Below are 115,343 nucleotides of genomic sequence, written 5' to 3' on the forward strand. Positions count from 1 at the left end.
CGCGGGGGATAGTGCTGGCGGAAATATTAGTACAGTTGTTGCACAGCATTCAGTGGGTAAGGCCTATGCGCCTCAAGCACAATTACTAATCTATCCTGTGGTTGATTTTAAAAGTAGACACCCATCATTTTATGCTTATGGTGAAGGTTTAGTCTTGACCAGTAAAGATGTGGATTATGTGACAGCGTATTATGCCACCCAACACAATGTTGCTTTGGATAACCCATTAATTTCTCCAACCTATGGTGGTTTAAGAAAACTTGCACCTGCTTATGTGATCACAGCAGGGCATGATTTACTTCATGATGAAGGTGAAATTTATAGTCATAAACTTAGACAAAATGGCGTTAAAGTGAAATATATTGATTATCCAGACCAAACACATGGCTTTATCAACTTAACGCCTATTTCATCCAAAGCAAGACGCAATACCGTCGAAATTGCACGGAACTTTAGAAAGTTCTGGGACAAACACAGTTAAGCCGCCACGTACAGTAGTGCTATGTTTCACGTGGAACATGGCACTTAACAAATAAAAATAGTAAAGACCGATATGTAAAACTAAAATTAGGCTTCACGGTTAATTCTATTCTTAGACTGAGAATATAAAGATGAAAAAGTTATTTATTACGGCTAGTTTATTACTCGCAAGCAGCCATTTATTTGCAAATACCATGGTTGAAATGAAAACGAGTATGGGGAATATCGAAATTGAGCTTTTTGATGATAAAGCACCAGTTTCGGCAAAAAACTTTGAGAGTTATGTAAAAAGCAATTTTTACGCAGGGACGATTTTCCATCGTGTGATTCCTGGCTTTATGGTTCAGGGCGGTGGCTTAGATGCCAATATGGTAGAAAAGACAACCAAAGCACCAATCGTAAACGAAGCAAGCAATGGTTTGAAAAATACACGTGGTACTTTAGCAATGGCGCGTACGCGAGATCCAAACTCTGCTACAAGCCAATTTTTCATTAATGTTGTAGATAATAGTTTTCTAAACCGATCTGCAATGGATGCAGGTTATGCTGTTTTCGGTAAAGTGACCAAAGGTATGGAGGTCGTTGATAAAATCGTGAGTGTGCCTACGGGTAATCAGGGATTGCATCAAAATGTACCTAAACAACCTGTTAAAATCATTAGCGTTCAAATAAAGAGCAAAAAATAGAAAAGTGAAGCAGAAATATAAATAAAGTATTTCTGCTTTTATTTCATGTACTTGCTATCGGTTTTAAATAGTTTGAATTGATTTTGTGCACAAAAAAAGAACACTCAATAAAACAAGGGTTTAAAAAAGCTTGCATGCCTTTAAAAAACTCCTATAATGCACCTCATCCCGACGCGATACACGAAAATATCTTAGCTTACAGGGTTAAGGTGATAGGTAGTGTTTTGCGTTAATTTCTTGCTGACGAAGTAAGAAATTAATCATTAAGAGAATAGAAGAACAACTTGTGTGGATTTTTACTGGTTAATCGATCGAAAATATTTCATTGATTGAATGGTAGAAATTACTCGAAGTTTATTTGAGAAATTAATGTCAGAAAATTGATGAGTCAAGATTTGTAGCCATAAGCTACTAATGATTTTAAACTGAAGAGTTTGATCATGGCTCAGATTGAACGCTGGCGGCAGGCTTAACACATGCAAGTCGAGCGGGGAAGTGTAGCTTGCTACATTACCTAGCGGCGGACGGGTGAGTAATGCTTAGGAATCTGCCTATTAGTGGGGGACAACATTCCGAAAGGAATGCTAATACCGCATACGTCCTACGGGAGAAAGCAGGGGATCTTCGGACCTTGCGCTAATAGATGAGCCTAAGTCGGATTAGCTAGTTGGTGGGGTAAAGGCCTACCAAGGCGACGATCTGTAGCGGGTCTGAGAGGATGATCCGCCACACTGGGACTGAGACACGGCCCAGACTCCTACGGGAGGCAGCAGTGGGGAATATTGGACAATGGGCGGAAGCCTGATCCAGCCATGCCGCGTGTGTGAAGAAGGCCTTATGGTTGTAAAGCACTTTAAGCGAGGAGGAGGCTACTCTAGTTAATACCTAGAGATAGTGGACGTTACTCGCAGAATAAGCACCGGCTAACTCTGTGCCAGCAGCCGCGGTAATACAGAGGGTGCGAGCGTTAATCGGATTTACTGGGCGTAAAGCGTGCGTAGGCGGCTGATTAAGTCGGATGTGAAATCCCTGAGCTTAACTTAGGAATTGCATTCGATACTGGTCAGCTAGAGTATGGGAGAGGATGGTAGAATTCCAGGTGTAGCGGTGAAATGCGTAGAGATCTGGAGGAATACCGATGGCGAAGGCAGCCATCTGGCCTAATACTGACGCTGAGGTACGAAAGCATGGGGAGCAAACAGGATTAGATACCCTGGTAGTCCATGCCGTAAACGATGTCTACTAGCCGTTGGGGCCTTTGAGGCTTTAGTGGCGCAGCTAACGCGATAAGTAGACCGCCTGGGGAGTACGGTCGCAAGACTAAAACTCAAATGAATTGACGGGGGCCCGCACAAGCGGTGGAGCATGTGGTTTAATTCGATGCAACGCGAAGAACCTTACCTGGCCTTGACATACTAGAAACTTTCCAGAGATGGATTGGTGCCTTCGGGAATCTAGATACAGGTGCTGCATGGCTGTCGTCAGCTCGTGTCGTGAGATGTTGGGTTAAGTCCCGCAACGAGCGCAACCCTTTTCCTTACTTGCCAGCATTTCGGATGGGAACTTTAAGGATACTGCCAGTGACAAACTGGAGGAAGGCGGGGACGACGTCAAGTCATCATGGCCCTTACGGCCAGGGCTACACACGTGCTACAATGGTCGGTACAAAGGGTTGCTACCTAGCGATAGGATGCTAATCTCAAAAAGCCGATCGTAGTCCGGATTGGAGTCTGCAACTCGACTCCATGAAGTCGGAATCGCTAGTAATCGCGGATCAGAATGCCGCGGTGAATACGTTCCCGGGCCTTGTACACACCGCCCGTCACACCATGGGAGTTTGTTGCACCAGAAGTAGGTAGTCTAACCGTAAGGAGGACGCTTACCACGGTGTGGCCGATGACTGGGGTGAAGTCGTAACAAGGTAGCCGTAGGGGAACCTGCGGCTGGATCACCTCCTTAACGAAAGATTGATGGCCGGTAAGAATCCACAACAAGTTGTTCTTCGAAGATGTATCTGAGGGTCTGTAGCTCAGTTGGTTAGAGCACACGCTTGATAAGCGTGGGGTCACAAGTTCAAGTCTTGTCAGACCCACCATGAGCAAGACTTAAAGCACTGCTTTAAGGCGAAGCGCAAGGCAAACGAACGTAAGTGAGTGCGCAGGCTATAATCCGATACATCGAATCACAGATGATAAGCTGGGGACTTAGCTTAGTTGGTAGAGCGCCTGCTTTGCACGCAGGAGGTCAGGAGTTCGACTCTCCTAGTCTCCACCACGTACTTTACGAAGTACGAGCTAAATAGATTATAGAGTTTAATGAATACAGTCTAAGTTGACTGATTTATTAATCTCTGTGATTTATCACAGTTTACTGCAAGCTGACGAGGCTGTAGTTAATCATTAACAGATTAGTAGAATTGAGTCTGAAATAAATTGTTCACTCAATTCATTCGAAAGAATGAAATTGAGAACTAGCAAAAACACTGAATCAAGCGTTTTGGTATATGAATTTAGATTGAAGCTGTACGGTGCTTAAGTGCACGAGGCAACAAACTGGATGAGAGCGATGTGAGTTGAAAAACAAGCATAGCAATCTGTCCTAACCTTACTTGTAAGGGTTAGCGACTGTTTGGGGTTGTATAGTCAAGTAATTAAGTGCATGTGGTGGATGCCTTGGCAGTCAGAGGCGATGAAAGACGTGATAGCCTGCGAAAAGCTCCGGGGAGGCGGCAAATATCCTTTGATCCGGAGATGTCTGAATGGGGGAACCCACCCGCTACAAGGCGGGTATCAATAACTGAATACATAGGTTATTGAAGCGAACGAGGGGAAGTGAAACATCTCAGTACCCTTAGGAAAAGAAATCAATTGAGATTCCCTTAGTAGCGGCGAGCGAACGGGGAGCAGCCCATTAAGTTATGTGTGTTCTAGTGGAACGCTCTGGGAAGTGCGAACGTAGAGGGTGATATTCCCGTACACGAAAGGGCACACACAATGATGACGAGTAGGGCGAGGCACGTGAAACCTTGTCTGAATATGGGGGGACCATCCTCCAAGGCTAAATACTCCTGACTGACCGATAGTGAACCAGTACCGTGAGGGAAAGGCGAAAAGAACCCCTGTGAGGGGAGTGAAATAGATCCTGAAACCGCATGCATACAAGCAGTGGGAGCACCTTCGTGGTGTGACTGCGTACCTTTTGTATAATGGGTCAGCGACTTACATTCAGTAGCAAGGTTAACCGAATAGGGGAGCCGTAGAGAAATCGAGTCTTAATAGGGCGTTTAGTTGCTGGGTGTAGACCCGAAACCAGGCGATCTATCCATGAGCAGGTTGAAGGTTGGGTAACACTAACTGGAGGACCGAACCCACTGTCGTTGAAAAGCCAGGGGATGACTTGTGGATAGGGGTGAAAGGCTAATCAAGCCTGGTGATAGCTGGTTCTCCCCGAAAGCTATTTAGGTAGCGCCTCGGACGAATACCATTGGGGGTAGAGCACTGTTTCGGCTAGGGGGTCATCCCGACTTACCAAACCGATGCAAACTCCGAATACCAATGAGTACTATCCGGGAGACAGACTGCGGGTGCTAACGTCCGTAGTCAAGAGGAAAACAATCCAGACCGCCAGCTAAGGCCCCAAAATCATAGTTAAGTGGGAAACGATGTGGGAAGGCATAGACAGCTAGGAGGTTGGCTTAGAAGCAGCCACCCTTTAAAGAAAGCGTAATAGCTCACTAGTCGAGTCGGCCTGCGCGGAAGATGTAACGGGGCTAAAACTATGTGCCGAAGCTGCGGATTTGACATTAGTCAAGTGGTAGGGGAGCGTTCTGTAAGCCGATGAAGGTGTATTGAGAAGTATGCTGGAGGTATCAGAAGTGCGAATGCTGACGTGAGTAACGACAAAACGGGTGAAAAACCCGTTCGCTGAAAGACCAAGGGTTCCAGTCCAACGTTAATCGGGGCTGGGTGAGTCGACCCCTAAGGCGAGGCCGAGAGGCGTAGTCGATGGGAAATTGGTTAATATTCCAATACTTCTGTGTAATGCGATGAGAGGACGGAGAAGGTTAAGTCAGCCTGGCGTTGGTTGTCCAGGTGGAAGACAGTAGGCATGCATCTTAGGCAAATCCGGGGTGCTCTATGCTGAGAGTTGATAGCAAGCTGTACTTGTACAGTGAAGTGGCTGATACCATGCTTCCAGGAAAAGTCTCTAAGCTTCAGTTACACAGGAATCGTACCCGAAACCGACACAGGTGGTCAGGTCGAGTAGACCAAAGCGCTTGAGAGAACTCTGCTGAAGGAACTAGGCAAAATGGTACCGTAACTTCGGGAGAAGGTACGCTGCTGACGGTGATGGGACTTGCTCCCTGAGCTATTGGCAGCCACAGAAACCAGGCCGCTGCAACTGTTTATTAAAAACATAGCACTCTGCAAACACGAAAGTGGACGTATAGGGTGTGATGCCTGCCCGGTGCTGGAAGGTTAATTGATGGGGTTAGCGTAAGCGAAGCTCTTGATCGAAGCCCCAGTAAACGGCGGCCGTAACTATAACGGTCCTAAGGTAGCGAAATTCCTTGTCGGGTAAGTTCCGACCTGCACGAATGGCATAATGATGGCGGCGCTGTCTCCAGCAGAGGCTCAGTGAAATCGAAATCGCTGTGAAGATGCAGTGTACCCGCGGCTAGACGGAAAGACCCCGTGAACCTTTACTGCAGCTTGACATTGAACTTTGACCTTACTTGTGTAGGATAGGTGGGAGGCTTTGAAGTTGGAACGCTAGTTCCAATGGAGCCGTCCTTGAAATACCACCCTGGTAATGTTGAGGTTCTAACTCTGTCCCGTTATCCGGGACGAGGACCATGTCTGGTGGGTAGTTTGACTGGGGCGGTCTCCTCCTAAAGAGTAACGGAGGAGTACGAAGGTGCGCTCAGCGTGGTCGGAAATCACGCGTAGAGTATAAAGGCAAAAGCGCGCTTAACTGCGAGACCCACAAGTCGAGCAGGTACGAAAGTAGGTCTTAGTGATCCGGTGGTTCTGTATGGAAGGGCCATCGCTCAACGGATAAAAGGTACTCTGGGGATAACAGGCTGATACCGCCCAAGAGTTCATATCGACGGCGGTGTTTGGCACCTCGATGTCGGCTCATCTCATCCTGGGGCTGAAGCAGGTCCCAAGGGTATGGCTGTTCGCCATTTAAAGAGGTACGCGAGCTGGGTTTAGAACGTCGTGAGACAGTTCGGTCCCTATCTACCGTGGGCGCTGGAAATTTGAGAGGATCTGCTCCTAGTACGAGAGGACCAGAGTGGACGAACCTCTGGTGTACCGGTTGTGACGCCAGTCGCATCGCCGGGTAGCTATGTTCGGAAGGGATAACCGCTGAAAGCATCTAAGCGGGAAGCCTACCTCAAGATAAGATTTCCCTAGGAATTTATTCCTCTAAAGAGCCGTTCGAGACTAGGACGTTGATAGGTTGGGTGTGGAAGCACGGTGACGTGTGAAGCTGACCAATACTAATTGCTCGTGAGGCTTGACTATACAACACCCAAACAGTTGTTGTATTCAAGATAAATTCAATACATAACTTGATTTAGTGTCAAAACTAGTTACAATACGACTCGATTAACTAATCCGTTAATAACTCTTTCGGTACTAAGTGGCATGAACTTAATAAGTTCAAAAGTAAGACCACCCAAAGCCAAAACAGTTTGCTGGCGACAATAGCAAGAGTGAACCACCTGATCCCTTCCCGAACTCAGAAGTGAAACCTCTTCGCGCTGATGGTAGTGTGGCACTTGCCATGTGAGAGTAAGTCATCGCCAGCTTTTAAATTATAAACACCCCTAACCTGACGGTTAGGGGTGTTTTTTATTGCACGGGAAAAAGATAACTAAAATAAATAATCCTAGATATTACTCTTGACAGTAATCTTGTTATTTTATATTGTGATTAAAATATATACAAAAATTAAGATAAGAAATCAAAAAAGTTTTAATGACCCACATAGGAGGGTGCAATATGAGTGAAGAAAATAAAAAACCGCTTCCTGCAGATGTTAGTAAGAAGTTGAGCGAAATAATTAAGGAGCTTGAGGAAAGTGAGGGTTTAGAGCGTTCGGAAGGGGGAGAAATCGAGTTAAAGATCAATAAAGATGAGGCCCTTTGGTTTGTGTCATATAAGACTATGTCAGCCTAAGTTTTTCTTTTTTTAAGTGCACTAGGAGTTTTATGGATCTTAGTGCCAATTTTGGGGACTTCTTATGGCATTAGCTACAGATTCAAATAAGGTATCTGATGAAGATGTTTGGTGCGGTGTAAATGCTTTATTAGACGATTATATTGGGATTTCTCTTTCTGATATTATTATTATTGGTTACACACCAGATTCAAGGGAGGCAGCCGCTTGGGTGAGGTTGGCTCTTGATGCTAGATCAATTAAATACAAGTCAATTCATATGCAGCCGCTAAGAGATAGTGGTTTTAGGGATAGGTTGATAAAGCTTTTACCAAGTATTCCTCCTCAAAAAGGACGATTGGTTCTTATTCTCTTTGAACGAGATACAATATCGCATAATGAAGTTATTAAAGAAGTAATTTGTGATTATAATAAAAATCAATATTTTGTAGTTCGAAGTATCAATTCTGATAGACATTTATTTGCTAAAGGTTTATCGGTAACACCAAAGAAATTGACGGCATTAAATACAGCTATTCTTGAAAGATGCATAAGTGCAAAAAAATTAAGAATCACAACCCCCTCTGGAACAGATTTGTCTATTGACCTCGACAGTAGATATAGGTGGGTTAGTAATAAAGGGACTGTTGAAGACGGTAAATTTCTCATTATTCCATGTGGAGAGGTCGCGACTTTTCCTGCAAATATCTCAGGCATTTTAGTCGCAGATTTTGCTATTAACGTTAACACTATGCTAGATATAGATGCTCGATTAAATCAAGAACCAGTATTTGTAAATATCGATAATGGTCAAATGATATCTTTTCAATGTAAAAATAAAGAAATGTCGGATTATTTAAGTCGTGCTTTTTCTAGAAATAACGCGACACGTGTAGGTGAACTAGGTATCGGTACAAATATTTCTGTAGATAATCCTATTTATGAAAACTCTCACTTGAATGAACGATGCCCTGGAGTTCATATTGGTTTTGGCCAACATAACCAAGATATTGAAACAGCTGGTTACTTTTGTGATATCCATATAGATTTAATTGCCAGAGGAGGTTTGATCTGGATTGATGATCAACCTAACCCTATTGATTTGGCAAACTTACAAGAGTCAAAGAATAAGCATCCAGACCTGATTCTATGTGAAGATATTTTTTCTACGGATAATTTTGAAGGGGATTGCTGTGGAATCGTCACAACTAATTGATGTAGAGAAAAGAGCTAGATATATTTATATTCTTGCAGCTTGCAGTATAGATTTAACATTTCAAAAGACAAGTATAGAGACTTCATTTGATCTTGAGTCAGTTATGTCTAATTATAACTGTCGCAATCCATGCGAGAGTAAAATTCGTTCTATCCAATTCCAAATTAATGAAGCCTATAAGTGGTGTATCGACAATGTTCCTTTAAGCTATGTCGATGGAGCTAGAACTTTGCCACTTATCAAGAGCATTATTGTAGGGGAGAGCATTCATAAGTCTGAGTTACTTACAGCTTCATCGATTCAAAGCGTTGGTAATGTAATATTATCTGCTGATTGGCCTTTACCATCAATCTATCGTCTAGGGTCGCTGTTTGTACATGAAGCGACACACCAAATATTGTTTTTACGAGAAGTAGAGGGGTATAAGGTTAGAAATAAATCTATAGGCTATTCTCCTTGGAAAGGTACCTTGAGACACGGCCGTCTTATTTGGCATTCTTTTTGGTCATTTTCGTGTCAACTTGCATTTTTATTTAGTCGCATTTTTTCTGAAAAGCAAATTATTAAAGAAGATGAAAGTATCATTGAATATCTAGCTAATATATTTGCAAAAATTTCAGTTTGCTATAAGGAGTTAGAAGAGAGAAAGATATTGGATTGCAAAGAACTATCATTTTGCAAGTCTGCTTTTAATGAAATATCAAAATTCAGAGATACTCTAGGAAGTATATTTTCAGTTGACTTGGTTTTTGAAAATGCTATTGACGTAGAACAGAAACTATATGAAAAATGGGCGAATTCGCTAATTCTAGAGTCCTTAAAGAACAATACATTGCGGTAGAGGGGAATCGATGAGGTTGTATGCCAATTTTATTCTTATCTCAAAAATATAAGGTCATATCAATGTTCTACTTGTTGCAGTTCAACATGATTGATTATTCAACAGTTTTCTAGTCTTGTAGCTTAGCAGAACTATTACTGATGGTTTTTCAAATTATCTTTGATACATGCAAAGACATTAACTGAAAGAGTATGTATAGGTAGTTATCTTAATTTTGGGGGGAATGGCAAGATATACAGTAAATACATAACACTGTGTTATGTATTTGATTAAATTTAGGTTTTAATTATAATTAGCACTGAAAAATTAGTTAATTCTTTCTATCGTGTTAGATGGTGATTAAGCCTATAGCGAAATAATAGGGGCTGCTGAGAACAATAATTTAATCGTAGTGAAGTTGCTGACGAGTAAAAGAGCTGATGTCGTGTATAAAAGCAAATATACCGTATTACAGCTTGCAGAAATAAAAAGAAGCCCCATCATCCTGACAGGGCTTCTTCATATTCAGTTTATTGTCGTTTATTTCCTATTAACGACCACGTCCTGTGGGTCTTATTATTCTGAATGAGACTTCCTGGCTCTCTATGATTTATATGATAGGTGAAAAGTTAGAGTTGGCCTATTCGCCAATGGCTACGATTGTTGTAGGTTTAGGCTTACATCGTTATTTAACATGATATTTCTGTAACTTCTCGACTAGTGGTTTGAGAGCCTTAATTTCAAACTCATTGGCTTCAAAGTTTTCGTTTTTATTACGTTTAAAGATGTCGCGAATTTCAATCACAGCATTGGGATCAACAATACCTAAGCTTGAGGTCACTTGGCGAATTTGACTGATTGAACGTGAGCCATTGGTTGAACCATAGCCGATAAAGGCTGCAGGTTTGCCTTGCCATTCTTTACCCACATAATCCAAGGCATTCTTCAGTGCTGGACTATAGCCATGGTTATATTCAGGGCTAATGAAGATAAAGGCTTGTGCCTGTGCGATTTTATCTGCCCACTGCTGTTGTTTCGGCTGATCATAAATGCCTGTCGCAGGTGGATGAGAACCTGCAAATAGCGGTAAGTCCCATTCCTTAAGATCAACAACTTCGGTTTGAATATCTTTTAATGCGAGTTCAGTTGTCGCTTGCTGTACCCAATTAGCGACTTTGATCGCTGTGCGACCTTCCCGAACACTACCAACAATAATATAAATCAGCATATTTAAATTCCTGTGTGTTATTGCTTTGATTTTAAAAATGAATGCTTTTAAATGATCTTATACTTTTTTTCGGATATAAAAAAAGCTCTCATTTGAGAGCTTTTATGTTACATCAGTTTAATGCCTTGCTGACCCGCAGGGGTAACTTTGAAAATTTCCACTTCAAAGGTAATATTTTTACCGGCCAATGGATGATTAAAGTCGATTTCAGTAATGTCTTCATTGACTGATTTAACGATGCCAAACAAGGTTGCTTTGGCTTTATCTTCAAATTCAATCATGTGACCAACGATAGGACGTTGCTCAAATTTCACCGTATCAAAACTTTGAACATTTTCAGGATTCCATGGACCAAAAGCATCTTCTGGTGGCAAATGTACGGTACGGCGATCACCTGCACGTAAACCAAATAAAGCCTTTTCAAAGCCTGGAAGTAAATTGCCATCACCAATCACTAAAGAGACAGGTTCTTCACGACCGCGGGTGTTATCGATTTCAACACCATTTTCGATCGATACTGAAAAATGCAAATCAACTTTTGAGCCGTCTTCAATCCGGATTTCTTCGTTTGGTTGGATAATGTCAGTCATTATACATCCGCCTTTTGGTTACGTTTCTTCTCTAAGAAGAAGGTGTCAATGAGAAGCAAAATCGTACCTAGGGTAATGGCACTGTCTGCGAGGTTGAAGGCAGGGAAATGACTATTCTGATAATAGACATGGATAAAATCGACAACATAACCCAGACTGACGCGATCAATCAAATTACCAACTGCACCGCCTAAAATCAAAGCAATCGCCATAGGTAAAATAATCATTTTCTTAGGCATACGCATGAGCCAAAATACAAAAATGATCGAAACAATTGCTGCAAGTGAGGTAAAGAAGTAGCGTTGCCATCCGCCTGCATCAGATAAAAAGCTAAATGCGGCACCGTAATTATGCAACAAGGTCCAATTGAGAAAAGGCAATACGGGTACAGGATCTGCATAGTTTAAATGTGAGCTTGCGATCCATTTTGTCCATTGATCCAACACAATGGCAAGGACTGAAAGTCCAAGCCACAGCAAGTTATAAGGATAGAATTGGAACAAGCCTTGTTTTGCTTGTGAATTAGGCATACTTTCTCACTTCGCCACTGCCAGTGACGTTGACAATACAACGCGCGCATAAACCCGCATGACCTTCATGTGTATTTACGTCTGGTAATACATGCCAGCAACGTACACATTTTTCACCATCCGCAGCTGAGACTTTCACACGTAAACCTTCAAGGTCAGTGCTTTCGCCTTGTTCTGCATAAGGGTGGACGATGACTTGAGAGGTAATCAAGACAAAACGTAATTCGTCAGCCAGTTGGTTTAGCAGTTTTTGTAAAGCTTCATCCGCCCAAAGTTCAACTTTGGCAGATAAGTTACTGCCGATCAGTTTAGCGTTTCGTGCTGCTTCGATCTGTTTATTTACTGCTGATTTTACGCTAATCAATGTTTGCCAATCTGCTTCAGAAAGCAAGTTTGCTGTTGATGCAGTTGGGATATCGTACCATTCAGCCGTAAATACATATTTATCTGTTTGTTCAGGAATCAATGGCCAAGCTTCTTGAGCGGTAAAGCTTAGAATTGGTGACATCCAACGAACGAAAGCTTGTACCAAATGATACAGCGCAGTTTGTGCTGAACGACGTGCTTGTGAGTCCGCTTTTGTTGTGTATTGACGATCTTTGATGATGTCGAGATAGAAACCACCTAAGTCATTGATACAGAAATTGGTCAATGCGTTAGTGACAATGTGGAAGTTCATCTCTTCATAGGCTTGCTGAATGGTTTTTTGTACTTCAGCCGCACGTTGTAAAATGTACTGATCCAATGCAATCAGTTCATCTACAGGTAATGCATCGGTTGATGGTTTAAAACCATTTAAATTCGCCAATAAGAAACGTAGGGTATTACGGATACGACGATAACCATCAGAAGCACGGCTAAAGATCTCTTTACCTGCGGTCATTTCATAGCGATAGTCAGCCGAAGCGATCCAGAAGCGTAAGCCATCTGCACCCATATCTTTGATGATATCTTGTGGCGTGATGATGTTGCCTAATGATTTAGACATTTTACGACCTTTCTCATCTACGACGAAGCCGTGTGTGAGTAAGCCTTTATAAGGTGCACGTTCATTGATTGCAATTGAAGTTAACAAAGACGATTGGAACCAGCCACGGTGTTGGTCTGAACCCTCAAGGTATAGATCAGCAGGGTCTTGCAACTCTTCACGTTCACGCAATACTGCGTAGTGTGTGGTTCCTGAGTCGAACCAAACGTCTAAGGTATCGCGAACAGCATTGTAATGTTCGGCATCAGCACCAATGAAGTCGCTGGCATCACGGTTATACCAAGCATCAATCCCTTCTTGCTCAATCAGTTGGGCAACTTCTTCGATCAATTCAGGTGTACGTGGGTGTAACGCATTGGTATCTTTGTGTACAAAGAACGGAATTGGCACGCCCCAAGTACGTTGACGAGAAATACACCAATCTGGACGACCTTCAATCATCGATTGGATACGGTTTTTACCCCAATCTGGAACAAATTCGATGTCATTTTCAATCGCATTTAATGCAGTTTGACGCAAGCCTTTGGCATCCATGCTGATAAACCATTGCGGTGTCGCACGGAAGATGATTGGCGTTTTATGACGCCAGCAATGTGGGTAGCTGTGTTTGATCGGTTGATGCGCCCACAAACGACCTGTTGCTCCCAATGCTTCGATAATTTTTGGGTTAGCTTTATAGATGTGTTCACCAGCAAAAATCGGTGCTGTTGGTAAATATACACCATTGCCACCAACTGGATTATCCACTTTTAGGTTGTACTGTAGGCCAACCTTATAGTCGTCCACACCATGGCCCGGTGCGGTATGTACGGCACCTGTACCACTGGTTGCGATGACATGTTCACCGACGATCACAGGGACTTGGCGATCTGTAATCAACGGATGTTGTAATAATAGGTTTTCGATGACAGCGCCTTTAAAATCAGCCAGTACGACTGGATTTTCGAGCTTGTAACGCTCGATCGCAGATTCAACTAAATCTTTAGCAAGAATGAAGTTTTGCGCACCACGATCGTTCTGAATTTGAACAAGTTGGTAGTCAATGTCGGCATGTACCGCAACTGCTTGGTTGGCAGGTAGTGTCCATGGCGTGGTCGTCCAGATCACGATATCCGTTACATCTTGAACATCAACACTTAGGCGTGCGCTTAAATCTTTGAGATCTACAACGGTGAAGCCAACGTCAATTGCATCAGATTTTTTATCTTCGTATTCAACTTCGGCTTCAGCCAGTGCAGAACCACAGTCCAAACACCAGTTCACAGGTTTTAAGCCCGGTTCAATATGACCAGCTTTAGCAATCGCACCAAGCGAGCGAACGATGTCCGCTTCTTGTTTAAAGTTCATAGTCAGATACGGATTGTCCCAGTCACCAAACACACCCATACGCACGAAGTCTTTCTTTTGTAATTCAACTTGTGTGTAAGCGTATTCACGGCAGGCTTTACGGAACGTTGATGCGTCTACTTTCACGCCAACTTTACCGACTTTTTCTTCCACTTTAAGTTCGATTGGCAGACCATGACAGTCCCAACCTGGTACATAAGGTGCATCGAAGCCATCCAATACACGGCTTTTAATAATAATGTCCTTGAGGACTTTATTAACCGCATGACCTAAATGGATTTGACCATTGGCATATGGAGGACCGTCATGTAGCACGTATTTCTTCTTGCCAATACGCGATGCGCGAATCTGCTGATAAATGTTGTCGGCATACCACTCTTCTAACCATTTGGCTTCACGCACAGCCAAATTTGCTTTCATCGCAAATTCAGTATGAGGTAAATTGAGTGTGGCTTTATAATCCACTGCATTTTCAGGAGTTTGCTTATCGCTCATGCAAGTTTTCTTCCAGTTTGATCAGTGTATAAACTGACATGTATTACAAATGAAAATTAAATTTAAAAAGGAAATTCTGAAGTACGATTACGATAGTCTCGTAATTTTTGCACATCATCATCTATTCCAGCTTTGAGTGCTTCAAGCGAAGGGTAATTCAGTTCACCATGTAAATAATGAAGAAAGGTTACCCGCATTAATAAGCCATACAGATTAGCAGAAACATCAGGGAAATGTACTTCTAATCGCCACTCAGGCTGAACTTGTTCGATCGCAGGACGAGTCCCCACATGGCCAGCACCGAATAAGCTATCACTTTGATACCCTGCAATACCGTTCAGGGCAGGGTTTGTATGTTTTACTTTTGCTGTCAGTGAGGCATTTTCACACACCACATCGACTGCATAGATGCCACTTAGACAAGGCTTATGACGATTTAGACGAACATTAATTGTTGGAAAATCCAGTGTACGTCCGATTTGATCGCCATATTGCACACGACCCGTGATGCTGTAAGGACGACCCAGCAGTTTAGCTGCTAATGCCAGATCACCTTCTTGTAGAACCTGACGAATACGGGTTGAACTGACACGTTCATCATTCAGTGCAATCGTATCTAAATTGGTGACATTAAAACCATAATCTCTTAAGAATTCACTGTTTCCTTGGCGGTCTTTGCCAAAATGAAAGTCATCTCCCAAAACGAGGGTTTGGGCATTGAGCTTAAATTTGAGTAAATCCGCAAATTCAGTCGCATTCAGGCTTCTAAAGTATTGATCAAACTTTGCTACCGCAATGTAATCCACACCCAGTTCAGTTAAATATTCTACTTTTTCTCGTAAGGAGCTAATGCGGGGTGGGGCATCATAACCTTTAAAAAATTCAAGCGGTTGTGGCTCAAAAATCATCACTAAAGTTTTTAAGCCTTGAGCAGATGCTAACGATTTAAGCTGGGCAATCATCGCTTGATGACCAAGATGGACACCATCAAAATTGCCAATCGTTACCGCAGTCGGAGGTAACTGAAAATTTGGCGATAATGCGTTGAGACGAAGCAACTTCATGGGCGTTAAATACAGTGATTTTTACAAAGGCTATATATTGCCATATTCTCAGCGTTTCGTCTTGTTGTTGTGTTTTTACACAGAGAAATTTCAATATTTAAGCATTTTTATATAAATAAATCTGATGGATTAAATAAAAATAAATCAATTTTTCTTATTTAAAAGCTGAACTAAAATCAATTCATGTTGCTGGATATTGAGATAGAGATGAAAAAGCCATTTTATCAGCTAGAACAAAGTCGAGATGTCATTCGCCATTTTACCCCAAACTGGTTTACTGCAACCATGGGAACAGGCGTTGTCGCAATGATTTTAGCACAGTTACCTTTTGCTTCTGCTCTATTATTCAAGTTGGCGACACAATTATGGCAATTGAATATTTTGCTCTTTATAAGTTTTAGTGTGCTTTATATGTTGCGATGGATTTTATTTCCAACGGAAGCAAAACAGATTTTTAGTCATCCAAATATGAGTCTGTTTTTAGGGGCTATTCCGATGGGGCTGGCGACGATCATCAATGGTTTTCTCAGCTTTGGAACGCATTTATATGGTGATATTGCGGTGCAAATTGCGGAGTATCTTTGGTATTTCGATGTATTTCTCGCTGTGATGATCGCATGGATCGTGCCATTTTGTATGTTTAGCTGCCAAGATCATTTATTACAACGGATGACCGCAGTATGGTTGTTACCGATTGTAGCTTGTGAAGTGGCTGCGAGCTCAGCGGGAGTATTATTACAACATTTAACTGCCGATCAGCACGCATTCAATATTTTAGTCACAGGCTATGTGCTATGGGGGATTTCTGTATTGCCGGCTTTTGCAATTCTGACCATCTTAATGCTACGTTTGGCTTTACATCAACTGCCTGAGAAAGAGGTGGCAATTTCTAGCTGGCTTTGTTTAGGACCAATTGGCACAGGGGCTTTGGCGTTATTATTATTGGGCGAACAAGCACCACGTATCATGCAGGCGATGGGCTTTGAAAATTTAGCAAACTTACTCCCTGCATTAGGCATTGTGGCGAGTTTGGTATTATTGGGCTTTGGACTATGGTGGTTTGGAATCGCGATTTTGACCACATTGCGCCATATTCGTACTGGGATTCCATTTAATTTGGGTTGGTGGGGACTGACTTTCCCCTTCGGCGTGTTTATTTTGGCGATTTTTAACTTAGCGCATCAGCTGCAAGTTGCTTTTTTACAAACTATCGCTGTGGTTCTAAGTTTATTGCTAATAGGGCTGTGGGCTTTGGTAATGAAAAAAACTGTAGCTGGCGCGTATAGCGGTCAACTGTTTTTCTCGCCTTGTCTGGCTGTGTTGCAACAGAAGATGCGATAATATCAAGGTGTGCTTTAGCACACCTTTTTTGTGTCTCTATTTTTATTTGAACGAGTCTTTTATGAATGCTGATATTGCCCTGATTATGGCGTTGCCGAATGAATCTAAAGGTTTGTTTGAGCAAGCTGGTATTGACGTTCATTACAGTGGCATCGGCAAAATTAATGCGGCATTTAAAGCCTTTGAGGTGATTCAAAAGACGGGGTGCAAAACGCTGATTAATTTAGGTAGTGCGGGTAGTTCGCATTTTGATGCACATAGTTTGGTAGAAGTGACGACATTTGTGCAACGTGATATGGATGTGTCTCCATTAGGTTTTGCCGTCGGGGTCACACCAATGGATGATGAGATTCCTGCGGAGATCCACACTCAACCCCATTTTGAGATTTTACCCAAAGGAATCTGTGGCACGGGTGATTCTTTTGAAACAGGTTTGCCAAAAGTGAGCTGTAATCTCGTGGATATGGAAGGCTATGCATTGGCGAAAGTCTGTCAAAAGTTGGGTGTTCGCTTGATCTCAGTCAAATATATTAGTGATGGTGCGAATGATACCGCGCATCTGGATTGGGAAGAGAACCTGTTGCTTGGAGCACAAAAATTACTGACGCTGTATCAAGCTCATTTTTAAATGCAAAGGTTTAACGTTGTGGTGTAGATGGGTGGACTTTTTGTGTTGATAAGCTGTTGAAATTAAAAATGATATTTGATGTTGAATTCGCATAAGCGCCATTATGTTAATTTTAGAAATACTAAAAGTCAAAATCTTAAATAAATTTACTTAGATCTTGAAATAAATTTGATATAGTAGAATTTATAATGAATAATCGATCTTATGGATAAGATATCCATAAAACTTAAGGTTTATATATGATTATTGACTTCACTGTACAAAACTTCCTATCTTTTAGGGATGAACAGACATTAAGTTTTGTCGCCGATAATAAAAATTCAGCACATAGTAGTCATCTATTAGAAACACCTATTGCAGGGCTTAAACTCTTAAAGGTAGTTGTTATTTATGGTCCAAATGCATCTGGTAAATCTAACTTTTTGTCTGCTTTACACCGCTTAAAAGAATTAGTCGTAACTTCGGTATCTAATGCTCCAAATGATGAATTGGATGTTATGCCATTCCGCTTAGACAAAGAAAGTAGTATTAGCCCAACTAGTTTTGAAATTAATTTCTTATGTAATGGTATTAGGTACAACTACTCAACGTTACTAGACTCAAAGAAAATTTATTCCGAATATCTTTCTTATTATCCTAAAAAATATAAGAAAAATATTTTCACTAGAGAGTTGTCTGATTCAGATGAATATATTTATAGCTTTGGCGATGACCTAAAACCTAAAAGAATCTATGATGATATTGCCTTAAAAACATCTGAAAAAGTTCTATTTTTATCAAAAGCTATCCAAGACAATAGCAAGTTTTTAAAACCCGTTTATGATTGGTTTGACAAGTTACTCTTAGAACAATCTTCATTAGAGGATGCAGCAAAGCAAATCGATACAGATAATGCTTTCAAACAAAACTTTCTGGAATTCATTCGTAAACAAGATATTGATATTATCAATGTTGATGTTGATAGTTCTTCATTAGCAGAAAAAATCATTAAAAGTGATAAGAATATGCCTCCAGAAATGAGAGAAAGAATTCTTAATAATTTCAATGATAAGATGGTTTATGATATTCAAACATTCCATAAGGATTCCGATGGTGACTTAATACCTTTTGAATTTGGGTTGGAGTCACAAGGCACTCATAAGCTATTTGCTTTATCACCTCTTATCTTAGAAAAAGCACCTAAAACATTTTATGTTGATGAGCTAAGTTCTGCTTTACATCCTCTTTTAGTTAGAAATTTCTTAAAAACATTTCATGAAACAACTGATAGTCAGATGGTTTGTGTAACTCATGACACTCATTTAATTGATGCAGAATTCTTGAGAAAAGATCAAATTTATTTTGTAGAAAAAGATCAAGAACAATCTTCATCCCTATACTCTTTACTAGAGTTTAATCCTAGGAATGATCGAGAGAACTGGGAACTACGCTATTTATCAGGCAGATATGGTGCTACACCATATTTAAAGTAATGAAAAAGAGATTTCTTAATGGGTACTGATGATATAGCTAAGAAAAAAATTCTAGCTAATAGAAAAGCTAGAGAAGATCGTAAGATTGCTAGTCGTTCAGCTGGTAATCGTAGTATTATTCCTAGGATATTAATCCTTACAGAAGGAGAGTCAGAGGAAATTTATTTTCAAGAACTGATTGACAATATGTCCTTAGATACGGTTTTTGTAAGACAAAGTATACATACAGATAGTGTTGGGATCATTAATGAAGCTATCAAATCTGCAAAGTCGGAAGCAAAAAAAGGGAATGAATATACCTATATTTTTTGTATATTTGATCTAGATACTGTTCATAATAAATGTTTTCTTGAATCAATAAGTAAATATAAATCAAAGACCACGGAAATTTTTCCTATATACTCATTTCCTTGCATTGAAGTTTTCTTCTGTCTTCATTTTGAACAATGTACTAGACCATTCAATGCTACTGAGAAAAAGTCTATAGGCGATACTGTAAAAGAATACTTCCAACAAAACTTTGATGGTGAATACTCTGAAACAAATAGAGAGAGTATTAAAAAGCTGATTCCTAAACATAAACGAGCTATATATAATTCTCAGAAATTGATAGAGCATCAAATTGCTATTGATTCTATTAATCCGATAAGTACAGTCCATAAGCTACTAGTTTTATTAGATTCTATATTTAAACGTGAAAGTCCCTATACTTTTGAAAGAGATATAGAAATTTATATCGAATCTAAAATATAAATTTAGACACCTTAAGAAGTGTCTTTTTTATTTAACATAGAATTTCTTATGCGTAATACTTGAACTTTTTCTTTTAACATCAATATCTTCACCAAAACTATTTTATAAGTCAGAATACTAGAACGGTTTTTCATTATGCACTGAATAAAAAAAGCGACTCACAAAGTTGCTTTTTAAGTGTACGTCAATCGCTAAAATTTTAAGCCTTTTCACTGAAGAAAACTTAACGAGGAATTACGCCATACAGCATCAAATGTACGGTGTGTTCAATAGTGCGTTGGTACATACTGCGGTTACGTAATGTTTTACCCGTCACCATCTCCATTTGCGTTGCAAAATCAGCATAGTTCTGAGTAATTGCCCAAATATTGATAATCAATAATTCTGGATCAATATCCTGAGACAGTTTGCCTTGTTCTTGCCACGTTTGAATCACTTTGGTTTTACGCTTGAAGAGCTTTTTCAAAGGACCTTTTAAGATTGGCAAAATATGTGGCGCACCTTGAATAATTTCCAGTGCAAATAAACGAGAAGCCTTAGGCTGGTCACGCGAGCTTTCAAGCTTTTGAATCAGATAGTGGGTCAGTGCTTCTGTTGGTTCAAGCTCTGACTCTAAAGTTTGTAAGGGAGCAAGCCACTTTTGCAATACGGTGGTCAAGACTTCCACATAGAGGGATTCTTTATTTTCATAATAATAGAAAATATTCGACTTATGCATATTCGCAAGTTGAGCAATCTCATCGAGACTAGCACCACTGAACCCATAGACAGAGAAAACATCGAGGGCAGCATTCAGCAGTTGATTGCGCTTTTGTGTACTTTTTTTCTGTTCCATCTGCGAGCTTGATTCAAAAAATGTCTTTGACATTGTAAGATAAATTGTCGGATTTGTGCACAACAACACAGTTTTTTTATTTAAAAAGTTGCGATTCTACGATCAGTGGTAGGGATCTATTTGATAATTATTAGAATCTAAACTCTAAAATACATATTTTGTTAATAATTTGATCATGATCGCGGCAGCATCTGCATGATGCTTGAGATATTTTAGTGCAATTTTGAAGAGGTACACGGTTTTAGCTAGCTAAAACCGCATCAAGGACTTGTTGTTCGAGTTGCGCAAAAGCAATGCTCTTTTTACGAGGGCGGGGGAGATTAACTTTGAAATCCTGTGCAATATGACCCTGATCAAGCAGGATAATTCGATCAGCCAATTGCACGGCCTCACTGACATCATGGGTGACTAAAACGGCAGTAAAGCCTTGCTCTTTCCACAGTTGTTCAATCAGATTTTGCATTTCCAAACGAGTTAATGCATCCAGCGCTCCAAGTGGCTCATCTAGCAACAAAATGCGTGGAGAATGGGACAATGCTCGTGCTAAAGCAACACGTTGCCGTTGTCCACCCGAAAGTTGTGCAGGCCACTGTGAGGCTTTATCTTTTAAGCCAACTTTTTCTAATAGCGTTCTTGCCAGCGTATGCTGATGTTTGGATAAGCCAAGTTGCACATTTGCTAAAACACTTTTCCATGGCAATAATCTTGGGTCTTGGAACATGACTCGAATATCTGCACTGCTAATGCCTTCACGAAAATTTCGAGCAGATTGAAATTTGATTTCACCATAGCTGGGTTTTTCTAATTGAGCGATAAGGCGCAATAAGGTGCTTTTCCCACACCCACTCCGACCAACGATTGCAACAAATTCACCAGCTTTGATCTGGAGGTCTAAATCTTCAAGCACCTTGACCTCTGCATAGAATTTATACAGCTGCTCGATCAGAATCTCTGCCCCATTGGCAGATGAGGGTGCTGTTTTTACTTCAGTAAGTGTTTTAATTTCATGGTTTTCATGAAAATTTAGGTTTAAATTACTCATTTTAGTCCACCCTTTTTATTTTTGATAACCCGCATGCCAGCGTAATAAATAACGTTCCAATGCTTGTGCCAGTACATCTGCTAATTTACCGAGTAAGGCGTAGAGTAAAATACCGACCAAGACGATATCCGTTTGCAAAAACTCACGTGCATTCATGGTCATATAGCCGATACCTGCTTGTGCTGAAATCGTCTCTGCAACGATGAGTAAGACCCATACCAAACCTAGGGAGAAACGTAGTCCCACCAGAATCGAAGGCATGGCACCGGGGAGAATAATCTCTTTATAGAGTTGCCAGCGATTGAGTCCGTAACTTTTACCCATTTCAATCAGTTGAGGATCAACGGAACGAATACCGTGATAGGTGTTGATATACATCGGGAAAAACACCCCAACAGCCACCAAAAACAGTTTGGCGGTTTCATCAATGCCGAACCATAAAATCACCAATGGAATCAGAGCAAGTGCAGGGATATTGCGGATCATTTGTAAGGTGGTATCAAGCAAGGTCGAAGCAATCCTTGATGAACCATTTAACAATCCTAAAATCAGCCCCAAGCCACCCCCAATCAACAAACCCAACAACGCTCGACCAGCACTAACTTTGACGTGTTGCCAAAGCTCGCCACTGACCAATAAATGCCAAAAAGCACTCACGACAGCTGTAGGGGCAGGTAGAACTCGACTTTGTAATAAGCCAGAACTAGAAGCTCCTTGCCAAATTAGAACCAGTAAAATTGGAAACAGCCAAGGCAATAAACTTTTGCCTATTTTTTGTGTTCCACGTGAAACATTATTGAATAGCGTCTGTGCACTCATACGCTCTCCTTAATCACTTTTCTGGGTTGTTTGACCTCAGGCACATAGTTATTGGCAATGATTTCTCCAAAAGGACCAGTCAAATGCGGTTGTGCCAGTTTTTGTCGTGTCTGTAAGGGAAGTAAAGGAAAGACTAACTCGGCAAATCGAATGGATTCCTCTAGATGTGGATAGCCAGAGAAGATAAAGGTATCAATGCCTAAATCCGCATATTCTTGAATGCGTGCAGCCACAGTTTCTGGGTCACCAACTAAAGCTGTACCAGCACCACCACGGACCAAACCAATACCTGCCCATAAATTTGGCGAGACTTCGAGTTGATCTTTACGTCCGCCGTGCAAAGCGGCCATTCGTTGCTGACCAACAGAGTCCATTTGCGCAAATTTTTTCTGTGCTGCTGCAATTGTTGCATCATCTAAATATTGGATCAGTTCATCAGCGGCTGCCCATGCCTGTTCATTGGTTTCGCGAACAATCACATGTAAGCGAATGCCATAAGTGAGTGTGCGGCCTTTAGCTGCTGCTTTGGCGCGGAGATATTCAATTTTCTCTTTTACTGCAGCAGGAGGCTCACCCCAAGTTAAATAGGTATCGACCTGTTCCGCCGCTAACTCAGTAGCAGCTTCTGATGAACCGCCAAACCATAACGGTGGATAAGGACGTTGTACGGGTGGGTAGAGTAGTTTGGCATCATCGACACTTAACCGCTCACCATGAAAAGTGAAGGATTCACCTGTATGTGAGCGGGTCAAGATTTCACGCCAGATTTTGACATATTCGGATGCGGTTTGATAACGCGTGTTATGGTCTTCATACAGACCATCACCTTTTAGCTCTTGTTCATCACCACCCGTCACTAGGTTCAATAAAATACGACCATTAGACAGGCGATCAAAGGTTGCTGCCATTCGTGCGGCCAATGCGGGTGTGGTAATGCCTGGGCGCAGTGCCACCAAAAATTTAAGTTGTTTGGTGGCATCAATTAAGCTGGCGGCTGTGATCCAAGGGTCTTCACAAGAACGTCCCGTTGGAATTAATACACCTGCATAGCCGAGATTATCCACCGCTACAGCAATCTGTTTCATATAAGCATGATCAACTTGACGTGCACCCTTGCTGGTACCTAAATAACGACTATCACCGTGAGTGGGGATAAACCAGAAAATATTCATGTTGATATTCCTTATAAAATCAATTTTTATTGAGTTGTCCAAACACTGTGCTGGATATCAATGTGCACAGGAATCAATTGCTCTTGTTTAAATAAATCGGCAATTTGTTGCTGATGCTGAATCACTTCTGTGGTCAGTGGTTGAATGGGAGAGGGTTTCGGTCTTTTATCGAGTACACGTTGTGCTACAGGAGTGCTTAAACCAGTACTATTTACATAGATCTGTAAGGCTTGGTCTTGGTGTTGCACAATCCACTGATCTGCAAGATTGATGGTCTTTATTAACTTGAGGGCAGACTCTGGATGCTTTTGGATGAAGCTTGGATTGCCAATATAAAAAGAATAAGTGGTAGGAAAAGCTGAGCCATCGACCAAGGTTTTGGTATGACCTTGTAACTCCGCAGTACCTAAGTAGGGTTCCCAAATCGCCCATGCATCTACGGCTTGTTTATCAAATGCTGCACGAGCATCGGCAGGCGGTAACCAAATTGGTTGAATGTCATGCCATGATAAGCCTGCTTTTTGCAATGTTTTTGCAAGTAGCTCATGAGCACTTGAACCTTTTTGTACAGCGATACGCTTGCCTTTCAAATCTTGAAGGGTATCGATTTGATCCTCAGCATGAACCAATACCGCTTGACCAGTGGCTGGAACGACTTCATAGGCAATGTAACGTAACGGTTTTGCTGCGGCTTGTGCAAAAATGGGAGGTGTATTCCCGACATAGCCAAAGTCAACCGCACCAACGGCAAGCGCTTCTAACATTTGTGGCCCTGCTGGAAATTCACGCCATTCAATTTTGGTCTTGGGAAATTCTTGTTCAAAGAGTTTTTGTTGTTTTGCAACCAATAAAGCGAGTGATGATTTCTGGAAGCCAATTGTCAGTGTTTTGATCGCCGTGTGTTGATTGCTTGAAGCCGCTTTTTCCGTATTTTGAGATTCGGTCTTTTGGCAGCCACTGATTGAAAATGCAGAGATCAGTAAGCCGAGAATAGAAACTTTCGCTAATAACGTCATGATGATCCCCTATTATCGAATGTTGTTCTTTAATACGGCATCTTGAATCACAAGTTGCTTTGGAATCAGTTGTTGTGCGAAGAACGCGTTAGCCACATCTTGTTGTTCTGTCACAACCTTTTCTGAAATAGGTTGAACGCCAAAACCCATACGAGATATCGAGGTCTTTAACACATCAAACCCAAGACCAATCGGCTTTTCGAGTAGTTTTGCTGCATCTTCAGGATGTGCTTTGACCCAGTCTGTGGTCTGATTCAGTGTGGTAATCACTGTTTGTAAAACTGCTGGATTGTTCTCCGCATATTGGCGATCTGCCAAATAAAATTGATGGTTGTTCACCAGATTTTCGCCGTTGGCAATCACTCGGGCTTGGATTTGATGCTCGGCTGCAGCAAGGAACGGATCCCAAATAACCCAAGCATCAACCACGCCTTTTTCAAAGGCTGCACGTGCATCTGAAGGCGGTAAATAAACAGGTTGAATATCACTGAGCTTGAGATTGTGAGCTTCAAGTAGTTTAAGGAGGAGATAATGTACATTCGAACCTTTATTGAGTGCGATGCGTTTACCTTTTAGGTCTTGGATCGATTGTATAGGTGAGTCTTTTTGAACGATTAATGCCTCAGCTGTTGGAGCAGGTGGTTGGTTGGCGACATAAATCAAATTGGGATTCGCTGCTTGTGCGAAGATCGGTGGCGCTTCGCCTGCTTCACCAAAAACCACACTTCCTACATTCAAACCTTCCAGAAGCTGGGGACCCGCTGGGAATTCAATCCATTTCACCTTGATTCCCTGAGCAGCAAGGCGTTTTTCTAATTCACCTTTTGTTTTAACGATCGGCAAGATGCCATACTTTTGAAAGCCGATATTGAATGTTGTGGTTTCTTGTTGTGTTGTTGCTTGCTGCTCAGGTTTCTTTGCACAACCTGTGACTCCCATCAAACTGGCAAGGCTCGCTGCAATGATGAGATATGACCATGAATGCTTGCTTGAAATGATCATGTTGGTTGTGCTCCCCAAAAAATCAAAGATTGAATTAAGATGAGCAACCACGCTAAAACTTTTTCTATGATAGAAAAAATAACGAATTAGGCTTTATTTATAAGGAAAAGTGCAAAACACAAGATTGCATAAGCTTAGCCATGCTTTGTATAAACGCGATCATCAGAAAAGTTTATAAGATATTGTTTTTAATTTAATTAATTTTGGTATTTCAAGAAAACGACTATTTTTTATTTTAGATCAATCAGTAATATTGATGTGTTGTAGATATCTTTATGAGAAATAAAAATATCTACAACCTAAATGAACTCAAACTAAAACTTTTTTAAAGACTAAGGAGTTACGTTGATAGTTATAGAGCGCTTGGCGAGCATTGGGTAAATCATCGATACTGGCCGCGATAAAGCCTTGTTCCAAGAACCAGTGGGCCGTGCGAGTGGTTAGCACGAACAGTTGTTGAATGCCTTGTTGTTTGGCTTTAGTTTCTAGAAATTGCAAGATCTGGCTGCCACGATTGGATTTTCGATAGTTTGAATCCACAGCAACGCAGGCAATTTCTGCTGAACGGATTTCATTTTCTCCTGTAGGGATGGGGTAGAGTGCCGCACAGGCCAAAATCATGCCGTCACGTTCAATCACGGCAAATTGCTCAATTTCGCTTTCAAGAAGTTCGCGTGAGCGATAGACCAGAATTCCTTCTTGTTCGAGTGGGCGAAGTAGGTTAATCAAACCACCGACATCTTGGATGTTGGCGATTCGTACCTCCTCATAGTGAGCATCTGTGATTAGTGTACCGACCCCATCACGTGTAAATAGTTCTTCAATCAATGCACCATCATACGCATAAGAAATTAGATGCACACGATGTACACCAGACAATGATGCCTGTTGAGCTTGTTTGAGGTGTAAGGCAAACTCAGGATATTGTGATTGGAATTGTTGAATATAGGGTTCAAGTTGACGCGGACTTAACTCGCGTAGCAGTTGTTGTTGATCATTGATTAGCCCTTGTTTTTCACCTAAGAAAATCAGTTTATCGGCGTTTAATGCAGTTGCCGTTTTGGTTGCGACTTCTTCAGCGAGTAAATTAAAGACTTCACCCGTGGTTGAATAGCCAGTTGGCCCTAATAAAACAATATTATGGTTATCTAAATGACGTTGAATTGCATCGGTATCAATCGAACGTACATCGCCCGTGAGTTGGAAGTCGATTCCTTCACGAATACCGTAAGGTTTTGCAGTCACGAAATTGCCTGAAACCACATCAATGCGTGCGCCGTACATCGGCGAGTTGGCTAAACCCATGGATAATAGAGCTTCAATTTCTAGGCGAATTGAACCCACGGCATTCATTACACCACGTAGAGATTCGCGTGTGGTAATGCGACGATTTTGATGAAACGGTGTTTCGATCTGTTGTTGATGTAGATTTTGATTAATCTGAGGACGTGCGCCGTATACGAGGATTAAGCGAATGCCTAAAGAATGCAGCAGGGCAATATCGTGAATAATATGCTGAAAATTTTCATGCTGAACGGCTTCACCACCGAACATCAGAACAAAGGTTTTATCTCGGTGTGCATTAATATAAGGTGCAGAATGGCGAAACCAATGTACATAATGTTGAGTGCTGTGATGCAATTTTTCTACAGGCTTACTTGGCATACCGATCTCAAATCAACAGATATGAGATGATTCTAAACAAAAAAACTCAAACTCACATGGTTTAGTTTAATAAAAAGCACTCAAATGAAATTTGAGTGCGATCTTGTGAGCCATCCATCTCGTATAGGACTATGTGGTGTAGTTAGAATGCTCGAATAGTGACAATACTATTATCATCTGAGTTAACTAAGATATAGTCGTTGTTGATTTTGTACCATTGTTGATTACGTCCCGGCTTCGGTAGATTATTTTCTTTATAATCTATTTTATAGCCATTGCCACGGTAGTGTTGGGGCATGACATATCCCGCTTGCCAGCGATGTTGTTTCAAGCGCTCTACACCACGTTCCTCACGCATCCGGCGTTCACGCATCCGGTTGTCATTATCTGAACGTTCAAAATTGCGACCATGTTTGCCTCGCGTATCTTCATCGCGATCAAATGGAGGACTCGCAAAACTTGTTACACTCCCCAATAAGGCAGTTGAACCTAACATCAAAATAATGAAAAAATTTTTCATGATACACCTAATATCGGATGTCTCTCATGTGAAAACTGTACCTTAAAAATGCAGAGAAACTGTGAAGATCAATTCATTGTTCCTTTAAAAAGATGAAGATAATTTACACGGCTCTCTGCATCAAGTTAGTCTTCAATGCTGTTTGGAATTATTCTCATAAAGTCTTAATCTTGCGCATCAATACTTTGCCCGTTCATGTCTAAGCTATCATCACCCATCAGATAAAGATAGGCAGGCATGATGCTGTCCGGTGTAGGTAACACTTTCGGATCTTCATCTGGATAGGCTTTGGCACGCATTGCGGTACGTGTTCCACCTGGATTAATACAGTTATAGCGAATGTTTGGGAAGCTATTTTCTAAGGCAAAGATTTTGCTCATGGCTTCCGTCGCAATCTTGGAAACTGAATAAGCACCCCACAATGCACGTGCTTCACGCCCAACACCTGAACTGGTAAAGATCACAGAAGAATGTTCTGATTTTTCGAGTAAAGGTAATAAGGCTTGAGTTAAAGCAAAAGGCGCACGTAAATTTACCGCCATGACATCATCCCAGACATCCACAGGATAATTGGCGAGTTCCACACGATCACCTAGCATGCCAGCATTGTGCAAAATACCATCTAAACGGCCAAACTGCTGTTCTAAGGTATCGACCAAAAGCTCATAATCATGACTCGATGCCGTTGAGAGTTGTAATGGGAGAATAGCAGGTTGCGGCGCACCTAAAGCCTCAATTTCATCATAAATGACTTCAAGTTTGTTTAAGGTACGACCGTGTAATACCACAGTTGCACCATGAAGGGCATAACTCATCGCAGCAGCTCGTCCGATCCCATCACCAGCACCTGTGATTAAGATAATGCGATCTTTAAGTAGATCTGGGCGAGGTTGATATTCTGAATATTTCATTGTTATGCCTCCTGTTGTTATCTGAGTTGTTTAACTCATCATACCCTGATTTTCTGCTAAAACTGTGATTTTCTGTTGGAGCAATTGTTGAAGCTCAGCAACAGTGTGAATAATGGCATCTGCTTGCCACGCACTAAGATCATCACGGGATTCAATAGGTAAATAGCCATATGCAGCTAGAATGGTGTACATCCCTGCATGACGACCCGCATCAATATCACGGGGATGATCTCCGACATAGATAATCTCTTTCGGATCAATCTGTAGTTGTTTTGCCGCTAAATACATGGGTTCAGGATCTGGTTTAGTTTTACTCACATCTTCAGGACAAACCAGAACTGCGCAACGTTCAGTCAGTTTCAGTTCAGCCAATAAGGATTCACTCAAACCACGCGGTTTATTGGTCACGATTCCCCAAGGAATTTGATTTGCCTCAAGTTGTTCAAGTAATGGATACATACCCTCAAATAGATCGGTATCAACGACGATGTTGTCACCATACACATCTAAAAAGCGTTGGCGATGTGCTAAGAAAATAGGATCAGTGAGTTCTAATTCAGGATAAACCAATTTCACCATAGCACGTGCACCCTCAGACACTTGGGTGCGAATGAGTTCTGCATCAACGACAGGACGTTGCTCGTCCCGACACATTTGCTGAATGATTCGAATAAAGTCAGCTGCTGTGTCAATTAAGGTGCCATCTAGATCAAATAAAACAGCTTTCATTAAGCACCTGTATTCGTAGTATGAACCATGTAATTCACATCGACATTTGGGGCAAGCCAATAGTGCTTGGTGATCGGATTGTAATGTAAGCCAATCATTTCCTTGAGGGTTAAACCTGCATTGCGAATATCATGTGCCATTTCTGAAGGGCGGATGAATTTATGATAATCATGTGTGCCCTTTGGCAGTAAGCGCAATACATATTCTGCGCCAATAATCGCAAATAAATAGGATTTTGGATTGCGATTAATGGTTGAAAAGAACACATGACCACCAGGTTTCACCAAATTTTGGCAAGCTTGAACAATTGATGCAGGATCAGGCACGTGCTCCATCATTTCCATGCAAGTAACGACATCATATTGACCTGCTTGCTCTAGTGCTAGTTGTTCAACAGGAATTTGGCGATATTCGATATTTTGTACATTTTCTTGTTGTGCATGTAGGCGGCCCACTGCAAGCGGAGCCTCCCCCATATCAATGCCAAGAACATCAGCACCACGACGGGCCATACTCTCAGCCAAAATTCCACCACCACAACCCACATCGAGGACTTTTTTACCCGCTAAACCACCAACGCGTTCATCGATCCAGTTTAGGCGTAAGGGGTTGATTTGATGGAGTGGGCGAAATTCCGAATGTTGATCCCACCATTTGGCAGCCAATGCTTCAAATTTTGCGATTTCTTGCGGGTCAACATTCAATTGCGACATGGTGTCACCTCTATATTAGGATGATTATTTCGGTTTAATCTTTGGGTAGTGTAGCGATTCTGGCAAAAAAAGCGATAAATCCTATAAAAAACTTCACAGAAGAAAAACGAATTAGTCGAGTTTGCTTTATAATTAGCATATAAACTTACGAAAAATGCTTAGAGGAAAAGCACAGGCAATGAAAAAGTTAGTACTCAGTGGTTTAGGTGCAGTTGCGTTGACGTTTTCAATGAATGCAATGGCTGCCAATTTTGTTGAAGGCAAAGACTATACAGTTGTGGCCAATCCTGGAAAAACGGTCGCGCCAGCAGGACAATACGAAGTCCGTGAATTTTTTTGGTATGGTTGTGGTCACTGCTATAACCTTGAGCCGCATATGCAAACTTGGTTAAAGAAAATTCCAAAAGATGTATATTTCCTTCGTACACCAGCAGCCATGAATAAAGTGTGGGAACAAGGTGCGCGTGGTTACTATGTGTCAGAGGCGCTTGGTGTTCGTAAGAGAACTCATATTCCACTGTTCCATGCGATTCATGAGGGGGGTCAGCAGATCTTTGACCAAGCCTCTCAAGCGAAGTTCTTTGCGCGTTACGGTGTGCCAGAACAGAAATTTAATAGTATGTTTAACTCTTTCCCAATTACTGCAAAAATTGCGGAATCAAATCAGTTGGCTCAACAGTACCAATTGACAGGCGTACCTGCAGTCGTGGTAAACGGGAAATATGTGGTACATGGTGAAGATGCAAAAGTCACCCAAGTAGTTGACTTCTTATTAGAAAAAGAGCGTAAAGGCAAATAAAATTGATCTTTAGTTAAAGTATAAAGGACTGGGGGTAATTGCCGCAGTCCTTTTTATTCCGTGTTATTCATTATCCAAAGCTTCTATGTCAATTTGCACTTTTTGTGTAGGCAACGATAGAGCCTGATTGACATAAAGGTTAATTAATTTTTCCCGTGAGCCGATTGAGCGTTGGTAATAGCTTGAATTTAACAATAATGCTGCACCGTAGGTCAGTGACCAAATATAAGACAAATAATCACGAATCGACATGTCATAATTTTGCGACTTTAAATATTTTTCGGTCATTTCTTTCAAAGAAACAATACGTTGCTGACGAATTTCATAGAGCTCATCAAAGAGATGTTTTAACTTTGATTCAGTCATGGTGAGATGTTCTTCTAATTGATGCAATAGAATCGTACGACTTGGTGCTTTTAGATGATAGAGCATATAGCGAGGCGCATATTCTTTGACATCAGTATTATATTTATCTGAAATTTTTAAAATTTCTTTTTCATTTTGAATAATAAGTTCCAGTAGCAGTTCGTTTTTGCTGCGGAAATGTTTGTATAGTGTACCTTTGGCAATGTCCAGTTCGGCAACCAGTTCATCTAGGGTCATTTCTTGGTTGTTTTCTAGTAATAGTTTTTCAGCAACCTGCAAAATTTTTTCTTTGCGAATTAAGAACTGTGTATGACGATCAGGATTCATGATGCTTATAAGCTCCTCATAGTGTTCTAAACGGCAATGCTTTATTGTCTAATGCATAATAACGCGAAGCAATGCTTTTATATATCAAACTTTAAGCTTGATATAGTCAAACGTTTTGTGGTTCCCAATTTGAGATCCCATTAAATAACAAACGAACCTGAGTGGTTGCGTTGTCTATAAATAGATTCTGTTGTTCTAATAAATCATCGATCTCAAACTGTTTGGGTAGATTGATCCACGTCATCGCCCATGTAAAAGACATATTGATTAAAATGGTGGATAAGACTTGTAAATGTTTGGCGTCTTTAATGTGCTTGAAGGTTTCAAGCTTGCAGAGATCAATAGCGAGATCTTCAATCAAAAACTCAATTTCACGTGCAATTGCGATTCTTACCGTTTCGGATCCCCCCCAACGTTCGGCAATCATAAACTGCCATTGTTGCGGACTATGATTGACCGCCTGCACGAATAGCTCAATACTGGTGCGGGTTTTAGCTGCTCCACTATGTTTTAGATAGCTTTGACCGAGTTGATGAATCAGACTTTTGAGATGTAAAGAGACTTGATCAACGAGCTCTTGCCCCAGTGCTTCCATATCTTGGAAATGACGATAAAACGCTGTTGGTACTAAACCAACTTCGCGAGCAACTTCTCGCAAACTAATACTACTAAATGAGCGCCCAGAGGTACTGAGGTGAAGTGCTGCATCCAGTAGAGCTTGCCGACTCTGTTGTTTTCGTTCATCTCTAATCGACATGAATAAGATCCATTAAAACCATATAGTAGGGTTTGTTGATATTTCAGCCATGCCTTGCGTTATAGGCTAAAACCACACAAACAAGGCATGAAACGCAGACAATGGCGGCTCCCTTGTCAAGCTTCATAACGAAGTTTGAGGCAGTTTTAGCCATAACCCTGCGGGACAGGTTCATCTTTTGTCGCTACTGCGTTATGCCTTACTCATTTAGAAGGGCTAAATTTCGTAAGTCAAGCCTTGTATCGTCAAAAAGATGTTCTCTGTCGCAATGAGAGCTGAATAGCTCGCAAGGTGAAATGCCAACAGACCCTATAGTCTAGCAAAAAAAATAGCTTTTTTTTAGCTTTAATCCATTGCTCAATCAGACACTTTTTAGCTTTTGGCAAATTCAGTCACATTTTCAGCAGGTTCAGTATCTCCTCAAGGCGTTGTTTTTTTCAAGAGAATTTAAGCATTTATAAAAAAGAGTAAAAAACACTCAGAAAATTAGTGAACAAGTGTTGACTCAGTGAACACAAGTGAATATAGTGTACACATGTTCACTACATGAACATTTGTTCACTCAATATAAATAGCCAGATACAAAACGAGGAACGTATGAACGCAAAGTTAGGGTATCAGCCACACTGGGTTAGAGAAGATTTTGTTGATTTTGTTTTGCAAAAAATAAAACCAACTTTTGCTTGGAAACGTATTCTTGCTGAAGTGACAGCAGTACGCTCATTAAGTACAGATATGGTTTTATTGACTTTAAAGCCAAATCATAACTTTGATCTTTCGCAAGTAAGTGCAGGACAAAGTATTTTGATTACCTTGATGATTCAGGGGATTTATCATCAGCGTAGTTATTCAATTATTGATATTACGCCGCAAGGAGAGATCCGTCTGGGAATCAAAGTGCAAGGTCTAGTCTCTAGTGCAGCTCAGCTTTTACACGTGGGTGATTGTGTTGAAATCTCGCAAGCACAAGGTGATTTTGTTTTGCACCAAGGGCAGCAACCCGCACTATTAATTGCATCAGGTTCTGGTATCACTGCCATCTATTCTTTATTGAAACAAGCGATTGCACAGAACTTAAAAGAAATTCATGTGGTGTACTTCAACCGTGCTGAAGTGTTCCATCAAGAGATCGTGGATTTGGCGAAACAATATCCACAGCTAAAATACCATTTCTTTAATACCTCTGTAGCCAAACAGCATTTAGATACAGCTTTGTTAGAGCAATTGGTACCGAATTTTAAAGAAATTCAAGCCTATGCATGTGGTCACCACAGCATGATGCGTCAAGCACAAGAGATCTATATGCAACATGGCGCAGCAGAAAATTTCCATCAGGAATTCTTCCAACCTGTGCAGTTGGAACAGTCCAATGAAGCTCAACAGATTACCTTCCGCCGTGCACAACAGAACTTTATTGCAACGACGAATCTCCTAAGTAGTGCAGAACAAGCAGGTTTACGCCCACAACATGGTTGCCGTATGGGTGTATGTAACCGCTGTAGCTGTACCAAAGTCAGCGGCGTGACACAAAATGTGATCACGGGTGAAATTGATGATCAACCGAACCGCGCAATCAAATTATGTGTGAGTCAGGCGCTTAGCCCAGTCACGATTGACCTATAAAAAGAAATATTGAGGATTATCACAATGAATATGGCATTAGAGTTTAAAACAGCATCCAAATCGGCCCATTTAACACCTGAGCAAGTTGCAGAGTTTGGTCGCCGTGTAGAAGCAATTCGTCTTGAGGTGATGCAAAACCTTGGTGAACAAGATTCGAAATATATCTACAAAGTACGTAATTTTGTGCGTTACACCGAGATTGCTTCACGTAGCATGTTGATGTTTGGAGGCTGGATTCCACCTGTATGGTTGGTCGGAACAGCAATGCTGGGCGTTTCTAAAATCGTAGAAAACATGGAGCTTGGACACAATGTTATGCATGGCCAGTTTGACTGGCTGAATGATCCAAGTTTACGTGGTGAAGACTATGATTGGGACAATACCTGTTCAGGTAATGACTGGCGTTATACGCATAACTATATGCACCATACTTACACCAATATCGTTGGTAAAGACCACGATGTCGGCTATGGTATTTTACGCGTAAGTGAAGATCAGAAATGGGAAGTCCGTCACTTGGCGAATATTCCATTGGCATTGCAATTGATGTTCTTTTTTCAGTGGTATGTGGGCGTACAAAATTTACATTTGGAAGATGCTTTAGTTTATAAAACCAAAACTTGGAAACAGGTCTGGGACGATGCAGCGGAGTTCCGTAAAAAAGCCAAACGCCAAGTGTTAAAAGATTATGTATTCTTCCCTGCGATTGCGACCATTAACTTTATTCCTGTGTTAGCTGGAAATGCAGTGGCGAACATTATCCGTAATCTTTGGTCATCGGCAGTGATTTTTAATGGTCACTTCACCGAAGATGCGGAAACTTTTGAAGCAGACAATACTGAAAATGAAACCAAAGCTGAGTGGTACTTACGCCAAATTCGTGGTTCAAGTAACTTCACCGGTGGGAAATGGATGCACTTTATGAGTGGTAATTTAAGCCATCAGATTGAACACCATTTATTCCCAGATATGCCAGCCAATCGTTATGAAGAAGTTGCACCTAAAATCAGAGTGTTATGTGCTGAATATGGTATCAACTATAACGAAGCGAACTTTATGAAGCAGTTTTGGACGGTTTGGGTACGTTTAGCCAAATGTTCACTGCCAAATGATGTCGGTAGCCATCTTGCTCAAGCAATAAGCAAACTGAAGGCAAAATTGAAGTTTGCTTAAATGGGTGAATTGTAACGAATAAGTAAAACGGAATAGGTAGGCAAATGAGCTATACTATGGCGCAATTACTTTTGTGCCATAGTTTTAAGGAATCATTATGCGTATTGACCAGAGAGCATTAGACCAATTACGAGAGGTAAAAATTACCCGTAACTATACCCGTTACGCTGAAGGTTCAGTTTTGGTTGAGTTTGGTCATACCAAAGTGCTGTGTACAGCAAGCATTGACAACTCTGTTCCACGATTTTTAAAAGGACAAGGGCAAGGTTGGGTGACTGCTGAATATGGCATGTTACCGCGTTCAACACATACCCGTAGTGATCGTGAAGCAGCACGCGGTAAGCAAAGTGGTCGTACTCAAGAGATTCAACGTTTGATTGGTCGTAGTTTGCGTGCCATGGTGGATTTGAAGAAGTTAGGTGAAAACACCATTACGATTGACTGTGATGTGATCCAAGCGGATGGTGGAACGCGTACTGCAGCAATTACAGGTGCAGCAGTGGCTTTGGTTGATGCAATGAATGTATTGCTCAGCAACAAAAAAATTAAACAAGACCCTTTAAAAGGTCTGATCGCTGCAATCTCGGTGGGAATGTATCAAGACGAAGTTCTCCTCGATTTATGCTACGAAGAAGATTCAAATTGCCAAACGGATTTAAATGTGGTGATGACACAAGCGGGTGAATTTATTGAAATTCAAGGAACGGCAGAAGATAAACCGTTTACTCGCCAACAGTGTAATGCCATGTTAGAGCTTGCAGAAAAAGGAATCGCGGAATTGATTCAGAAGCAACAGCAAGCACTCGGTTGGTAAGTTCCAGTTGATAGTGCGGGCGGTCTGGTTTTTTTAGACCGCCTTTTTTTTATTTGAATGCGACCCTAATAGATTATCATTGATAACATCATAGGATGTTTATCTTTAAAGACCTGTTACCGGAATAGCCTACAAAGATCAAGTGAATACTTTCATAAAGTAACAGAGCACTCTGATTTACCCCATTTTATTTTGATAGATTGAGCAAAAATTGAAATGAAGAATGATAGGGGAAATGATGCTACAGATCTTTCTGGTATTTCTAACAGCAGTTACGTTTGTATTAATGGCGGTTGATCCGCGACCAAATGATGTGGCGGAGTCAAAATCAGCGTGGACTGAACAGACCAAAGCATCTGATCATTCAAAACCAGATGCTTCGTTTACTGAGCAATCAACGATGAATAAAAACGACTCCGAGCAGGCTTAAGCATTAAAACGCATCGATAAATCAACAGCTCTTACATCTTTGGTGAGCACACCCATTGAAATGTAATCCACACCTGTTGTCGCAACTTCGCGTAAATTCTCAATGGTGATATTGCCAGAAGCTTCTAATTTACAGCGACCTGCAACATGTTTTACAGCATCAATCATTTGTTGCTGACTAAAGTTATCTAACATGACAATATCAGCACCTGCTTCAAGTGCCTGATTGAGTTCATCCCAAGTTTCAACTTCAACTTCGACAGGTTTACCCGGCGCGATTTCATGGGCCTTAGTAATCGCTTGTGCAATACCACCCGCTGCCATGATGTGATTTTCTTTAATCAGGAAAGCATCAAATAAACCTAAACGATGGTTTTGACCACCACCTACAGCCACTGCATATTTTTGTGCGATGCGTAAACCCGGTAAAGTTTTTCGTGTATCGAGTAGTTTGGTATGTAAGCCATCAAGTTGTTTTACATAACTGGCTGTTTTGGTTGCAACTGCTGAAAGTGTTTGGATAAAGTTTAAAGCTGGACGTTCCACTGTCAATAAACTACGGGCTGAACCTGCAAGCTTTAAAAAAGCTTCATTGGCAGCCACAACATCACCTTCTTGTTTTAACCAAGTGACTTGAACCGTGTTGTCATAAGCTTGAATCAGTGCATTGACCCAAGGTTGACCCGCCAAGACCATTTCTTCACGGCTAATAATGGTTGCAGTTGCTTGTTCATCTGCTGGTGTGAGCATGGCGGTGATATCACCGTCCCCAATATCTTCTTGTAATGCTTGTTGAATATTGATTTGAATAGATTGTTCAAGCAAAGATTGAGGAATACTCATACCATTTCCAGTAGATTTTGACTAAAAAACTTGGGGCTTATATTAGCACCCTCGGCTTAAAAAATAAGTATTTCATCTCGATTATTCTGGATAAAGCATGTCAAAATGGAAACATAAATATTAAATTGCTGATTCGAGTCACAATGTCACAATCTAGATTTACGCAAGTGCAAGATGGAATATTATTGGGTGCAACACAGATTGCATCACCAAATTTTAATGTACGCCCCCCTGATACCGATATTCAATTGATTGTGATTCATAACATCAGCTTACCGCCGTCGCAGTTTGGTGGTGGTTATATTCAGCAGTTTTTTCAGAATCAATTGGACTGGTCTGTGCATCCTTATTTTCAGACCATTGAAGGTATGCAGGTATCGGCTCATTTGTTGATTTTGCGGACAGGTGAAGTCATTCAATTTGTGAATTTTCAGCACCGTTCATGGCATGCAGGCCGTTCGAGTTATCTTGCCCAAAAAGAATGCAATGATTATTCGATTGGTATTGAACTCGAGGGGAGTGATGATCTGCCATTTGAGCCTGAACAATATCAAGCCTTAGTTGAGGTGGTGCACACACTGCGTCAAGCATATCCTAAGATTCAACGCCATATTGCAGGGCATTCGGATATTGCACCTCAGCGTAAAACTGATCCAGGCCCATATTTTGATTGGCAATTATTTCGTAATATGCTCGCGAAACACAAATGAAGTGAAAAAACAGCATCAGATTTATGATTCTACAACGAAATTTGTTTGAACTTTTATTACAATAACGCTTTTGAAAAATAAGCCGTAGGTGAGTGCGATGGCATTGTGGCGATCGACTGTTATTGTCAGTGCAATGACGATGTTATCTCGAGTACTTGGATTGGTACGAGACATTGTACTGCTCAATGTTTTTGGTGCAGGTAAGGACTTCGATACCTTTGTCGTGGCGTTTCGTATTCCCAACTTTTTTCGACGGTTGTTTGCGGAAGGGGCATTTTCACAAGCTTTTATTCCTGTTTTGACGGAATATAAAACCAGTCGTACCCATGCCGAAGTACAAATTCTCATTAGTCGTGTTTTTGGTTGTTTATTAACAGCGATGTCACTGCTGACGCTGATTGCAATGATTGCCGCGCCTGTGATCATTTATATCTATGCACCTGGCTTCCATAAGGATCCAGAGAAGTTTGCACTTGCAGTAGATTTGTTTCGCCTCACTATTCCTTACTTAATGTTTATGTCACTGACGGCTTTCGCCAGCAGTATTTTAAATAGTTATGGTTCTTTTGCCTCACCTGCATTTGCCCCCGTACTACTGAACATTGCAATGATCGCAGGTGCATGGTGGCTGACACCTTTTATGGCAGAACCGATCATGGCGCTAGGGTGGGCAGTGGTGGTAGCAGGTGTACTGCAACTGGCGATCCAGATTCCTGAATTATGGAAAAAGAAATTACTGATTCCACCAAAAGTTGACTTTAAACACGAAGGCGTGGATCGTATTATAAAATTAATGCTGCCCGCATTATTTGGTGTTTCTGTCACTCAAATCAATTTATTACTGAATACGATTTGGGCATCATTTATGCAGGATGGCTCAGTATCATGGTTGTATAGTGCTGAACGTATGACTGAGCTGCCATTAGGTCTGATTGGGGTCGCGATTGGTACCGTGATTTTACCTTCATTGTCGGCTCGACATGCGGAACAGGATCAAACGAAGTTTAGAGGAATGTTGGATTGGGCAGCAAAGATCATCATGTTGGTGGGCATTCCAGCCAGCATTGCTTTATTTATGTTGTCTACGCCGATTATTCAGGCCTTGTTTCAACGTGGTGAATTTACTTTAGAAGATACTCAGATGACCGCTTTGGCCTTGCAATGTATGAGCGCGGGTGTCATTTCATTTATGCTGATCAAAGTTTTTGCTCCAGGTTTTTATGCACAACAAGATACCAAGACACCTGTGCGTGTCGGCTTAATCGCAGTTGCTGCAAATGCGATTTTAAATGTCTTGTTTATTGGTTTATTTAAATTGAATGGCTGGGAAGCGGAGCACATGGCGTTGGCGATGGCATCTTCAGGTTCGGCTTTAGTAAATGCAGGCCTACTCTATTACTATTTGCACAAGCGCAATATTTATCGCTTTGGAGCACATTGGAAGAAACTCGCTCTCCAATTTAGTGTTGCCAATATCGTGATGATTGCTGCCTTGTGGTATGGCCTAACGTGGTATCAAGGTGATATTTCACAGTGGTTACGTGTTGCAGAGGTCATGGGTTTGTGCGTACTTGGTGTAGTTGCTTATGTTATTGGATTATTCGTAACAGGATTTAGACCAAGACATTTGAAACACTAAATTATAAGCATTAAAAAAATACCCCTTCTTTTTTCAAAGAAGGGGTATTTCAAATCTGAATTACTTAACTTCGATGAGCTCAATTTCAAAAATCAGTGTGCTGTTTGGGCCAATCGCATCACCTGCACCAACTTCACCATAAGCAAGATTCGACGGAATGAAGAAACGACTTTTGCCACCTTCCTTCATGGTTTGTAGTCCTTCGGTCCAACCGGGAATCACTTGACTGAGTTTAAACTCAACCGGTTGATTGCGGGCAATTGAGCTATCAAACACTGTACCATCCAGTAAGCGTCCTTCATAGTTAACCTTTACCGTTGCACTAGCTTTAGGTGACTTTCCTTTACCTGCTTGAAGCACTTGATACTGTAAACCTGATCTTGTGGTTACTATATTGGCTTTTTTACGATTTTCTGCCAAGAATGCTTTGCCAATTTTATCATTCTCTTGGGCAATCTCTTGAAACTCAACCAGTTGTTTGGCTTCTATGCGCTTTTTATACTGATTTAATACGTTTGCCATTTCTTCATCACTTAAGGATGCTGGCTTGCCTTGAGTTGCTTCTTTTAAGCCCTGTATAAAAGCATCAATATTCAAATCCTTGAGGGTATTGGCATTGCCTTTACCCATTAAATAACCGTAGCTATAGCCCAACTGTTCTTGTTGTGGGCTTTTCAAAGTGATTGGTGCCGCATAAGCGCTACCCATCAGCATACTCATTAAAATTAAACTTAATTTTTTCATTATTTCGTCCAGAATGCATTTGCAAAAATAAGGGAGAGCACATGCTCTCCCTATATTTATTATTTAACTGCGATGAGTTCAACATCAAAAATCAAAGTACTATTCGGCGGAATAGAGCCTGGAACACCTTGAGCACCATAACCTAAGTTTGCAGGAATATAGAAGGTTGCCTTACCACCTTCTTTCATCAATTGTAAGCCTTCAGTCCAGCCAGGAATCACTTGATTGAGTGGGAACTCAATTGGCTCACCACGATCATAAGAACTGTCAAATACTGTACCATCGGTCAATTGACCTTTGTAATGTACTTTCACCACTGAAGTCTCGGTTGGTTTTTTACCTGTGCCTTCTTTCGTGACTTTATATTGCAAGCCCGAATCTGTGGTTTTAACGCCTTCTTTTTTGGCATTTTCTGTTAAGAAAGTATTGCTGGTTGCTTCGGCTTTTTGAGACTCTTCGATTTGCTTTTGTTGCATATCTTGTTGGAATTCTACGTAAGCGGCTTGTAGTTCTTCCTCAGTATAAGCAGCAGGTTTATCTGCATGTCCATCACGAAAACCAGTGATAAATGCGCTTGTTTCTAACTCTGGTGGAGTCTGTTTCGCAACTTCATAACCTAAGGCGTAGCTAATTTTAGCAACTGGGGCTGCATTTTTATCAGCTTTACTACCAAGCTCAGTCGCAGGATGTTGAGTGGCATAATAAATTGGAACAAGGGCTGCACCGCCTAAAACGGCTGCGACAATAACAGGTAACGCTTTACTCATGAGATGTCCAAAATTGAGATTTTGATAAAAAATATGGCATTGATCTTAGCATGTCTCTGCTTTCGCATTGAATAACTGATCAGAAAAATGCGTGTATTTTTTATAGGCTTTATGTTTTCTAAAAGATGTTAGTATCTGGTTTCGCAATAAAGCCAGATCATTGATCTGGCTTTATCATCATGTAAACAAAGAGGGTTTAGTCGTCTTTGTTATTTGCTTTATAGGCATAAGCATAGTTATAACCATAGCCATAACCACCGCTTGCACGTTGAATATCATTCAAAATGAATCCATTTACTTTGACGCCAGCTTGATCAAAACGATTCAAACTGAGCTCAAGTTCTTTCATTTGTGATTTGGCATAACGAGCAACCAATAAAGTAACGCCGACGTATTGAGAAATGATAATACCATCCGTTACTGCCAAAATTGGTGGCGTATCGATGATGATATGGTCATACTGAGGGCTGAGGGTTTCAAGCAATGTTTTAAATTGCTCAGAACTTAGAATTTCAGATGGATTGGCTGGGTTTTTGCCACGAGTAATAATACTCAGACCTGAAACTTCCGTCTCATGAATCACTTGGCTCAGTTCAGCTTGACCAGTCAGTAATTCAGCAAGTCCTGGTTTCACGTCTTTGCTAAAGTATTTATGCAAATAGCCGCGACGAAGGTCCGCATCAATCAGTAAGATCTTTTTATTACTTTGAGCAAAGATCGTTGCAAGATTGGTTGAGATGAATGACTTCCCGACCTCAGGTGCAGGGCCTGCGATCATTACAATATTGTTTTTGGCATTATTTAATGCAAAGTGAATGGCGGTACGAATACTCCGTAAACTTTCGACAGCAATATCATCGCTATTTTTAACAGCAAGAATTGGAATGCTCTTTTTCTTTTTCAAAATACTCATACGAGTTTCTTGAACTGGGGAGTGTGGTACTGTTGCATAGACAGGTAGATCAAGCTCTCGTTCAATCTGAGATGAATCTTTAATCCCGGTACGTAACATATTGCGTAATAAAGCAATCAAAGTCCCAATGAAACCACCAAGGAAAATAGCAAGTATTAGAATTTGCAACTTTTTAGGTTTAATTGGTTCTACTGGTTCTACAGCGGTATCCACAATACGTACATTACCAATCTCGCCAGCTTTGGCAATACGAAGTTGTTGGTAAGAGTTTAACAACGCTGTGTACAATTGCGTGTTGACTTCAACTTCACGATAAAGCTGTAAATATTGTCTTTGTAGATCAGGTAATTGTTTTAATGTGCTGTTCAGATCGGCAATTTGCTTTTTTATCGCAGTGATTTGGGCATTAATTTCACGCATTGCTGGGTGTTCTGCCGTATATTTGGCTGCAATATCTGCTTGTTTCTGTTCGAGTTCAATCTTTTTAGTTTCTAATGTGATGCTCTGTGTGAGATATAGTTCAGACTCTTTGGTAACGTCCACAGTATTGTACTGTTGACGGAACTTATTGAACTCACGTTCTGCCTTATCGAGTTGTTGTTTTAACTCTGGTAATTGCTCATCCAAAAATTTAAGTGTTTGGGCTGTTTCTGCTGATTTACGTGCAACATTTTGTGCACTATAAGCGGATAAGATTGCATTGAGCACTTTGGTGATGTGTTGTTTATCTTCACCTTGATAAGTGAGTCCTAAAATTCCAGTCAATTTACCTTTTTCTGCCACGGAGTAGTTTGCACTAATCGCTCTTACAGCAGTAGGGAGTGAGCGTTTACGAATTAAATAATCCGTATTCAGTTGGTCTTTTGAAAAAATACTAAGCTTCCAGGTGCCGTAGCGATTGGAAAGCTGATTTTCCTGATTCAAAGGAGCCGATAACAGCACTTCATCTGCTTTTGTATCAATTAATTCGAATTGGCTCTCTTTAAAGTTTAATTTGAGCGTTTTATCTAGAAAAACTTGTGGAATGTCAAATTGACGAACTTCAAAGTTTTTTTGACCATCTTGAAATGTGATGCCTTTAGGACCATATTCGATTGCATCATCAGGTTTTCCAAGTAATCGTTGTGTAAAGGTATCATTCGGATTTGATATATTGACATCGAGGTTTAATGCTTGAATCACTGAGCCAAGAACCAAGCGGGATTTTAGAATTTCGATTTCAGACTGGGCTGGGGATTTTTGGTCGATAACCTGAGAGAGATCACCCAACAGTGCAGCCGAAGCCCCTTTACTACTTTCAACTTGTACCAGCGCATCAACAGAATATGTATTTGGTGTGGTGCGTAGATAGAGTAATGCACATACAAGACTGAGCATGATGCACAATGCGATCAGTTTCCATTGTGCCAGTAGCGCAAAGAAAAGTTCCTTTAAGTCAATCGTATCTTCAGTATTGGTATTTTGGCTCATAATCTTAAATCTAAAAGTTAAATATATTTTTTCCAATCAGCCACACACTGCTGAATCAGCTGGCATGTACTATCAAAAAAAGCTTGATCATGTTGATAGGGATCGGACACATTCTTATTTTGCCAATGCCCTAGGCGAAAGACTTTGCCTTTAGCAAATGGCCATGTTTGTTCAATATGTTTTTGTTGATTTTGACTCATCACCAAAACCAAATCCGCATTTTTAAGATGTTCAGCTTGTAGCTTTTTTGCAATATGTGCACTCATGTCGATATCAAGTGCTTGCATGCAATGCAGCGCTTTTTCATCTGCTGGATGACCTGTTAAGCCTGAGATACCAGCAGATTCAATATGAAGTTGGGGGTAGGCTTGCTTTAAGAAATATTCTGCCATGGGACTACGACAGATATTTCCCACACAGATCACCAAGATATTTTTAATCTGCATCAGTTCCCCAAACGATCAATATTATATAAAGCACTTGAGAAAGGAATAATTTGGTTGACCACACGCTGCCAACGCGTTAAACCAGTTGCATCCACATAGACAATATCGTTACTGCGCAATTTAAATTGATTGGCAAGACCAAAATCACCCAAGCTCATTAAATTCATATGATACAGTGCCGTGCTGCGGTCATTTGGATTGGTTCTGAGTACGTAAATACGACTAGCACTGCCTGATAGCGGGTTGATGCCTAAGCTTTCACCTAAAGCATCACTTAAGGTCATGCCTTGATCACGCATAGGTAACGCCTGATTCTTACCAGATTCACCCATCACATAAATTTTTTGATTCTCTCTGGTACTAACATAAATCGTATCATTCGGTTGTACTAAAAGTTTATGTAGTGAGTAGCCTGACTTTTCAAGCTCAATTGTGTTCAGATCGTAAGTTTGACCATTACGAATCAACTGAATATAAGTATTTGCGCCTTTGTCATTAATGCCGCCGGCCATACCAAGTGCAGTATAAATACTAGTTGGCTGGTCATTTAAATAGAATTGACCACCACGAAGCACACTGCCTTGTACTGAATAACGTTGGCCCTGATAAGATAAAACACGAACGATAACATCAGGATTTTTTAAATAACGTGCAAACTGGTTACGTAGTTCAGTATTCAGTTGTGCCAAACTTTTTCCAGCCGCTTTATAACGACCCACTAAAGGAAGTTGAATATAGCCACTCGCATCAATCGGGTAACCTAAAGCTTGGACAGCTTGTTCATTGTTTACAGCATTAACTGGTGGAGTGATTTCAGGGTAAGCCCACAGTTGAATGGAAAGCACATCACCTGCACTTAAACGATAGCTGACTTGTTGTTTTTGGAATAAAGCGTTGTATTGGTGTTGATAGTTCACTTGTGCAGGTTGCACAGCAGCTAGGTTTTCCTGATCTATCTTAATGACATTGACTGTTGTTCCCAGATCGGTGGTATACAGCCCTTCTGCTGGGATGTCATAGGTTTGTAAGCCCGAGGTAACAGCACAACTAGTTGCAGCGATACTCACCGCGAGAATAGAAAAAAGCTGATAATACTTCACACACGACCCTTGATTATTTATATCTAATTAATATCAGTAGCCTAAAAACTCACAGTCTTGAGGCCCAGAATTTGTCCAATTCTAGCTGAAAAAACTCAAAAAAGCATTGAGAAATATAGGGGCTTTGTATGTTTAGTATTACTGCAATGATCGGCATTTATAAACAGACTTTTCTTTCCTGTGAGGATTTTTCGCTTTGAACAGAACCTTTTTATTGTAATTGTAACTTAATGAAGTAAAACAGTTCTGAACAGTTTTCGTTGAGAGGATGTGTTGTATGATGGCTTTGAATGAAAAATAATAGGTGAGATCAAATGAAAAAAAGAATTTTACTGATATTCGGTACACGACCAGAAGCAATTAAAATGGCACCTTTAGCATTAAAGTTACAAGCATACGATCAAAACTTTGAAACCAAGGTATGTGTGACGGGACAGCACCGTCAGATGCTCGATCAAGTTTTAGAATTATTTAATTTAACACCTGATTTTGATCTTGATTTAATGAAACCTGGGCAAACCTTATCTGATGTGACATCTGGTGTTTTAAAAGGACTCGAACAGGTATTTGCAGAATGGATGCCGGATATGATTCTTGTGCATGGTGATACCGCAACAACTTTTGCAGCCTCACTAGCGGGCTATTATCATAAAATTAAAATTGGTCATGTCGAAGCAGGTTTACGGACAGGGGATCTTTATTCACCTTGGCCAGAAGAAGCAAATCGTCAACTCACTGGTGTACTCGCAAATTATCATTTTGCGCCAACTCAGTCATCTTATCAAAATTTGATTAATGAGAATGTTAACCCTGCAACAGTCGTGATTACTGGGAATACAGTGATTGATGCTTTACTTCAGGTTAAAACCAAAGTGGAGCAAGAGCAGAATCTCATTCAGAAGTTTGAGCAAGAATTTAGCTTTTTAGATAAAAAAAAACTAATCTTGGTTACTGGGCATCGTCGTGAGAACTTTGGGCAAGGTTTTCTCAATATTTGTACTGCTTTGGCAAACCTTGCAAAAAAATATTCTGATATTCAGATTGTTTACCCTGTTCATCTAAATCCAAATGTACAGCAGCCTGTAAATGAACTGCTGGCAAATATTGATAATGTCTTCTTAATCGCACCTCAGGATTATCTACCCTTTGTTTATTTGATGAATCGTAGCTATTTAATCTTGACCGACTCCGGTGGTATCCAAGAAGAAGCTCCTTCTTTAGGCAAACCAGTTTTAGTCATGCGAGATACAACAGAACGTCCTGAAGCTGTTGAGGCAGGAACAGTGCGTTTAGTAGGCACTGATGTGAATACAATTGAAAATGCTGTGATTGATTTATTAGAAAATCTAACAACCTATAAGACGATGTCTGAAGCACACAATCCCTATGGTGATGGCACGGCTTGTCAGAAAATCGTTGAATATATGAAAAGTAAGTTAGTTTGAACACTACTAAGTATGAAACTTACCATATTAATTTATAATATTGTGATGAACTTCACAATATAGGGTTGGCAGCGTATGGGTTCTGAAACTGTGTAAACACATTCATACAATTGAAATGTAGAGGCTATAAAAAATCTGCTATAGTACGCGCAATTATTTTATTGCTGTTCTATGCAGTATCTACAGATAAAAAATTGTAAGGGATAAGGCTTTATTTATGCTAACACTTGCCGAGTTAAAAATAGCAATTATTGGTTTAGGGTATGTCGGTTTGCCACTGGCAGTTGAATTTGGTAAGAAAGTCTCGGTTGTTGGATTTGATATTCATCAAAAACGTGTAGATGAGCTTAAAAGTGGACAAGATCACACGCTAGAAGTTTCGCCAGAAGAATTAAAGCAAGCCTCTCATTTGAGCTATACAGCAGATTTAGACGATTTAAAAGATTGTAATTTTTTTATTGTCACTGTTCCAACTCCGATTGATGACTATAAACAACCCGATTTGACACCTTTAATAAAAGCCTCTACTAGTATCGGTAAGGTATTAAAAAAAGGCGATATTGTTGTTTATGAGTCTACTGTTTACCCAGGAGCAACAGAAGAAGCGTGTATTCCAGTGCTTGAGCAGGTGTCTGGTTTAAAATTTAATCAGGATTTTTTCGCAGGCTATAGTCCAGAGCGTATTAATCCAGGTGATAAATTGCACCGTGTGACTAATATTCTTAAAATTACGTCTGGTTCAACGCCAGAAATTGCTGAATTTGTTGATCAGGTTTATAACTTAGTTATTGAAGCGGGAACGCATAAAGCACCGAGTATTAAAGTTGCTGAAGCTGCTAAAGTAATCGAAAATACGCAGCGTGATGTCAATATTGCATTGATTAATGAGTTGGCTGTGATCTTCAATAAGATGGGCATAGATACTGAAGCCGTACTTGAGGCTGCAGGTACTAAATGGAACTTCTTGCCATTCCGTCCTGGTTTGGTTGGGGGGCATTGTATTGGGGTTGATCCATATTATCTAACCCATAAAGCCCAAGCAATTGGTTATCATCCTGAAATTATTCTTGCAGGTCGTCGATTAAATGACAATATGGGTGCTTATGTCGTTACTCAGCTTGTTAAAGGAATGATTAAAAAGAAAATTCAGGTGGAAGGTGCCAAAGTCTTAATCCTAGGCCTTAGTTTTAAAGAAAACTGCCCAGATATTCGAAACACCAAAATTATTGATATAGTAGCTGAGCTAAAAGAATACGAGACACAAGTTGATGTGTATGATCCGTGGGTTGACCAAGCAGAAGCTGAGCATGAATACGGGATTACACCAGTTCAGTCAGTTGAAAAGAATACTTATGATGCAGTGATCTTAGCTGTTGCGCATGAGCAATTTAAAGAGATGGGCGCTACTGCTATCCGTGCTTTAGGTAAAAATAATCATGTTTTATATGACTTAAAATATGTTTTATCTCAAGCAGAGTCAGATATCCGACTATAAATCATAAGGAAATTAAAGATGGGCCAATATCAAACAGTATGTGAGCAATTAAAATATCAGCCAAAAACATGGTTAATCACTGGCGTTGCTGGTTTTATCGGCTCAAACTTGCTTGAGACGCTATTAAAGTTAGATCAGAAAATTGTCGGTTTAGATAATTTCGCAACAGGTCATCAACATAATTTAGATGAAGTGCAAAGCCTTGTTACAACAGAACAGTGGGCGAGATTCACATTTATTCAAGGTGATATTCGAAATCTTGAAGACTGTCAAAAAGCGTGTGCAAATGTTGATTACGTTTTACATCAGGCAGCTCTAGGTTCAGTCCCTCGTTCCATTGCTGATCCAATTACGACTAATGCCGCAAATATTACAGGTTTCCTTAATATGTTAGTAGCTGCTCGTGATGCACAGGTAAAAAGTTTTACCTATGCAGCAAGTAGCTCGACTTATGGCGACCATCCTGCACTTCCTAAAGTAGAAGAAAATATCGGTAATCCATTATCTCCATATGCTGTAACTAAATACGTTAATGAGTTATATGCAGATGTATTCGCTCGTACATACGACTTTAAATGTATTGGTTTACGTTATTTTAATGTATTTGGAAAGCGTCAAGATCCAAATGGAGCATATGCTGCGGTAATTCCAAAGTGGACAGCTGCAATGATTCAAGGCGATGATGTCTTTATCAATGGTGACGGTGAAACCAGTCGAGATTTCTGCTTTATCGAAAATACAGTTCAGGCAAATATCTTAGCTGCTACTACTGAAAATGAAGAAGCAAAAAATCAAGTTTATAATGTCGCTGTAGGAGATCGAACTACCTTAAATGATTTATTTAATGCAATTAAAAATGCATTAAAAGAAAATCAGATTATTTATGTTAAAGATCCAATTTATAGAGATTTTCGTAAGGGAGATGTAAGACATTCGCAAGCATCTGTTGAAAAAATTCAGAATTTGTTAGGTTACAAAGCCCAATATGTTATTTCTGAAGGCGTTGATTTAGCAATGAAGTGGTATGTAAAGAATATTTCATGAATCCTCGATTGTTAATAAGCAAATATAAATCGATTGGTGTTATAACATCAAGTTTATTGGTTGGTGCGATAATAACTTTTATCGCACTTCCTATATTAACACGTTTGTATAGTGTAAAAGACTTTGGACAATATGGCGTAGCATTAGCCATCGTTAGTGTAATGTCAACTATTGCTAATCTAAGATTGGATCAAGCAATATTAATTGCACAAGCTGAAGAAAAAAAAAGTTTAATTTTTGAAAGTATATTGTTAGCTATTTTATTTTGCATAATTTCATCCGGAGTTATGGTATTTATCTTTAATCCATTAATGATATTTGCAATTAATTTTGGAGTGTTGGCGAATATCCTCATTCAATGTATTTATAATTATAATTTTTCTATAGAGAATGAATATTTTTGCGCTAGTCTAAATATACTTCGCAGTCTAATTGTTGTTGTTGTCCAAGTTTCCTTCCCATTTTTTTATAATGCAAATCTACTTGCAAGCTATTTAATAAGCTCTTTATTCATAATTTTATTATCATTTAGTTATATATTTAAATATAAAGTATATAGAGTTGGATTTTCTAGTTTTAAGGGGTATAAAGACTTTATTTTCTCTAATACCCCCCATGCATTATTAAATAGTTTTTCACATAACTTGCCATATTATGTGGTCTCACATTTTTTAAGTTATCAAGTTGCTGGTTTTTATTCAATTGTAGAGAGAACACTTAGACTACCTATTAATTTAATGTCACAAACTATAAGACAATTTTTTATTCGTAAATTTAATACAAATGGTGATTATAGAGAGGCATTAAAAAGTAGTCTTTTTTTAAGTTTAGTATCTTTGCCTTTCTTTTTAATATTTTTTGCTTTACCTGAATCTCTTTATTCATTGATCTTTGGTAGCGAGTGGAGTGGTATCTCTACATACTTTAAGATTCTTACCTTAGGATACTGGGCTGTTTTTTGTAATCCTCCAATTTCAGGATTTTTAATTGCTAAAAGAAGAAGTGATATATTATTAAAGCTACAAATTGTAGAGTTAATTGTTAAAGCTTTGTTCTTTATAATTATTTATAGCTTATTGGATGATAAAAACAGCATGTTATATGCAATTCCATTAAGTCTAATTTTTTATAATTTTTCTATTTATTTTGCTGTAGGGAATATGAAAAAATGTTGATCCTGAAAGTTATGAAATTATTCTCGATATTTTTCACTTCATTTAGAACACTTTTTTATAGTTCTATTTTTAGGACAAAGATTAAAAAAATTGGTGTAAATGTTAATTTTGATATAAATGGAAAAATCACTTTTGGTGAAAATGTGGTCATAGAAAATGGCGTGACTATTATTGTTGAAAAAGGTGCCAATCTTCAAATAGGTGATAATACCTTTATAGGAGAAAATACTTATATTAAGTGCTACGGCGGAAGTATCCAAATTGGTAATAATGTTAGTATTAATTCAAAATGTTTTTTGAATGGTGCTGGCGGATTATCAATTGGTAATAACACAAGAATAGGTACACAGTCTATTATGATATCAAGTAATCATATATTTGAAAGATCAGATGTCTTGATTAAAGATCAAGGCACGAGTAGAGAGGGAATTTATATTGGAGGTGATGTCTGGTTTGGTGCTAGAGTAACGGTTTTAGATGGAGTGCATGTTACTGATCGCGTCGTTATAGGTGCTTGTGGTTTAGTGACAAAAAGTATTAATGAAAAGGGAGCATATGGTGGTGTACCTGTAAAGCTTCTAAGAAAAATGAGTTAAATATGTATTTGATTTATTTGCCATTTATTGTTTTTCTGGTAATTATATTTTTATTCTGCATAAGTAAATATAAATATAATATAGGTTTGCATGTAATGAACCTAACTTATTTATTTATTTATGGTTTAAGCGGGGCTTATAGTTATTATAGTTTTTCTGAAAATAAATTATTGTATATAAACTTAGAACAAAGTGATACTTTGTTCTTTTTCTCATATATTTTAGTAGTTATTTCTTATTTTTTATCTTTAATTTTTTATTTTTATTTTTTTGAAAAAATTAAATCATTTTCTTTTGAGCGAATAAATTTAAAATATCCTAGTATAATATCTCTTTTGTTTTGCTTTGTTTTTATTCTTATTTATATTGCTCAATACGGTGGTTTGCAAAATGCTTTATATTCTGCAGCTGCAATTCGTTCTGGTTATGGTGAAGTTGAAGATGGGAGTAAACTAACCTTTGTAAAATATTTAATGCCTATTGGTGTGTTCCCATTTCTTTATTTTTCTCTACAATGCATTAATGGGGAAGTGAAAAAAAATATAATTTTATTTCTGATTTCTGCATCTGTACTCTTCTTAGCCTTAATACTAATGAGTGGGAGAACTCGAATTGTAATGTATCTTCTCGCATTAGTTATATTAACTATATATGCAAAAGATGGGTTTAAAATCAACCTTAAGAAAACTATTCTATATGGTGGAGTTGGTACTCTTTCTTTTATTTTTATTACCCAAGGTAAGAAAATATTCTCTTCTTTAGAGGCTTTAATGAATGGTGAAAGTTTGTTAACAATTATGGGTGAGAATGAGAAATCGAGCTTCCTCGATTCATTTCTAGGGTACTTTGCACATAGAAATTATTCTAATGAAATGGCTTTACAGTATTTTTCTGATACAAATAACCTTTATTGGTTTAAGGATAATTTTTATATTCTTTTTTATTTGATCCCAGAGAGATTAACTGGAATATCTAAGCCAGAGAGTATTAGTTATATTAATACTCAAAACTTTACAGGGATTTATGACAGTACTATTCCACCAGGTATTTTAGCATATGGTTTATACTCTCTTTGGATTCCTGGAATGTTTTTAATGGCTATACTATATAGTTTCCTTTTCTCCTATTTTGATAAATTAAATTGTAATAATAAGAAAAATAAAGTGGTATTAGTTTTTACCCTGCCTTGTGTGCTTGTCTGGGGGATGTATGGCTCAGTAGGTGATTTTAGAATCATTGTTAATGGGTTTTCATATATATTGTTTTTTATTGCTCTTATTATTTTATTCAGGTTTTTGCAGGTGGTCAAAAAATGAAACTATTGGTGCTTTTACGTAAATTTATTGATTTTGCAGTTTATTTTATTGAAGGAAGTGTTAAATATGCTAGAAGAAAAGGTGTAACTGTAGGTAATGACTGTAGAATTTATATTAAAGAATGGGGGTCTGAACCTTTTCTAATTACTATTGGAGATAGAGTAACTATCACTTCTGGTGTACGTCTAGTTACACATGATGGAAGTACATGGCTAGTTAGTGATGAAAATAATAATAGATACCAAAAATATGCACCTATCACAATTGGTTCAAATGTTTTTATAGGGCTTAATAGCATTGTTATGCCAGGGGTAACTATCGGAGACAATGTGGTAATTGGGGCTGGAAGTGTTGTGACAAAGAGTATTCCAACGAATAGTGTAGCAGTAGGAAACCCTGCTCGTGTTATTTCTACCTATGATAAGTTTCATCAAAAAATTGAGAAAACTTGTATAACTAGTGGTGAGATTCAACATATTACTTGTTATAAAGAACGAGTGAATTTTGCAATTAAATTAGAGAAAGAAATAAATGACTAAAAAAAATCATCTTTTTTTATTTCCTACTGCCGTTTTGGGTGGGGCTGAGCGAGTAATGTTTAATATTATTTATTATTTATTATTGGAGGGGCATAACGTAACTGTAGTTATTATGTCACGTGGGAGGCAAGATGGCTGGGAGAGGCTGGAAAAATTTCAACGTTTTAACCTTGTTGTTTATAATTATAAATCTGAAAAAAAAGCAATAATTCCTTTGATTTTAGGTCTAATTAAAATAAGTTATAATAATTTTGATTATCTATTTTCTTCGCATACTCATATGAATGGGGTGCTTAGTTTTCTAAAAAAAATAGGGTTTTTTAGAAACTCTATTTTGATATCTCGTGAATCTACAGTAATATTTGAGCGATTTTTTGGTATTTGGCGTATTATTTTTAAATTTATTTATAATTTTATGTATGGGCGACAAGACTTAATTATTTGTCAAACTGAAAAAATGAAAAATTCACTTGAAACTGCTTTAGGCTATACTCCTGCTAAAAAAATGGAAGTTATTCCAAACCCAGTCAATATAGATTATATAGAGAATTCAATATCTAAAATTGAAAAGCAAGACTTGATTGTCGCATGTGGTCGTTTCATTCCTTTAAAGAAATTTGACTATCTTCTTCAGGCATTTAGTGAAATTAACTCACAATACCCCAACTATAAATTAGTGTTAATTGGTGAAGGTCCTGAGGAGTCAAAATTAAAAACACTGGTTGAGGCATTAGGAATCACGCAAAGCGTGATCTTTACTGGAAAAATCAGTAACCCAATACAATGGTTTGCAAATTCAAAACTAGGTGTCATTTCTTCAGAAATAGAGGGATTTCCGAACGTATTAATTGAAATGATGGCAGCTGGTATTGATTATGTCATTTCTACTCCTTGTACGGATGGTGTTTATGAATTGCCTCATATACACGTGACGCAAGAATGTTCTGTGAATGAACTTAAAATTGCATTGCAACACGCTTTAGAAAGTCAGTTTAATTATTCTCTTACTTATCAAAATTATATAGCTGAAAATCGTTCAGTTTCATCTTTTTGGAATAAAGTTTTAGAGCTCACAACACCATGAAATTTTTGATTGTCGCAAGTTACCTTCCCTCTGTTTTAAACTTTCGTGGCAAACTTCTTGAAGCGATTGCAAAACAAGGGATTGATGTACATATTGTATGCCCAGACTTTACTTTATTTCCTGAAGAAGCTCGCCAGCTTAAGCAGCTTGGCTATTCGTTGCATGAAATACCAATGCAACGTACAGGCACAAATCCAGTTGCTGACTTTAAAACTTTAGTCGCAATGTATGTGTTAATGAAAAAAATAAAACCAGACTATGTGCTGTCTTATACCATTAAGCCTGTTATTTACGGGACATTGGCTGCATGGTTAGCTAAAGTACCACATCGTTTTGCGTTGATTACAGGTTTAGGCTATGCATTTCAAAATGTAGAATCTGGTAAACGTAGCATTTTTCAAAAATTAGTTCATGGTTTATATGCACGAGCTTTAAAACATACAGAAAAAGTCTTTTTTCAAAACCCTGATGATTTGAAATTATTCCACGATATGCATTTGCTGAATGTTAATAAACCGTCAGTTGTTGTGAATGGTTCTGGAGTAAATGTTCAAGACTTTACAGTCGTTGAGCCACCTAAAAGTAATTCTGGACAAATTAAGATATCTTTTTTGCTTATTGCACGTTTATTGGTTGACAAAGGCGTAAGAGAGTTTGCTGAGGCAGCTAAACAGATTAAGCAAATATACCCAGAAACTGAGTTTCACTTGGTCGGATGGATCGATGAGAACCCAACAGCGATTACTCAACAAGAATTAGACGAGTGGATTGCGGATGGTAGGCTGAAATACTGGGGTAAACTTTCTGATGTACGTCCTGCAATCGAAGTTAGCTCTGTATATGTATTACCTTCTTATCGAGAGGGAACACCTAGAACTGTGCTTGAGGCTATGGCAATGGGAAGAGCTATCATTACAACGAATGCACCTGGCTGTAAAGAAACTGTAATCCATGGCGATAATGGATATTTAGTTGAGGTTAGATCTGTCCAGAGCTTGTTAGAAGCTATGAAGATATTAATTGATTCTCCTGAGTTAATTGCGAAAATGGGCAAAAGATCTCGTGAAATTGCTTTAAATAAATATGATGTTGATGCAGTTAATAAACATATGCTAACTGAAATGGGATTATTGAAATGATCAAACGTTTATTAGATATTGTAATTGCCTCTACTGCATTAGTCCTTTTATCTCCTTTATATGTTTTTGTGGCTTATAAAGTAAAAAAGAACTTAGGTTCTCCAGTCTTGTTTCGTCAGGTTCGTCCAGGTCTGCATGGTAAACCGTTTGAAATGATTAAGTTTCGTACCATGAAAGATGCTGTTGATGCACAGGGTAATCCTTTGCCGGATAGTGAGCGTTTAACCCCTTTTGGTAAAATGTTACGTTCCACCAGTCTGGATGAAATGCCAGAACTTTGGAATGTGATTAAAGGTGATATGAGTATTGTAGGGCCTCGTCCTTTATTAATGGAATATTTACCACTTTACAATAAAGAGCAAGCCAAGCGTCATGATGTACGTCCAGGTATGACGGGCCATGCGCAAGTCAATGGACGGAATGCCATCAGCTGGGAAGAGAAGTTTAAACTAGATACATGGTACGTTGAAAATCAGTCGATCTGGTTGGACTTTAAAATCATGTTGAAAACAGTGAAAAAAGTGATCGCTAAAGATGATATCAGTGAAGCTGGCGAAGCAACGATGACCAAGTTTACAGGTTCAGCATCGGACAATCAGAATGAACCACAATAATATTTATGCTGTTTATGGCGCCTCAGGTTGTGGCCGAAGTTTAATGCCAGTTGCCCGTCAGCACTTACAACGGATGGGCATCCAAGCCGAACTCTACTTTATAGATGACAGCTTGGTCGCGTCTCAAAAGATTAATGGTCATGTGGCATTAAACTATCAGACTTTCAAAGATTTAAATTACTTAAATAAACATGTGCTTGTCGCGATTGCCAATAGTAGTGTTAGAGAAAAGATAGCCAATCGTCTTGCAGAAGATGGAATGAATCTATGGTCTGTATATGCTGACAATACCTTGTTTATGGATGAGGTTGAGATCGGAGAGGGTGCTGCGCTGAGCCCATTCGTGACAATTACGTCAAATATCAAGATAGGTAAATGCTTTCATGCTAATTTGTACAGTTATGTCGAGCATGACTGTGTAATTGGCGATTACGTCACCTTTGCTCCTGGCGTAAAATGCAATGGCAATATTCATATAGAGGATCATGCATATATTGGGACAGGTGCTGTTATTAAACAGGGTACGCCTGATAAACCTTTAGTCATTGGAAAAGGTGCTGTTGTGGGTATGGGCGCTGTGGTAACCAAAAGTGTACCGGCAGGCGTAACAGTGGTTGGAAATCCTGCACGTATATTGGAAAAGAAATAATACAAACTGTATGAAAAAGACAGTTTTTTCATATAAGTAAATGATAGCGGAAAAGCATGCCATTTTTGATAATGGTCAATGAGAAGGTAAATTAAGATGTTAAACACTGCATTTGAACCATGGCCAAGTTTCACTCAACAAGAAGTAGATGCCGTATCTAAGGTATTACTTTCAAATAAGGTGAACTATTGGACGGGGCAGGAGTGTCGCGAATTTGAGAAAGAGTTTGCTGCATTTGCTGGCACTCAATATGCAGTCGCTTTAGCAAATGGAACCGTTGCATTAGATGTTGCCTTAAAAGCATTAGGTATTGGTATGGGTGATGACGTGATAGTAACTTCCCGTACCTTTCTTGCGTCCGCAAGTTCAATTGTTACAGCTGGTGCAAATCCTATATTCGCAGATGTCGAGTTGGATTCTCAAAATATTTCGCGACGAACCATTGAAGCAGTCTTGACACCTAATACCAAGGCTATTATTTGTGTGCACTTAGCCGGTTGGATGTGTGACATGGATCCGATTATGCAATTGGCTGAGGAAAAGGGTTTGTATGTTATTGAAGATTGTGCTCAGGCTCATGGTGCTCAATACAAAGGCAAACCCGCTGGCTCTATCGGACATATTTCTGCTTGGTCATTCTGCCAAGATAAAATCATGACGACAGGCGGTGAAGGCGGTATGGTCACCACCAATGATGAAATACTTTGGAAAAAAATGTGGTCTTATAAAGATCACGGTAAGAGCTACGATAGCGTTTATAACAAGCAACATCCTCCAGGTTTCCGATGGTTACATGATTCGTTCGGCACGAATTGGCGTATGATGGAAATGCAGGCTGTAATTGGTCGTATTCAGTTACAGCGTATGCCTGAGTGGACTCAGCAGCGAACGATTAATGCAGAAAAGATTTGGGCTGCTTTTGATGATTCGCCATATTTTACAGTACATCGTCCAAGTGAGGATTATGTGCATGCTCACTATAAATGTTATATCCAAATTAATGAACAGGCGTTACCTGAAGATTGGTCACGTGATCGAGTGATGCAAGAAATTAATGCTCAGCAAGTGCCGTGCTTTAGTGGGTCATGTTCAGAGGTTTATTTGGAACATGCTTTTGATGATACTGCTTGGCGACCTGTTGAGCGTCTGAAAAATGCACAACAACTCGGTGAAACGAGTTTAATGTTTTTGGTTCATCCAACTTTGAGTGAATTGAGTGTTCAAAAAACCGTAGATGCAATTGAGAAATTACATACATTGATGGTCAATTAGAATCGCAGACTAATTCATAAAAATAGTAGGATGTGAGGTGCATATCTTACTATTTTAAAGATAATGTACATCATATGTAAAAGTTATTTCGAGTGAGATCAGAAGTGCGTATAAAGATCGAACTGAATGTAGGATGATTAGAAGATCACTGTGAAAAAGATTATTCATCAATTTGCCTCAGCGCCAAGATTATATAAACAACTTTTTCTTGTTTTTTTAGACATTTTAGTCTTCCCAATCATTTTATGGTTGTGCTATTCCATTCGCCTGTTTGATATAGGTGCGCAGGTTATTCCTGGTATTGATCATGGGATTCTCCTCGTCAGTTTGATTGCGGTGATTAGCTTAGGTGTTACAGGTGTGTACCGATTTATCGTAAGAACCTTTGATGAGGTTTTTATTGTTAAATTGGCATTTGCTGTCGCATTGACCATGATTGCTTTATATGTGCTTAATGCATGTACTGAAGCTTATGTGCCTATGTCGATTCCATTCATGTTCGGTTTTATGATGTTTGCATGGGTCTGGGCGAGTCGTGCAATTATCCGTTTTGTGGTGAAAGCCTCTTTCTATTCTGAACTTGGGCGGAAAAGAATTGCAATTTATGGTGCAGGGGATGCAGGTCAACAAATTGCGGCTGCATTGAACCGTTCTGATGATCATTTGTCCGTATTTTTTATTGATGACTATGCATCATTACAAGGTCAGATTGTTGGTGGTTTAAAGGTTTATTCGGTAGAAAAGGCACTACAACGTTTCGAAAAAGATCGCATCGATGAAATTCTTTTAGCCTTGCCTTCTGTTGGTCGTGTACGCAAAACTGAGATCATTCAACAATTTGAATCTGCTCGTGTTAAAATCACCGAGCTGCCTGGTTTAACCCAGTTGGTGGATGGTGAAATTCGTGTTTCAGATATTCAAGAAGTCGATATTATTGACTTACTAGGACGTGACCCTGTTCCTCCAATCGCACATTTATTGGTTAAAAATATCCAAGATAAAGTGGTGATGGTGACAGGTGCTGGTGGTTCAATTGGCTCAGAGCTATGTCGTCAAATTATTAAAAACCAACCCAAACTTTTGGTGTTATATGAACTCACCGAGTTTGCATTATACGATATTGATAAAGAGCTAAGACGCACTGGAACTTGCGAGATTGTTCCTATTTTAGGAACGGTACAAGATCAGCAAAAGCTTGAGCGAATTATCGAACAATATCACGTACAGACGGTCTATCATGCGGCTGCGTATAAACATGTACCATTAGTTGAATGTAACCCAATTGCAGGCTTAAAAAACAATGCAATTGGTACGGCAAATAGTTTGAATGCAGCAGTGAAAAAGGGTGTAGAAACCTTTGTGCTTATTTCAACAGATAAAGCGGTGCGACCGACCAATGTGATGGGGGCGTCTAAACGTATGGCTGAGCTTTATTGTCAGGCTGTTGCCGAGACGAAGCCAAATACGCAAATCAGTATCGTTCGTTTTGGTAATGTTCTCGGTTCTTCGGGCTCTGTGGTGCCATTATTCAAGCAGCAAATCGCTGTCGGTGGTCCAATTACAGTGACGCATCCAGATGTAACACGCTACTTTATGACCATTCCTGAGGCATCACAGTTGGTGATTCAAGCTGGCGCATTAGGTTCAGGCGGTGATGTATTTCTGCTGGATATGGGAGAGCCTGTTCGCATCCAAGATCTCGCACGTCAAATGATTAAACTCAGTGGTTTAAAAGTGCGTGAAACAGGTTCTTTAGAAGGTGATATTGAAATCGCGTATAGTGGTTTAAGACCAGGTGAAAAACTGTATGAAGAGTTGCTGATTGATCAGGAAAATACAGAATACACCCAACATACGCGCATTCTTCGTTCTTTTGAAAAGCATTATCCGCTAGAAGAGATCCAAGATATCTTTGCTAGAATCAACCAAATGACAGCGATTGATCATGATGTGGACTGGGCTTTGACCCAGCTGGAACATTATGTGGACGGTTATAAGCGTAGTGGCGAAGTCAGAGTGAATTAATTCGAGAAAAGTTATGATCAAAAAAGCAATTTTACCTGTTGCAGGTTTAGGCACGCGTTTTCTGCCAGCAAGTAAATCCATTCCTAAAGAGATGGTAACGGTGGTGGATCGTCCAGCGATTGAATATGTTGTGAATGAAGCAGTAAAGGCGGGAATCGAGCAAATTATTTTGGTTACGCATTCTTCTAAAGCATCGATTGAAAATTATTTCGATCGCAACTTTGAGCTTGAAACAACGTTAGAGCAAAAAAAGAAATTCGATTTACTCAAAGAAATCACCGATATTCTACCAAAACATGTCAGCGTCGTGAGTGTACGTCAGCCGCAACCTTTAGGGCTAGGACATGCTGTGCTTTGTGCAAAAGATATCGTGGGGGATGACGCTTTTGCTGTTTTGCTGCCTGATGTGTTGGTGAAAGATACTGCGCCAGAAAATGATTTGTTGCTCATGATTCAACGCTTTGAGCAATCGCGAGCTGCGCAAATTATGGTAGAAGCGGTGCCCGACCATTTGGTCGATCAATACGGTATCGTAGATGTGGCAAACTCTCCAAACGAGGGTGAGAGTATTGTTATGCAAGGGATTGTTGAGAAACCCGCAGTGGGAACAGCACCTTCGAATTTATCGGTTGTGGGCCGTTATATCTTACCTGCCAAAATTATGACAATGTTGGAAAATACCCCTCGTGGTGCGGGTAATGAGATTCAATTGACAGATGCTATTGCAAGCCTGCAACAACTTGAACCTGTTGAAGCCTACCGAATGAAGGGGCAGACCTTTGATTGTGGTAGTAAGATTGGTTATCTTAAAGCTGTATTACATTATGGTATTGAACATCCAAAACTGGGTGAAGATTTTAAGGGCTTAATTCGCGAGTTAGCCCTATAGGTTTAGGGTTAACGGTTATGAAAATCGCAGTTTTTGGCAATACCTTATATGCTGGGGTGATGTCTGCACTTCTATCTGAATCTGGGCACTTTGTGTATTGGTGTTCAGATACTCAGAAACAACAAAATGATTTGCAATATGCATTTCATGATGAAAATGTCAGCCGCTTATTAGAAAAACAGTTGAAGAGTGGGTTTCTAAAATATGCTGCGCTTCAAAATCTTCCTTTAGATATCGATGGATATTTATTCAGCTTTAATCAAACTCAAGAAGCCTTCGTTTTTGAGCTTTTAGAGACTCTTAAGCAAAGAACCATTATTCACCCCAAGTTAATGATCAATGCTTCGACCTTTGGCTTACATGGCACTGAGAAAATGCAGCAGATCCTTTCAGAAGATGATTGGGTTTATTTACCTGATACAATTCAGGAAGGTAATGCTTTGCAAAGTCTAACTCAAGCGAAGCAGTTAATCGTTGGGTGCTTAGACAGTCGTGCCCAAAGCAAAGTCAAAGAGTTATTAAGACCTTTTTTTCCTCTAGAGCAACAATATTTGTTCATGCCAATTTTGGATGCGGAGTTTACCAAACTCAGTATTTCAGGCATGTTAGCAACCCGAATTAGCTATATTAATGATTTAGCGGTGGTTGCTGAAAAACTCGGTATTGATATCGCTTCGGTTAGACAGGGAATGGCTGCGGATAATCGAATTGGTGCTGCCTATTTGTATCCTGGTGCAGGCTTTGGTGGGGAGAATTTTTCTCATGATGTTTTGACGTTGGCAAGTACTGTTGCAAATACTGGAGTCAAAAGTCAATTACTCGCGCAAGTTTGGGATATTAATGAACAACAAAAAGAAATTCTGTTCCGTAAATTGTGGAATTATTATCATGGAGAATTACAAGCCAAAACCATAGCAATATGGGGGGCTTCATTTAAGGAGAATACTTCAAGTATTCAACAATCACCGATACATCAAATGTTAAAAGCATTGTGGGCGCAAGGCGTAACGGTTCGTTTACATGATCCACAAGCATTAGATGAAATCGCGATGATTTATGGTGAAAGAGCCGATTTAATTCTCTGTAATGATCAATATGATGCAGTACATCATGCTCACGGTTTGTGTGTCTTAACTGCTTGGAAGCAATACTGGAGTCCAGACTTTAAGCAACTCATTCAGTTGATGGAACATCCGTTGATTTTAGATGGGCGCAATATATATGATCCTCATTATGTGAAAGCACAAGGTTTTGCTTATATGGGTGTGGGGCGTTAATTATGATTAAACACATACAGCCTTTTCCTGTACAAGAGCAGGCTTCTGTTTTAGAGCGTTTAGTCTCTTTGCAAAAGCAATTTAAAGATGTCCACCTCAATACTTTGTTTGCAGATGATCCTGCGCGTTTTAGCCACTTCTCGGTTGAACATGATCAAATTGTCTTGGATTTTAGTAAGCATCGTGTTGATCAAAACATCTTAAAAGCGTTGGTTGAACTCGCAGATGCACAAAGCCTAGGGCGTTGGATCAAAACATTATTTTCATCTGAGCAAATTAATTATACAGAGCATCGCGCAGCGATGCATTGGGCATTACGACTGCCACGAGATTCAGCGTTTCAGTCTGAAATCACAGCACAAGTCCATGCACAACTTGATCGTATGTATGCCTTAGTAGAAAAAATTCATGCGGGACAATATCGTGGTGCAACAGGTGAAGTGATTCAAGATGTGGTCAATATCGGTGTTGGTGGATCCGATTTAGGTCCATTGATGGTGACTCATGCACTGTCTGATTTTAAAGTCTCGACGGTTAAACCTTTAGCTGTACATTTTGTTTCCACCATGGATGGAAGTCAGTTATCTGATTTATTACATCAGTTACGACCCGAAACAACGCTTTTTATTATTTCATCAAAATCGTTTGGCACCATTGATACGCTTTCCAATGCACAAACTGTTCGTCAATGGTTAGAAAAAGCATTAGGTAGTAATGATAAAATTCTGAAAAATCATTTTATTGGGGTTTCAACTAAGCCTGAAAAAATGACGGAATGGGGTATTGCAGCTGATAAACAATTGCAACTTTGGGATTGGGTCGGTGGTCGTTACTCTCTATGGTCTTGTATCGGTTTGCCAATTGCATTAACCATTGGTGTAGCAGGTTTTAAGCAACTGTTGGCTGGTGCGCATGCGATTGACCAACATTTTCAAAATGCGTCATTTCATCAAAATATCCCTGTCTTAATGGGCTTGTTAGGTACATGGAATAACAATTTCCTCGATATTCAGACCCATGCTGTATTGCCTTATGATGGACGCTTAAAATATTTTGCGGCATATTTACAGCAGTTAGAAATGGAGTCGAATGGAAAGTCGATTCAGCGAAATGGAGACAAAGTCGATACTGCAACTTGTCCAATTGTGTGGGGCGAGGTTGGGCCGAATGCACAACATGCATTTTATCAACTTTTACATCAAGGCACACATTCGGTGAGTTGTGATTTCATCGCACCCGTGAAACGCTATAACGGCAATCAGTTTACCTATGTGGAAAATGCAGATGCGTTCGTTGAACAACACCATTTAGCATTGTCAAATTGTTTGGCACAATCAAGATTATTGGCCTTTGGTAATCAAGCTCTTGCGGCTAATGAGTTACAAGACTTACCTGCTTATAAACAATATTCAGGTAATCAACCAAGTTCAACAATCCTATTAAAAGAATTGAATCCTTATAGTTTAGGGATGTTGATTGCAATGTATGAACATAAAGTCTTTGTGCAATCCGTACTTTGGAATATTAATCCTTTTGACCAATGGGGTGTTGAGAAAGGCAAAGAAATTGCCAATCAACTGTTACCGATTCTAAATCGTGAACAAGAGGATTTATCAAGTTTCGATGCATCTACTCAAGGTTTATTAAAAATATTATTAGGAAAGACAGATGGCTAAAATTTTAGTCACAGGTGGTGCTGGTTATATTGGTTCACATACTTGTTTAGAATTGCTCAGCGCGGGTCATGAGGTCGTTGTATTTGATAATCTTTCAAATAGCTCCGAAGAATCGCTAGTTAGAGTACAAAAATTAGCAAATAAAACCTTGGTTTTTGTACAAGGCGATATTCGTGATGAAACTGCATTAGATGAGCTTTTTCAGTCTCATCAAATTGATGCGGTGATCCATTTTGCTGGTTTAAAAGCAGTAGGTGAAAGTCAGTCTAATCCTTTAATTTATTTCGACAATAATATCGCAGGTAGTATTCAACTTGTGAGGTCGATGGAAAAAGCTTGTAAATTTACACTGGTATTTAGTTCATCAGCAACGGTATATGGTGAATTAAATCCATCTCCTTATCAGGAAGATATGCCTTTAAGTTTGCCCAATAATAATTATGGTTATACCAAGCTGGTTATTGAGCAGATGTTAGAAAAATTGGCGTTAGCAGATTCTAGATGGTCAATCGCTTTACTTCGTTATTTTAATCCTGTCGGTGCGCATAAAAGTGGGCAGATAGGTGAAGATCCACGAGGAGTCCCGAATAATTTAATGCCTTACGTGACTCAAGTTGCTGTAGGACGTCGTGAAAAACTATCTATTTTTGGTCATGATTATCCAACCAAAGATGGTACTTGTGAACGGGACTTTATTCATGTGGTAGATTTGGCGAAAGCCCATGTGCAGGCAGTGTCCAATCGTCTAAATAATCAAGGTTGTCGAGCTTGGAACATTGGGACTGGCGCTCCAATATCAGTTTTGCAAATTAAAGAAACGTTTGAAAACGTTAATGGGGTTCAGATTCCGACAGAATTTGCTGAACGCAGAGCCGGAGATTTACCCGCATTTTATGCTGATGCTTCGCGAGCTAAAAATGAGCTTGGTTGGCAGCCCCAATATACGCTGGAAGATATGCTGGCAGATAGCTGGAACTGGCAGAAGCATAATCCTAATGGATATCAGTAACTACTGTTTCAAATAGAACAGGGAGCAATTGCTCCCTGTTTTTTTAATTCTTAGATTACCCTTGAATCAGTGCAGTTAGCTCATCCACATAACTTTGCATTGGCTGTGGATTTCGATCTGCACGGCTTTCGATATTCAGTCGAAGTAATGGTTCTGTATTTGACGCACGAACATTTAAACGCCATGCACCGAAATCCAGACTCACACCATCGGTACGATCAATCTGTGGATTTTGGTCTGCATAATGATCAAAGATCTTTTGAACCGTTGCTTGCGTGTCTGCTACTTTAAAATTGATTTCTCCGCTACATGGGAACTTGGCAATCATATTTTCCACGAGTGTCGAAAGAGATTGCCCTGTTTCTGAGAGTAGGGCAATGGTGAGTAACCAAGGAATCATACCGCTATCACAATAAGCAAAGTCGCGGAAATAATGATGAGCGCTCATTTCCCCACCGTAAACTGCATTGTGTTCACGCATCACATCTTTAATAAAAGCATGCCCAGATTTTGATTGTACCGCAACGCCTTGATATTGATTGACAATATCAAAGGTATTCCAGACTAGACGTGGGTCATGCACGATTTTCTCACCTGATTGCTTGATCAGGAAGGCCTGTGCCAATAAACCGACGATGTAATAGCCTTCGATAAACTGCCCTTTTTCATCAAACAGGAAACAACGATCAAAGTCACCATCCCAAGCAATGCCCATATCGGCTTGATGTTGCAGTACGGCATTACGGGTGCTGTCACGGTTTTCAATCAGAATCGGATTCGGAATACCATTTGGGAAAGTACCGTCTGCTTCATGATGAATTTTAATAAATTCAACTGGAATATTGAGTTGCTCGAATTTTTGTTCAATGGCATCAATCACATGACCTGCTGCGCCATTGCCTGCATTTACCACCAGCTTGAGTGGTTTGATTTTTTGAGGGTCGATATAGGTTAATAAATGCTCGACAAACTCTGGCAGAATATTATAGTTTGCAGTTGTACCTTTTTGCTCAACTTCGGTAAAAGCACCTGATTCAGCGAGTGCTTGGATGTCTTTTAATCCTGTATCAGCACTGATTGGGCGTGCATTTTCACGAACCAATTTCATGCCATTGTAGTCCATCGGATTATGGCTGGCGGTCACTTCAATTCCGCCTTGTACATCAAGATGGAAAGCGCCGAAATAAACTTCTTCAGTACCCGTCATGCCTAAATCGAGAACATTGACACCTGCATCATTCAGACCACGAATGGTTGCTTGCTTTAAGCCTTCACTACTCAGACGGATGTCACAACCAATCACTACTTTTTTAGGTTGATAGATTTGTCCGTATGCACGACCAATTTTATAGGCGATTTCTTCATTCAGTTCTGTACCTAATTTTCCGCGAATATCATACGCTTTGAAGCAAGTTAGTTGAGTCATTTAAAAGAGCTGTTTGTAGTTTATCAATGTGTTGAAGTATACAAAGACAAAGCGTAATTGAACATTGATTGATACAGAATTAAGCAAAGAGAAAGTCTTATTTTTAGGTGGTTGAGCGTTTCTCATTTCAATCACTCTTAGCTTAGAAAATAAAAAAGGTTGTTTCACGTGAAACAACCTTTTTTTGATCCATAAAATCTCCCTTTTAAAAGGGAGATGAGGAGCGATTATAGCTCCGCAAGGGGATGTTAAGCTGATTTTGCTAGAACTTCAGCCATCGCTTTGGCAACTTTATACACATTGTTCATGTTGAGACCTGCAACGCAGATACGACCACTGCGCACAAGGTAAATTGCATACTCTTCACGCAGTGTATCGACTTGTTCGCCTGTCAAACCTGTGTAGCTGAACATGCCTTTTTGGTTTACAAGGTAGCTAAAGTCACGGTCAGGAAGCGCTTTCGTCAACTCATCTTTTAAGATGCTACGCATTTTGATAATACGCTCGCGCATCTCTTTCACTTCGCCTTGCCATTGTTGATTTAGATTAGCGTCATTGAGCACTTGATCAACCAACCAGGCACCAGTTGTTGGTGGGCTAGAGTAGATACGACGTACCGTTGCTTTTAACTGACCGAATGTGCATTGTGCTGCTTCAGCATCGTCACATACGAAAGTTAAACCACCAACACGCTCACCATAAAGTGAGAAGATTTTAGAGAATGAGTTGCTGACGATGAAGTTCAAACCAGCTTGGTCTAAAGCACGAATCGCATAAGCATCTTGTTCCATACCATCGCCAAAACCTTGGTAAGCGATGTCGAGGAATGGGATGAGGTTACGCTCTTTTAATACCGCAATCACTTGATCCCACTGTGCTGGATTTAAATCCGCACCTGTCGGGTTGTGACAGCAAGGGTGTAACAACACGATGCTTTGTTCAGGCAAAGTTTTTAATGTCGACAACATGCCATCAAAATCAACGCCACGTGTTTCTGCATCGAAATATGGATAGAAGTTGCTCTTGATGCCCGCACCGTTGAAAATCGCAACATGGTTGTCCCACGTTGGTTGGCTCACCCACACTTCTGAATTTGGGAAATAGGTTTTTAAAAAGTCTGCACCCACTTTTAATGCACCTGAACCACCCAGTGTTTGAATGGTTGCAACACGACCTTGTTGAATTGCAGGGCTATTTGCACCAAACAATAATGCTTGAATCGCATCACGGTAAGGTTTGAAACCTTCCATTGGAAGATAAAGTTTGGTTTTATCATTTTTAGGTGCAATACGTTTTTGCGCTTCGATAATGGTATCGAGCTGTGGAACGATACTGTCCTCGTTGTAATATAAACCAATACTTAAATTAACCTTTTCAGCACGTGAATCAGCATTAAACTGTTCCATTAACGAGAGGATTGGATCGCCTGCATAAGGTGGGATATGTTGAAACATTAACAATGTCCTTTTATTCAACAAGGTGCATGGATGTGTCTTGTGGAGCATGACTCCAGATGCCCAATAATGTACCAATAAAGCGATGATGAAGCACGCTGTTATTTACATTTCTAGTGTAGGGCCTGTTGACATTTCACAGATGCTTGCGACAGAGGACATTTTTTAGACGGTACAAGGCATGTTTAGCGAAATTTAGTTATTCTAAATGAGCGAAACATAACACAGTAACGACAAAAAATGTTCCTGTCCCGCAGGGTTATGGCTAAAACCTCCCTAAACTGCGTTATGAAACTTGACAAGGGAAGGCCATTGCCTGCGTTTCATGCCTTGTTTATGTTGTTTTAGCCAATAACGCAATGCATGGCTGAAATATCAACAGACCCTATTATTTACTTACAAAAATTCGTAGCAAAGTGCTCGATTATAAGGATTGTCTACAATCAAGCTGTCATACCATGGTCTTAGGATAAAGCCTAGTCAAAGTCAAAAAACGGAATAATCTAAATCAAAGAATAAAAAATTCATGCTATTAACCTATTGTTATGTAATGAAATTATTTATGATTTCCTCTATTTATCGTGTGTTGTAAATGTTGTATCTAGATTATAGGGTTGACTGAGCAAGTCTATTTTATTGTCGACAATCCTATTGCATTATTTGTATTATCTCGTTATAAAATCATCAAAACTGTAGAGATTGTCGACAATATGCAAGATACCCTTGTTCCACAAGATATAAGCACGAGTCAGGGAAGAACACTGACGGAACACGTATTTAAGCAAATTCAATCGGCGATTGTATTAGGACAAATTCCTGCGGGCAGTAAGATTTCTGAACCTGAGTTGGCGCGTATTTATGGGATCAGTCGAGGTCCATTGCGTGAAGCGATTCATCGTCTGGAAGGACAGAAATTGGTTGAGCGTACGGCCCATGTGGGCGCGCGAGTTGTTTCTCTTTCTCTACAACAGTTTCAAGAGCTTTACCAAATTCGTGCTTCACTTGAAGGCTTAGCCTGTAAGTTGGCTGCACAGCATATTGATAAAAAACAAATTTTAGCATTGCGTGATGTACTGCGAATGCATGCTGAAGATGAAAACTTTAAAGCAGGTAAGGGTTATTACTTACAAGAAGGTCAAGATGATTTCCATTACTGCATTATTAAAAGCAGTGGTAATAAAACCTTAGAAAAAATGTTATGTGATGAGCTGTATCACCTCATCCGTATGTACCGAATTCAATTTTCAAACACCCCAAATCGACCGAGCAAAGCTTGGGACGAACATATCCGCATTTTAGATGCGATCGCAGAAGGTGACGGTGAACTTGCCGAAATGCTAATGCACCGTCACATCAATGCATCTTACAAAATTGTTGAGCAAACATTGCTGCAAACCCAAGGAGAACATCAACATGGCTAAATCTGCTGGTCAGCTATTCCGCGACGCGGTCGCAAATGAAAAACCATTACAAGTGGTGGGTGCGATCAACGCCAATCATGCATTGTTAGCAAAACGTGCAGGCTATAAAGCAATTTATTTGTCAGGTGGTGGTGTTGCCGCAGGTTCGTTAGGTTTACCTGACTTGGGGATTAGTAACCTTGATGATGTATTGACGGATGTACGCCGTATTACTGATGTCTGTGATCTACCATTATTGGTTGATGTTGATACAGGTTTTGGTGCTTCAGCATTCAATATTGCACGTACCACTAAATCAATGATTAAGTTTGGTGCGGCAGCGATGCATATCGAAGACCAAGTGGGCGCAAAGCGTTGTGGACACCGTCCTAACAAAGCGATCGTGACGCAACAAGAAATGGTTGATCGTATCAAAGCGGCAGTGGATGCACGTACGGATGAAAGTTTTGTGATTATGGCGCGTACTGATGCACTTGCAGTTGAAGGCTTACAAGCAGCAATTGATCGTGCAGGCGCTTACATCGAAGCAGGTGCGGATATGTTATTCCCTGAAGCGATCACTGAACTGGCAATGTATAAGCAATTTGCAAATGCAACCAAAGTACCTGTATTAGCAAATATTACTGAGTTTGGTTCTACACCATTATTCACGACTGAAGAATTGGCTTCTGCGGATGTGAGCATTGCGTTGTACCCACTTTCAGCATTCCGTGCGATGAACAAAGCAGCGGAAAATGTGTATGTGACTTTGCGTCAAGAAGGCACACAGAAGAACGTTGTTGACACCATGCAAACCCGTCAAGAATTGTATGACCGCATTAACTACCATGCGTTTGAACAATATCTTGATGCATCGTTTGAAAAAGCAAAATAAGAAATCCCCCTAAATCCCCCTTTTCAAAGGGGGACTTCCCTCCCTTTGGAAAGGGAGGTGAGGAGCGGTTGTAGCTCCGCAAGTGGGATTTCAGAACTCATAATTCACATAGAAAGAACAGAAAAGGACAATCTTATGAGCAGTAATGAAACTCCAACAGGCTTCAAGCCAAAAAAATCAGTTGCGTTAAGTGGTCAAGTTGCAGGTAACACAGCACTTTGTACCGTAGGTCGTAGTGGTAATGACTTGCACTACCGTGGTTATGACATTCTAGACCTTGCAGTTGGAAGCGAATTTGAAGAAGTTGCACATTTGCTTGTACATGGCAAACTGCCAAACAAAGCTGAGTTGAAAGCGTATAAAGCAAAACTGAAAGCACTTCGTGGCTTACCAGCAGCATTGAAAACTGCACTTGAGCAGTTACCACCATCTGCACACCCTATGGACGTGATGCGTACAGGTGTATCAGTTTTAGGTTGTTTAACGCCTGAACATGAAGATCACAATGAAGCGGGTGCAAAAGACATCGCTGATAAATTGATGGCAAGCTTGGGTTCAATATTGTTGTACTGGTATCACTTCAGCAACAATGGTCGTCGTATCGAAGTTGAAACCAATGATGACTCAATCGCTGCGCATTTCTTACATCTACTGCATGGTGAAGCGCCATCGGAAGAATGGATTCAAGCCATGCATACGTCTTTGATTCTGTATGCAGAGCATGAGTTCAACGCATCTACATTTACTTCACGTGTTGTTGCAGGTACAGGTTCAGACATGTATTCAGCAATTACTGGCGGTATTGGTGCATTACGTGGTCCAAAACACGGTGGTGCGAACGAAGTTGCATTCGTGATTCAACAACGTTATGACAACGCTGACGAAGCAGAAGCAGACATCCGTAGCCGCGTAGAGAAAAAAGAAGTGATCATTGGCTTTGGTCACCCTGTTTATACGATCTCTGATCCACGTAACGAAGTGATCAAGAAAGTGGCGCGTGATCTTGCTGAAGCGCAAGAGAACACCAAAATGTACCTCATTGCTGAACGTTTAGAAGCAGTGATGAAAGAAGTGAAGAACATGTTCCCGAACCTCGACTGGTTCAGTGCGGTGAGCTATCACTTGATGGGTGTTCCAACAGCAATGTTCACTCCATTATTCGTGATTGCACGTACAGCTGGCTGGTCAGCACACGTGATTGAACAACGTCAAGACGGCAAGATCATTCGCCCAAGCGCGAACTATACTGGCCCTGAAAACTTAGAATTTAAACCATTGGCGGAGCGTGGTTAATGACAAATCAATACCGTAAACCGCTGCCAAATTATCAAGGTAATACCCAGCTCGAATACTATGACGTGCGTCAAGCCGTTGAAGATATTCAGCCAGGCGCATATGAAACTTTGCCATACACATCTAAAGTGTTGGCAGAGCAGCTTGTACGTAAAGCTGATGCAGAAAACTTAACTGATTATTTAAAGCAATTGATTGAACGCCGTCAGGACATGGATTTTCCTTGGTATCCTGCACGTGTGGTATGTCATGACATTTTAGGTCAAACAGCACTTGTCGACCTTGCTGGTTTACGTGATGCGATTGCTGACAAAGGTGGCGATCCTTCTAAAGTGAACCCAGTAGTTCCAACGCAGTTGATCGTGGATCACTCTTTGGCAGTTGAATATGGCGGCTTTGATCCTGACGCGTTTGAGAAAAACCGTGCAATCGAAGATCGTCGTAACGAAGACCGCTTCCACTTTATCGAGTGGACGAAAACCGCATTTAAAAATGTCGACGTAATCCCTGCGGGTAACGGTATCATGCACCAGATCAACTTGGAGAAAATGTCTCCAGTGATTCAAAACCGTGATGGCTTGGCTTTCCCTGATACTTGTGTGGGTACAGATTCACATACACCACATACCGATGCGCTTGGCGTGATTTCAGTCGGTGTTGGTGGTTTGGAAGCTGAAAATGTAATGTTGGGTCGCGCATCGTGGATGCGTCTGCCAGACATCATCGGTGTTGAGCTGGTGGGGCAGCGTCAAGCTGGCATCACGGCTACTGATATCGTATTGGCACTCACTGAATTCTTACGTAAAGAACGCGTAGTTGGTGCATACCTTGAGTTCTTCGGTGAAGGCGCAGACACCATGTCGATTGGTGACCGTGCAACCATCTCGAACATGACACCTGAATACGGTGCAACGGCTGCGATGTTCTACATCGACCAAAATACGATTGATTATTTACGCCTGACAGGTCGTGAAGATGCACAAGTGGCATTGGTTGAGCAATACGCAAAAGAAATCGGTCTTTGGGCATCGGATATGACCAAAGCGCAGTACCCACGTGTACTCCGTTTCGATCTTTCAACAGTCACTCGTAACATTGCAGGTCCATCAAACCCACATGCACGTGTATCTACTGCTGACTTGAAAGAAAAAGGTATTGCAGGTGTTGTTGAAAACCGTACTGATGGTTTAATGCCTGATGGCGCAATCATCATTGCTGCGATCACGTCTTGTACCAATACCTCAAACCCACGTAACACCGTGGCAGCAGGTTTATTGGCACGTAAAGCCAATGAACTTGGTTTAGTACGTAAACCTTGGGTGAAATCTTCATTTGCACCAGGTTCTAAAGCGGCTGCACTTTATCTTGAAGAAGCTGGCGTACTCAAAGACCTAGAGAAACTTGGTTTTGGTATCGTGGCATATGCATGTACGACGTGTAATGGTATGTCAGGTGCGCTTGATCCAGTGATTCAACAAGAAATCATTGACCGTGATTTGTATGCGACAGCGGTACTTTCGGGTAACCGTAACTTCGATGGTCGTATCCATCCTTATGCAAAACAAGCGTTCTTGGCATCGCCTCCACTTGTTGTCGCGTATGCGATTGCAGGGACAATTCGTTTTGACATCGAAAAAGATGCACTGGGTACAGACAAAGACGGTAATCCAATTTACCTGAAAGACATCTGGCCATCTGATGCTGAAATTGATGCACTGGTAAAAGAAGCTGTGAAGCCTGAACAATTCCGTAAAGTCTACATTCCAATGTTTGACCTCGGTGAAGTTGAGCAAGCGGAAAGCCCACTTTACGACTGGCGTCCTATGAGCACTTACATCCGTCGTCCGCCGTATTGGGAAGGGGCGTTGGCTGCACCACGTACTTTGACCAACATGCGTCCGCTTGCAATTTTGGGCGATAACATCACGACTGACCATTTATCGCCTTCCAATGCGATCATGATGGATTCGGCTGCAGGTGAATACCTACACAAAATGGGCGTACCTGAAGAAGACTTCAACTCATACGCGACACACCGTGGTGACCATTTGACAGCACAACGTGCAACATTTGCCAACCCGAAATTGTTTAATGAAATGGTGGTTCGTTCAGACGGCACGATTAAACAAGGTTCAAAAGCGCGTGTAGAGCCTGAAGGCGAAGTGATGCGTATGTGGGAAGCGATTGAAACTTACATGAACCGTAAGCAACCGTTGATTATTGTTGCAGGTGCGGATTATGGTCAAGGTTCAAGCCGTGACTGGGCAGCGAAAGGTGTTCGTCTTGCAGGTGTTGAAGCAATCGTGGCTGAAGGCTTTGAGCGTATTCACCGTACTAACTTAGTGGGTATGGGCGTGTTACCGCTTGAGTTTAAACCAGGTGTGAACCGTAAGACGTTGAAGTTAGATGGTACTGAGCTATATAGCGTGATTGGTAATATCTCACCGCGTTCGACTTTGACTTTAGTGATTGAACGTTCAACTGCTGATGGTAAAGAAGAAATTCTTGAAGTTCCTGTAACTTGCCGTTTAGATACAGAAGAAGAAGTTTCTGTATATGAAGCGGGCGGTGTATTACAGCGTTTTGCACAAGACTTTTTAGAAGGTCAAGTGGCTTAAGACTTTAGCTAAAAGTAATTGATATTGTTTAAAAGAAGCCCTACTTTAAAGTGGGGTTTTTTATAGAGAAAGGTGAGAATATGCCTGATAGATTAGATTTAACAAAAAATGTACAGTTTTATAAGACTAATGGCGGTTTAAATGACAACATCATTTCAGATGTTTTAAATGAAGCTGTTTTAAATCAAGAGAAAGACTCAAAATTTATAATTGATGTTTATCGAGATATAAAGGTTACACCTGAAAATATTGAATACAAAATAAGTATTAAGGTTTTTCCAACAGTAAGACCTGTATATTTTCTTAATGATGATAGTGTTAAAGATAGAATATATGCTTTTATTACTATAATTGAATTAGATGATTATTTGGTGATATTAAGTAAAAGTTGTTCAGGATTTTCACAAGTATTAAAGGAAAAATTCGAATTAATTCAAACTCAAGAGTTAAGTAAGTTGTTGGGTGAAAGTGTTGAGTTCCAAAAAATGTCACTTCGGAACATGACTGTGTCTGATAAAGCTGTGCGTAGTCGCTCGCTTGAGGCAGCAAACTTAAAGGGAACATTACCAACACATGCTGCTGGTCGCTCAATCCCGTCACACATAAAAGTAAGAGATGGGGGAAGTATAAAGTCGATTTCAGGAACTGGAAGATTAGTTGAGTCATCTGCTAGACAGCCAATTGATAGTATAGTTAATTGGGCTAACTTACAGATACAGTTGTTTAAGACTTCTAGTCAAAATGATTTTTTGTCGTTGTTCGCAAAAAGAGTTCACTTAAGAGAAGTACTTGAAAATACAAGTCCTTCATCATTATTAATTGATATTGGTCAGATTGTTGATAGGGTATTTAGTGGTCAAATAAAGCTTAAGTATGAACTTTTAAAAATAGAAGTATTGGACGGTAAGAAAAAACGTTCAAAGAAAACTATTGATCTATCTGAGAGATTTCAAGATAAGCTACTCACTAAACTTGAAGAGGTTTATGAAATTGATTCAGATCTAAAAATTATTGGCTTTGAAGATAACTCAAAATTAAGAGTTAATAAAAATACATTATCATTATTTACGAAAAGTATATTAAGAAAAATAAAAGTTGAAGAAAATAATAAGTCAGAAAGTTTTATGTCATATATAAATCGAAAAGGATTGTTTAGTGTAACTTTTGGTGATCCAAAATATATGTATTTTATGGATAGTTGTTTTGAAGATAGATCAGGGATATCTGAACTAGATAGTATTCTTGAAATGTTAGTGCCACAAAAGGATATTGAAAACGTTAAGTCGGAGAAAGGGTCTTTTAAAGATACTCATACAGCTTTTGATAGTGACTCTATGTTTGGCTTTATAGAAAATATATTTGCGAGTGAAGATTATATTTTTTGTGATGATTTAGGTGATGAGTGGGCTGATCACATAACTTTGAATTTGAATGAGTTCAGTATTAATTTTATTCATTCAAAATATTTAAATAAAACTACGAACTCTGCAAGTAAATTACATGATGTTATAGGTCAGGGAATTAAAAATTTAGGTAATATGCATTTTTCTAAAGATCAAATATTGAATAAGTATAACTCTACTTTAGTAGGGTATTATAAAAGTGGAAAGGATAGTGAGGGAGAGGCTGGAGTTCAGACAGTGATTAGTCGGATCCGTAAAGAAAAAACTGATTTCAACTTTGATATAGAAAGATTGTTAAAAAGTCATAAGTTACATAGAAAATGTATTCTGGCTTGCTCTTTTATTTCTAAATCAAAAATAAAGGCAGAATTCGAAAAAATAAAGGAAGGAAAAAAAGTTCGAGGTCACATCATTCAATTCTTATGGATTTTATCTTCTTTTTCTCATGCAGCTAAAGATGCAGGCGTTATCCCATTAATTTATTGTGCCGCTTAAGAGATAGAGAGGAGTCAAAGCTTGGTAAGATGAAAAATATCTAAATTCCATCTTTAACTTTTCCGCCACCACCATTTGTCATAAAGGTCAATAAATAATCAAAACTATCACGCTATAGTATATGAACCATTTCTAAAATCTATGGAGAACAAAGATGGTTACTGCTGGTGAAAAACCTGGAACAGGTTTCTATTTTTGTGTCCAATGCGGACATCGCGTTTATTTAGAAATTGGTACTGATCGTTTACCTCCGTGTACCAAATGCCTTGGCAATCAATTTAACAGTAAGATTGCTTAAGCCGCAGACACCAAACAGTTATCCGCTGTTTTGAAGAAAGCCCTATCACTCGATAGGGCTTTTTTGTGAGTGAAAATAAGAGAGCGAGCTATATCAGCAAACAATTTATTCAACGCAAAGCTCGAAAAATTACAATGAAACGAGTAAATTACATGCATATTTTAAGTGCCCATCCGCCTATATGACATTTACTTGGATTCTATTCACCCTGATGGCTGCATTTATGCAGGCATGGCGCAATGCATTTCAAAAACAACTCAGTACCACAGTCGATGTTTATGGCACGACACTGGCAAGATTTCTATTTGCACCGATTTTTGCCTTTAGTTATTTGGCTTTTCTCTATAACCAACAACCTGTGACGAGCGAAGTCAGCTTCACCCATAAATTTTGGTTCTATGTGGTGATTGCTGGGGTGAGCCAAATCTATGCAACCGCTTTAATGGTCAAATTATTTCAACAAAAGAACTATGCCATTGGGGTCGGACTTGCCAAAAGTGAAGCAATCTTAGCGGCATTGGTTGGTGTGTTGTTCTTACAAGAGCATTTAACTGCATGGGGATGGGTAGGCGTTTCGATTGGTGCAGTGGCAGTATTTTTACTGAGTAAAGGACGGCAACACACCGAACTTTCAATCAAAACACTCATGATTGGCTTAGGCAGTGGTTTATGTTTTGCGATTACTTCATTGTTAGTCCGTGAAGCCAGTTTAGAATTCGGTATGTTGCCATTTCTCCATCGCGCAGCGTGGGTACTTTGTAGCTTGATCAGCTTTCAATGCATCATTATGTTGATATATCTCGGGATTTTTAGCCGTCAGACCTTATATAAAATGTGGCAACGATTGGGGCTCACTTTCAAAGTCAGTGTTTGCAGTTTCCTTGCTTCATTGGGTTGGTTTAGTGCAATGAGTATGCAAAGCGTTGCGATTGTGAAAACGCTCGGTCAGATTGAGATTTTATTTAGCTTACTGATCTCAGCATTTTTCTTTAAAGAAAAATTAGCGAGAACAGACCACTTGGGCTTATGGTTGGTGATCGTAGCTGCGATTATGGTGATTTGGGCATAATTTTCATGCCTAAATGAAAAAATACACATGTAAATTTGAATATATCGGAATATAAATCTCATATTTTTATTGGCTGTGGGAAATATTTCCAATATTTAAGCATTGATTAGAAATTGTTTCTAAAAACATAAAAAATCTTTTGGTTTTTAGCAAAACAATCCCACCTCGATCTGCCTAAACTATGTCTCAAGGGTGTGAAAGGGATCGAAAAGAGTAGCATGCACCGATGCTTACAAAGCAAGTGTGTACGAACCCAGAAGGTCTCGATTCGGCTTAGGACGCTATAGATCAAAAGTTTATAGGCAAAGGTTATGGCTTACAAAGTCATAGGTGTTGAAGTAAACAACATGTTTTCCCTTGATACCCTCAAAATTCTGAAACTAAAAACTAAAAACTAAAAACTAAAAACTAAAAACTAAAAACTAAAAACTAAAAACTAAAAACTAAGCCTCCCTTCATTCTAATTTCTTCATCTTTGTTCAATATAAATCATTGATTATACAAAACTTCTATTGGCTACATATAATGTGACACTTTAATAAGTTTATTATTTTCAAATAGTTATATTATATAGACTCATTTTTAACATGCTTTACTTGATTGACAGTGTCAAACTGAGTTGCTAGTTTGAGCCTGACTTTGGTGTTTTGGAGGGTATTTACACAATTTATGAGATGAATCTTGGTATCTGATAAATCTCGATTGGGGGATGTTGGGAAGCCCTCAAATGCATGAAAGGACAATTCAAATGAAAGTGGGTATTATTGGCTTTGGTAAAACAGGCCGTGCAGTTGCATCAGTATTATTAGAGTCGAAAAAGACCAATTTACAATGGGTTATCCGTCAATCAAAACAGTTGGAACAGCAGTCGGTTGCTGATTTCTTGGGAATAGAATCCGATGAACCTAGCCATATTTTTTCAAAAGATGAATATTCTATAGCTGCACTTTTAGATCGTTATCCAGTTGATATTATTGTTGATTTTTCCTCAAAAAATGGCTTGGATTACTATGCTGAGGAAGCGGCGAGACGCGGTATCACGATTATCAGTGCGGTATCTCAATATCCTGAACAGCGAATTCAACAACTAAAACAGCTTGCAACTCAAACTTGTGTCTTACATTCACCTAATATTACTCTTGGGATCAATTTTGTCATTCTTGCAGCAAAGATTTTGAAAAATATTGCACCAGAGACCGATATTGATGTGATTGAAGAGCATTTTAAGGCAAAACCTGAGGTTTCAGGTACAGCCAAAGTCATCACAAGAGAACTTGATCTGCCTGAAGACAGCATTAAATCAGTACGTGCAGGTGGGATTGTGGGAGTGCATGAAATTTTATTCGGTTTTCCATTTCAAACGGTGCGACTCAAACACGAATCCATCACCCGTGAAGCCTTTGGTAACGGTATTTTATTTGCCATCGAAAACCTAAAAGATAAACCGAAAGGGTTTTATAATATGGAGGCATTATTATTGCCTTTTTTCAAATTGGATGATCAGCCTGAATTACAGGTTTTGACCTAATTAAATCAATTTAAATTCAGTTGAATAAGCTGTGGTTTCACGTGAAACCTCAACCAGATCTTTGCTTATTTGGTAGAAGAAATGCTTTTGCGGTATTGCCTAAATTTCTTTATGATTTGCGCTGATTTTCTCTTTGACTATTTTGATCTACATGGCGCTAAACGACAATTTTATTTACACACCACCGCAGCAACCATTAGAAATCCTCTATGAAGATGATGATTTGGTTGTGGTGAATAAACCCGCGGGTTTGTTGTCGGTTATGGGGCGCTTACCAGAGCATCAAGATAGTGCTTATTTACGTGTGTTAGAAAAATATCCATCTGCCAAAGTGACGCATCGTTTGGATATGGCAACATCAGGTTTATTGATGTTTGCCAAACATCGTGATGCGGAAGTGGCAGTCAGCAAAATGTTTCAGGCACGGACAGTCAAAAAATATTATGAGGCATTGGTACAGGGAAAGATTCAAGCTGAGGGCAGTGTCGAGGTGCCACTGATTACCGATTGGGAGAATCGCCCACGTCAGATGGTTCATTTTGAATTGGGCAAACCAGCGAAGACCCTATACCAATCGTTGCATTACGATGCAGAAACGGATCAGAGCCGCGTTCGTTTAGAGCCAGTGACAGGACGCTCACATCAGCTACGCGTTCATATGATGCATATTGGACACCCGATTATGGGGGATAAATTGTATCATCCCGAACCTGCCAAATTTCATTTGAAACGAATGGCCCTCCATGCGGCGTATCTGGCTTTTCAACATCCTTTTCATCAGCAAGACATAGAAATTCACGCTGAGGTAAGATTCTAGGACTTCGCCAAAAGGAGCAATCATGTATCCAGTCCAACGTCGTACTTGGCTTGAGTTGACAGAACTGCAACAAGCACAGCTTAAGTCGCTTTTGTTTGCAGCTGATCCGGATTGGGCTGTGATCTCGACTTATCTGTTGCAGGCAGATATTTTTGTGATGATAAATGAGCAAGATCAAATTATTGCTCAGCTTTGTTTGATTCAAAATGTAGATCAAGCCGAAATAAAAAATCTTGCGGTTGATCCAAGTCAGCAGGGACAAGGTTTAGCCAAGACCTTGATTTTGTATGTGGTTGGCGCTTTTCAGCAGTCTAGCATTCACACTTTATGGATAAAAACGGGCAACTCTAGCCTTGATCAATTGGCGCTGTATCAAAAATGTGGTTTTCGTATGTCCCATATCGAGCGCAATGTCTTTCAAAACTATCCCGAACCTATTTTTGAAAACGGTATTCGATGCTTGGATCAAGTGGTGCTGTCAATCGAATATGATCTTCAGACAAACTAATTTATGGGGATCATTTGGCGGGGGCGTTCGCTACAATTATTATATTGATGCGTCTAAAAACTGACATAAAAATAGGTTAATCTATAGCCAAACATTAACTAGACAACATAACAAAGGATATTCTTATGACACGCGATTATGACCAATTTCCAGATGATGATAATGGCAATGTACTGTGGCAAATGGTTGAAGATGGGAATGACCTAAGTGAGCCGCATGAGGTTGAATTTTCAATCGTGTTTGAAAAACAAGAACAGGTTGAAAAATGTGCCCTGCATCTTTTACACCAAGAACAAAAAATCTCCCTCTATCAAGAAGAGCTACATTCAGATGGTTCCGATATGTGGGTGTTAAATGTACACGTCAATATGATGCTGGAATATGAAGATATTGCTGATCTAGAAGAGTGGATGGTGCGTATCGCACAAGAGTTTTCAGGTGAGTACGATGGGTGGGGTTGTATGAGCTATATCTATGATGAAGATGAATAAACATGGATAAAATGTGACTCAGCCCTCAGTGGGCTGAGTCACATCGATTAAAACTTGAATTGTGACGATACTGAGGCATTCAAAGGTTCACCCGGTTGAACCCATACATCACTATAACTCGAAACATAATAGGTCTTATCAAACAGATTGTTCAGGTTGAACTGATAACGCTGACGATCTGATGGGGCGTAATAGGCATTTAAATTTACCAAGGTATAACTCGGTAAATTAAACCCATTATCCAGATTATGACCACTACGCTCACCGACATAGCTTAGGTTGGCACCGACACCTGCTTTCATTGCAGCTTGTTGTAAAAATTCATAGTTGGTACTGATTGAAGCTTGGTGTTTGGGAATATTGCTCAAGCGTGCGCCTTTGACCAGATCTTGGTCTTTCTTGATTTTGGCATCGGTATAGCTATAGTTGGCATTGAGTGACCAGCGATCTGTGAATTGGCTGTTGAAGTCCAGTTCAACACCTTGACTGCTGACTTCACCTGCAGCCGTTTGAAAACCATTGTCGATTGGATCTGTGGTTAGCACGTTCTGCTTTTGCATTTTAAATAAGGCAATACTCAGCAGGCTGTGGTCATTGATTCGATATTTACTTCCAATTTCATAGCTTTGACCTTTTTCTGGGGCAAAGTTCTCACCATTGTGGTCCATACCACTGTTCATCGCAAATGAACGACCATAGTTACTATAGAATGACCAGTGATCTGATGCTTTGAAATTGACACCAAGGCGTGGACTGGCTTGGTTAAGGTTTTGCTTATGCTGAGTTTGTTTTAGGTGATTTTCAAAGTTTTGTTCGACTCGATCAAAGCGAGTACCCAGCAAGATGCTCCATTGATCATTAAAAAACATCTGATCTTGTAGATTAATGGCGAAATAGCGTTGTCGCTCATCGATCTTGGTAAAGGTCGCGAGACTTGGCAGAGATTGCCCATAGTGAGGCTGATAAATATCAATGGTATTTGGGTGATCGGCACTATGGTTACGACGTAATTGATATTGGCGATAATCCAATTGTCCCAATTCTGTAGAAATAACGACTTCATGACGTGCCCATGACGTGTCTAATTTTCCAAGTAATTCGGTTTGTGCCAGCACATCTTCGCTTTGATAATCACGATAGCGACGTTGGCGCTCCAAAGTACGTCCATCGGCTTGTACACGTCGCGGTTCGGTGGAGAATCCAACCATTTGCGCATCTTTATAACTGAGCGCACTGTTAAGCTTCCAAGCATCATTAAATTCATGGCTTAAACGCAATTGATAAAAATGGTCTTTTACCCGCATGTCACCATCCCGTGGCTCACCTGTGAAGGTTTTCGGATTCATCACAAACTGTTTCTGAACAGTACTTACTCCGCGATCAAATGTACCTAAATGTTGGGTAAATTCGCTGTCAAAATCGAGTTGGGTCTGGTCTGAGATTTTCCAGGTGAGTTGGGGTGAAAAGAACCAACGTTCACTACTAACATGATCACGAAAACTTTGATTGTCTTCATGGGCGACGGCAAAACGATAAGCAAGCACATCATTGATTGGTGCCGTATGTTCAAGGCTAATGCGATATTGTTCTTGGCTATTGGCGCGAAGGTTGATCTGGCTTTGGCTTTCCCATTCAGGCTTTTTACTGTTGATATTGAGTAATCCACCTGTTTCTCCACGACCGTAGAGTGCAGCCATCGGTCCTTTGAGGAAATCCAATGATTCGATATTGACCATATCTTTCGGTGCACTTACCCCGCGATTGACACTTAAACCATTGCGAATGGTTGCAGCACCGAGATTTGGATCACTACTAAAACCTCGAAAGGAGTAATTATCCCAAAATCCACCGCCATAATTATTTTGATGAAATACACCGCTGACCAAGGTCAAGGCATCGTCTATGCGTTGCACATCTTGTTGTTCGAGCACTTGTTGAGAAATAAATGAACGGTTAAAGGGGATGTCGAGAACATCGTGGGAGAACTTGGTTCCGCTGCTATTTTGCTGCAGATCCTGTTGGGTTGTATCTGCTTGAATACGAATGGTTTCAAGTACTGTGGTACGATCTTCAGCCCATGTGATTGTTGATAAAAAACTAAACCCCAAACAAGACCAAAATCCAAGTGTGCGTTGCATAAATCATCAACCAAAGAAAGACAAAAAATAATTATGTAATGGTATAACATTACATTGAATTTTGAATCTTTTTTTAAGCGTTCTTTAGAAAAAATATGTCAGCGGTTACAGTTCATGAACGCCGTACGTACTTTATGGATTGGGGGCGTGGGCTTTACTTGCTTACATCTAAATAGAAACTTTCCTTGACCTCTTCCATGACCACATAGCTATGTGAGGATGCTGAAGCAGGTAGTTTTTTTAATAAGTCACCTAATAGTCGGCGATAGGCACTCATTTCTTTGAGTCGTGCTTTCACTAGATAGTCAAATTCACCAGAGATGAGATGGCACTCAAGCACTTCTGGAATATCAACTAAATCGCGTGCGACTTGATCAAACACATCACCTGACTTGGCTGAGAGTTTAATTTCTAAAAATACCAATAAGCTACGCTCGACATGAGCGGGATTGAGTCGAGCATAATAGCCCATGATGATGCCTTCACGTTCTAATCGCTTTACACGCTCAGAACAGGGCGTGGTAGACAGATTGACACGGGAAGCTAATTCACTAATTGCAATCCGTCCTTCGCGTTGCAAAATATCTAAAATCAAGCGATCAATACGGTCTAATTTACGCATAGATTATTTCCTTTTATTTTAATTTTTTCGCGACAAATCGATTAAATTACCTAGATTATACCTATAAAAACAGTCAAAAAAACTATTGGAGCAAAAATATACTAGTTAAATAAACTAGTGGACGAGAGGGACCTATTATGCGCGTTATCGTTTTAGGAAGTGGTGTGATTGGTGTAGCAAGTGCTTACTATCTTGCGCAACAAGGTGCCCAAGTGACTGTGCTTGATCGTCAGTCTGGTCCAGCAAAAGAAACCAGCTTTGGTAATGCAGGACAAATCTCGCCAGGATATTCAACCCCATGGGCAGCACCTGGTATTCCATTTAAAGCCGTGAAATGGATGTTTCAACATCATGCACCGCTTGCCATTAATATCGATGGTAGTATGTGGCAGTTACAGTGGATGGCACAAATGCTGAAAAACTGTAATCCACAAAGTTATGCAGTCAATAAAGAGCGCATGATGCGTGTGGCTGAATACAGCCGTGATTGTTTGCGTCAACTGAGAAGCGAAACAGGTATCAACTACGAAAATCGTTCCAAAGGTACCTTACAAGTATTTCGTAATGATGCACAACTTGAAGCAGTGCAACGAGACATCCAAGTCCTGAAAGAATGTGGTGTCGATTTTAATTTACTCAACGCAGAAGAACTCGGTAGTGTTGAACCTGCGTTGGCACACACCGATAAATTAGTAGGCGGTTTGCATTTGCCAAATGATGAAACGGGTGACTGTTATTTATTCACCAATGCTTTGGCAAAAGTGGCGCAAGACCTAGGCGTTGAATTTAAATTCGATCAAAACGTTGAGCAATTGATAGTTGAGGGTGATGAAATCAAAGGTGTGCTGGTCAATGGCGAGGTTTTAACAGCTGACCGTTTCGTGCTTGCCTTTGGTAGTTATTCGCGTGACTTCCTAAGACCATTGCAATTGAATCTTCCTGTTTATCCTGTCAAAGGTTATTCATTGACGATTCCAATTGTTGAGCCAAAATTTGCACCGCAATCAACGGTTTTGGATGAAACGTATAAAGTTGCGATTACGCGTTTTGACCAACGTATCCGTGTGGGTGGTATGGCGGAATTAAGCGGCTTTAACTTGGGCTTAAATGATGATCGTCGTGCAACTTTGGAAATGGTGACACAAGATTTATTCCCAGGTGGTGATTTACAACAAGCTTCATTCTGGACAGGTTTACGTCCAATGACGCCAGACAGCACACCGATTATTGGTGCAACCAAATATAAAAACCTGTTCTTAAATACGGGTCATGGCACTTTAGGTTGGACCATGGCATGTGGTTCAGGAAAATTGATCAGCGATCTAGTAATGAATCATCGTACCGAGATTAGTACCGACGGTTTATCGATCCAGCGTTATTCACACGCGGCATAATTTTAAGCTACAAGGAAGTTGATTATGCCTCGTCCAATTACTGCGATCATTCATACTCAGGCTTTACGCCAAAATCTTGAACTATTGAGAACGACTGTCCCAAATAGCAAGGTGTTTGCGGTGGTCAAAGCCAATGCCTATGGGCATGGAATCGAACGCGTCTATGATGCCTTTAAAACAGCGGATGGCTTCGCCTTACTCGATATTGAGGAAGCCAAACGTTTGCGTGCATTGGGTTGGAGAGGTCCAATTCTGTTACTGGAAGGGATTTTTTCACCCCAAGATTTATTTGATTGTGCTCAATACCAACTCAGTTTCACGGTGCATAGTGAGCATCAAGTTGAATGGTTACAACAGCATATCTATCCTGCCCAGTTTGATATTTTCCTCAAAATGAACAATGGTATGAACCGTTTAGGGTTCAAACCACAGCAATATCGCCAAGTGTGGCGACATCTTCAGCGTCTTAATAACGTCACAAAAATCACTCATATGATGCATTTTTCTGATGCGGATGGGGAGCGTTTTGGCCAAGCTGGTGTGGACTATCAACTGACAGAATTCGAGACGCATATTCAAGATTTACCTGGTGAGAGATCGCTCAGTAATAGCGCCGCCATCCTTCGATACCCGACACAACTCCACTCCGATTATGTCCGTGGCGGCATCATGCTTTATGGCAGCTCGCCTGATTTCCCTCAGCACAGTATCCAAGATTGGGGACTTGCGCCAACCATGAGTTTGCGTAGTGAACTGATCGCAATCCAGCAGCTAAAAACCAATGAAAGTGTGGGATATGGCTCAAGTTTTGTCGCTGAGCATGACATGAGTATCGGCATCGTTGCTTGTGGTTATGCAGATGGTTATCAGCGTATTTCCCCGACAGGTACGCCTATTTTAGTTAATGGTATACGTACCCGTACCATTGGGCGAGTCAGTATGGATATGTTGGCAGTGGATTTGGCTCCCGTACCGAACGCTGAAATTGGTAGTGAAGTTGTGCTTTGGGGAGCTTCAGCAACAGGAAGTATTTTACCCATTGATGATGTTGCAGCAGCCTCAGGCACAGTCGGTTATGAACTGATGTGTGGGGTGACTGCACGTGTCAAATTTATCAATCAAGACTAATATCTAACAAGGCGAAGGAAGTCATCATGTCTCATTCTGATATTCAGAAAATCAACTCGACCGAAGTGATGAGTGCAGTCACTGTTTTTAACAAAGTGGTGTATTTATCAGGACAAGTCCCTAAAAATCCAGACTTAGATATTGAAGGGCAGACTCGAGATATTCTCGCAACGATTGAGCAGCTTCTCGATTCGGCAAATACCGATAAATCACGTCTATTGTCTGTTCAACTGTTTCTAAAAGATCTCTCAGATTTCCCGACAGTCAATGCGATCTATGTCGATTGGTTAAAAAGTTGTGTTGCACCTTCTCGTGCCACGATTCAAGCGGATTTGGTCAATCCAAATTGGTTAATCGAAATTGCAGTGATTGCAGCACAAAAATAAAGCAAACAGAGATCGTTTTGCTTAAATAATATAAAAAAAGATGAAAAGTAACGTATTTGTTGTAGATAAAACAGCAGCAGATGCGTATTTTCTTGCAATGAATATGCGTCCGCCATTTTAAAAGAGAGCGAATTTTCGCAACAAAATAAAAAGGCTGGCGCATACACGAATAAGAAAAAGGGAACTTTTTTATGACGGTTATGCAACAGCATCCAAATGATCAACATGCGCCAAATGATTTACAACGCAAACTTTCCAATCGCCATTTACAACTGATCGCCATTGGTGGTGCGATTGGAACAGGCTTGTTTATGGGGTCAGGCAAAACCATTTCCTTAGCAGGCCCTTCGATTCTGTTTATTTACATGATCATCGGGACCATGTTTTTCTTTTTGATGCGGGCACTGGGTGAGTTGTTACTTGCCAATTTACAGTATAAATCTTTTGTGGATATGGCGCATGATTTGATCGGACCATGGGCAGGGTACTATATCGGCTGGACCTATTGGTTGGGTTGGGTACTGGTCGGAATTGCGGATTTGGCCGCAGTCATTAATTATCTTGGTTTCTGGTTACCTGAAGGTGTGTCATTTACGCCGATGGGACAAGCATTGATTAGTGCGGGTTGTGTGCTGTTTGTGCTGGGACTTAATTTGTTGACGGTACGTTTATTTGGTGAGATTGAGTTTTGGTTTGCCTTGATTAAAATTTTAGCGATCATTGCCTTGATCGGCGTCGGTGGCTATATGATTTTTAGTCACTTCCAAGCGCCTGAAGGTGCGGTAGCATCATTAAGTAATGTTTGGTCGCATGGAGGCATGTTCCCTAAAGGTTTGGATGGCTTCTTGGCTGGTTTCCAAATTGCGGTTTTTGCCTTTGTCGGGGTAGAGTTAGTGGGAACCACTGCGGCTGAAACCAAAGATCCGCATAAGAATCTTCCAAAAGCCATTAATGCGATTCCGATTCGAATCATTTTGTTCTATGTTTTGGCACTGTTGGTGGTGATGGCTGTTACGCCGTGGGATAGTATTCGTGCGGATAAAAGCCCATTCGTGGAATTATTCCTGAATGCAGGGATTGTTACTTCTGCAATTATTATGAATTTGGTGGTGTTATCGTCGGTGATGTCATCCATGAACAGTGGTGTATTCTCGACCAGCCGAATGTTGTTTGGTTTATCTAAAGATGGTCAAGCACCTGCGGCATTAGGACGTTTATCGAAGAAAGCAGTACCTGCCAATGGACTGTTTTTTTCCTGCGTTTTTATTATGGGGGGTGCAGTACTCCAGTATTTCGTACCGAATACACTGGAAGCATTTACCTTGGCGAGTGCTCTGTGCGTGATTTTATTCATCAGTGTATGGAGCCTGATTATGGTGTGCTATATCCGCTACCGTAAATTGCGCCCTGAATTACATGTGCAGTCGAATTTTAAAATGCCAGGTGGCGTTTGGATGTCCTATCTGGTGATTCTCTTCTTGCTATTTGCCTTGGTGATCTTGGCACTTGAACCTGATACCTTGAAAGCATTGTATGTCAGTCCATTGTGGTTGTTGATTCTGGCTGCAACATATCAGTTGGTGTACAAACCACGATTACGGAAACTTCAACGAGAATTGGTATAAAACAGTCTCAAGTCCTACATTTTGAGAGCTAGTCTAAGAGACTGGCTCTTTTTATATCTGCTATTTGAATCGTTAATCAATCAGCAAATGCTGGTATTGATCGGCTTGTTTGCGTAAGTAATCCCAAACCAGTTTAATCCGTGGTTCATGTTGTAAATCAACGAATGTCAGCATCCAAAAGGTATGGTTAAAACGAACTTGTTCAGCTAACACGGTTTCAAGCTCAGGTTTATCATCTGCTAGAAACTTGGGTAATATGGCTAACCCTGCGCCAGCACTCACCGCAATTTGCTGTGCCAAAATGCTACTACTGCGAAAATTTGCAGTGAGTTTTAAGGGTAAGCGTTCTAGACAATACAGCTCAGGGCTATAGACCAAATCATCAATATAATTGACAAAACGATGTTGGGTTAAATCTTCTAAACGACGAATGGGGGGAGTGTTGGCTAGATAATTTTTACTGCCGTAAATTTTTAAACAATAATCTGACAAGCGCGTGATGATATAAGGACCAGATGTGGGACGTTCAATCGAGACCACAATATCGGCTTCACGATGCGAAAGCTTAATCATTTTCGGCACCGGAATTAGGTCGATGGTGAGCAGAGGATATCGAATCGAAAACTCCGCCAGCAGTCGTGCAAGAAATGCAGTCCCGAAGCCTTCAGGTGTGCCAATTCGCACACGACCTTGCAAGGGTTGATGTGGTTTTTCAATCTGAAGAAAGGCTTGTTCCATTTGCTCTACCTGAGGAACGAGTGCTAAACCTTCAAACGTCAGTTCATAGCCAGAAGCTTCCCGTTTGAATAAAGTCGTCCCTAAAGCCAGCTCCAATGCCTGAATTCGTCGAGCAACCGTACTGTGCTCGACGCCAATGATGCGTGCCGCACTGGTTAAGGTTTTGGTTCGTGCCAGAACCAGAAAAAACTGTAGATGATCCCAATCCACTTTCATTGTTATTGTGTCCCTTGTGCATATTTGCACACCAATCGTGCATTAATTTGCGTTGGTGGTCAAAGATTTGTTTGCTAGTCTCAACCAAAGGTTAAAAAAAGAAAATACGACGAATCGCTATTTTCAAACATCTGAACACAATAAAAATAGGCCTATGGAGAGGTTATGAATACAATCCAGAAAATCGAGCTGGACACGGCTAAGTTGTTGATCAATGGACAGTTTGTCGAGTCTGAAACCCAACACTGGCAAGATATTGTCAATCCTGCGACGCAGGAAGTGATTGGTCGCGTGCCTTTTGCAACGGTTCAAGAGGTTGATGCTGCGATTCAAGCTGCACAAGATGCTTTTGCCACTTGGCGTCAAACGCCAATTCAAGCGCGTATGCGCATCATGCTGAAGTTGCAAGATTTGATTCGTGCCAACATGAAAGAGATTGCTAAAGTATTGACCGCTGAGCAAGGTAAAACCTTAGCCGATGCAGAAGGTGATATCCAGCGTGGCTTAGAAGTGGTTGAGCACGCTTGTTCTGTCGGTACTTTGCAAATGGGCGAGTACATCGAAGGCGTAGCACGCGGTGTGGATACCTATACTTTGCAACAGCCATTGGGTGTTTGTGCGGGCATCACTCCATTTAATTTCCCAGCCATGATTCCATTGTGGATGTTCCCGATGGCGATTGTTTGTGGCAATACCTTCGTACTCAAACCCTCTGAACAAGACCCATTAACCACGATGATGTTGGTCGAACTTGCGATTCAAGCAGGTGTACCTGCTGGTGTGTTGAATGTGGTTCATGGTGGCAAAGAAGTAGTCGATCGTCTCTGTACACATCCACACATTAAAGCGATTTCCTTTGTCGGTTCAACTGCGGTGGGTACTCATGTGTATAACCTCGCAGGGCAACATGGTAAACGTGTGCAATCGATGATGGGTGCGAAAAACCATGTGGTGGTGATGCCTGATGCCAACAAAGAACAAACCCTCAATGCTTTGGTCGGTGCGGCTTTTGGTGCAGCAGGGCAACGTTGTATGGCACTCTCAGTTGCTGTGATGGTGGGTGAAAGCAAGCAATGGGTTCAGGAGTTGGTGGAAAAAGCCAAAACCTTGAAAGTCAATGCAGGACATGAACCGAATACAGATATCGGACCTGTCATTTCTCAACGTGCCAAAGCACGTGTGATTGATTTGATTAATAGCGGTGTCGAGCAAGGTGCAGAGCTACTACTCGATGGTCGTGATGTGCAAGTTAAAGGTTATGAGTCAGGTAACTTTGTTGGCGCGACTATTTTTAATGGTGTGACCACAGACATGCGCATCTATAAAGAAGAAATCTTTGGCCCTGTATTGGCAATTATTTCTGTTGATACTTTGGAAGAAGCGATTGAGCTGATCAATGCCAATCCATTTGGTAACGGTGTTGGGCTATTCACTCAAAGTGGTGCGACAGCACGTAACTTCCAAAACTTGATTGATATCGGTCAAGTGGGGATCAATATTCCAATTCCTGTGCCTGTGCCATTCTTTAGCTTTACAGGTTCGCGTGGTTCAAAGCTAGGTGATTTAGGTCCTTATGGTAAACAGGCGGTACAGTTCTATACGCAGACTAAAACCATTACCAGTCGTTGGTTTGAAGATAGCCATGAAGTTGGCAGTGTAAATACCACCATTAGTTTACGTTAAGGGAGAATCAGGGATGAATATCGCCTTTATCGGTCTTGGAAATATGGGCGGCAGAATGGCCCATAACCTGCTCAAAGCAGGACTTACAGTCTATGGTTATGACCTCAGTGAAGTGGCGAATCAGCACTTTGCTGAAGCGGGTGGTGTGGTCTGCGACAGTCCACAAGCAGCAGCACAACAAGCAGATGTGGTGATCACCATGTTACCAGCGGCCAAGCATGTCAAAGAGGTTTACCTCGGTGAGGAGGGCGTGCTGGAGGTCTTGAAGGCAGGGGCATTATGTATTGATAGCAGTACCATTGACCCGCAGACCATCAAAGATATCGCTGCGCTTGCGCAAAGTAAAAATATTCACATCTGTGATGCGCCTGTGTCAGGTGGCACTATTGGCGCGCAAGCAGGCACTCTCACTTTTATGGTGGGTGCCAATGATCAGACTTTTGAGGAAGTCAAACCTGTGCTCAGCCACATGGGCAAGAATGTCATTCATTGTGGCGAGGTTGGTGCAGGACAAATTGCCAAGATTTGCAATAACTTAATTCTTGGAATCTCGATGGCTGCTGTGGCAGAGGGCATGGCATTGGGTGCCAAATTGGGGATTGATCCGCAAGCATTGGCGGGTGTGGTGAACACCTCAAGTGGTCGTTGCTGGAGTTCAGAGATTTGTAATCCATGGCCACATATCAATGAAAATGCACCTGCTTCACGTGGCTATCAAGATGGGTTTGCGACTCAACTAATGCTGAAAGATTTAGGTCTGGCAGTCGAGGCAGCAGGTCAGGTCAAACAGCCTATTTTGTTAGGTGGCATGGTACAGCAGATGTATCAGCAGATGTGTATGCGTGGAAATACGCATTTGGATTTCTCTAGCATTATCCAGCAATACCTCCCAGACCAAGTTTAAACATCAAGCCATTGGATGGCTTGTAAACCCATAAATGCAACTCTGTCGTGAATAACTACAAATCCAGACTGAGGGAATAGAGATGTTGAATTATAAAGATGTGGCAAACGCATTTGATTTTGAAAATACGGCTCAACACATGTTGTCAGGTTCGTTGGATGCACTCAATGCATGCTTTGAGTGTTGTGACCGACATGTAGATGGTGAAAAAGTTGCTTTGTACTGGCAAGGCAAAGATGGGCGTAAGGAACAATATAGCTTTGCTCAACTAAAACAGTGGTCCAGTCAATTTGCTAATTTTCTAAAATCACAAGGTGTACAGGCAGGTGATCGTATTTCGGGTTTATTACCACGAACGCCTGAGCTGATCGTGACGATTTTAGCCGCATGGCGAATTGGAGCGGTATATCAACCGCTGTTTACTGCTTTTGGACCGAAAGCGATTGAGCATCGTATTCAACTTGCACAAAGCAAGTTAGTCGTCACGGATGTGGGCAATCGCAGCAAGCTCGATGAAGTTGAACAATGTCCAGCTATCGTGACCGTTGCTGATACAGAAAGTTCAGTGCTCAAAGCCAGCGATTTTAATTTTTGGCAGGAGCTGAATCAGCAGTCTGATCAATGCGAATTAGTCATGCGGAATTTGCATGATCCGTTCTTATTGATGTTTACCTCAGGAACCACTGGACCTGCCAAACCGCTCGAAGTTCCACTGAAAGCCTTGATTGCATTTGGTCGCTATATGCAAGATGCAATTGGCTTAACTGAAGATGATGCTTTTTGGAATATTGCTGATCCGGGTTGGGCCTATGGTTTGTACTATGCGATTACGGGGCCGTTATTCTTGGGACATGCGACGTTGTTCTACGAGGGTGGATTCAGTACGGATAGTTTGTGTCAAATCGTCAAGGATTATCAAATCACCAACTTGGCAGGTGCACCAACGGCCTATCGTATGATGATGGCAGCTGATCCAGCACAAATGGCGCTGTTAAAAGGACAATTCCGTGTGGTCAGTAGTGCAGGTGAGCCGCTGAATCCAGAAGTGATTCGCTGGTTTAAACAAGTTTTAGACGCACCAATTTACGATCATTACGGACAAACTGAAGTGGGTATGGTGGTGTGTAACCATCACGGTTTAAGCCATGAAATACGTGCAGGCGCGGCAGGTTTTCCAAGTCCGGGTTATCGGGTTGCCGTGGTCAATGAGCAAGGCGAAGAGCTTCCGCCAGACACCGCTGGAATTTTAGCGGTGGATATCAGCCAGTCGCCAATGATGTGGTTTGGGGGGTATAAAGAAAGCCGTAAATCACCTTTTGTTGGCAATTATTACTTAACAGGTGACACTGCTGAGTTACACAGCGATGGCAGTATGAGTTTTGTGGGACGTAGCGATGATGTGATCACCACATCGGGTTATCGCATCGGTCCATTTGATGTTGAAAGTGCTTTGCTTGAACATGATGCGGTAATTGAAGCTGCGGTGATTGGTGTGCCTGATCCAGATCGTACCGAACTGGTCAAAGCCTTTGTGATTTTAGCGGCAGGCGTACAGTCTACGGTTGCTTTGGCAGAAGAATTAAGCCAATTTGTGAAAAAACGTCTTTCTGCGCATGCATATCCACGTCTAGTGGAGTTTGTCACCGAGTTGCCGAAGACGCCGAGTGGTAAAATCCAACGTTTTTTATTGCGTAATCAGGAAATTGCTAAGCAACAAGCAAAAGCAGGGTAAGGGAAATAACAATGCAATTTACCGAAGAACAATTGTTAATTCGTGATATGGCGAAAAGTTTCGCCCAAGAACAAATCAAACCGAATGCCAGTGATTGGGATCGAGATGGCACCTTTCCCAAAGCGGCGTTAGCCCAGATGGGGCAGCTTGGTTTTATGGGGATGCTCGTCCCAGAGCAATGGGGTGGGTCAGATACGGGCAATTTGGCTTATGTGCTGGCACTCGAAGAAGTCGCAGCAGCAGATGGTGCGACCTCGACCATTATGAGCGTGCATAATTCGGTGGGCTGTGTACCCATTTTAAAATTTGGTAATGACGAGCAAAAGGAGCGTTTTTTAAAGCCCTTAGCCCAAGGCGAAATGATCGGAGCCTTTGCTTTAACTGAACCTCATACCGGTTCGGATGCCGCAGCCATCAAAACCCGCGCGGTGAAAGACGATGATGATTATATTCTCAATGGTGCAAAGCAGTTTATTACTTCTGGTCATAATGCAGGGGTGATTATCGTCTTTGCTGTGACTGACCCAAGCGCAGGTAAAAAGGGTATTAGTGCCTTTCTGGTGCCACGTGATACACCCGGATATGAGGTCATTCGTGTCGAAGAAAAATTAGGTTTACATGCTTCAGATACCTGTCAAATTGCTTTGACCGATGTGCGTGTGCATAAAAGTTTGATGTTGGGTAAAGAGGGTGAGGGTCTGAAAATTGCACTTGCCAATTTAGAAGGTGGCCGTATCGGGATTGCAGCACAAGCAGTGGGTTTGGCGCGTGCAGCTTTAGAAGAAGCCACGCACTATGCCAAAGAACGTCTGACATTTGGTAAACCAATTTTCGAGCATCAAGCGATTGCCTTCCGTCTTGCCAGTATGGCAACAGAGATCGAAGCTGCACGACAACTTGTTCATTATGCTGCACGTCTCAAAGAAGCGGGTCAGCCTTGTTTGAATGAAGCATCGATGGCCAAATTATTTGCTTCTGAAATGTCAGAGCGTGTTTGTTCAAGTGCCTTACAGGTCTTTGGTGGTTATGGCTATCTGAAAGATTTTCCAATCGAGCGAATTTATCGTGATGCACGAATTTGTCAGATTTATGAAGGTACTAGCGATATTCAACGTTTAGTGATCGCACGTAGTCTATAAAACTCAAACAAGGATTGAATGATGCAGTGGCAAACTATTTTATTGGAAAAGCGTAATGGTGTAGGGTTAATTACCCTCAATCGTCCTAAAGCTTTAAATGCGCTAAACAGTGAATTGATCAGTGAAGTGAATCAAGCCCTCGACCAACTGGAAAAGGATCGTGAGATTGGTTGTATCGTATTGGCAGGTTCAGAAAAAGCTTTTGCAGCAGGCGCGGATATTAAGGAAATGGCACAGCTAAATTTTCCTGATATTTATTTTGATGATTTTTTCCATCTTGCTGATCGTATTGCCCAACGCCGTAAACCTTTGATTGCTGCGGTGAGTGGCTATGCTTTGGGTGGTGGTTGTGAATTGGCACTAATGTGTGACTTTATCTACTGCGCTGAGAATGCCAAGTTCGGCTTACCGGAAGTGACTTTGGGCGTAATTCCGGGAATTGGAGGAACACAACGTTTAACTCATGCCATTGGTAAAGCCAAAGCCATGGAAATGTGCCTCACCGCACGACAAATGGGTGCAGTAGAAGCTGAGTTAAGTGGTTTGGTTGCACGCGTATTCAACAAAGAAGAGTTACTTGAACAAACTTTACAAGCCGCTGAACAAATTGCGATACGCTCACTTACTGCAAATATGATGTTGAAAGAAACGATTAACCGTGCCTTTGAAGTCAATTTGACTGAAGGATTACGTTTTGAACGACGTATGTTCCATTCTATTTTTGCCACTGCGGACCAAAAAGAAGGCATGCAAGCGTTTGTAGAGAAACGGCAGGCAAATTTTAAAAATCAATAAGAGATCAATAAAATGAACAAAGAAAATCACTTAATGATTGAGCAACAAGGTGGTCTAGGCATGATCACCTTAGATCGAGTGACACATCTGAACGCACTATCGCTTGAGATGATTGAGGGGATTCGAGCCCAACTTGAGCTTTGGCGAGATGATGCTGCTATCCAAGCGATTTTAATCAAATCGAACAGCCCGAAAGCCTTTTGTGCAGGAGGCGATATTCGCTATCTGTATGATAGCTATCAAAAAGGCACGGCAGATCACCAAGGTTATTTTAGTGCCGAATACCAAATGCTGACCACAATCCGCGAATATGAAAAACCTGTGGTGGTTTTGCTGGATGGTTATGTCTTGGGTGGTGGTTTTGGCTTAGCGCAAGCCTGCCACATTATTGTCAGTAGTGAAAAATCGCGCTTTGCCATGCCTGAAACAGCGATTGGTTTTTTTCCAGATGTCGGTGCTACTCATTTCCTATCGCGCTTGGATGACATAGGCGTGTATATGGCGATTACAGGCGAGCAAATCAGTAGCAGTGATGCACTCTATCTAGATTTGATTGACTACCATGTACCGAGCGAAAAACTACAAGCCTTGCAAGATGCATTGGTTGAGACGTCTAGCTTAACGAAAGAAGAAATTGAACACGTTATTGCTCAATTTATTACTCGTCCTGCTGAAAGTGAATTAAAGCAATTGGCTGAAGCGATTCGTAAACATTTTGGTTTCCAACATTTAGATGAGATTGAGCAGAGTCTTGCAAATGAACAAGATGAGCATTTAAAAGCATGGGCGGACAAGATGCTCAACATTTTGCAACAGCGTTCATTCAGCGCGAAACAAACCAGTTTGAAACTACAATATTTAGGTCGTGGACTTTCCTTGCAACAGTGTATGCAACTTGAGCGTGATTTGCAGGATATTTGGTTTGAGCATGGAGACTTTATTGAAGGCGTGCGTGCGCTGATTGTCGATAAAGACAAACAACCCCAATGGAAACAAGCCAATCCGGAACTGGAGCAAATATTAGAGAAGCTGAGCTAAATTCACCTGATAAAAATAACAAAAGCTCACAGAACTATAGAGCGTTAAAACGCTTATGGTCAGGGTTGTCCATAAGCGTCAAAGTTAAAACAAAAAGATCTAAATAAGGATAATTGTGATGCAAGCAACAGATGGAAACGGTTCGTCCCCTAAAAAGTCGTCACATCGATTGGCAGGGATTTCTAGCATGGTTGGTACCACCATCGAGTGGTATGACTTTTTTATTTATGGTGCGGCAGCAGCACTGATTTTCAACAAATTGTTTTTTCCTAATCTTGATCCACTGACAGGTGTACTTGCTGCATTTGGTACTTATGCAGTGGGTTTCATCGGACGACCTTTAGGTGGCCTAGTATTTGGTCACTTTGGTGACAAGATCGGGCGTAAGTCCATGTTGTTACTGACTCTAATGTTGATGGGTATTCCCACCGTATTGATTGGATTGTTACCCACTTATGAAACAATCGGCTATTGGGCAGCGATTTGCTTGGTGATCTTGCGTTTTATCCAAGGTATGGCAATGGGCGGTGAGTGGGGCGGTGCAGTGCTTATGGCGGTTGAACATGCACCTGAGGGCAAAAAAGGGTTTTGGGGCAGTTTGCCTCAAGCCAGTACTGGTGGCGGCTTGATGTTGGCCTCAATAGCGCTTGGATTGGTGTCCTTACTGCCCGAACAAGCATTGTTTAGTTGGGGCTGGCGTATTCCATTCCTCGCAAGTATCGTTTTACTGGGTGTAGGATGGTATATCCGTGTCAAAGTGCCTGAATCTCCTGACTTTGAGAAGGTTAAGCAACACGCTGAAAATATTAAAGTTCCTGCTTTAAAAGTCTTTAAACAACATCCAAAACAGTTGATTACAATTATTGTGGCGCGTGCTGCTGAAAATGCATGGTTTTATATTGCATCAACATTTACCTTGGCTTATACCACGACCCAATTGGGTATTCCGCGACAAGATATTTTGTTTGCTACCATTTGTGGTGCAGCCGTGATTCTGTTTATGACACCTTTATGTGGACATTTGTCTGATAAGGTCGGTCAGCGCAATATGTTTATGTTTGGCTTATGTGTGCTGGCAGTATTTAGTTATCCATTCTTTAGTATGCTCAATACCAAAGATCCTGTACTGGTGTGGACTGCGATTGTATTGGCGATTGGTGTGGTGTTCCCGATTATGTATGCACCACAAGCTCAACTGTTCGCACGTCAGTTCCCTGCTGAAATTCGTTATAGTGGTATCTCGATTTCAGTGCAGTTGGCTGGTGTATTGGGTGGTGGTATTGCACCGTTGATTGCAACCAAGTTGTTGAGTGTCGGTGGTGGCAATCCATATTTGATTATGATTTATATTGGTTCGATGGCAATGATTGCGATAGTCGCAACAACCTTTATGCCACGTGACCGAATTGCTCAAACTTATCAGCAATCAAATGAATTAGATTTAAAAACGAAGATTACTGATCAATCCTAGTTGTGAAATCTATAGATAAGAAAAAAGCCCCAATCTTTCGACTAGGGCTTTTTAAATTTGGAGCGGGAAACGAGACTCGAACTCGCGACCCCAACCTTGGCAAGGTTATGCTCTACCAACTGAGCTATTCCCGCATATTGAGCAGTTTTTACGAAAACTTACACTTAAAAAAACCAATCTGGAGCGGGAAACGAGACTCGAACTCGCGACCCCAACCTTGGCAAGGTTATGCTCTACCAACTGAGCTATTCCCGCGTGCCAGCTATAATACATTAAGCAAAATAAGGGTCAACAACTTTATGCAGAGAATTGGCTTAATTGCATAAAATAAAAGCATTTTCGTGGTCAAAAATAGGAAAAAGCAAAATTTTGCACAAAAGTTTAACCAAACTATGGGTGATGTATACTAATGGGCAATCTAGATCTGACCTTAATAGAGTGACTGATGAACTTAGAACAACAATTGATTGAACGCTTACAAAGCCTTGCCCCAAGTCATCTTGAGGTAATCAATGAGTCGGCTGGGCATGGAGGGTATTTCCCAGGGAAAGAATCTCACTTTAAAGTGATTGTGGTGAGTGAAGCATTTCAAGGGTTACGTTTAGTTCAACGTCATCAGAAAATTTATGCGGTTGCTGCAGAATTAATGAGTCCTGGAAAAATACATGCACTTGCAATTCATGCCTATGTACCAAGTGAGTGGCAAGGCCAAGCACCTGCAAGCCCAGACTGTGCACATGCACCTAAACAATAAGGACTGATCATGGACGCACATTTACTTACCAAAATTATTCATATGTCGGCAGTGAGTCTGTTAATCATTGCTTTTGTTGCACGTGCCGCAACATTATTTGTCGGTGTTAAAAATGAACAACCGAATCCTACCGCGCGGAAAAGCTTAGTGGCGATGCAGCATTTATCCTTGACCGTGATTTTGATTACAGGAGTGATCTTATTGGTGATGAAAAACTATGATGTACAGCCTTGGTTCTATGCCAAAGTCATTTTATTCATCGTGTTATGTTCATCCTTGATCAAAGCTTTTCGTAAAGACGACAATATCTTATTGGTACAACGCCGTGCAGGTATCATCATTGGTGCGGTTGCCTTAGTGGGTACCTTAGGTTTAGTCATGATCAAACCTGTTTTTGCGTAATTGTTGGACATTGTCTTAGTAATTGTTTTGGCTCTAGGTTAAACTGCGTGCAGTTTACAAAAAATATTGTAGAGGGAAATCATGTTAACGCGTGTGGTATTTAACCAAAAAGGTGGTGTGGGGAAATCAAGTATTACAATCAATCTAGCTGCAATCAGCGCTAAACAAGGGCTAAGAACCTTGGTGATTGATCTTGATCCACAAGCAAACTCCAGCCAATACCTTTTGGGTGAAGATGCAACATATTCTGCGGATAAAGCGGCACTAGAGCCAAATATTGAAAACTTCTTTGAAGATATCTTGGGTGCAACCCAGCAAAAAAGCTTGATTGGCAATGCCTTAGGTTCAATCCTGAAAGTACCTCGTGGCAAAGGTCTAGACAGTTATGTACATCGTACATCCTTTCCAAATTTAGATGTGATTCCTGCAAGCCCAAGCTTGGGTGCACTAGAACACGCACTAGAAAGTAAACACAAAATCTATAAATTGCGTGATTCGATTCAATCACTGAGCGCGCGTTATGATCGTATTTTTATCGATACTCCACCGGCATTCAATTTCTTTACTTTATCGGCATTGATTGCGGCCGATCGCGTGTTGATTCCATTTGATTGTGACGTATTTTCTAAACGTGCGTTACAAACTTTGATTGAAAATGTGATCGAAACGCAAGATGATCATAATGATCGCTTAGAGATTGAAGGGATTGTGGTCAATCAATATCAATCTCAAGCAAAATTACCACGCGAAGTGGTTCAACAGTTAAAGGATGATGGTTTGCCTGTACTTGAAAGTATGTTGCCACCATCTGTATTGATGAAAGAATCACATCAGAAGAATTTACCTTTGGTTCATCTCGCAGCTGAACATAAATTGACCCTTGCTTATGTCACTTTGTTCAATGAGATTGAATCTAAGTAATAAGAGAACATTATGAAACGCTTCTATTGGATGCCAGTTTTGGCTGTCAGTTTATTATTGGGTGCTTGTGCATCGACGGTTAAACCCGCTTATGTTTCGCCTACCCAATATCAAGCTTTGAACTGCCAACAGCTACAAGCGGAGTACAATCGTATCCAACACTATATTGATAATGGTGTGCAAACACCAAAACGTACAGGTGTAGGGGTAGGCGTTGGACTTGGCGGTGGTTGGGGCAAAGGCGGTTGGGGCTTTGGTCCTTCTGTTTCGGTCAATATGGGTCAGTCCATGAATACCAAGAACACTGAATTGGCGAAAGTACTGGGTCAACAAGATGCAATCGTACAAGCTGCACAATTTAAGGGATGTCCAATTATTGTGAAACAGCGCACAAATTAATTATTTTCTATCGATTTGTCGCTGTAGTTAACTATGGCGATAAAACTAAATATTAGCAAAATGTTTCAAATAAAAATAATAAAAATCAAATATTTGCAGTTTATATAATCCATTGTTATCTCTTTCAGCCTTGATTGCTTATCTCTTAGTGCTTGTTTGTCTGCCCTAAATTCGTTTATCGTGGCGCCCATGTATGGCTGTTCGGTATATCTATGATTGAGAGTTGGTTTTTTGTTTTGGCGATGCTGGCGGTATTACTTATCCCTGGTCCAACCAATGCTATGCTTGCCAGTGCAACCCACCAACAAGGTGTTCCCAAAACGCTTGTTTTTATCCCAGTGGAATGGTTGGGGTATATTTACGGCATCAGTTTATGGGCGCTATTTATTCATCTATTTGAACCGATTTGGCCTGCTTTTGATGTGATGCTGCATATTGGCAGCTTATTATATGTATTGTGGATGGCATTTCATCTTTGGAAAAGCTCTCATCTACAAAAACATGATCAACGCCACCAACACATTCGTCCTACGCAACTGTTTGTATCGACCTTAAAAAATCCGAAAACGGTGTTGCTAGCAGCAGGGATTTTTCCAGCGGAAGCTTGGAATTCTGTTCAAAATGCGGCAATTGTATTTACCATCTTTAGTTTGATTTTAATTCCTGTTTCAATATTTTGGATGGTGTTTGGACGTGCTTTGTTGACTGGAAGTTTCGCAGGAATTAAAGCCGATCACTTATATAAAGGATCGGCAATGCTGTTGATTATTTGTATGTTACCTATGGTGTTTCGAGTATTTTAAGCCATTCAAACGAGTGCTTGGCATCATGAGGATGCTTTACGTTGATTCATTTTTTGGCGAGCAAAGCCAATCACACCCGGCAAAACACTAACAATAATGATACCGAAAATTAAATAGGTGAAATTATCTTTGACGATCGGCATGTTTCCAAATAAATATCCGAGCGTGATAAAAGAGGAGATCCAACAGAACGCACCAATCACATTGTATGTCAGAAAATATCTATAATTCATACTGCCTGCACCTGCGACAAATGGCGCGAAGGTACGTGCGAAAGGCACAAAGCGAGCGAAAATAATGGTTTTGCCACCATGACGTTCAAAAAATTGTTGGGTTTTCATGAGGTGCTGCTTGTTAATAAATCTGGAATTGGTTTCAAATACTTTAGGACCAATATAGTGACCAATATGATAATTAACGGTGTCACCCAAAACAGCTGCAATAAATAATAAGACACCCAGTACCCAAGGATCCATCACACCCGTTGATGCTGCTAATGCACCCGCAGCGAAAAGTAAGCTATCTCCAGGCAAAAATGGCATCACCACAAAGCCTGTTTCGACAAAGATAATTAAAAATAAAATGGCATAGATCCATACGCCGTAATTATTAATAAATTCGAGTAGGTGTTGGTCAACGTGTAGAATAAAATCAATGAGTTCCATGAAAATGTTAACGCTATAAATTTGAGCTAAATCCTAGCAGTGCAGGGATGGAATGTCAGTATAAAAAGCAAATTAATTGGTAACAGGGGGTGACGTGAACAGGCGCAATAATTTTATTTTTGTTTCAAATATAGAACGATGCATTGACTAATATCATGTTTATTGCAAAATAAAACATACATACACTGTTGTTATGTTAAAAAACAAACAGTGTGGAATCAATTATGTTTAATCCGAATGTTGTTGTCAAAAATATCGTAACGCAAACTGGCGTTGAAAATATCGTCACTTTAATTGCGCGAATTCTCATGGCATATATTTTTATTGTTGCTGGTTGGGGCAAGCTTACTGCTTATAGCGCGACAGCAGGTTATATGGAAGCGATGGGCGTACCTGCTGCCTTATTACCGTTGACCATTCTTGTTGAATTTGGTGGTGGTTTGGCGTTGTTATTTGGTTTCCAAGCACGTTTTGCTGCCTTTGGTTTAGGTGTATTTAGTATTTTGACTGCTTTTCTCTTTCATGGTGCAGATGATCAGGCACAGCAAATCAATTTTATGAAAAACTTAGCGATGGCTGGTGGTTTATTTTATCTGATGCTATACGGTGCCGGGCGTTTGAGCTTAGATCATAAAATCGAAAACTAATTTGTTGCCCCCTTAGTTAATGTGACTAATGGGGCTTTAATATTTAAATTTACCGATTATTACAAATGTAAGCCGACATGCAGCTATTTTTTTGTTTAGCTATGATCAGATTTAAAAACAAGGTAAGTAAAAATGAGAACAATCATTGCGGGATGTACGCTTGGATTGATACTGTCATTATCGAGCCAAACTTGGGCAGGTAAGGATGATCATGTACTTATACAGGAAGCTGCTCAAAATATTGTGACCGTGAGTCAGGTTGCTCAATTATCTGATGAAACTGGTGTTACGTTAACTGGACAAATTACCAAACATTTACACAGTGACCATTACGAATTTAAAGATCGTACTGGAACGATTAGCATTGAGGTCGATGATGATATCTGGCGTAAAGCTGGATTGAAGGTCGGTGATCATGTTCGTTTAGTTGGTGAAGTTGATACCCATCGTTATAAACCTACTGATATAGAAGTGATCAAGATCGAAAAACATCATCACTAAGCTTAAAAAAGGAAGCACTCGCTTCCTTTTTGTTTTCATGGGGCGCTTAGTTTAAAGCATAAACAAAATTTGCATCTCACCGACCATAAAGCCAAGTACTGCACCGACGATAATCAGTGCCCACTCATCTTCTTTAAAGGCAGGGCGGAGCATGCCTTCAAACTCTTCTGGGCTCAGCTTCTGCATGCGGTCAACCAAGGTATTGCGAACATTCATGGCATCTTCAGCATAGGATTCCACATAACGCATCGTCTCTGGTAGTTGTTGCAAAATACGTTCAGCAACGTCCGCTTTTAGGTTTTGATATTTTTCACCACCAATTGCATACACCACCAGTGGGCGAACTACACCCGCTTGTAAGTCAATTTCTTGTTTTACATGGCGGCTGACCAATTCAATCACTTTGTCAGAATGCGTACCTGAGAAAAGCTCTTCCATCATGTTACGAGAGGTAAGTAACTGTTTAGAAATCAAGGCAGCATAATCGGCGGCAACTTCATTTTGGCGTTTAATGAATAAACCTTGCCATGTAAAGCCCATCACCTTCTTTGGATGGAGAGGTCTAAACATCATTTGTAAGGCGATCCAGTCACTAAAGAAACCGACGAATCCACCAAACAATGGCAACATCCAAGGGTATTGTCCTTGTGTCACAACCCAGCAGAACATTTGGATTACACCAATCCCGAAGCCAAAAATAAAGCCGACATTGCTAAAGAATTTAAACTCTTGTTTGCCGACTTTCTTAAAGATTTCGTTGAGTAAGCGTTTATCTTTGAGTAGGTTGTTGACGACCATGTGTTTAATATCGAAGTACTTGGCTACATCTTTTTGTACTTCGCCCATAATATGTTCAACAATCTCAGGCGCTTTGGCTTGTACACGTTTAATGAGCTTTTGACGTGCAAACTCTGGCATTCCTTCCCATAAACCTGGTTGATACTGTTGAGCAACTTCACGGGTAATATCTTCTGCCGCTGCCATGAGAGGTTTTTCGATTTCTTGTGCGATGCGTTTTGGATCGAGCCGAGCAAAAATCTCTTCTGGTTTGATCAGCTTTGAGGTCATTAGCTCAACGGCTGTGGTCGCCATTTTTTCAGCTTTGCGTGGAACAATCCCTTGCCACCCAATGGGTAAACCAAATAGTTTAAGGCCTTTAAATTCAAGTGGTGAAAACATCATTTGAACAGCAACGACTTTCGTCACATAGCCAATTAAACCACTGATAAATGGGATGGAAATATATAACCAGAAATTCTGTTGAAAATCCGCAATCATTTCTTGAAACATTATTTTATTGGTCCTTCAAGTCCTAATTGTTGCTCATGAAGAAGCAAGCCATGGATGATAGTGATATGGTTGGGGTATTGGTCATTCACCAATAATAAAGTTAGGCTTTCAGTCCCCTTTAGTTTTCCTTTTTCTCAAGGACATCGAAACCCATTAAATCGGAGGAAACGATGGCGGTAATTGAGTACCTTTCCGTGGTAATGCAAATTTTCGCCACATCATCTTAGCACCAATTTTTGTTTTGTGTTGAGCAGAATTCACTAGAAATGTTGATTCGGCTCTCTTTTTATCGGTTGCCTTGCAAATTTTTAACTTAAATATCAGTGGCGATTGCATATAGAAACTAAAAAATCAGATAGATGATGAATTGCGATGCGCCAAAGCATGAAAAATGTTAGAATATGGCGCTTATTTCATTTGCCATTCTGATTAGCCATGACGACCAATACTCAAATTACTGAAGATCGTATCCTTATCTTGGATTTCGGCTCTCAATATAGCCAGCTCATTGCACGTCGAGTACGTGAAGCAGGTGTCTATTCTGAAATGTACGCATATGACATGTCTGAAGAAGACATTCGTGCATTTAATCCAAACGGGATTATTTTATCAGGTGGCCCTGAGAGTGTGCATGAAGAAGGCAGTCCACGTGCACCGCAGATCGTATTTGAATTAGGCGTGCCTGTTTTAGGTATTTGCTATGGTTTACAAACCATGTCTGAACAACTTGGCGGAAAAGTAGAGCCGGGTACAGTACATGAGTTTGGTTATGCAGAAGTCGATATTTTGGTGCGTGACCAATTAATCGGAAAATTACAAGATCGTGAGAACCAACTTCATGTATGGATGAGTCATGGCGATAAAGTCAGCGCGATTCCAGAAGGTTTCCAAGTAACAGCAAGTACACCAAGCTGCCCATTTGCTGCGGTGAGCGATGAAAAACGTCGTTTCTACGGCGTGCAATTCCATCCAGAAGTGACGCATACAGCGAAAGGTGCAGAATTACTTTCGAACTTCGTTCATCAAATCTGTGGTTGTCGTGGTCTTTGGACACCTGAACACATTATCGATTTACGTGTAGAACAGTTACGTGAGCAAATCGGTAATGAAAAAGTTTTATTAGGTTTATCGGGTGGTGTGGACTCATCTGTTGTTGCTGCACTGTTGCATAAAGCGATTGGCGACCAGTTGACTTGTGTATTTGTAGACAATGGTTTGCTTCGTCTAAACGAAGGTGATCAAGTGATGCAGATGTTCGCAGATAACATGGGGATCCGTGTGATTCGTGCAGATGCTGAAGAACGTTTCTTGACGGCATTGGCGGGTGAAGTTGATCCTGAGAAAAAACGTAAAATCATTGGTCGTGAGTTTATCGAAGTATTTGCTGAAGAAGCACGTAAGTTAGATGGTGTGAAATTCTTGGCTCAAGGTACGATTTACCCAGATGTAATCGAATCTGCTGCAAGCAAACAAGGTAAAGCACACGTCATCAAATCACACCACAACGTGGGTGGTTTACCAGAAGATTTAGCTTTTGATCTTGTTGAACCATTACGTGACTTGTTCAAAGATGAAGTACGTAAATTGGGTACAACATTAGGCTTGCCGCATAGCATGATTTATCGTCATCCATTCCCAGGTCCAGGTTTGGGCGTGCGTATCTTGGGTGAAGTGAAAAAAGAATATGCAGATATTCTTCGTCTTGCAGATGACATCTTCATGCAAGAGCTTCGTGCAAGCGGTTGGTATGACAAGACTGCACAAGCATTTGCTGTATTCCAACCTGTGAAATCAGTGGGTGTTGTGGGTGATGGTCGTCGTTATGCATGGGTGATTGCACTTCGTGCTGTTGAAACGGTTGACTTTATGACAGCGCGTTTTGCTCATTTACCGTATGACTTAGTTGATAAAATCTCAACCCGTATCATGAATGAAATCAAAGATGTTTCACGTGTTGTTTATGATGTGTCATCTAAGCCACCAGCAACGATTGAATGGGAGTAGGAATGAAACAGTTGCAACTTTTAGAACAGCTGCAACAAATTCGTTTTATCGACTTGTTTGCAGGGATAGGTGGTTTCCATCTAGCCCTTGCAAATCAAGGTGCGAAGTGTGTTTTTGCATCTGAAATTAATGAGAACGCAGTTAAAACATATTTAGCAAATCATCATTTATCATCCGAACAAATGCATGGTGATATTACTTTAATTCGGCCTGAAGACATTCCTGATCATGAGATTCTTTGTGCAGGTTTTCCTTGTCAGCCATTTAGTCAGGCTGGTCAAAAGAAAGGGTTTGAAGATGTTAGGGGAACGCTTTTTTTTAATATTTTAAAAATTCTAGAGGTTAAACAACCTAAAGCTTATTTTCTTGAGAATGTTCGTGGTTTATTGAAGCATGATAACGGTCGCACATTTAGTATAATTAAAGATAAACTAGAAGGTTTAGGGTATACTTTTCAAAGTTTTATCGTAAAATCAAGCGATTATGGGTTGCCTCAACATAGACCACGTTTATTCATGATAGGATTCAAAGATGGTGTAACCCAAATTGATATCCCTGAGAAAAAGCCTCTAAAACTCACGATGAGTGATATCCTCGGCGGAGATTGTGAAAAAGATATTGGTTTTACGCTCCGTGTTGGTGGTAGAGGGTCAGTGTATGGGGATCGAAGAAATTGGGAATTTTATAAAGTAAATGGGCAGATCAAGCGTATAACTTCTCAGGAAGGTAAATTAATGCAGGGTTTTCCAAAAGACTTTAAGTTTCCTGTATCTGAGGTTGAGGCCATGAAGCAATTAGGAAACTCTGTTTCAGTAGATGTCATTGAGGCATTTTATAATAAAATTAAGGAAAAAATTAGTGCTGAGCAATTTACATTTGATTGAGCAATATAATGTTGTGACAAGTGGTAAAGTTCTTGAAGCATATAAGTTTGTTTTGGAAAGAACTGAGAATATTGATGGGCGATTACCAAGTGAACAAGTTTCCCTATTGTGGGAAACGTATTGTCGGGATTATCCGCATCGAGAAAATAATCTGAATGGAAAGTTATTTGAAGCAGTATTAGCCACAATATTGCTGAGCAATGGTGTTTCACCTATTTTTGTGCAAGCGAAAGTTGTATTTGTACCAAATGTAAACTTTGATTTTATTGTATATAGTAAAGAATTGGGACCAATTGCGATATCAGCAAAAACCTCTTTAAGAGAGCGGTATAAACAGGCTGATTTAGAATCGGTTTCTTTGAAATATGTTCATCGTAAAGCGAGATGCTTTTTGGTGACTATGGATAAAGAAGAAGCTGCACGTTTAGAAAGAAAACGTATTAATGGTGATTTACTAGGGATAGATGAAATTGTTTTGGGTGATGAGGAAAGTTTTAATGGCATGGTTGCATTTTTATCAAACCTAAATTTAGAAGAACCCGCTCCAGTCGAGATTGTTAAGGCTTCAAAGATTTTAAGATGATGCATATAGTTTCTTTTTTATGAGAGAGATAATTCTCTAGTGTCCTATTTTAATAACGATAAATTAATCCATGAAAAAATGTGATTTGTCTTATTACTATATTATAGAATGGACTTAAAACATCGCTTTAGGTAAAGTGGATAGGCTGGATTTACTTCCTTATTTTATCTTCGAATTCTGACCATTGATCTGTTCGTGAAAAACCTTCCATATAAGTACTAAAATCAATAAATGTTGTAGGAGATATATTTTTCATATCAAACCATATAGCATCGCACTCATCACAAATAAAAATATGCTGTTTATTAAATTTTAGAACTTTTTCAAGAATTACACTTTGCTCGCATCGGGGACATATCTTCATATAGTTTGCCTCATTGGATACTCTTGACGATCAAAGACTGAATAGTACGTCTTAAATGAAAAATTTCCCATTTTTCTTATTATTCATAATCTGACATTACAGTAAAAAAGCTTTACCTAAAGAAGCCCCATCTCATCACTTTAAACATGAAACCTTTTAATTACACGCACAATCACAAATCCAAGTAAGTTTATTCTTGAATAAGCTATTGTTAATAAATAATAAATTTAAATAGATGAATTTTACTCACTTTTCTATGAAACTAAATCATTTTTATTCATGTTGTGAATCGGGTATAAATCACATCATAAAGAAATTAGATTTATCACGGAAATTAGGGTGTCAGATCAATGAGTAAAGAATTTAAATTTACGATAAAGAGTATTCGTTTCGATGAAGACTATCGCCCTTCGGACAATACTCGCATTACCACCAACTTTGCGAATTTGGCTCGTGGCGAAAGTCGTCAAGAAAATTTACGCAATACTTTAAAAATGATCGACAATCGTTTCAATACTTTGGCACATTGGGATAACCCAAATAGCGATCGCTATTCTGTCGAACTTGAAATTATTTCCGTTGAAATGAAAATTGATGCTGAAAGCAATACAAATGCATTGCCTTTGATTGAAATATTAAAAACCAATATTGTTGATAAAAAAACCAATCAGCGCATTGAAGGCATTGTCGGGAATAATTTTTCTTCTTACGTACGTGACTATGATTTTAGTGTGTTATTGCTTGATCATAATAAAAATCAGTCTGAATTTAAAACACCAGAAAACTTTGGTGATCTACACGGCAACTTATTTAAGAGCTTTATTAACTCTGATACTTACAAAGCAAACTTTAAAAAACAGCCTGTGATTTGCCTCAGTGTTTCGAGCAGTAAAGTTTATCGCCGTAGCGAGAATCAACATCCGGTTTTGGGTGTCGAATACCTGCAAGATGAATACTCTTTAACGGATGAGTATTTCCAAAAAATGGGCTTAAAAGTTCGTTACTTTATGCCGCCAAATAGCGTTGCGCCTTTGGCTTTCTATTTCTCAGGTGATTTGCTAAGTGATTACACCAACCTTGAGTTGATCAGCACCATCAGTACCATGGAAAGCTTCCAAAAGATTTATCGTCCTGAGATTTACAACGCTAACTCTGTGGCAGGAACGTTTTATCAACCGAGTTTGAAGAATCAAGATTATTCACTGACTCGCATCGTATATGACCGAGAAGAGCGTAGCCGATTGGCGATTGAACAAGGCAAATTCGTTGAAGAGCAGTTCATCAAACCCTATCAGAATATTCTTGAGCAGTGGACAAAGAACTACGCTGATCAAAACTGTGCTGCTGTTTAACTATTCATATTGAGAAGATGATTGACGATGAAAATATTATTACCGACTTCAACAGCTGGCAGCTTACCAAAACCATCTTGGCTTGCAGAACCAGAAAAGCTTTGGTCACCTTGGAAGTTGCAAGATGAAGAGTTGATTCACGGCAAACAAGATGCCTTACGTTTGTCCTTGCATGAGCAACAACTTGCAGGCATTGACATCGTTAGCGATGGTGAACAAACCCGTCAACATTTCGTAACTACATTTATTGAACATCTTGACGGTGTAGATTTTGAAAAACGTGAAACCGTTCGAATCCGTGATCGTTATGATGCGAGTGTGCCGTCAGTTGTAGGTGCTGTAAGCCGTCAAAAACCTGTTTTTGTTGAAGATGCTAAGTTCTTACGTCAACAGACTAAGCAACCGATCAAATGGGCGTTGCCTGGTCCGATGACCATGATTGATACACTATATGATGGTCACTACAAAAGCCGTGAAAAACTCGCTTGGGAATTTGCCAAAATTCTTAATCAAGAAGCGAGAGAGTTAGAAGCCGCAGGTGTAGATATTATTCAGTTCGATGAACCCGCATTTAATGTTTTCTTTGATGAAGTGAATGATTGGGGTGTTGCGACTCTAGAACGTGCACTTGAAGGTCTTAAATGTGAAACTGCCGTGCATATTTGCTATGGTTATGGGATCAAGGCCAATACTGATTGGAAAAAGACCTTGGGTTCAGAATGGCGTCAATATGAAGAAGCATTCCCTAAGCTGCAAAAATCCAAGATTGATATTGTTTCCTTAGAATGCCATAACTCTCGTGTACCAATGGATCTGATTGAACTGATTCGAGGTAAAAAAGTAATGGTGGGCGCGATCGATGTAGCAACTAATCAAATTGAAACACCTGAAGAAGTTGCCGATACCTTACGCAAAGCACTTCAGTTTGTGGATGCTGACAAACTCTATCCATCAACCAACTGCGGTATGGCACCTTTAGCACGTGACGTTGCAAGAGGCAAACTCAATGCTTTAAGTGCTGGTGCTGACATTATTCGTAGAGAGCTTTCTGCTTAAACTAGATACTGAAATAGTAATGTGTATAGGATTGCCGATTTTATTTGAGTAAATCGGCAATCATGATTTTGATGAAAAGCAGATCTCATTTTACTCAGCATGTCTGTAAATTAAATGCTGATCTGATCAAGTCGAATGATATAGCCAAGCACATAAGCGTATGGCTCAATTGCTGGAACTGAATGATGATTGAATCAATAGACTTTAGAAATGCGATGTCTTTGTTGACCAGTGCCGTGAGTGTTGTGACGACTACTGGTTTATCAGGTCGTTATGGATTTACTGCATCTGCAGTATGTAGTGTGACGGACACGCCGCCGACATTATTGGTTTGTATGAATAAATCATCGAGTTCACATGTACACTTTGTTGAAAATAAAATTTTAACTGTCAATGTCTTAGGCGCACATCATGAACATATTTCTAAAGTATTTTCGTCTAAATTAGCGCCCGAAGAACGCTTTAAACATGGTATCTGGACCGAGTTGGAAACAGGTGCTCCTGTTTTGGATGATGCTTTGGTAAGTTTTGATTGCGAAATTGATCAAATCCAAGAAATCGGGACGCATACTATTTTTATTTGTCCTATTGTGGCGATTCAACGTAGTCAGCATGACCAAAGTTTAGTGTATTTTAATCGTGCTTATCATCAGGTTGGGCAGGTGGAAGTGGTGTAAGATAGAGGTTAAACACTTGTTTTGATATTATTATTGCTTCAGATAAAAAACTTCTATGCTAAAAAAACTAAAAACAGCATGCCAAACCAGTTTGTTTATGAAAAACTTCATGCTAAATGTGAAGCGTTGATTTGATCTTCACTAACATGGTATTGAGAAGCGAAAATTGAAATTTAAAAAACTACCTGCCAAATATGCGGTTTGGATTGTACCATTCTTACTATCAGCTTTAATGAGCGGAATCATATCGTTTATAAATCTGTCGATGAATTTGGGTTTTATACCCGAATTTGTTTCAAAATGGTTTGCGACATGGATGTTATCTTGGGCAATCGCATACCCAACGGTATTGGTGTGTCTGCCATTGGTTCGGCGTTTGACGGCTTTGTTTGTGGACCTCCCACCACAGCATTAAAAATTTGTTGCACAAATGATCGTGAAAACAGATTTTGATTGTCTCATGAATGGTACTCAGCGTATTACCAAAAGACTATATTGAATCGTGTTTGTATTGTTAAGATCAATAAAACAACTCATTGCAATAGCATAGGTAAAAGAGAGCGAAATCATGAGCAATAATAACGACTATGATATTTCTGATTCAAAAGACTGTGAAACTTATATCAATCAATTTATTCAAGAATTTACGATTCGATCTGCAGAAATAGGCAAGGGCACCATGATTAAGCGTGCGTTGCCTAGTCGTCAAAAACGCTTGGTCGGAGCTTGGTGTTTTCTCGATCACGCAGGCCCAGTGAGCTTTCCCGCAGGCGATGGCTTAGATGTCGGGCCACATCCGCATATTGGTTTGCAGACTTTTACATGGATGATTGAAGGCACCATGATGCATACTGATAGTCTAGGTTCTAAGCAACTTATACGTCCTAAGCAGGTCAACTTAATGACAGCTGGCCGTGGTATTTCTCATACTGAGGTTGCACCAGAGATCGAAACCAAGATGCATGCAGCGCAACTATGGATTGCTTTGCCTGATGATAAGCGCAATATGGAGCCTAATTTTCAGCATTATCCAGAATTACCTGTTGTGGTTAAAGATCAAGTTGAATTTACAGTGTTGGTCGGTGAGTTTCTAAATACGCTTTCACCTGTTGAGGTGCATACACCTTTGGTTGGCGTGGATTTAACTGCACAAACCGATACCAAAACCCGAATTCCGCTCAATCCAAAATTTGAATATGCCTTTATGGCATTAGAAGGTACAGCCCGAGTCAATGGACATGAGCTTAACACGGACAATATGGTGGTTCTAGAAACTGGATTAACTGAAATAGAAGTTGAGTTAACCCAAGGTCACCGTGTGCTGTTAATTGGTGGAGAGCCATTTGAGTCGCCTATCTTGCTCTGGTGGAATTTTGTCGGACGTACCATGGAAGATCTAAAACAAGCACGTGAAGATTGGATTAATCATCATTCTCGTTTTGGAGAGATTCCTGATTATCAAGGTAAACGCTTAGAGGCGCCTACATTACCAGATCAAATGAGGGCTTCGAAATGAGTGTGATTGCAAGTGCAAAAGTACAGGCATTGACTGCGCCGTGGCAAGGTGAAGTAAGCAGTGGTACACATCAATTTTTGACCGATAAACCTGAAGCTGCTGGTGGGCATGATACTGGACCAGCGCCGTATGATTTTCTCACGGCTAGCTTAGCATCGTGCACGATGATTACTTTGCGTATGTATGCTAAACATAAAGAGATAGAACTCGGTGATTTTTTAGTTGAAGTTGATTTTCATACCAATCGTGAACAGCAGGAACATATTGAGCGTCGAGTAATATTTGCCCAACCTGTTTCACAAGATTTAAAAGAAAAACTTCTCAATGTCTGTAGTAAAACACCAGTAACTAAAACTTTGTTACGCAGTTTAGACATACAGACGGTGATTCTTTAACATGATAATGCTATTGTGCTTGGGCAAAATATAATTCTAAACGCAACTGTGAGAGGGATTTAAACAACAGTTACGTAGCACATGGCAGGCACAAAAATGATTACCTTACATTATCTGCAATGCTCACGTTCATTTCGAATACTGTGGGCATTAGAGGAGCTTGGTATCGATTATCAAGTTGAATACTACCAAAGGTCGCCCAACTACACCGCTCCTGAAAGTCTTAAGCAAATTCATCCGCTAGGCAAGGCTCCGATTTTGGTAGATGATGCACAGGTCATTGTAGAATCTGCCGTGATCTTGGATTATTTACAACAACGTTATGATGAGCAGCAACAGTTTAAACCGCAACACATGGAAGATCAGCATCAATATCTGTATTGGATGCATTATGCTGAAGGTTCTTTGATGCCTTTGTTGGTGATGACTTTAGTATTGAATAGTGTGAGTAAACACGTTCCTTGGGTAATTCGGCCAATTGCCAACAAAATTACGGATGGTGTCAAAGCAGGTTTCGTTCGCCCTCGTGTCAAAGAGCATATTATTTATTTAGAAGATTATTTGGCAGAACATGATTATTTTGCAGGAGCGTTTTCTTTTGCAGATATTCAAATGGCATTTCCATTGATGGCATTACAAAAGCGTTTACATGGTAAATATCCAAATATACAGGCTTTTGTTCAACGAGTTCAGGAACGTGCTGCTTTTCAGCGCGCTGAGCAGAAAAGTTTAGATTCTGAATGCGTTTAAGAGACACCCATTAAAAAAGGAACGAGTCATCGTTCCTTTTTTTGTTGAGTATATCGAATTAACGTTTAATGACGATGGAATCAATCCCACTGTGTTGCAAGGTTTGTTGTGCGGCAAGAGCAGCTTCTTGACTATCATAAGGACCTGAAATGACCCGATACCACGTTTGACCATTCTCAACACTTCTCACCACATCCGCAGATAAACCATTCAGAATGATCTCTGCACGACGAGCATCTGCACTGTCAGGATCCGGATAGCTACGAACTTGTAGAATATAGGTCGGTGCAGTAGGTTGAGTTTGTTCACTGGCAGTGATACCACCCTCAGATTCCTCTGTTGTGGTCGCTTCAACTCGAGGTGACTCGATAATCACGACATTACCTTGCTGTTTGGTTTCTGGTACAGCTTGTTCAGGAATAGGAGTGACTTGCTGTTGTGGAAGTAAGTCGTAAAAACGGTAGTCTTTATTGGTATTTTCTTCTTGATAATGTTCAGACGTGATCTGACTTTTAGCTGGAACGGGCTGCCATGGTTTCCACAACATCAGCATCACGATTACACATAAGATTGCAAGAATTGCAACAAGCATGCCCAACCACTTTGGAATCAGTGGTTTTTTGGGTTTATTTGGTCGTTCAGATACACCACGTTGCGTTTTTCCAAACACCGGAGATTCCTCTTAATCCTAAGGGGCTGTTTATTCAGCCATGCATTGCGTTATTGGCTAGAACCACTCAAACAATATGACGCGCTAAGAAAAGCGATTCCCTGATTGAGCTTATATTATTTGTAACTTGAATCTTGAAAGAAACAAAGCATTATCTTTAAAAATAATGCTTTGTTTGTCCGATATCAATCAAGGTTTTGTCATTATTTTGCTTTACAAAGTGCCATTTTATTTATAAGTGACACTTCGGGCGTGGCCCTCCGTCTTGCGACATGAGCAGCAACGCTGCGTAAGAGTGTTGCTTACATTGCCTCAGGAGCGGACACACCCAATAATTCTAAACCATTACGCAATACTTGCTGCACGTTGATTGAAAGTAATAAACGCGCTTGAGATAGTGGAATATTTGCTTCATCAACAAATTTAACGCCATCTTGTGCATACCATCCATGAAATAACGCAGCAAGATCTTTTAAGTAGTTGCCAATTTGATGTGGTTCACAGACATTCGCAGCACGAATTACAATTTCAGGGTAAGCTGCTAATTTAGCTAAAATTTCTGTTTCAGCATCCAATGTTAATAAGTTGGCAACTTGGCGTGCAGATGCAACGTCAAATGTAATGCCTTTCTCTTTAGCACGGTTCACAATACTGTTTACACGCGCATGCGCATATTGAATGTAATACACCGCATTGTCTTTGCTTTGTGAAACAGCAAGATCTAAATCAAAGTCGATATGTTGCTCAGATTTACGCATGACATAGTAGAAACGAGCAGCATCGTTACCAACTTCCTTACGCAAGTCGCGTAAAGTTACGAATTGGCCTGAACGAGATGACATTTGTACCATTTCGCCACCGCGCCATAAACTCACGAACTGAACCAAAAGTACGGTCAGTTTCTTCGAGTCATAACCCATCGCATCAATCGCTGCTTTCACACGTGAAATATAACCGTGGTGGTCAGAACCCCAGATATCAATCAGGTCGGTATAGCCACGTTGTAATTTATTCAGATGGTAAGCAATGTCCGAGGCAAAATAAGTGGTTTGACCATTACGACGTTTTACAACACGATCTTTTTCATCGCCAAATTCAGTCGATTTAAACCAGATATTACCTTCTTTTTCATAGAGGTAGCCGCGCTGATCAAGAGTTGCTAATGCTTCATCAATTTTTTCTGTTAAAGATGCTTCACTGAACCACTCATCAAAAGTCACACCAAAATCAGCAAGGTCATCTTTAATGTCGTCTAAAATGGCATGTAACGCTGCTTGATGGAAAACGCGATAGCCTTCGCCTAATTGTTGTTGTGAGTTGGCAATTAGTCCATCGATATGTTTTTCTTTGTCACCAGATAGCACAACCTTATTGCCTTCGGCATCTAATGCTTCAGCGTATTGCACGTCTTCTGGTACATCTTTATAGATGTTTGCTACTGCACGAACATAGGTATTGCCATCTTTATTAATAATTTCTTGTGCAATTTCTTTGACATAGTCGCCTTGATAGGCATTTTTAGGGAAAACCAGTGTTTGTCCCGTCAATTCTAAATAACGGAGATAGGTTGAAGTCGCCAAAATATCCATTTGACGACCAGCGTCGTTGACATA

Annotated in this window: 106 protein-coding genes, 4 tRNA genes and 3 rRNA genes (2 of these 113 only partly in view); 77 read left to right on the forward strand and 36 right to left on the reverse strand. The window is 40.4% G+C overall.

Going from position 1 to position 115,343, the window contains the following annotated elements:
* The 10 genes from AAC851_RS09380 to AAC851_RS09425 form a co-directional block, all read left to right on the forward strand.
* A protein-coding gene (locus AAC851_RS09380) for an alpha/beta hydrolase (RefSeq protein WP_194150420.1) crosses the window boundary here: on the forward strand, positions 1-481 show its 3' portion. 590 nt of this gene lie to the left of the window's left edge; 481 of the gene's 1,071 nt are visible here — the last part of the coding sequence; its start codon lies off the left edge, out of view; the stop codon is at positions 479-481.
* A gap of 130 nt (positions 482-611) precedes the next feature.
* Complete coding sequence (locus tag AAC851_RS09385; protein ID WP_004637358.1) at positions 612-1,166, forward strand: peptidylprolyl isomerase; 555 nt, start codon at positions 612-614, stop codon at positions 1,164-1,166.
* Positions 1,167-1,588: 422 nt separating this feature from the next.
* Positions 1,589-3,125, forward strand: a 16S ribosomal RNA gene (locus tag AAC851_RS09390).
* 59 nt (positions 3,126-3,184) lie between these two features.
* Positions 3,185-3,261: transfer RNA gene (locus AAC851_RS09395), tRNA-Ile, on the forward strand.
* 103 nt (positions 3,262-3,364) lie between these two features.
* A tRNA-Ala gene (locus AAC851_RS09400) sits at positions 3,365-3,440 on the forward strand.
* 366 nt (positions 3,441-3,806) lie between these two features.
* Positions 3,807-6,697, forward strand: a 23S ribosomal RNA gene (locus tag AAC851_RS09405).
* 172 nt (positions 6,698-6,869) lie between these two features.
* A 5S ribosomal RNA gene (rrf, locus tag AAC851_RS09410) occupies positions 6,870-6,984 on the forward strand.
* The 16S, 23S and 5S rRNA genes sit together here with 2 tRNA genes alongside, the layout of an rRNA operon.
* Positions 6,985-7,177: 193 nt before the next feature.
* Positions 7,178-7,354, forward strand: coding sequence for a hypothetical protein (locus AAC851_RS09415; RefSeq protein WP_171456361.1), 177 nt, complete (start codon positions 7,178-7,180; stop codon positions 7,352-7,354).
* A 64-nt stretch (positions 7,355-7,418) separates the two neighbouring features.
* Positions 7,419-8,549 (forward strand): aminopeptidase, encoded by a 1,131-nt coding sequence (locus tag AAC851_RS09420; RefSeq protein ID WP_125503292.1) that lies wholly within the window; start codon positions 7,419-7,421, stop codon positions 8,547-8,549.
* Positions 8,527-9,390 (forward strand): hypothetical protein, encoded by an 864-nt coding sequence (locus tag AAC851_RS09425; RefSeq protein ID WP_125503294.1) that lies wholly within the window; start codon positions 8,527-8,529, stop codon positions 9,388-9,390. The genes AAC851_RS09420 and AAC851_RS09425 overlap by 23 nt, the downstream gene beginning before the upstream one ends.
* Before the next feature lie 664 nt (positions 9,391-10,054).
* On the opposite strand, the gene AAC851_RS09435 is transcribed toward AAC851_RS09425, so the two are convergent.
* From AAC851_RS09435 to ribF, 5 genes are all read right to left on the reverse strand, one after another.
* Positions 10,055-10,597, reverse strand: a complete 543-nt coding sequence (locus AAC851_RS09435) for an NADPH-dependent FMN reductase (protein ID WP_340600796.1) — start codon at positions 10,595-10,597, stop codon at positions 10,055-10,057.
* A 107-nt stretch (positions 10,598-10,704) separates the two neighbouring features.
* The gene (locus AAC851_RS09440) at positions 10,705-11,187 is read right to left on the reverse strand and encodes an FKBP-type peptidyl-prolyl cis-trans isomerase (protein WP_161417583.1); all 483 of its coding nucleotides are present in this window, start codon (positions 11,185-11,187) and stop codon (positions 10,705-10,707) included.
* The gene (gene lspA / locus AAC851_RS09445; protein ID WP_340600797.1) at positions 11,187-11,717 is read right to left on the reverse strand and encodes a signal peptidase II; all 531 of its coding nucleotides are present in this window, start codon (positions 11,715-11,717) and stop codon (positions 11,187-11,189) included. The genes AAC851_RS09440 and lspA overlap by 1 nt, the downstream gene beginning before the upstream one ends.
* Positions 11,710-14,547 (reverse strand): isoleucine--tRNA ligase, encoded by a 2,838-nt coding sequence (gene ileS, locus AAC851_RS09450; protein ID WP_005085891.1) that lies wholly within the window; start codon positions 14,545-14,547, stop codon positions 11,710-11,712. Before ileS ends, lspA begins: the two co-directional genes overlap by 8 nt.
* A 62-nt stretch (positions 14,548-14,609) precedes the next feature.
* Positions 14,610-15,611 carry a bifunctional riboflavin kinase/FAD synthetase gene (gene ribF, locus AAC851_RS09455; protein ID WP_004637365.1) on the reverse strand — a complete coding sequence of 334 codons (1,002 nt, stop codon included), beginning with the start codon at positions 15,609-15,611 and terminating at the stop codon, positions 14,610-14,612.
* Positions 15,612-15,818: 207 nt separating this feature from the next.
* Between ribF and AAC851_RS09460 the strand changes: the two genes are divergently transcribed.
* From AAC851_RS09460 to AAC851_RS09475, 4 genes are all read left to right on the forward strand, one after another.
* The gene (locus AAC851_RS09460) at positions 15,819-16,952 is read left to right on the forward strand and encodes a TDT family transporter (RefSeq protein WP_075316452.1); all 1,134 of its coding nucleotides are present in this window, start codon (positions 15,819-15,821) and stop codon (positions 16,950-16,952) included.
* A 61-nt stretch (positions 16,953-17,013) separates the two neighbouring features.
* Positions 17,014-17,580, forward strand: a complete 567-nt coding sequence (locus tag AAC851_RS09465) for a 5'-methylthioadenosine/S-adenosylhomocysteine nucleosidase family protein (RefSeq protein WP_075316451.1) — start codon at positions 17,014-17,016, stop codon at positions 17,578-17,580.
* A 239-nt stretch (positions 17,581-17,819) separates the two neighbouring features.
* Positions 17,820-19,052 (forward strand): AAA family ATPase, encoded by a 1,233-nt coding sequence (locus AAC851_RS09470; protein ID WP_075316450.1) that lies wholly within the window; start codon positions 17,820-17,822, stop codon positions 19,050-19,052.
* Positions 19,053-19,070: 18 nt separating this feature from the next.
* Entirely contained in the window at positions 19,071-19,805 is a 735-nt protein-coding gene (locus AAC851_RS09475) for an RloB family protein (protein ID WP_160127406.1), read from the forward strand.
* A 223-nt stretch (positions 19,806-20,028) separates the two neighbouring features.
* Here AAC851_RS09475 and AAC851_RS09480 read toward each other — a convergent pair whose 3' ends face one another.
* The 11 genes from AAC851_RS09480 to ubiG form a co-directional block, all read right to left on the reverse strand.
* Positions 20,029-20,640 (reverse strand): TetR/AcrR family transcriptional regulator, encoded by a 612-nt coding sequence (locus AAC851_RS09480; RefSeq protein ID WP_005085882.1) that lies wholly within the window; start codon positions 20,638-20,640, stop codon positions 20,029-20,031.
* A gap of 241 nt (positions 20,641-20,881) precedes the next feature.
* Complete coding sequence (locus tag AAC851_RS09485) at positions 20,882-21,682, reverse strand: ATP-binding cassette domain-containing protein (RefSeq protein WP_075316448.1); 801 nt, start codon at positions 21,680-21,682, stop codon at positions 20,882-20,884.
* Between the two features lie 15 nt (positions 21,683-21,697).
* On the reverse strand, positions 21,698-22,501 hold the full coding sequence (gene ssuC, locus AAC851_RS09490; RefSeq protein ID WP_340600798.1) for an aliphatic sulfonate ABC transporter permease SsuC: 804 nt from the start codon (positions 22,499-22,501) through the stop codon (positions 21,698-21,700).
* Positions 22,498-23,673: an FMNH2-dependent alkanesulfonate monooxygenase gene (gene ssuD, locus AAC851_RS09495; RefSeq protein WP_340600799.1), complete on the reverse strand. Its 1,176-nt coding sequence runs from the start codon at positions 23,671-23,673 to the stop codon at positions 22,498-22,500. The genes ssuC and ssuD overlap by 4 nt, the downstream gene beginning before the upstream one ends.
* A gap of 26 nt (positions 23,674-23,699) precedes the next feature.
* The gene (locus AAC851_RS09500; RefSeq protein WP_153569056.1) at positions 23,700-24,689 is read right to left on the reverse strand and encodes an aliphatic sulfonate ABC transporter substrate-binding protein; all 990 of its coding nucleotides are present in this window, start codon (positions 24,687-24,689) and stop codon (positions 23,700-23,702) included.
* A 12-nt stretch (positions 24,690-24,701) separates the two neighbouring features.
* Positions 24,702-25,691 (reverse strand): sulfonate ABC transporter substrate-binding protein, encoded by a 990-nt coding sequence (locus AAC851_RS09505; RefSeq protein ID WP_005092722.1) that lies wholly within the window; start codon positions 25,689-25,691, stop codon positions 24,702-24,704.
* A 309-nt stretch (positions 25,692-26,000) separates the two neighbouring features.
* Positions 26,001-27,356, reverse strand: a complete 1,356-nt coding sequence (gene argA / locus AAC851_RS09510) for an amino-acid N-acetyltransferase (RefSeq protein WP_005092720.1) — start codon at positions 27,354-27,356, stop codon at positions 26,001-26,003.
* A 142-nt stretch (positions 27,357-27,498) separates the two neighbouring features.
* Entirely contained in the window at positions 27,499-27,876 is a 378-nt protein-coding gene (locus AAC851_RS09515) for an RcnB family protein (protein WP_004637377.1), read from the reverse strand.
* Positions 27,877-28,040: 164 nt separating this feature from the next.
* Positions 28,041-28,787 carry a YciK family oxidoreductase gene (locus AAC851_RS09520; protein ID WP_161416683.1) on the reverse strand — a complete coding sequence of 249 codons (747 nt, stop codon included), beginning with the start codon at positions 28,785-28,787 and terminating at the stop codon, positions 28,041-28,043.
* 30 nt (positions 28,788-28,817) lie between these two features.
* Complete coding sequence (locus tag AAC851_RS09525) at positions 28,818-29,516, reverse strand: HAD family hydrolase (RefSeq protein WP_340600800.1); 699 nt, start codon at positions 29,514-29,516, stop codon at positions 28,818-28,820.
* Positions 29,516-30,229 (reverse strand): bifunctional 2-polyprenyl-6-hydroxyphenol methylase/3-demethylubiquinol 3-O-methyltransferase UbiG, encoded by a 714-nt coding sequence (ubiG, locus tag AAC851_RS09530; protein WP_004637380.1) that lies wholly within the window; start codon positions 30,227-30,229, stop codon positions 29,516-29,518. Before ubiG ends, AAC851_RS09525 begins: the two co-directional genes overlap by 1 nt.
* A gap of 178 nt (positions 30,230-30,407) precedes the next feature.
* Here ubiG and AAC851_RS09535 point away from each other — a divergent pair, with 178 nt between their 5' ends.
* The gene (locus tag AAC851_RS09535; protein WP_075316442.1) at positions 30,408-31,028 is read left to right on the forward strand and encodes a thiol:disulfide interchange protein DsbA/DsbL; all 621 of its coding nucleotides are present in this window, start codon (positions 30,408-30,410) and stop codon (positions 31,026-31,028) included.
* A 63-nt stretch (positions 31,029-31,091) separates the two neighbouring features.
* Here AAC851_RS09535 and AAC851_RS09540 read toward each other — a convergent pair whose 3' ends face one another.
* Together AAC851_RS09540 and AAC851_RS09545 are read right to left on the reverse strand one after the other, a co-directional pair.
* Positions 31,092-31,721 (reverse strand): TetR/AcrR family transcriptional regulator, encoded by a 630-nt coding sequence (locus AAC851_RS09540; RefSeq protein WP_075316441.1) that lies wholly within the window; start codon positions 31,719-31,721, stop codon positions 31,092-31,094.
* Between the two features lie 106 nt (positions 31,722-31,827).
* The gene (locus tag AAC851_RS09545; protein WP_004637383.1) at positions 31,828-32,478 is read right to left on the reverse strand and encodes a TetR family transcriptional regulator; all 651 of its coding nucleotides are present in this window, start codon (positions 32,476-32,478) and stop codon (positions 31,828-31,830) included.
* A 597-nt stretch (positions 32,479-33,075) separates the two neighbouring features.
* Between AAC851_RS09545 and AAC851_RS09550 the strand changes: the two genes are divergently transcribed.
* From AAC851_RS09550 to AAC851_RS09565, 4 genes are all read left to right on the forward strand, one after another.
* A complete protein-coding gene (locus AAC851_RS09550) occupies positions 33,076-34,101 on the forward strand; it encodes a ferredoxin reductase (RefSeq protein WP_042874097.1) in 1,026 nt (341 codons plus the stop codon).
* 30 nt (positions 34,102-34,131) lie between these two features.
* Positions 34,132-35,274 carry a fatty acid desaturase family protein gene (locus tag AAC851_RS09555; protein ID WP_340601043.1) on the forward strand — a complete coding sequence of 381 codons (1,143 nt, stop codon included), beginning with the start codon at positions 34,132-34,134 and terminating at the stop codon, positions 35,272-35,274.
* 97 nt (positions 35,275-35,371) lie between these two features.
* Positions 35,372-36,088 carry a ribonuclease PH gene (gene rph / locus AAC851_RS09560; protein WP_004637386.1) on the forward strand — a complete coding sequence of 239 codons (717 nt, stop codon included), beginning with the start codon at positions 35,372-35,374 and terminating at the stop codon, positions 36,086-36,088.
* Positions 36,089-36,326: 238 nt separating this feature from the next.
* Positions 36,327-36,518, forward strand: coding sequence for an ABZJ_00068 family colistin stress protein (locus AAC851_RS09565; RefSeq protein WP_115736669.1), 192 nt, complete (start codon positions 36,327-36,329; stop codon positions 36,516-36,518).
* On the opposite strand, the gene nadC is transcribed toward AAC851_RS09565, so the two are convergent.
* On the reverse strand, positions 36,515-37,360 hold the full coding sequence (nadC, locus tag AAC851_RS09570) for a carboxylating nicotinate-nucleotide diphosphorylase (RefSeq protein WP_004637388.1): 846 nt from the start codon (positions 37,358-37,360) through the stop codon (positions 36,515-36,517). The genes AAC851_RS09565 and nadC overlap by 4 nt on opposite strands.
* Before the next feature lie 143 nt (positions 37,361-37,503).
* On the opposite strand from nadC, the gene ampD reads away from it, so the two are divergent.
* Both ampD and murJ read left to right on the forward strand, forming a co-directional pair.
* Entirely contained in the window at positions 37,504-38,070 is a 567-nt protein-coding gene (gene ampD, locus AAC851_RS09575; RefSeq protein ID WP_160132346.1) for a 1,6-anhydro-N-acetylmuramyl-L-alanine amidase AmpD, read from the forward strand.
* An 88-nt stretch (positions 38,071-38,158) separates the two neighbouring features.
* Positions 38,159-39,709 carry a murein biosynthesis integral membrane protein MurJ gene (gene murJ, locus AAC851_RS09580; RefSeq protein WP_340600801.1) on the forward strand — a complete coding sequence of 517 codons (1,551 nt, stop codon included), beginning with the start codon at positions 38,159-38,161 and terminating at the stop codon, positions 39,707-39,709.
* A 60-nt stretch (positions 39,710-39,769) separates the two neighbouring features.
* On the opposite strand, the gene AAC851_RS09585 is transcribed toward murJ, so the two are convergent.
* The 5 genes from AAC851_RS09585 to AAC851_RS09605 all read right to left on the reverse strand — a co-directional run bounded on the left by AAC851_RS09585 (position 39,770) and on the right by AAC851_RS09605 (position 45,149).
* Positions 39,770-40,453 (reverse strand): FKBP-type peptidyl-prolyl cis-trans isomerase, encoded by a 684-nt coding sequence (locus AAC851_RS09585; protein WP_005085849.1) that lies wholly within the window; start codon positions 40,451-40,453, stop codon positions 39,770-39,772.
* A 59-nt stretch (positions 40,454-40,512) separates the two neighbouring features.
* Positions 40,513-41,220, reverse strand: a complete 708-nt coding sequence (locus tag AAC851_RS09590; protein ID WP_340600802.1) for an FKBP-type peptidyl-prolyl cis-trans isomerase — start codon at positions 41,218-41,220, stop codon at positions 40,513-40,515.
* Between the two features lie 196 nt (positions 41,221-41,416).
* Positions 41,417-43,603, reverse strand: coding sequence for a polysaccharide biosynthesis tyrosine autokinase (locus AAC851_RS09595; protein ID WP_340600803.1), 2,187 nt, complete (start codon positions 43,601-43,603; stop codon positions 41,417-41,419).
* 17 nt (positions 43,604-43,620) lie between these two features.
* Positions 43,621-44,049 (reverse strand): low molecular weight protein-tyrosine-phosphatase, encoded by a 429-nt coding sequence (locus tag AAC851_RS09600; RefSeq protein ID WP_340600804.1) that lies wholly within the window; start codon positions 44,047-44,049, stop codon positions 43,621-43,623.
* Entirely contained in the window at positions 44,049-45,149 is a 1,101-nt protein-coding gene (locus AAC851_RS09605; RefSeq protein WP_340600805.1) for a polysaccharide biosynthesis/export family protein, read from the reverse strand. Before AAC851_RS09605 ends, AAC851_RS09600 begins: the two co-directional genes overlap by 1 nt.
* Before the next feature lie 314 nt (positions 45,150-45,463).
* Between AAC851_RS09605 and wecB the strand changes: the two genes are divergently transcribed.
* The 17 genes from wecB (at position 45,464) to galE (ending at position 64,393) form a co-directional block, all read left to right on the forward strand.
* Complete coding sequence (wecB, locus tag AAC851_RS09610; RefSeq protein WP_340600806.1) at positions 45,464-46,594, forward strand: non-hydrolyzing UDP-N-acetylglucosamine 2-epimerase; 1,131 nt, start codon at positions 45,464-45,466, stop codon at positions 46,592-46,594.
* Positions 46,595-46,811: 217 nt separating this feature from the next.
* The gene (gene tviB / locus AAC851_RS09615) at positions 46,812-48,089 is read left to right on the forward strand and encodes a Vi polysaccharide biosynthesis UDP-N-acetylglucosamine C-6 dehydrogenase TviB (protein ID WP_340600807.1); all 1,278 of its coding nucleotides are present in this window, start codon (positions 46,812-46,814) and stop codon (positions 48,087-48,089) included.
* A gap of 18 nt (positions 48,090-48,107) precedes the next feature.
* Positions 48,108-49,133: an NAD-dependent epimerase/dehydratase family protein gene (locus AAC851_RS09620; protein ID WP_340600808.1), complete on the forward strand. Its 1,026-nt coding sequence runs from the start codon at positions 48,108-48,110 to the stop codon at positions 49,131-49,133.
* Entirely contained in the window at positions 49,130-50,308 is a 1,179-nt protein-coding gene (locus AAC851_RS09625; RefSeq protein WP_340600809.1) for an oligosaccharide flippase family protein, read from the forward strand. The genes AAC851_RS09620 and AAC851_RS09625 overlap by 4 nt, the downstream gene beginning before the upstream one ends.
* Positions 50,302-50,904 carry an acyltransferase gene (locus AAC851_RS09630; protein ID WP_340600810.1) on the forward strand — a complete coding sequence of 201 codons (603 nt, stop codon included), beginning with the start codon at positions 50,302-50,304 and terminating at the stop codon, positions 50,902-50,904. The genes AAC851_RS09625 and AAC851_RS09630 overlap by 7 nt, the downstream gene beginning before the upstream one ends.
* Positions 50,905-50,999: 95 nt before the next feature.
* Entirely contained in the window at positions 51,000-52,220 is a 1,221-nt protein-coding gene (locus tag AAC851_RS09635; protein ID WP_340600811.1) for an O-antigen polymerase, read from the forward strand.
* Positions 52,217-52,759 carry an acyltransferase gene (locus tag AAC851_RS09640; RefSeq protein WP_340600812.1) on the forward strand — a complete coding sequence of 181 codons (543 nt, stop codon included), beginning with the start codon at positions 52,217-52,219 and terminating at the stop codon, positions 52,757-52,759. Before AAC851_RS09635 ends, AAC851_RS09640 begins: the two co-directional genes overlap by 4 nt.
* Positions 52,752-53,843: a glycosyltransferase gene (locus tag AAC851_RS09645; RefSeq protein ID WP_340600813.1), complete on the forward strand. Its 1,092-nt coding sequence runs from the start codon at positions 52,752-52,754 to the stop codon at positions 53,841-53,843. Before AAC851_RS09640 ends, AAC851_RS09645 begins: the two co-directional genes overlap by 8 nt.
* The gene (locus AAC851_RS09650) at positions 53,840-54,982 is read left to right on the forward strand and encodes a glycosyltransferase family 4 protein (RefSeq protein WP_340600814.1); all 1,143 of its coding nucleotides are present in this window, start codon (positions 53,840-53,842) and stop codon (positions 54,980-54,982) included. The genes AAC851_RS09645 and AAC851_RS09650 overlap by 4 nt, the downstream gene beginning before the upstream one ends.
* On the forward strand, positions 54,979-55,596 hold the full coding sequence (locus AAC851_RS09655) for a sugar transferase (protein ID WP_340600815.1): 618 nt from the start codon (positions 54,979-54,981) through the stop codon (positions 55,594-55,596). Before AAC851_RS09650 ends, AAC851_RS09655 begins: the two co-directional genes overlap by 4 nt.
* Positions 55,583-56,245 (forward strand): acetyltransferase, encoded by a 663-nt coding sequence (locus tag AAC851_RS09660; protein WP_340600816.1) that lies wholly within the window; start codon positions 55,583-55,585, stop codon positions 56,243-56,245. The genes AAC851_RS09655 and AAC851_RS09660 overlap by 14 nt, the downstream gene beginning before the upstream one ends.
* A gap of 96 nt (positions 56,246-56,341) precedes the next feature.
* Positions 56,342-57,517, forward strand: a complete 1,176-nt coding sequence (locus tag AAC851_RS09665) for a DegT/DnrJ/EryC1/StrS family aminotransferase (protein ID WP_151800577.1) — start codon at positions 56,342-56,344, stop codon at positions 57,515-57,517.
* 150 nt (positions 57,518-57,667) lie between these two features.
* Entirely contained in the window at positions 57,668-59,542 is a 1,875-nt protein-coding gene (locus tag AAC851_RS09670; RefSeq protein ID WP_340600817.1) for a polysaccharide biosynthesis protein, read from the forward strand.
* A gap of 13 nt (positions 59,543-59,555) precedes the next feature.
* A complete protein-coding gene (gene galU / locus AAC851_RS09675) occupies positions 59,556-60,431 on the forward strand; it encodes a UTP--glucose-1-phosphate uridylyltransferase GalU (protein WP_340600818.1) in 876 nt (291 codons plus the stop codon).
* Positions 60,432-60,448: 17 nt separating this feature from the next.
* Positions 60,449-61,708: a nucleotide sugar dehydrogenase gene (locus AAC851_RS09680; protein ID WP_004637413.1), complete on the forward strand. Its 1,260-nt coding sequence runs from the start codon at positions 60,449-60,451 to the stop codon at positions 61,706-61,708.
* Positions 61,709-61,710: 2 nt separating this feature from the next.
* Entirely contained in the window at positions 61,711-63,384 is a 1,674-nt protein-coding gene (gene pgi, locus AAC851_RS09685) for a glucose-6-phosphate isomerase (protein WP_340600819.1), read from the forward strand.
* Positions 63,377-64,393: a UDP-glucose 4-epimerase GalE gene (gene galE, locus AAC851_RS09690; protein ID WP_017395900.1), complete on the forward strand. Its 1,017-nt coding sequence runs from the start codon at positions 63,377-63,379 to the stop codon at positions 64,391-64,393. The genes pgi and galE overlap by 8 nt, the downstream gene beginning before the upstream one ends.
* A 55-nt stretch (positions 64,394-64,448) precedes the next feature.
* Here the strand turns inward: galE and AAC851_RS09695 are convergent, their stop codons facing one another.
* Complete coding sequence (locus AAC851_RS09695; RefSeq protein WP_340600820.1) at positions 64,449-65,819, reverse strand: phosphomannomutase CpsG; 1,371 nt, start codon at positions 65,817-65,819, stop codon at positions 64,449-64,451.
* Positions 65,820-66,067: 248 nt separating this feature from the next.
* On the reverse strand, positions 66,068-67,273 hold the full coding sequence (locus AAC851_RS09700; RefSeq protein ID WP_340600821.1) for an amino acid aminotransferase: 1,206 nt from the start codon (positions 67,271-67,273) through the stop codon (positions 66,068-66,070).
* 710 nt (positions 67,274-67,983) lie between these two features.
* Here AAC851_RS09700 and AAC851_RS09705 point away from each other — a divergent pair.
* The 11 genes from AAC851_RS09705 to AAC851_RS09755 all read left to right on the forward strand — a co-directional run bounded on the left by AAC851_RS09705 (position 67,984) and on the right by AAC851_RS09755 (position 80,088).
* A complete protein-coding gene (locus AAC851_RS09705) occupies positions 67,984-68,694 on the forward strand; it encodes a GntR family transcriptional regulator (RefSeq protein ID WP_109441945.1) in 711 nt (236 codons plus the stop codon).
* A complete protein-coding gene (prpB, locus tag AAC851_RS09710) occupies positions 68,687-69,568 on the forward strand; it encodes a methylisocitrate lyase (RefSeq protein ID WP_340600822.1) in 882 nt (293 codons plus the stop codon). Before AAC851_RS09705 ends, prpB begins: the two co-directional genes overlap by 8 nt.
* Positions 69,569-69,703: 135 nt before the next feature.
* The gene (prpC, locus tag AAC851_RS09715; RefSeq protein ID WP_100834177.1) at positions 69,704-70,861 is read left to right on the forward strand and encodes a bifunctional 2-methylcitrate synthase/citrate synthase; all 1,158 of its coding nucleotides are present in this window, start codon (positions 69,704-69,706) and stop codon (positions 70,859-70,861) included.
* Positions 70,861-73,479 carry a Fe/S-dependent 2-methylisocitrate dehydratase AcnD gene (gene acnD, locus AAC851_RS09720; RefSeq protein WP_340600823.1) on the forward strand — a complete coding sequence of 873 codons (2,619 nt, stop codon included), beginning with the start codon at positions 70,861-70,863 and terminating at the stop codon, positions 73,477-73,479. The genes prpC and acnD overlap by 1 nt, the downstream gene beginning before the upstream one ends.
* A gap of 80 nt (positions 73,480-73,559) precedes the next feature.
* The gene (locus tag AAC851_RS09725) at positions 73,560-75,377 is read left to right on the forward strand and encodes a hypothetical protein (RefSeq protein ID WP_075316411.1); all 1,818 of its coding nucleotides are present in this window, start codon (positions 73,560-73,562) and stop codon (positions 75,375-75,377) included.
* Between the two features lie 154 nt (positions 75,378-75,531).
* On the forward strand, positions 75,532-75,675 hold the full coding sequence (locus tag AAC851_RS09730) for a zinc ribbon-containing protein (RefSeq protein WP_075316410.1): 144 nt from the start codon (positions 75,532-75,534) through the stop codon (positions 75,673-75,675).
* Positions 75,676-75,856: 181 nt separating this feature from the next.
* Positions 75,857-76,744, forward strand: a complete 888-nt coding sequence (locus tag AAC851_RS09735; protein ID WP_125502558.1) for a DMT family transporter — start codon at positions 75,857-75,859, stop codon at positions 76,742-76,744.
* A 748-nt stretch (positions 76,745-77,492) separates the two neighbouring features.
* Positions 77,493-78,272 carry a 4-hydroxy-tetrahydrodipicolinate reductase gene (locus AAC851_RS09740; RefSeq protein ID WP_125502556.1) on the forward strand — a complete coding sequence of 260 codons (780 nt, stop codon included), beginning with the start codon at positions 77,493-77,495 and terminating at the stop codon, positions 78,270-78,272.
* Positions 78,273-78,423: 151 nt separating this feature from the next.
* Positions 78,424-79,089, forward strand: a complete 666-nt coding sequence (locus AAC851_RS09745; protein WP_125502554.1) for an RluA family pseudouridine synthase — start codon at positions 78,424-78,426, stop codon at positions 79,087-79,089.
* Positions 79,090-79,111: 22 nt separating this feature from the next.
* On the forward strand, positions 79,112-79,597 hold the full coding sequence (locus tag AAC851_RS09750; protein ID WP_125502552.1) for a GNAT family N-acetyltransferase: 486 nt from the start codon (positions 79,112-79,114) through the stop codon (positions 79,595-79,597).
* Positions 79,598-79,722: 125 nt separating this feature from the next.
* Positions 79,723-80,088 (forward strand): ribonuclease E inhibitor RraB, encoded by a 366-nt coding sequence (locus tag AAC851_RS09755; protein ID WP_004637429.1) that lies wholly within the window; start codon positions 79,723-79,725, stop codon positions 80,086-80,088.
* 47 nt (positions 80,089-80,135) lie between these two features.
* On the opposite strand, the gene AAC851_RS09760 is transcribed toward AAC851_RS09755, so the two are convergent.
* Positions 80,136-82,226 carry a TonB-dependent siderophore receptor gene (locus AAC851_RS09760; protein ID WP_125502550.1) on the reverse strand — a complete coding sequence of 697 codons (2,091 nt, stop codon included), beginning with the start codon at positions 82,224-82,226 and terminating at the stop codon, positions 80,136-80,138.
* Between the two features lie 154 nt (positions 82,227-82,380).
* Positions 82,381-82,848: an Lrp/AsnC ligand binding domain-containing protein gene (locus AAC851_RS09765; RefSeq protein ID WP_004637431.1), complete on the reverse strand. Its 468-nt coding sequence runs from the start codon at positions 82,846-82,848 to the stop codon at positions 82,381-82,383.
* Positions 82,849-82,985: 137 nt separating this feature from the next.
* Between AAC851_RS09765 and AAC851_RS09770 the strand changes: the two genes are divergently transcribed.
* From AAC851_RS09770 to AAC851_RS09785, 4 genes are all read left to right on the forward strand, one after another.
* On the forward strand, positions 82,986-84,242 hold the full coding sequence (locus AAC851_RS09770; protein ID WP_125502548.1) for a D-amino acid dehydrogenase: 1,257 nt from the start codon (positions 82,986-82,988) through the stop codon (positions 84,240-84,242).
* 24 nt (positions 84,243-84,266) lie between these two features.
* Positions 84,267-85,370 (forward strand): alanine racemase, encoded by a 1,104-nt coding sequence (gene alr / locus AAC851_RS09775; RefSeq protein WP_340600824.1) that lies wholly within the window; start codon positions 84,267-84,269, stop codon positions 85,368-85,370.
* A 26-nt stretch (positions 85,371-85,396) separates the two neighbouring features.
* On the forward strand, positions 85,397-85,756 hold the full coding sequence (locus AAC851_RS09780) for a RidA family protein (protein WP_125502544.1): 360 nt from the start codon (positions 85,397-85,399) through the stop codon (positions 85,754-85,756).
* Positions 85,757-85,956: 200 nt separating this feature from the next.
* Positions 85,957-87,381 carry an amino acid permease gene (locus AAC851_RS09785; RefSeq protein WP_171057124.1) on the forward strand — a complete coding sequence of 475 codons (1,425 nt, stop codon included), beginning with the start codon at positions 85,957-85,959 and terminating at the stop codon, positions 87,379-87,381.
* Between the two features lie 72 nt (positions 87,382-87,453).
* On the opposite strand, the gene AAC851_RS09790 is transcribed toward AAC851_RS09785, so the two are convergent.
* Positions 87,454-88,335, reverse strand: coding sequence for a LysR family transcriptional regulator (locus AAC851_RS09790; protein WP_004637436.1), 882 nt, complete (start codon positions 88,333-88,335; stop codon positions 87,454-87,456).
* A gap of 165 nt (positions 88,336-88,500) precedes the next feature.
* Between AAC851_RS09790 and AAC851_RS09795 the strand changes: the two genes are divergently transcribed.
* The 7 genes from AAC851_RS09795 (at position 88,501) to AAC851_RS09825 (ending at position 97,097) form a co-directional block, all read left to right on the forward strand.
* Positions 88,501-90,018 carry a CoA-acylating methylmalonate-semialdehyde dehydrogenase gene (locus AAC851_RS09795; RefSeq protein ID WP_340600825.1) on the forward strand — a complete coding sequence of 506 codons (1,518 nt, stop codon included), beginning with the start codon at positions 88,501-88,503 and terminating at the stop codon, positions 90,016-90,018.
* A 13-nt stretch (positions 90,019-90,031) separates the two neighbouring features.
* Positions 90,032-90,922, forward strand: coding sequence for a 3-hydroxyisobutyrate dehydrogenase (gene mmsB, locus AAC851_RS09800; RefSeq protein WP_340600826.1), 891 nt, complete (start codon positions 90,032-90,034; stop codon positions 90,920-90,922).
* Positions 90,923-91,004: 82 nt separating this feature from the next.
* Positions 91,005-92,654: an AMP-binding protein gene (locus AAC851_RS09805; RefSeq protein ID WP_340600827.1), complete on the forward strand. Its 1,650-nt coding sequence runs from the start codon at positions 91,005-91,007 to the stop codon at positions 92,652-92,654.
* 11 nt (positions 92,655-92,665) lie between these two features.
* On the forward strand, positions 92,666-93,793 hold the full coding sequence (locus tag AAC851_RS09810; RefSeq protein ID WP_340600828.1) for an acyl-CoA dehydrogenase family protein: 1,128 nt from the start codon (positions 92,666-92,668) through the stop codon (positions 93,791-93,793).
* Between the two features lie 21 nt (positions 93,794-93,814).
* Complete coding sequence (locus AAC851_RS09815) at positions 93,815-94,588, forward strand: enoyl-CoA hydratase (protein ID WP_340600829.1); 774 nt, start codon at positions 93,815-93,817, stop codon at positions 94,586-94,588.
* 12 nt (positions 94,589-94,600) lie between these two features.
* Positions 94,601-95,626 (forward strand): enoyl-CoA hydratase/isomerase family protein, encoded by a 1,026-nt coding sequence (locus AAC851_RS09820; protein WP_340600831.1) that lies wholly within the window; start codon positions 94,601-94,603, stop codon positions 95,624-95,626.
* A 118-nt stretch (positions 95,627-95,744) separates the two neighbouring features.
* The gene (locus AAC851_RS09825; RefSeq protein WP_340600832.1) at positions 95,745-97,097 is read left to right on the forward strand and encodes an MFS transporter; all 1,353 of its coding nucleotides are present in this window, start codon (positions 95,745-95,747) and stop codon (positions 97,095-97,097) included.
* A gap of 58 nt (positions 97,098-97,155) precedes the next feature.
* Here AAC851_RS09825 and AAC851_RS09830 read toward each other — a convergent pair.
* Together AAC851_RS09830 and AAC851_RS09835 are read right to left on the reverse strand one after the other, a co-directional pair.
* Positions 97,156-97,231, reverse strand: a tRNA-Gly gene (locus AAC851_RS09830).
* A gap of 45 nt (positions 97,232-97,276) precedes the next feature.
* Positions 97,277-97,352, reverse strand: a tRNA-Gly gene (locus tag AAC851_RS09835).
* Positions 97,353-97,542: 190 nt separating this feature from the next.
* Here AAC851_RS09835 and AAC851_RS09840 point away from each other — a divergent pair.
* The 5 genes from AAC851_RS09840 (at position 97,543) to AAC851_RS09860 (ending at position 100,376) form a co-directional block, all read left to right on the forward strand.
* Positions 97,543-97,851: a BolA family protein gene (locus AAC851_RS09840; protein ID WP_017395392.1), complete on the forward strand. Its 309-nt coding sequence runs from the start codon at positions 97,543-97,545 to the stop codon at positions 97,849-97,851.
* 9 nt (positions 97,852-97,860) lie between these two features.
* Entirely contained in the window at positions 97,861-98,253 is a 393-nt protein-coding gene (locus AAC851_RS09845) for a SirB2 family protein (RefSeq protein ID WP_075316395.1), read from the forward strand.
* An 81-nt stretch (positions 98,254-98,334) separates the two neighbouring features.
* Positions 98,335-99,174: a ParA family protein gene (locus AAC851_RS09850; protein ID WP_075316394.1), complete on the forward strand. Its 840-nt coding sequence runs from the start codon at positions 98,335-98,337 to the stop codon at positions 99,172-99,174.
* A gap of 12 nt (positions 99,175-99,186) precedes the next feature.
* Positions 99,187-99,573, forward strand: a complete 387-nt coding sequence (locus tag AAC851_RS09855) for a hypothetical protein (protein WP_004637453.1) — start codon at positions 99,187-99,189, stop codon at positions 99,571-99,573.
* A gap of 212 nt (positions 99,574-99,785) precedes the next feature.
* Complete coding sequence (locus AAC851_RS09860) at positions 99,786-100,376, forward strand: LysE family translocator (protein WP_005085714.1); 591 nt, start codon at positions 99,786-99,788, stop codon at positions 100,374-100,376.
* A gap of 23 nt (positions 100,377-100,399) precedes the next feature.
* Here the strand turns inward: AAC851_RS09860 and AAC851_RS09865 are convergent, their stop codons facing one another.
* Positions 100,400-101,041 carry a DedA family protein gene (locus tag AAC851_RS09865; RefSeq protein ID WP_004637456.1) on the reverse strand — a complete coding sequence of 214 codons (642 nt, stop codon included), beginning with the start codon at positions 101,039-101,041 and terminating at the stop codon, positions 100,400-100,402.
* Between the two features lie 224 nt (positions 101,042-101,265).
* Here AAC851_RS09865 and AAC851_RS09870 point away from each other — a divergent pair, with 224 nt between their 5' ends.
* Entirely contained in the window at positions 101,266-101,688 is a 423-nt protein-coding gene (locus AAC851_RS09870; protein WP_004637457.1) for a DoxX family protein, read from the forward strand.
* Positions 101,689-101,820: 132 nt separating this feature from the next.
* Entirely contained in the window at positions 101,821-102,189 is a 369-nt protein-coding gene (locus tag AAC851_RS09875) for a NirD/YgiW/YdeI family stress tolerance protein (RefSeq protein WP_005092510.1), read from the forward strand.
* A gap of 51 nt (positions 102,190-102,240) precedes the next feature.
* Here AAC851_RS09875 and AAC851_RS09880 read toward each other — a convergent pair whose 3' ends face one another.
* Positions 102,241-103,467 (reverse strand): DUF445 family protein, encoded by a 1,227-nt coding sequence (locus tag AAC851_RS09880; protein WP_171055760.1) that lies wholly within the window; start codon positions 103,465-103,467, stop codon positions 102,241-102,243.
* A 447-nt stretch (positions 103,468-103,914) separates the two neighbouring features.
* Here AAC851_RS09880 and guaA point away from each other — a divergent pair, with 447 nt between their 5' ends.
* The 3 genes from guaA to AAC851_RS09895 are packed head-to-tail and all read left to right on the forward strand — an operon-like array spanning position 103,915 to position 106,950.
* Entirely contained in the window at positions 103,915-105,483 is a 1,569-nt protein-coding gene (gene guaA, locus AAC851_RS09885) for a glutamine-hydrolyzing GMP synthase (protein WP_004637461.1), read from the forward strand.
* A gap of 2 nt (positions 105,484-105,485) precedes the next feature.
* Positions 105,486-106,367, forward strand: a complete 882-nt coding sequence (locus tag AAC851_RS09890) for a DNA cytosine methyltransferase (RefSeq protein WP_075316393.1) — start codon at positions 105,486-105,488, stop codon at positions 106,365-106,367.
* Positions 106,360-106,950, forward strand: a complete 591-nt coding sequence (locus tag AAC851_RS09895; RefSeq protein WP_161401247.1) for a hypothetical protein — start codon at positions 106,360-106,362, stop codon at positions 106,948-106,950. Before AAC851_RS09890 ends, AAC851_RS09895 begins: the two co-directional genes overlap by 8 nt.
* 151 nt (positions 106,951-107,101) lie before the next feature.
* On the opposite strand, the gene AAC851_RS15910 is transcribed toward AAC851_RS09895, so the two are convergent.
* Positions 107,102-107,314, reverse strand: coding sequence for a TFIIB-type zinc ribbon-containing protein (locus tag AAC851_RS15910; RefSeq protein ID WP_075316392.1), 213 nt, complete (start codon positions 107,312-107,314; stop codon positions 107,102-107,104).
* Between the two features lie 350 nt (positions 107,315-107,664).
* Here AAC851_RS15910 and AAC851_RS09900 point away from each other — a divergent pair, with 350 nt between their 5' ends.
* The 7 genes from AAC851_RS09900 to AAC851_RS09930 all read left to right on the forward strand — a co-directional run bounded on the left by AAC851_RS09900 (position 107,665) and on the right by AAC851_RS09930 (position 113,060).
* Positions 107,665-108,666, forward strand: coding sequence for a DUF1852 domain-containing protein (locus AAC851_RS09900; protein ID WP_017395373.1), 1,002 nt, complete (start codon positions 107,665-107,667; stop codon positions 108,664-108,666).
* Between the two features lie 27 nt (positions 108,667-108,693).
* Positions 108,694-109,722: a methionine synthase gene (locus AAC851_RS09905; RefSeq protein WP_004637464.1), complete on the forward strand. Its 1,029-nt coding sequence runs from the start codon at positions 108,694-108,696 to the stop codon at positions 109,720-109,722.
* Positions 109,723-109,907: 185 nt separating this feature from the next.
* Positions 109,908-110,399 (forward strand): flavin reductase, encoded by a 492-nt coding sequence (locus AAC851_RS09910; RefSeq protein WP_005085705.1) that lies wholly within the window; start codon positions 109,908-109,910, stop codon positions 110,397-110,399.
* A gap of 166 nt (positions 110,400-110,565) precedes the next feature.
* Positions 110,566-110,814 (forward strand): DUF2798 domain-containing protein, encoded by a 249-nt coding sequence (locus AAC851_RS09915; protein ID WP_223804358.1) that lies wholly within the window; start codon positions 110,566-110,568, stop codon positions 110,812-110,814.
* 153 nt (positions 110,815-110,967) lie between these two features.
* Complete coding sequence (locus AAC851_RS09920; protein ID WP_005085704.1) at positions 110,968-111,915, forward strand: pirin family protein; 948 nt, start codon at positions 110,968-110,970, stop codon at positions 111,913-111,915.
* On the forward strand, positions 111,912-112,310 hold the full coding sequence (locus AAC851_RS09925) for an OsmC family protein (protein WP_100834151.1): 399 nt from the start codon (positions 111,912-111,914) through the stop codon (positions 112,308-112,310). The genes AAC851_RS09920 and AAC851_RS09925 overlap by 4 nt, the downstream gene beginning before the upstream one ends.
* A gap of 96 nt (positions 112,311-112,406) precedes the next feature.
* Positions 112,407-113,060: a glutathione S-transferase family protein gene (locus tag AAC851_RS09930; RefSeq protein WP_005085700.1), complete on the forward strand. Its 654-nt coding sequence runs from the start codon at positions 112,407-112,409 to the stop codon at positions 113,058-113,060.
* Positions 113,061-113,118: 58 nt separating this feature from the next.
* Here the strand turns inward: AAC851_RS09930 and AAC851_RS09935 are convergent, their stop codons facing one another.
* Both AAC851_RS09935 and argS read right to left on the reverse strand, forming a co-directional pair.
* Positions 113,119-113,730: an SPOR domain-containing protein gene (locus AAC851_RS09935; protein ID WP_075316386.1), complete on the reverse strand. Its 612-nt coding sequence runs from the start codon at positions 113,728-113,730 to the stop codon at positions 113,119-113,121.
* A gap of 302 nt (positions 113,731-114,032) precedes the next feature.
* A protein-coding gene (gene argS, locus AAC851_RS09940) for an arginine--tRNA ligase (protein WP_075316385.1) crosses the window boundary here: on the reverse strand, positions 114,033-115,343 show its 3' portion. The gene runs 489 nt beyond the window's last position; the window shows 1,311 of its 1,800 coding nt (coding positions 490-1,800); the start codon falls outside the window, past its right edge — the gene reads right to left on this strand; its stop codon occupies positions 114,033-114,035.

The organism is Acinetobacter sp. HZNU-JH01, assembly GCF_037996845.1.
Classification (GTDB): domain Bacteria; phylum Pseudomonadota; class Gammaproteobacteria; order Pseudomonadales; family Moraxellaceae; genus Acinetobacter; species Acinetobacter haemolyticus.

Excerpts from the sequence above, each read along its gene's own strand:
- AAC851_RS09385 (WP_004637358.1), top strand. The coding sequence starts at position 612 with ATGAAAAAGTTATTTATTACGGCTAGTTTATTACTCGCAAGCAGCCAT.
- AAC851_RS09415 (WP_171456361.1), top strand. The coding sequence starts at position 7,178 with ATGAGTGAAGAAAATAAAAAACCGCTTCCTGCAGATGTTAGTAAGAAG.
- AAC851_RS09420 (WP_125503292.1), top strand. The coding sequence starts at position 7,419 with ATGGCATTAGCTACAGATTCAAATAAGGTATCTGATGAAGATGTTTGG.
- AAC851_RS09435 (WP_340600796.1), bottom strand. The coding sequence starts at position 10,597 with ATGCTGATTTATATTATTGTTGGTAGTGTTCGGGAAGGTCGCACAGCG.
- AAC851_RS09440 (WP_161417583.1), bottom strand. The coding sequence starts at position 11,187 with ATGACTGACATTATCCAACCAAACGAAGAAATCCGGATTGAAGACGGC.
- lspA (WP_340600797.1), bottom strand. The coding sequence starts at position 11,717 with ATGCCTAATTCACAAGCAAAACAAGGCTTGTTCCAATTCTATCCTTAT.
- ileS (WP_005085891.1), bottom strand. The coding sequence starts at position 14,547 with ATGAGCGATAAGCAAACTCCTGAAAATGCAGTGGATTATAAAGCCACA.
- ribF (WP_004637365.1), bottom strand. The coding sequence starts at position 15,611 with ATGAAGTTGCTTCGTCTCAACGCATTATCGCCAAATTTTCAGTTACCT.
- AAC851_RS09460 (WP_075316452.1), top strand. The coding sequence starts at position 15,819 with ATGAAAAAGCCATTTTATCAGCTAGAACAAAGTCGAGATGTCATTCGC.
- AAC851_RS09465 (WP_075316451.1), top strand. The coding sequence starts at position 17,014 with ATGAATGCTGATATTGCCCTGATTATGGCGTTGCCGAATGAATCTAAA.
- AAC851_RS09470 (WP_075316450.1), top strand. The coding sequence starts at position 17,820 with ATGATTATTGACTTCACTGTACAAAACTTCCTATCTTTTAGGGATGAA.
- AAC851_RS09475 (WP_160127406.1), top strand. The coding sequence starts at position 19,071 with ATGGGTACTGATGATATAGCTAAGAAAAAAATTCTAGCTAATAGAAAA.
- AAC851_RS09480 (WP_005085882.1), bottom strand. The coding sequence starts at position 20,640 with ATGGAACAGAAAAAAAGTACACAAAAGCGCAATCAACTGCTGAATGCT.
- AAC851_RS09485 (WP_075316448.1), bottom strand. The coding sequence starts at position 21,682 with ATGAGTAATTTAAACCTAAATTTTCATGAAAACCATGAAATTAAAACA.
- ssuC (WP_340600798.1), bottom strand. The coding sequence starts at position 22,501 with ATGAGTGCACAGACGCTATTCAATAATGTTTCACGTGGAACACAAAAA.
- ssuD (WP_340600799.1), bottom strand. The coding sequence starts at position 23,673 with ATGAATATTTTCTGGTTTATCCCCACTCACGGTGATAGTCGTTATTTA.
- AAC851_RS09500 (WP_153569056.1), bottom strand. The coding sequence starts at position 24,689 with ATGACGTTATTAGCGAAAGTTTCTATTCTCGGCTTACTGATCTCTGCA.
- AAC851_RS09505 (WP_005092722.1), bottom strand. The coding sequence starts at position 25,691 with ATGATCATTTCAAGCAAGCATTCATGGTCATATCTCATCATTGCAGCG.
- argA (WP_005092720.1), bottom strand. The coding sequence starts at position 27,356 with ATGCCAAGTAAGCCTGTAGAAAAATTGCATCACAGCACTCAACATTAT.
- AAC851_RS09515 (WP_004637377.1), bottom strand. The coding sequence starts at position 27,876 with ATGAAAAATTTTTTCATTATTTTGATGTTAGGTTCAACTGCCTTATTG.
- AAC851_RS09520 (WP_161416683.1), bottom strand. The coding sequence starts at position 28,787 with ATGAAATATTCAGAATATCAACCTCGCCCAGATCTACTTAAAGATCGC.
- AAC851_RS09525 (WP_340600800.1), bottom strand. The coding sequence starts at position 29,516 with ATGAAAGCTGTTTTATTTGATCTAGATGGCACCTTAATTGACACAGCA.
- ubiG (WP_004637380.1), bottom strand. The coding sequence starts at position 30,229 with ATGTCGCAATTGAATGTTGACCCGCAAGAAATCGCAAAATTTGAAGCA.
- AAC851_RS09535 (WP_075316442.1), top strand. The coding sequence starts at position 30,408 with ATGAAAAAGTTAGTACTCAGTGGTTTAGGTGCAGTTGCGTTGACGTTT.
- AAC851_RS09540 (WP_075316441.1), bottom strand. The coding sequence starts at position 31,721 with ATGAATCCTGATCGTCATACACAGTTCTTAATTCGCAAAGAAAAAATT.
- AAC851_RS09545 (WP_004637383.1), bottom strand. The coding sequence starts at position 32,478 with ATGTCGATTAGAGATGAACGAAAACAACAGAGTCGGCAAGCTCTACTG.
- AAC851_RS09550 (WP_042874097.1), top strand. The coding sequence starts at position 33,076 with ATGAACGCAAAGTTAGGGTATCAGCCACACTGGGTTAGAGAAGATTTT.
- AAC851_RS09555 (WP_340601043.1), top strand. The coding sequence starts at position 34,132 with ATGGCATTAGAGTTTAAAACAGCATCCAAATCGGCCCATTTAACACCT.
- rph (WP_004637386.1), top strand. The coding sequence starts at position 35,372 with ATGCGTATTGACCAGAGAGCATTAGACCAATTACGAGAGGTAAAAATT.
- AAC851_RS09565 (WP_115736669.1), top strand. The coding sequence starts at position 36,327 with ATGCTACAGATCTTTCTGGTATTTCTAACAGCAGTTACGTTTGTATTA.
- nadC (WP_004637388.1), bottom strand. The coding sequence starts at position 37,360 with ATGAGTATTCCTCAATCTTTGCTTGAACAATCTATTCAAATCAATATT.
- ampD (WP_160132346.1), top strand. The coding sequence starts at position 37,504 with ATGTCACAATCTAGATTTACGCAAGTGCAAGATGGAATATTATTGGGT.
- AAC851_RS09585 (WP_005085849.1), bottom strand. The coding sequence starts at position 40,453 with ATGAAAAAATTAAGTTTAATTTTAATGAGTATGCTGATGGGTAGCGCT.
- AAC851_RS09590 (WP_340600802.1), bottom strand. The coding sequence starts at position 41,220 with ATGAGTAAAGCGTTACCTGTTATTGTCGCAGCCGTTTTAGGCGGTGCA.
- AAC851_RS09595 (WP_340600803.1), bottom strand. The coding sequence starts at position 43,603 with ATGAGCCAAAATACCAATACTGAAGATACGATTGACTTAAAGGAACTT.
- AAC851_RS09600 (WP_340600804.1), bottom strand. The coding sequence starts at position 44,049 with ATGCAGATTAAAAATATCTTGGTGATCTGTGTGGGAAATATCTGTCGT.
- wecB (WP_340600806.1), top strand. The coding sequence starts at position 45,464 with ATGAAAAAAAGAATTTTACTGATATTCGGTACACGACCAGAAGCAATT.
- tviB (WP_340600807.1), top strand. The coding sequence starts at position 46,812 with ATGCTAACACTTGCCGAGTTAAAAATAGCAATTATTGGTTTAGGGTAT.
- AAC851_RS09620 (WP_340600808.1), top strand. The coding sequence starts at position 48,108 with ATGGGCCAATATCAAACAGTATGTGAGCAATTAAAATATCAGCCAAAA.
- AAC851_RS09625 (WP_340600809.1), top strand. The coding sequence starts at position 49,130 with ATGAATCCTCGATTGTTAATAAGCAAATATAAATCGATTGGTGTTATA.
- AAC851_RS09630 (WP_340600810.1), top strand. The coding sequence starts at position 50,302 with ATGTTGATCCTGAAAGTTATGAAATTATTCTCGATATTTTTCACTTCA.
- AAC851_RS09635 (WP_340600811.1), top strand. The coding sequence starts at position 51,000 with ATGAACCTAACTTATTTATTTATTTATGGTTTAAGCGGGGCTTATAGT.
- AAC851_RS09640 (WP_340600812.1), top strand. The coding sequence starts at position 52,217 with ATGAAACTATTGGTGCTTTTACGTAAATTTATTGATTTTGCAGTTTAT.
- AAC851_RS09645 (WP_340600813.1), top strand. The coding sequence starts at position 52,752 with ATGACTAAAAAAAATCATCTTTTTTTATTTCCTACTGCCGTTTTGGGT.
- AAC851_RS09650 (WP_340600814.1), top strand. The coding sequence starts at position 53,840 with ATGAAATTTTTGATTGTCGCAAGTTACCTTCCCTCTGTTTTAAACTTT.
- AAC851_RS09655 (WP_340600815.1), top strand. The coding sequence starts at position 54,979 with ATGATCAAACGTTTATTAGATATTGTAATTGCCTCTACTGCATTAGTC.
- AAC851_RS09660 (WP_340600816.1), top strand. The coding sequence starts at position 55,583 with ATGAACCACAATAATATTTATGCTGTTTATGGCGCCTCAGGTTGTGGC.
- AAC851_RS09665 (WP_151800577.1), top strand. The coding sequence starts at position 56,342 with ATGTTAAACACTGCATTTGAACCATGGCCAAGTTTCACTCAACAAGAA.
- galU (WP_340600818.1), top strand. The coding sequence starts at position 59,556 with ATGATCAAAAAAGCAATTTTACCTGTTGCAGGTTTAGGCACGCGTTTT.
- AAC851_RS09680 (WP_004637413.1), top strand. The coding sequence starts at position 60,449 with ATGAAAATCGCAGTTTTTGGCAATACCTTATATGCTGGGGTGATGTCT.
- pgi (WP_340600819.1), top strand. The coding sequence starts at position 61,711 with ATGATTAAACACATACAGCCTTTTCCTGTACAAGAGCAGGCTTCTGTT.
- galE (WP_017395900.1), top strand. The coding sequence starts at position 63,377 with ATGGCTAAAATTTTAGTCACAGGTGGTGCTGGTTATATTGGTTCACAT.
- AAC851_RS09695 (WP_340600820.1), bottom strand. The coding sequence starts at position 65,819 with ATGACTCAACTAACTTGCTTCAAAGCGTATGATATTCGCGGAAAATTA.
- AAC851_RS09700 (WP_340600821.1), bottom strand. The coding sequence starts at position 67,273 with ATGTTTCAACATATCCCACCTTATGCAGGCGATCCAATCCTCTCGTTA.
- AAC851_RS09705 (WP_109441945.1), top strand. The coding sequence starts at position 67,984 with ATGCAAGATACCCTTGTTCCACAAGATATAAGCACGAGTCAGGGAAGA.
- prpB (WP_340600822.1), top strand. The coding sequence starts at position 68,687 with ATGGCTAAATCTGCTGGTCAGCTATTCCGCGACGCGGTCGCAAATGAA.
- prpC (WP_100834177.1), top strand. The coding sequence starts at position 69,704 with ATGAGCAGTAATGAAACTCCAACAGGCTTCAAGCCAAAAAAATCAGTT.
- acnD (WP_340600823.1), top strand. The coding sequence starts at position 70,861 with ATGACAAATCAATACCGTAAACCGCTGCCAAATTATCAAGGTAATACC.
- AAC851_RS09725 (WP_075316411.1), top strand. The coding sequence starts at position 73,560 with ATGCCTGATAGATTAGATTTAACAAAAAATGTACAGTTTTATAAGACT.
- AAC851_RS09730 (WP_075316410.1), top strand. The coding sequence starts at position 75,532 with ATGGTTACTGCTGGTGAAAAACCTGGAACAGGTTTCTATTTTTGTGTC.
- AAC851_RS09735 (WP_125502558.1), top strand. The coding sequence starts at position 75,857 with ATGACATTTACTTGGATTCTATTCACCCTGATGGCTGCATTTATGCAG.
- AAC851_RS09740 (WP_125502556.1), top strand. The coding sequence starts at position 77,493 with ATGAAAGTGGGTATTATTGGCTTTGGTAAAACAGGCCGTGCAGTTGCA.
- AAC851_RS09745 (WP_125502554.1), top strand. The coding sequence starts at position 78,424 with ATGGCGCTAAACGACAATTTTATTTACACACCACCGCAGCAACCATTA.
- AAC851_RS09750 (WP_125502552.1), top strand. The coding sequence starts at position 79,112 with ATGTATCCAGTCCAACGTCGTACTTGGCTTGAGTTGACAGAACTGCAA.
- AAC851_RS09755 (WP_004637429.1), top strand. The coding sequence starts at position 79,723 with ATGACACGCGATTATGACCAATTTCCAGATGATGATAATGGCAATGTA.
- AAC851_RS09760 (WP_125502550.1), bottom strand. The coding sequence starts at position 82,226 with ATGCAACGCACACTTGGATTTTGGTCTTGTTTGGGGTTTAGTTTTTTA.
- AAC851_RS09765 (WP_004637431.1), bottom strand. The coding sequence starts at position 82,848 with ATGCGTAAATTAGACCGTATTGATCGCTTGATTTTAGATATTTTGCAA.
- AAC851_RS09770 (WP_125502548.1), top strand. The coding sequence starts at position 82,986 with ATGCGCGTTATCGTTTTAGGAAGTGGTGTGATTGGTGTAGCAAGTGCT.
- alr (WP_340600824.1), top strand. The coding sequence starts at position 84,267 with ATGCCTCGTCCAATTACTGCGATCATTCATACTCAGGCTTTACGCCAA.
- AAC851_RS09780 (WP_125502544.1), top strand. The coding sequence starts at position 85,397 with ATGTCTCATTCTGATATTCAGAAAATCAACTCGACCGAAGTGATGAGT.
- AAC851_RS09785 (WP_171057124.1), top strand. The coding sequence starts at position 85,957 with ATGCAACAGCATCCAAATGATCAACATGCGCCAAATGATTTACAACGC.
- AAC851_RS09790 (WP_004637436.1), bottom strand. The coding sequence starts at position 88,335 with ATGAAAGTGGATTGGGATCATCTACAGTTTTTTCTGGTTCTGGCACGA.
- AAC851_RS09795 (WP_340600825.1), top strand. The coding sequence starts at position 88,501 with ATGAATACAATCCAGAAAATCGAGCTGGACACGGCTAAGTTGTTGATC.
- mmsB (WP_340600826.1), top strand. The coding sequence starts at position 90,032 with ATGAATATCGCCTTTATCGGTCTTGGAAATATGGGCGGCAGAATGGCC.
- AAC851_RS09805 (WP_340600827.1), top strand. The coding sequence starts at position 91,005 with ATGTTGAATTATAAAGATGTGGCAAACGCATTTGATTTTGAAAATACG.
- AAC851_RS09810 (WP_340600828.1), top strand. The coding sequence starts at position 92,666 with ATGCAATTTACCGAAGAACAATTGTTAATTCGTGATATGGCGAAAAGT.
- AAC851_RS09815 (WP_340600829.1), top strand. The coding sequence starts at position 93,815 with ATGCAGTGGCAAACTATTTTATTGGAAAAGCGTAATGGTGTAGGGTTA.
- AAC851_RS09820 (WP_340600831.1), top strand. The coding sequence starts at position 94,601 with ATGAACAAAGAAAATCACTTAATGATTGAGCAACAAGGTGGTCTAGGC.
- AAC851_RS09825 (WP_340600832.1), top strand. The coding sequence starts at position 95,745 with ATGCAAGCAACAGATGGAAACGGTTCGTCCCCTAAAAAGTCGTCACAT.
- AAC851_RS09840 (WP_017395392.1), top strand. The coding sequence starts at position 97,543 with ATGAACTTAGAACAACAATTGATTGAACGCTTACAAAGCCTTGCCCCA.
- AAC851_RS09845 (WP_075316395.1), top strand. The coding sequence starts at position 97,861 with ATGGACGCACATTTACTTACCAAAATTATTCATATGTCGGCAGTGAGT.
- AAC851_RS09850 (WP_075316394.1), top strand. The coding sequence starts at position 98,335 with ATGTTAACGCGTGTGGTATTTAACCAAAAAGGTGGTGTGGGGAAATCA.
- AAC851_RS09855 (WP_004637453.1), top strand. The coding sequence starts at position 99,187 with ATGAAACGCTTCTATTGGATGCCAGTTTTGGCTGTCAGTTTATTATTG.
- AAC851_RS09860 (WP_005085714.1), top strand. The coding sequence starts at position 99,786 with ATGATTGAGAGTTGGTTTTTTGTTTTGGCGATGCTGGCGGTATTACTT.
- AAC851_RS09865 (WP_004637456.1), bottom strand. The coding sequence starts at position 101,041 with ATGGAACTCATTGATTTTATTCTACACGTTGACCAACACCTACTCGAA.
- AAC851_RS09870 (WP_004637457.1), top strand. The coding sequence starts at position 101,266 with ATGTTTAATCCGAATGTTGTTGTCAAAAATATCGTAACGCAAACTGGC.
- AAC851_RS09875 (WP_005092510.1), top strand. The coding sequence starts at position 101,821 with ATGAGAACAATCATTGCGGGATGTACGCTTGGATTGATACTGTCATTA.
- AAC851_RS09880 (WP_171055760.1), bottom strand. The coding sequence starts at position 103,467 with ATGATTGCGGATTTTCAACAGAATTTCTGGTTATATATTTCCATCCCA.
- guaA (WP_004637461.1), top strand. The coding sequence starts at position 103,915 with ATGACGACCAATACTCAAATTACTGAAGATCGTATCCTTATCTTGGAT.
- AAC851_RS09890 (WP_075316393.1), top strand. The coding sequence starts at position 105,486 with ATGAAACAGTTGCAACTTTTAGAACAGCTGCAACAAATTCGTTTTATC.
- AAC851_RS15910 (WP_075316392.1), bottom strand. The coding sequence starts at position 107,314 with ATGAAGATATGTCCCCGATGCGAGCAAAGTGTAATTCTTGAAAAAGTT.
- AAC851_RS09900 (WP_017395373.1), top strand. The coding sequence starts at position 107,665 with ATGAGTAAAGAATTTAAATTTACGATAAAGAGTATTCGTTTCGATGAA.
- AAC851_RS09905 (WP_004637464.1), top strand. The coding sequence starts at position 108,694 with ATGAAAATATTATTACCGACTTCAACAGCTGGCAGCTTACCAAAACCA.
- AAC851_RS09910 (WP_005085705.1), top strand. The coding sequence starts at position 109,908 with ATGATTGAATCAATAGACTTTAGAAATGCGATGTCTTTGTTGACCAGT.
- AAC851_RS09920 (WP_005085704.1), top strand. The coding sequence starts at position 110,968 with ATGAGCAATAATAACGACTATGATATTTCTGATTCAAAAGACTGTGAA.
- AAC851_RS09925 (WP_100834151.1), top strand. The coding sequence starts at position 111,912 with ATGAGTGTGATTGCAAGTGCAAAAGTACAGGCATTGACTGCGCCGTGG.
- AAC851_RS09930 (WP_005085700.1), top strand. The coding sequence starts at position 112,407 with ATGATTACCTTACATTATCTGCAATGCTCACGTTCATTTCGAATACTG.